Origin of the sequence: Brevibacillus borstelensis (genome assembly GCF_037834415.1) — a bacterium.
GTDB classification, from domain to species: Bacteria; Bacillota; Bacilli; order Brevibacillales; family Brevibacillaceae; genus Brevibacillus; species Brevibacillus borstelensis_A.
Genome location: NZ_JAUMSJ010000020.1, coordinates 1 through 84,968, shown reverse-complemented (window position 1 = coordinate 84,968; position 84,968 = coordinate 1). Strand labels below are relative to the sequence as shown.

The following is an 84,968-nucleotide window of genomic DNA, read 5'->3' as shown; positions in this document are numbered from 1 at the left end:
AAATGAAAAGAGGGACGTCCCTCAGTCATCTATGATGACTTTTGGGACACCCTCTTTTCTACAATATCAGACTTATATTGAAATTAAGAGGATTGGTTGCAGGCTATGATTATTATGGCAATTCAACAGCCCGCGAGCGTTTTTTACCAAGCGACAAGCCTTACCCCTAGCCTATCTCTTTCCGCCAGCACCAGCGTATGCCAAAAACCGCGATCACCAGCACAGCCTGCGAAACGGCAACCATAGCAAACAGGCCGAACGCCTGAAAGACCAATGGCGACAACAAAAACCCCAGAAAAAATCCTCCACGCGTCAGCAATGTCTGCATCCCTAGGGCGCGCCCGCGAACCGTACTGGCCGCCTGCTGAACGATCGACCTCTGAAACACCTCTCGCAGCCCTTCCAGCACACCCGTTGCGGCAAGCAGCAGCAGAATGACCACCTGATGGACTCCGGCAAAAGCGAGCGAGACGATGACCGCCATCGCGAGCAAAGAGAAGTTCAGCGCCGCGAACTCCCTCCAGTGGACACGCGGCGCCAGCCACGCTCCGACAAGTGTGCCGACACTCAAAAGCGTCCACATCAGCCCGTGGAAAGAAGCGTGGGAACGAGCCGACCATTCAGCCAGCAGCGGCAGTCCGTAATTGTACCCCGCCACGCTGACGGTCCAGAAGAAAGACAGAAGCATCACTGCAAGCAGGACGTCATGCTGCCGCAGATAGCGCCAGCCCTCCCGCAAGTCCTCTAGCCAAGAGACCCGCCGCTGCTGACTGTCTGCAGCCGGATCGCTCTCCCACTGCAGCCGCAGCAAAATGAGTGCAGAAGCAAAAAACGTGGCCGCGTCAAATCCGATGACCCATCCGTAGCCGAAAAAGTCGCAGGCCAATCCGCCGAGGACAAATCCGACAATCCCCGCCACCGCCTCCATCCGGACAATCAATCCGTTCACCGCAGCCAGCCCTTCTTCCGGAAACAGCTGCGGCAACGATGCCCGAAAGCTGATCTGGAACACGCTGAACAGGATGCCTTTTACGAATGCGGCAGCCACCACCGTATACGGATGCGGAAAGAGCACGACAGCGGCGATCATCAGTCCCGAGCCGAGATCGCTTGCGATCATTGCCTTGCGCCGGTCAAAGCGGTCGGCGACTACGCCCGCTGCCAGACTGAACAAAAGCCCCCCCACTTGTCTGGCCAGGAAAAAAGCGGTCAGCCACATGGCACTATTTTCAAAGGTAAAGATCAACGCTGAAAACGCGATTAAATCCATGCGCGATCCAAGATCGGACACGGCGTTCACATATACGTACAATTGTTTGCTTTTCATTGGCCAAACCCCCTGATCGGTCAGACGGTTCAGCTCCTGCGCCCCTGTTAGGGCGTTTGTACACTGATTATGGCAGTTGACATGCGCAAGCCTCCTTTACGCTAATCCACGGTCATGCTAATGAGCTCCTTCGACGACAAAAGAAATTTCCTGCGGACAGGGGCGTCCTCCCCAAACCTCTGGATGGACACTGTTGTGTCTCTCTTTCATCATATACCGCTTTTCTGTCCGCTCCAACGAAAAAACGTCAAGACAGTCAAAACAATCCGGCCCCTGCTGCACCCCTGCCCGGGTTTACGCATACAGATAAGCGAGAAATCCTATGTTTTGGAGGCTGCACATGATTCTAGAGGAAATTCGCAAAGCATTTGCGATACTGACTGCTCCAACCCCAAGCGAGATAAAGGAAGCCTTGTCCCGCCTCGCGCCCAGCGCCGATGCACTCGCTTCCTGCATGCCAGTCCCCGACGGGCTTCCCTACGGCAGAGAAGTCCTCTTTCGCACGGACGATGTTGAAATCGTTCTCATTTACCTCCCGCCCGGCCACGAGTCCGCTCCTCATGACCACGGCTCTTCGTTTGGCTGGGAATGCGTGCTTCAGGGGGAATTGATCAACATCAACCACTCTGTCATGCCTGACTATCCACACGGTTCCGCTTTCGTCAACGCCCAGGAAGCAACGTCAGTGACATCAGGACAAGTGTACTTTATTGAAAAAGGACAAATACACGCAATCCGCAATGGAGGACAGACGCCGGTCATCTCTTTGAACGTCTACTCGCCGCCGCTGTCTGGCTGCAAACAGTACTGTCTGCCCCCTGACCGCCCGCCGTCTCATGCGGACGTCTCCACAAACGGCGCTGCTCCCTGACTGTCGGGGCAGCTCTTTCTTTTGGCCATGCAAATATTTTACTTGTGCTGCTGTGAGATGGTATGGTTGGGAAAGGGAGTGATTTACGTGAAACTGAACAAAGGCGACATTCTTTTTCGGCAGGGGGAAACCGGACCGCTGTTTCACGTCCGGACAGGCGTCTTGAAAGTGGTTCGCCTGCAGGAAGACGGGTCGCCATTCCTGTTTAACCTGATCTTGCCCGGCGAAACGATCCCTCACCATTCCTTGCTGACGGCAAAAGAATATCACGGGACGGCCATCGCCCTGATGAGCTGTGAGGTCGAGAAGATTTCTCCGGCTGAATGGTACCGGGCCCTTGAGGAAGACCCCTACAAATACCGGGAGATTGCCCTCCAGCTCCAGTCGAAACTGCGGTTTACCCAGCAGCGCATGGACCAGCTCACCGCCTCGTCTCCAAAGGAGAAGCTGGCACTGATGACAGAGTGGTTTGCCAAACATATCGGCAGCTACCCGTTAACCGATCTGCTGACGCAGGAGGAGATCGGCCAATTCCTCGGCCTGCGCCGGGAGACCGTCAACCGCTTGCTGCGAAAACAAACATAAGCACACCCGCAAAAGGTGTGCTTATCCCTACAGATTTTCCGTGATTTCCGATAATTGATCGGCAGAAATGGCTACCTGCGACACAGCGTGATTCATCTCTTCCATCACGTGGAAGAAGTTCTCAAGCTCTCGCTGAATTCGGCTGCTCTGCTCCTTGCTGTCCGTGACGGCACTGCGAATTTCATCGAAAAACCGGTTGGTCTCGCTGGTCATTGTCGTGCTCGACAATACCAGTTTTCGTACTTCTGCTACAACAGAAGACAGGCTGGCCGTCTGCGCGTTCGTTTTCTCGATCAGATCGGCCACGCCCGACACCGACTGCTTGGTCTGTTCAGCCAGCTTTCTCACTTCCCCGGCGACGACGGCAAACCCGCGGCCCTGCTCTCCCGCACGTGCTGCTTCAATCGCCGCATTCAACGCCAGCAGGTTGGTTTGTTCGGCAATCGCCGTGACCACATCGACAATCCCGCGAATCTTCTCCGAGGTCTCCTCCAGCGTCCGCATCTCCGCCGCGATCTGATCGGCGCTTTGCTGAATCAGCCCCATTTGCTGCTGCTGATTTTCCAGCTTCTGCTTGCCCTCCTCTGACAGGTGCTGGGCATTGCTTGAGTAGCTGGTTCCGTTTTCGGCGTAACGCAATACTTCCCGGGACTGCTCCGTCAACTGATGGACAGACGCGCTTGTCTCCTGGGAGACCGCCGCTAATTCATGCGCGGAGTTGGAGAGGACGACCCGCAGCTCGTCCTTCTTGCGTTGGGCTTCCTGGCGCAACTGCTCATGCTTGTTCTCGTATTCCTCCAGCACGATTTGCTGCTCGATGTTTAAAATCTTCGTGACAATGGTAATCGCCCGGATGCATTCCTGCTTGTCCGAGATTTCCCGCTGCAAAAGGTCAATTAACGAGACCAGCAGATTTTGAAAGGCGCACATGTACCATTTCGGCTCCAGGCCGATCTTCAAGTGCATGACCGCAATCCGGCTCCGCTGCTCGATGTAGTGGCGGTCGATCTTTCCGCTGAACATCTCCGTGATATGCCGGGTCAACGTTCCCTTCAATCTTTCAATCGTGCTGTTCTTCTCGATGATAGTCATCAGGGACGACTCTTTTTCCAGATTTGCATAAAAATGATTTACAATATCGCCAATATTTCGAACAACGAGCGGTTGCAGCATTTTTACCGCAGCCAGATCATCCTCGGTCAGATCTATCAAGGATAATTGCTTTAACAGCTCAGACTTTGAGTCAATGATTACTTCCCCTGTTTCCATCTTGCCGTGGAAAAAGGATTCCGTCTGCTTGCTTTTAAGGCCAAACCAGCTGGAAAACGGGCACTTGCTCATTGAATGGTCTCCTTTGATCTCTTTCGTTTTCACTGTATTTACAGTAACTATACTATAAATATTTCCAGTTTGGTATGCCTCACCTAGATAAATATACCCAGCATGCAGCAAAAAGTATTTGCTTGATATGCGAAGGAGGGACTTCCTTCCCCCTCTTCCCGCACTGCTGGACTCCTATATTATATCGGAATTATATCCGCCTGGTGTTAGCGCTTTCAAACGCCGAGAAAACAGGGCTGTATTCTTCGCCAAGACTTGCCCGCCTAAAGCCGCAGGATGACATTTTGACTAAAAGAGCCGGGCAACAATCATGCAACAATTGCCGGAAACTGAGGCACACTATTCCAAGACACAACGTGGACGGATGTCAGCCTTGCCGTTTCACCAAAATGACCGCCGGGACCGCTTCTTGTTAAAAATCAGGGCTAACGGACAAACGCAGCCTCATACTTTGGTGTAAACAACCACGGATGAGGAGGCGTAATCATGAAGCGATCCAACCCGGAAGACCCCATCCGCCGTCCCCCCAGTGAGTCGGCCCTGCGATCGGCCTGCGATTTTCTGATCCACAGCGTATTTCCCCGGGTGAACAGACAAGCACAGAAGGAAGCACAGTCCGACGAGAGCAGCGATACATCACCCTCTGGCAGGAGTATGGACTATGAAAATTCGTCTCGTCCAAAACGGAATGATCACGCTGATTGACGATATTGAGCAAACGCAGTTCCCGCCGGGCAACGGCTTTTATTGGATCGACGCCTCTCTGTTCGATCTCGATGTGCTGCAGCATCTATTTGGTCTGCACGATTTGGCGATCGAAGACTGCATCGACGAGGAAGAGCAGCGTCCAAAGCTGGAAGTATACGACGATCACTATTTCATCGTGATCAACAGTGTGGAATTTGGCAACCACGATATTTTTTTGCGCGAAGTCAATCTGTTTCTGGGCGCTCACTACATCATTACCGTGACGAAGCACGACATCGGGCTGTACCCGCAAGTGCTGCAAATTGTCAGGGAAGAAGAGGTCAACCGGCCGGATGCCTTCCTCTATCATCTGGTAGATCAGATCGTCGAAAGTTATTTTGTCGTTGTGGAGAAAATCGAAGACTTGATCGAAAAGCTTGAGGAAGAAATACTGGTGAATGCGAAAAAGGGACAGCTCCAGCAGATCATCGGACTGCGGAGCGAAGTACTGTACGCGCGGAAAATGCTTTTGCCGCAGCGCGATCTGATCGATGCCCTGCACAAAAAAGAGCTTCCGCTGATCGACCGCAGACTGCGGAAGTACTTCGGAGATATCCTGGAAAACGCGGTAAAAATCGTGGAGAGCTTCGAAACGTTCCGGGAGTTGATCGGAAACCTTCGCGAAGCCTATCATTCTTCGGTCGCTGGCCGCGCCAATGATATCATGCGGATTTTTACAGCATTGACCACGATTTTCATGCCGCTTACGATCGTGACCGGAATCTACGGCATGAATTTCGAGTATATGCCTGAGCTGAAATCTCCGCATGGCTACTATATCGTCTTGGCCTTTATGGCTTCTTTGGGAATCATTATGTACCTGATTTTCAAAAGAAAGGAATGGCTCTAGCCGCCTCTAAAACAACCCGTCGAAGGAGACGATCATCAGGTGGAGCCGTTTGGATAAATCGTATTCGTACGGATGCTCTACCGGGCCTCCGCTCTCATCGTACAGCACGCGTACCACCGGCCTGCTCGGTGTCCCCTTGTTGTAATCCACAACTACGCCCGATTCCCCGGTATTGAGCACGACCGATAATCCCAACGGGTAAAGGGCAATCGTATCGCGGAGCCTTTCGACGTATTCTTTGGCGTACAGCGTCTCGACACCTGTGTACAAAAGCTCCATCGCCTCGTGGGGCAGCATAGGCGTCCGGTAGACACGATGAGTCGTCAACGCGTCAAATACGTCGCAAACAGCCATTAGCTGCGCGTAGGGATGGATCTCGTCTCCCTTGAGACCGCGCGGATAGCCTGTCCCGTTCAATCTTTCGTGATGCTGAAAAGCGCAATGCGCCGCCAAGAGCGGGATATCGTCCTGCCGCCGCAGCATTTCGAAGCCTACTTCGGTATGCTTTTTCATTGTTTGAAACTCTTCGTCGGTGAGGCGTCCCGGTTTTTTCAGAATTTCATCGGGAATGGACATTTTTCCGATATCGTGGAGGATTCCTCCCACACCGATCTCCAAAACCTCTTTCTCCCCAAAGTCCGACCTCAGGGCCAACGCTGTAGAATAGAGCATGACATTAAACGAATGGGCAAAGATATAGTGATCGAACGCACAGGCATCGGCCAGCAGATTCATCGCGGAGTCCTTGCTCTTCAGTTCATCCGCCACAGTCGCCAGCACTTGCCTGATTTGCCTGCCAAACTGTCTGTCCGAAAACATTTGATGCCATTTCTGCGGACTCTGGTGGGAAGCGCGGAACGTTTCGTTGATCAGCCCCATTGCCTCTCGACGCGTCTCTTCCGAAACAGGCGCCTCCACCACGATATCCTCCGTCCGTTTATCCTGGATGTACACGTTCGTTATGTTCATGTTGATCAGCCGATTGATCATGCGTTGTGTCAGCTGTACGCCAGCGCCTACCAAAATGGTTCCGTTCTCCGCGTAGACTGAGCGAGCCAGAGTGACACCCGGCTGACATTTACGAATAGAGAGTAATCTCATTTTCCGTTCTTCGCCTTTCCTTCAAAGTACCCCTATTATACCGCGATTCAAGATTCTTCTACATTTCTTTTTCCGGTTTTGTTGGATTTTGTCGAAAAACGCCTCGTCACAAGGACAAAGGCGTTTTGGACTCGCTAAAACATTTTTCGTACCGCATCCCGCCCAATCGTTCCGGCCGTGATGCCAAGCTTTTCGGCTGTATGGGTGACCGACTCCAGGGGAGCGTCCAGCAATTGTTCGATCGTTTTGACACCCACAGCCCGGCCGGCAACAATTTCCCGGCTGGCCAGCTTTTCATTCAACAGACCCACATCCAGGGCTCCGCACATGATATATCCTTTATCCGTCGTAACCGCCAGCAGTGTGGTCTTCGGCAGGCGAACCGTTACAGCGATGGCAGTTCCTTCAGCAAAATGGACAGGCTGTACCTCTATCATCGTGAGTTCCTCCTTCTTTTCAGCTACACGCAGGCGCGCTACCATCCTATGATGTTGCCGGCCGGGAGGTGTCTGCCGTCAGTGAATCAACGAGACTGACGGGCGCTCGTCATCCATGGCTACCTTGCGCTTCATGACTTCGATCATGTAAGTGGCCAGCATGTGGAACAGCTCTTCTTCCTCCATCTCCATCACCAGCTTGATGAGGTCCTGATGGGATTGTTCGTCCAGAATGCCGACGATGATGGCAACGATGTCTTCCTCGTCTCCGTTGAAGTGGCCTTTGTACAATTCATACACTTCATCGATAAATCGCATGGGCTGCCCCCTCCTTTTCCCTGTTAGCATGCCCTTTTCGACGGCTTGCTCTTCGTCACGAGGGTGCAATCGGGAGCCAGCGAGGCTGAAGGGCCTTTGCAATCAGCTCCGTATCAGCCAATGTCTCAGCGAGAATTTCACGCAGCATTTCCGGCAGGTAAAAGCGAACGTCGGTCCCTTCCGCCAGTTCGGGAAACATTCGATTAAACATGAACATATCGATGGTCCCCACCCGGTAGACGCGGCCTGCGTCCAGCTCTTCGCCGTTGACCTCGACTCTTGAAATCCGCGGGCTTTCCCCCGTCTCATACCACACGTGCAGACCGTCTATCCCCATCCATCCGGTCACCTTGCCGCGGAAGCCGAATCCGCGCAGCTCCCGATTCACGATCTGCGGCTGGATCGACTGCTGCAGCACCTTGAACAGCTGCTCGCCGGTTACAGAAACCGCGCATGGGTTGATCGGGTGGGGAACACTGCGAAGCAAATCCCGGTAGCTTACTCTGCCATTTGCCAAAGGAGCAAGCAGCAGCCCGTTGTTGGCAAGACCCACCTCAGCCTGTGTCCATTTGCGTAGAGAAGCAGCCAGGACCGAGCCGAAGGCCGCTTCTTCCGTCCAGGAAATATTCAGGCTGACCGACAGCTCAACGGCGGTCTGGTCCAGAAGTTCTTCCGCCGCTACCTGGCTTTTGGCTATCAGCGAGTCCAGCACCGGCTCGGACGGATACTCGTCGGCTGCAAACAGCTCTGCCGATGCCTCCCGCACTCGCTTCGCCCTTCTGTCCCACACCAGCCGCACGTGTCCGACGTGGCGGCCAAACACGCCTGTCTGGGCCACCAGCGTTCCGTTGATGTGCTCTCCCCGCTCCAGCTGATGATGGGTGTGCGCCCCCAAAATGACGTCGACTCCTTCAAGCTCGCGGGCCAGTCTGCAATCGTCGGGATAGCCGAGATGAGACAGCAGGACGATGACGTCCACGTCAGGGCGCAAAGCGGCCACCTGCTCCCGAAGGTGCTCCAGAGGCTCTTTGGTTTCCCAGCCGAGCAGCTTGTAAAACGGGGAAAAGGATGCGGTAACGCCAAGAATGCCGACACGCAGATCGTCCCACTCATGAACGGCGTGCGAGGCCGCCCAGCTCGGTATGCTGCCCGTAGCCGGATCGATCAGGTTTCCCAGTACGACGGTAAAAGACGCCTGATCATAGAGGGAATCCAGTCTTTCTTTCGGAAAGGTAATCCCCTCGTTGTTTCCGATCGTCACATACTCGTAGCCGCTGCGGTTCAACACTTCTACATTGGCCCTGCCCCATGTGGCTTCCGTCTTCACATCCATCCGGTCAGCGTGATCGCCGATGTCGACTGTCAGTACATGCTCGCCCAGCGCTTCCCATCGCTGCCTGTTCTGCCGCAGGCAAGAGGCGATACGGGGCATGCTGGAAAAATGGCTGTGGACGTCATTGGTGTGCAAAATATGCAAGGTACAGGTGTCCGCCACGACTTTCCCTCCCTTTTCTCTCTGGTATCTCTTCGGCTTTGAGGCCCAAGGCTTGGTCTCAAGCTGCTGCCGCATCCAAGCCCGTTTACTTCGTGACAGCTTCGCCGATCATCTGAATCGCCATGCCCAATATCAAGATGCGCAGCACGAGTACGATCGTTTGCCCCTTCATCCGGTTGGCAGCCAGCGCCCCGAGCTTGCCTCCGGCCCATGCTCCCGGAGCCAGCATCGCCGCGTACAACCAGTTTACATGGCCATGCAGGATATTCGTCGCCGATCCGACCATAGCCGAGAACAAGATCACCAGCATGGAGGTAGCGGCGGCAATATGCGGAGGAAAGCGAAACAGGATCATCATCGCCGGCACCATCAAAATTCCTCCGCCCACGCCAAAGAGCGAGGAGACAACCCCGACCAGAAACGCGACAAAGATGGCCATCCAGCGATTGTACCCGTACTCGTACTCCACGCCTTCCGCATCGACGAAATGCCGCCGGACATCCCAGCTGATGCTGCGCGGCTTCAGTTTGTCCTTTACCATCATCAAAATGAACATACTGAGCTGAAACAAGCCAAACAAAAGTGAAAATGCCTTTATTGGTAGTAATGTATTAAGATACACACCGACAATAGCACCGGGAGCACTGCCTAAAAAAAAGAGCAGGGCGGTTTGGACATCCGCTTTTTTCTGCTTGATGTAGGAAATGGAGGAGGAAATGGCCGTCACTCCGATTACGATCAGCGATGTGCCGGCCGCTATTTGCGGACTGATGGAACCAGGGGCGTACACGTTGCCGAGGTAAAGCAGCGCCGGCACGAAAAACATGCCTCCGCCCAACCCGGCGATACTTCCGATGACTCCAGCGAACAGACCTATGACAAGAAACATGCCTGCCAATGCGTAAATCATGTGCTCCCCTTCTTTCTGCTCAAGCTCCCCCGGCCCGTCCTTCGGAAAACGGGTCAGAAGAGCTCCAATTGGCGGGGATTGAGCCCGACAGGGTCGACGCCCAGCATGTTCATAAACTGTTTCGCGTTGCCCACCGCGTCCCCGCCTGAGTTGTTGTTGAACAAGATGCATACTTCCTGCGCTTCCTCAGCGATCCGCTGAATACGCGGGACCCACTCTGCCAGCTCCTCCGCCGAGTACTTGTAGAGGTAGCGGACATCTCTCCATTTTTGTCCCTCGCCCGGATCGCGCCATCCCGATACATTGCGTCCATGAAAACGCACCAACGCCAACGATGGGTTGGTGACGGCCTCCACGATCGGGACAGAGCCTTTTCCCGCCTGCGGCTCATCGCACAAGACATGTGTCGCTCCCAGGCCTGTCAACAGTTCCAACGTCTTTTCCCGATAACGGGGTTCAAACCAGCTTTGGTGGCGAAACTCGACGGCAAAAGGGTAGGCGGCCATCGTCTGACGGCAAGCGCGAATGTACTGCACATGCTCGCGCGTACAGTCAAACCAGGGCGGAAACTGAAACAGAAGCGCCTTTAGTTTGCCCGCTTCCACCAACGGCTGTATGCTTTCCTCAAACTGGCGGAACAGCTCCCGCCGGTCAGCCGGCGCTTCGCCTCGCTGATGCCCTGTCATCGCTTGATAGGGCTTGACGATAAAGCCAAACGACTTGGGAGTTTCGCGCGCCCATGTTTGATAGTGAGTCTGTGGTAAAATGGCGTAAAAGGAGCTGTCCACTTCCACGATGGGAAAATGGCCTGCGTAGACGGAGAGCTTGTCCTGATTGCGCACTCCCTGGGTGTACAGATCGTAATGATCGCCCCAGCCGCACACTCCCACATGAATCGTGTTCATGAATCGACAACCTCCAGGAGGTAAATTCTATGATTCCCGGCCTGCTTGGCGAACCCTTTGGGTTTAAGCATACCAAAACATGTCTGGACCGAAAAGTAGCGAAACGCCTCCTGGCCCAAGCCAAGGAGACGTTTCCTCTGGAGTACTCTGCTCTGCTGGCGGGCCAAGACGCGCGGATCACCAGCCATATCCCGATGGCCTCCGCCCGCCCCAGCACCGATGCCTTCAGTTGGGACAGCGCCGCTTTTTTCCAGGCGCTGCAGCTCATCAAGCAGCGCGAACTGCAATGGCTTGGAGTTCTGCACAGCCACCCGGCCACTCCGCCCGTCCCCTCTGCCACCGATCAGCGCGGCTGGCATTACCCTCAGCTGGGCTACTGGATTTTGGGGCTGGCAGGCGATGAGCCCGAGCTCAGGCTCTATCAATGGGAGAACGGTGGCTTTGGGGAACGGTCTTTCCTGTATGTTGACTCATCTCTACCCTAAGCGTCCGGTCTGCTCTGCTCAAAACCATGGTTCAACACGCTTATGTAGAATTTTGTGGATTACTTCTCTTGCCCTGTGCCTTGGTCCGGGCTGGCAGCCTGCGGCGGAGCGATCACGGCAACCGAACCCGCAGTCTCGCTTTCCGGCTTGTTTTTGCCTGCCTGTGCTGGCGGAGCGTATCCGCCGGCCTGGTCTGCCTTCATAAAGCCGGAAATAATCTTGTTCATATCCACGCCGGAGACGTCTTTCAGCATTTCCGGCAGTTGGGCCATCAGCTTGGTGACGTTCCCGCTCAGTCGGTTGACGCCGTCTCCCTGGCCTCCGCCGGTGTCGACGATCGTCACCTTGTCGATCGCTTTCATCGGCTCCGCGATCTTGCCCGCAAGCTCTGGCAGCATCTTCGCAATAATATCGAGGACAGCGGCATGGCCGAACTTCTCGAACGCTTCCGCCAGCTTCTGTTTCCCCTCTGCCTCTGCTTCCAGCTTCAGGCGGGTGACTTCCGCTTCCGCGCTTCCTCGAGCCTTCTCTGCCTCCGCAATCGCAAGCCCTTCCAGACGCTTCTGCTCCGCCTGCGCCTTCGCCTCCGCTTCGATGCGGTATTTGAGCGCGTCCGCCTCGCGGATTTTCTTCGCTTTTTCCGCTTCCGCCGCCTGTTCTACGGCATAGCGGTCAGCATCCGCCTTTTTCTTGACCTCGGCATCGTACTGACGCTCGCGGCGCAGGATTTCCTTCTCTTCCAGCTCGATTTCTTTTTGCTTCCGGACGATTTCGATTTTCATTTCCTCTTCCGTCACTTGCTGCTTGGCGACTGCCTCCTGGAGCTTGTAGGCCTGGTCGGCGGAAGCTTTCGCTTTGTCCTGTTCCTGCTTAAATGCCGCAATCTTCAGTTCCTTTTCTTTTTCCGACTCGGCGATGTGCGTCTCCTTCAACAGCTCTGCCTTGCGGGCCTCTTGCTCGGCCTGGGCCTGGCGAATCCGCGCTTCCTTGTCCGCCTCCGCCTGCGAGATCGTCGCGTCCCGCTTCACTGCCGCGATCTGCGGAATCCCCAGCGCTGCCAGGTAGCCGTTTTTATCGCGCACGTCCTTGATCGTAAAGCTGACCACGGAGAGCCCCATTTTTTTCAGGTCTTTGGCGGCGACGGCTTGCACTTCCTGGGCAAAGCGCTCCCTGTTCTTGTAGATTTCTTCCACCGTCATGCTGCCCAGAATCGCCCGCAGATAGCCTTCCAGGACTTCCTGCGCTTCAGACTTGAGAGCATCATCCGTTTTGCCCATAAATTGCTCAGCCGCCGTGGCGATGTCCTCAATAGAGCCGCCTACCTTGATGATTGCCACACCGTCCGCCATGACCGGAACGCCTTGCTCCGTGTACACCTCCGGCGTGGATACATCCAGCTTGTGCGACAGCAGGCTGAGGAAATTGGCTTGCTGGAATATCGGCAAAATAAAGGTACCGCCGCCGCGGACAATTTTCATTTTGCGTCCCGTTTCATCGGTCATGACGTTTTTGCTTCCCAAAAAGCTTCCCGTCACGATCATCGCCTCATCTGCGCCAACTGTCTTGTAGCGGGCCCAGAACGCGATTCCCAAGACGACAAAGACGGCGACAACTGCGACTACTGGTACGAAAATGGTCGATTCCATCATACTCATACGCTCTCCTTTTCCGTTGAATTGTGAAAGGGGGTGACGTACAGAACGTGATCGCGAACATCAATGACGACGACTCGCGTTCCCTCGGGAATGGCTTCACGGTCGATGCTGGCCGCCATGTGATTGGTTGTTCCGCCGACCATGGTAATCAACACTTCTCCCAAGCCCTCGGCCGGTACGCTCGTCAGAACCTCTCCCACCTTGCCTTCCAGTTGTTTCATGGAGTAGCCGATCGAGCTTTCCGCGTGTTCCATTGGCTTGATCCAGATAAAGTAGGCAGCAGCAGCCAGCGCCACCCCAATCGCTGCGGCCAAGGCGAATACGTACCATGGCGACAGCGCGGTAAACCTTGTCAACAAAAATCCGCCCGCCCCGAAGGCAGTGACCGCGCTGACCAGCAGAAGCGGCTGCAGCACCGGTAGGTCGATTTGACCCAGCCAGTCTGAAACGGCATCACCTAAAAGGAGAGTTATCAACGTATACAGAAGTCCTATGGCCATGCAGACAAGATAAATGGTGTTCCACGCGTCCATCCTGTCACCCCTTTCCATATATGTCTCTATTTTTCATACGAAACGGAACGGAAAATGTTTCAAAATAGTGAAGGTTTTTGTCGGGATGTGCCGATTCTGCACGAAAAAGAACGGCCCCCGAGCACTTGCGACGATCGCCTTTAATATGGCGGATTGCTTGCTTGCTCTCCTTTCCCTCTACTAGGTTAGACGAGTAAAGCGGTATACGGTTTCGCACAATGAAACAGCGGCCCTGCAAGAAAAACAGGACCGCTTGTTTCGGCGAATTTCTATGAAAGCATATTGCCTAGATAACGCGGCATGTAGCCGGTTTCCGTCAAAGCCTGTATCACCTGTTCTCGGCGGCCGGGGTTAAACATCGGCAGGGAACGGAATTCCTCCAGCGGAACCCAGCCCGCCCACTCGATCTCCTCGTCCTCCAGACCTCCGGGGATGGGCGTCTGGTCTTCCCCGATCAGCTTGGCCAGCACCCCGATCCCGATTGTATGCTTTCCATTGCCAGCGCCATCGATTCGCTCATCGACCCAGAGCATCCGGTCAAACTCGACCAACAGGCCCGTTTCCTCCCACACTTCCCGCCGGGCGGCATCCGGAATCGTTTCGAGATAATCGACGACTCCTCCGGGCAAATTGTAGCAGGGATGACCCGAGCATTTTTCCTTGATCACCAAAATCTCGCCCTGATGCTCCACCACGACGGTAACACGCATGCGAATATCGTTCATTTTGCTCGCTCCCTTTACATGACAGGGGGACGCATGACATCCAGAGAGTTGACCTCAGCATCCGCAAACTGTCTTTCCAAAGCTGCCAAGCCTTCGCGCTTTAAATAGGCTGCTTCTGATCCGGAGATCGCATGCAGCATCTTGAACCAGACGACATCGCTGCCGTTGGTAAAGAGATCAAAGCCCTCTACTTCAAAATCAGCAGGGGTGGCGAGGACAAACTGCAGACTCGAGCCTTTCAGGATCGGCTTTCCGAGTGCGAACACATCGCCGTTTGCCAGTCTTCTGCCTGCTTCGTTCCAGCGGCGTGCGACCTGAGCGGCGACCTGGCCCAAATGCGAAATGAAAGCGCAATCAAAATGGTACGAGTAGAGCATGCACTCGACTCCTCCACTCCGGTGCAGCTCCAGCGTAGTGTATGTCCACCAGCCGCGCTCGCGCGTAGGCGGAAACACGGCAAGCAAGCCATCCGCCGCTTCCGTATGATAGAGCTCTCCTTCAGTGCCGAACAAGCGAAAGCAGTGGTTGTACAGCTGCCCTGCCACCATCATATGTGCGTCCCCGTTCTTTTCCGTCGTAAAATGATGACCTTATCGATGCAAGACAAGCCCACAGTTTTCCTTCCAATGGAAAGAGCCCCACCAGCCAGCAAATGCTGCGCTAGGCGGGACCTTTTGGCAAGACATGACTGTTTGGTACAGTAGCATGTCTGTTTGCTTGTAATCGATCTACCTTCCATCTTGAACGCAGATTGCCAATTGCTTTTACAAAGGTTCAGTGATGGCAAAAAATCTTGATATAATAAGATTTTTCTTAGAAGGCCCTCTCACATTATAACATAGCTTTGAGCATCGTTTTGGTCAAATTTGGCACAGATGACGGGCTGTGTGCAAGCCATCGTCAGAAGCCCCTGGATTTTATTCTACACGCTCTACTTTATTATTCCATCCCGTTCAAAACGCCATACACGATGCATTTCTCGGTATCATTCGCAGTGACTCTACCACGCAAGAAAGGTCGACACCCTCTACCGTGGAAACAGCTTTTTATACATGTTTCTTTGAACATTCAAAAACTTGTGATTCTCTGATAATCGTATGCATTGGACTTCTCCTCAGTGACAACCGTGTCCAAGCAGGCCGCAAATCAGACCGGATCTGACAAAAATATCTGGTCTTGCCCTGTCAAGCTGACAGTTGAAAGCAAGCCGTCAGATCGGCGAAGAAACTGACGTAATCTCTAGAATTCAGCAGCGGATTTGAAAAATATAGTATTCGTCATGAAATGAAACTGCTAGACTGTGAACAGATCATCAGGTAACGAAGATCGGGAACAGGAGTGTTCTATGGACGAAAGGAAAGCCTCATTGGACTTCAGAAATAGCAATTGTGTTGATGAGAGCAAGGAAAATATCAAGCATGACGCATTCAAAAATGTGACTGATGCCACTCGCGATGCAGAGACTGGATCATATACGGACGGTGGCGATTTCCTTAAAAATTCCACTTATGAAATTGTCGTCAGCAGGCTTCGGGCCGCCGGCTGTGTATTCGCTGAAGATGAGGCCCGGTTGCTCATCTTTGCCGCACGGACGCCAGCCGACCTCGCTGCTATGGTGAACCGGCGAGCAGAAGGTTTCCCCCTCGAACACGTCATCGGCTGGGCAGAGTTCTGCGGTCTGCGGATCACGGTGGCCCCGGGAGTCTTCGTGCCCCGCCGCCGCACCGAGTTTCTCGTTCGCCAGGCCGCAGCGCTCACCCGGCCAGAAGCCGTCGTAGTTGACTTGTGCTGCGGCTCCGGCGCGGTGGGCGCCGCGCTGGCTGCAGCACAGGATCGGATCGAGTTGCACGCCGCAGACATCGATCCCGTTGCGGTGCAGTGTGCCCGCCGCAACGTCACTGCCGGCGGTCACGTCTACGAAGGAGACCTCTACGAGCCGCTGCCTCACAGACTTCGGGGTCGTATCGATGTACTGATCGCCAACGCACCTTACGTGCCCACCGAGGCGATCAGGCTGCTGCCGCCGGAGGCCCGCATCCATGAGGCACAGGTGGCGCTTGACGGGGGTCCTGACGGGCTTGACATCCAGCGGCGTGTGGCAGACGCAGCGCCCATCTGGCTGGCACCGGGCGGACACCTGCTGATCGAAACCAGTGAGCGGCAGGCGCCGTTGACCGTCGAGATCTTCGCTCGCAGCGGGCTAATACCGCAGGTGGCTAGCTCCGAGGAGTTGGATGCCACCGTGGTCATCGGAACCATGCCCGTCAGTCTGAGTGGGTCGGACGGCTAGCCTTGTCTGCAAAGAGAGTGTTAGGCTGGCAGTATCGCAAGGACATCCCCCGAAGACAGTTAAGGAAGCCGATGACAAAAACAAAAAAACGTGTCCGAGCGACCAAGACACGCAAGGTGAAGTCGCAACGGACACGTTTTTAAAAAAGTTGTGGATGACTATTCGCTATCCATTTTTTCGCCCTTAGCCATTTTAGCTACACGACCGAATTGTACATAATAAAATGCGGCCATCACAACGACCAGAATGGCAAGTACCAGGAAAATGTTGCTATATACGAAAGTAGCTCTATCTTGAGGTATCGGATTTAAGCGAACGGTCGATGTGCCGAAATCCAGCACCTTGCCGATAGCAGCTGTTGATGCAGCCGAAGAAATAAAAGTGATCATGGAGAACAATCCCATTCCTACTCCTATATGCTCTTTTGATAGCGTTCGTGAAACGGTGTTCGACATCGCAATTTGCATGTATGATTGACCAAGGACGCCGAAAATAAGAAAGATCGCAATAAAGACTGGCGACATGCCAACGACTGAAGACAAACAGATGAAACCGATAATAAGAAGTGCTGCTGCTGTATACACAAGAAACGGATTTCCCTTTTCATCAGCTACCTTGCCGCCCCGTCGACCCAAAAACGCGGCCACTAGGGCTGACGGCAACATAACCATTCCGATGAAAACTGGTGACAAATGGTTTACAGAAGAAAGCAACTGAGGTGTAATGAATGGAATAGCAAAGCTAATCCCGATCATTACGAAAGTAATAATAAGACCGAATGAAAACGGTTTGTTTCGAAATATAGCCGGGTTTATGAACGGCGCTGAAGCATAGCGTATACGTAATAAGAAAAAAATGAAAGAAATAGTACCCGCCACGCCAATCCAAATATTTCCGTTTGTTAAAGCCAGTAACAGAATGGCTACTGTGCCCGCCAAAAGTGATCCGCCAATAAAATCCATTTTGCTGGCGACTCCCTTTTCATCATCTAAATATTTCCGATACATTGGCAACGTAAGCAGCGATAAAAGCGAAATCACAAATAAAACCCGCCAGTTCCACGTACTGCTCACCACCCCAGCAATGATCGGACCGAGTGCCGAACCGAGTGCAAACCCGATTGCGACGGTACCCAACGCACGACCGCGCCTTTCGGGTGAAAAGTAACGAACCGGCACGATCATTGCAATCGCCGGAATCACCGATGCACCAGCTGCCTGTACAATTCGTCCCACAATTACCATCCAATATTGAATAGCCACTAAGCCTACAACAGACCCAATTGCAAAAACCAGCAGACCAAACGTCAACAAATTCTTCAAGCTGTATCTGTCTGTCAATTTTCCGTAAGTTACCGAGCCAATTGCATATACAATCATATAGCCCGTGATGATCCAGCTAACTTGCGATGGCGAAAGTTGAAACTGTTTGCTGATAGCCGGAAGTACAACATTAAACATGGTTGCATTCATGACGGAGATAATGAGCGTAAAGACAAGAACGCCAAGTAATAACTCTCCGGTATTCTTTTGAATGCTATGATTGGTTTGCATTGGAATGCCTCATTTCTATAGGACAAAACAGCATTGCTGAAGCAACGCTCCTGTATTCCTTTGATGACAAATTTATCACTCAAGTACATCGTGATGGGACAGACATCGCCGTAATTAAATTCGGCGATGTCTGTCTTGCGATTCAGCTGCACAAAATTCAAAATCTCCCGTTCGAATTCACTCGTTTTTCTGCCGGCAGTATGGCTTCGATTACGTCCCAATGCTCGGCGATCTTTCCATTCTCCACGCGGAACAAATCGTAGAAAGCGGTTGGCTCACCATTAATGAGACCTTCACTCACCGTAAGTACAAAATCGCCTTGACCGATAACCTGATGAATATGCGTATATTGCATTTCAATATGCTGCTCCTCCATTGACTGTACTGCTGCAACGAGACCGGAGAGGCCGTCCGCAATATGTGGATCATGCTGAATGTAGTTATCCCCATCAAAGTAAGAGGTAATCAAGCCCCGGTTCTTCCCAACCATGATATCCTCGACAAAGCTTTTGACATACGCTTTGTTCGCATCCGTCTTGTCGATATCCTTAATCGTGACCGGACCGTCAATCATCGTATGATTGCTTGGCGTCTTTTCCACCATCTCTTGCAAATTGTCCCAATGCTCGACGATCAGCCCATTCTCAAAACGGAAAATATCAAAGCCGATTTTGGGGCCGTGAAAATCATATACGGAATGAAGGGCAACATAATCTCCGTCGACTAACGTGCGCTTTATGCTTACCTTTGTCCCAATCTCCTTTAAATGATCAAGTGCACCAAGCATCGTCTCACGGCCATCGGGCAAGGCCTGATTGTGCTGAATATATTTATCTGGATGAATGTAAGCCTTAATCGCTTCGGGGTTGCCGCTCTCTAAACTTTCCAGCACAGCGATTGCCTTATGGACAAGCTCATTTTGATTATTTACGGTCATTGGAATATCCTCCTCACTTTATAAAAAATTTACATTTCTATTTGCGATGGATCGGCCTAATTTAACTTTATTCACCTCTTTCTATTTGAGTTTATAGTCATTAGATAAATAATGAACGCAGTGTTGTTTATTTATCTGCTGCTCATTATAATGAAGGTTAATTCAACGATCAATATTCAATATTTTTAGTTTTGAAGGATAACAGACCATTCATAAAGCTTTGTCGCTTAACGATTCAAATTTCATTTAGGGGGAACGAAAACAATGAGCAGGAAAACCGATCTAAGGATACTGCGTACGAAACAATCGATTCGAACAGCGTTCTATGAACTTATTCAGGAAAAAGGATATGAAGCGATAACGATCCAGGATATTGCCGATCGGGCTATAATCAATCGAAACACTTTTTATCTTCACTATCAAAATAAACCCGATTTATTAAACACATGTATGGATGAGTTGTTGAGCGAACTAAAGAATGCAGTCATTCTATGTCCAATCCACATGAATCCCTTCAGTATTTCTATACTCGAGATCGTCATGCAAGCAATATTGGAGCACATTTCGAGCAACATCACTTTTTACTATGCCATGTTAATTGAAGAGAATAGAATCTATCAGTTTCGAACGAAAGTGGAAAGTATCATTAAAGATAAACTAAATGAGGGGTGGAATCCTGTTCAGGGAAATTCTCCTTTAGCGATATCTAAGGAATTGCTGCTCGAATTCCTCGTATCGTCTTTCATGGGGATTGTCATTTGGTGGATTAAAAACGATCGGCCTCTTCCTGCGGGTGAAGTTTCATTTCAGTTTAGCAGAATCGTTGCCTATGGGCATTTTAAAGCAGCCGGCATCGCCGTTGAGGAATAAAATTAGCGCCCTCAGGCATACCCACGCAGTACATCTCCTCGAAGCTGGCGCCAATATAAAATACGTGTCCGAGCGACTAGGGCACGCAAGCGTGAAAGTCACTGCGGACACGTATCTACATGTTACCAAGAAATTGAGGATGAAGCTCTATCCCTTTACGAAAGGTACGTTCAAATTTAGGGGGCAAAGTGGGGGAAAAGCCCATTTCGGGAGCCGGAAACCCTTGTGGCCCAAGGGTTAACCGATACTGCCCTCCATTTCGAATTTGATCAGACGGTTCATCTCGACAGCATACTCCATCGGCAGTTCTTTCGTGAACGGCTCGATGAAGCCCATGACGATCATCTCAGTCGCTTCGGCTTCCGAGAGGCCGCGGCTCATCAGGTAGAAAAGCTGGTCTTCCGACACCTTGGAGACAGTCGCCTCGTGCTCCAGCGTGATGTTGTCGTTCATGATTTCGTTGTACGGAATTGTGTCCGAGGTGGACAGTTTATCCAGGATCAGCGTATCGCACTTGATGTTCGACTTGGAGCCTTCCGACTTGCGGCCGAACTGAGCCAGTCCGCGATACGTTACTTTTCCGCCATCGCGAGAGATGGATTTGGAAATAATGGTGGACGTGCAGTCCGGAGCCAGGTGGATCATTTTCGCACCTGCGTCCTGATGCTGTCCTTTGCCTGCTACGGCGATAGAAAGAACGGTACCTTTGGCACGCGGTCCTTTCATGATCACCGCAGGGTATTTCATCGTCAGCTTGGAACCGATGTTGCCGTCGATCCACTCCATGTTGGCGTCGGCGTATGCGACCGCGCGTTTGGTGACGAGGTTGTATACGTTGTTGGACCAGTTTTGGATGGTCGTATAACGGCAGCGAGCGCGTTCCTTGACGATGATTTCAACGACTGCGGAGTGCAGGGAGTCTGTGCTGTAGATCGGTGCGGTGCAGCCCTCTACGTAGTGCACGAACGCATCCTCATCGACGATGATCAGCGTGCGCTCGAACTGCCCCATGTTCTCCGAGTTGATGCGGAAGTACGCTTGCAGCGGCGTTTCTACCTTGACGCCTTTTGGCACGTAGATAAAGGAACCGCCGGACCATACCGCGGAGTTCAGCGCCGCGAACTTGTTGTCCGCCGGCGGGATGACTGTCGCGAAGTACTCCTTCACGATGTCAGGGTACAGCTTCACGGCAGAGTCCATGTCACAGAAGAGAACACCCAGTTTTTCCAGGTCTTCCTGCATGTTGTGGTACACGACTTCGGATTCGTACTGGGCGGATACGCCGGCCAGGAACTTCTGCTCGGCTTCCGGAATTCCCAGCTTGTCGAAGGTCGCCTTGATTTCTTCAGGCACTTCGTCCCAGCTGCGGCCCGCTTTTTCAGACGGCTTCACGTAGTAGGTGATTTCGTCAAAGTTGAGGTCGTCCAGATCGCCGCCCCATTTCGGCATGGGCAGCTTTTCAAAGATTTCCAGTGATTTCAGGCGGAATTCCAGCATCCATTCCGGTTCTTCCTTGATGCGGGAGATTTCCTCCACGATCTCGCGAGTCAGACCCTTTTTGGTACGGAAAATGGAGACGTCCTTGTCGTGAAAGCCGTACTGGTATTCCTGTATTTCCGGGGCTTTTTTCGCCATGTGATTTCACTCCTTACGATTTATTCATGCCCTGCCTGCTTGATTCCCTGCTCCAGCGCCTTCCAAGCGAGCGTCGCGCATTTGATGCGTGCCGGGAATTTCGTTACGCCGGAGAGCGCCTCGATGTCTCCCAGATCAACAGAGTCGTCGATTTCCTTTCCTTGCATCAGGTCGGAAAAGATCTGAGCCAGCTTGAGCGCTTCCTCAACAGGCTTTCCCTTGACTGCGTCCGTCATCATCGAAGCGGATGACATGCTGATGGAGCAGCCTTCTCCTAGGAACTTGGCATCCGAGACAATTCCGTCCTCCACTTTCAAAGAGAGCGAAATGCTGTCGCCACAAGTCGGATTGTTCAAATTGACGATGAGTCCTTCCGATTCCTCCAGCTTGCCGCGGTTGCGCGGTTTCTGGTAGTGGTCCATAATCACGCGGCGGTACAGATCATCAAGAGAAGACATTGCCGAAAAACTCCTTCGCCTTTTTCAAGCCCGACAGGAAGACATCCACTTCTTCTTCGGTGTTGTACAGATAGAAGCTGGCGCGCGCACTTGCCGTGACATTCAGCCAGCGCATCAGCGGCTGGGCGCAGTGGTGACCCGCCCGGATGGCAATCCCGTGGCTGTCGAGCACTGTGGCCAGATCATGCGGATGAACCTGCGACAGGTTGAAAGTGATTAAACTGCTGCGGTCTTGCTTGGGGCCGTAAACGGAAACCCCGTCCATTTCGAGCATTTGCTCCATCGCGTACGCCACCAGCTTTTTCTCGTGGCGCTCGATTTCTTCCATGCCGATCTCCTGCAAAAAGTCGATCGCCGCGCCGAGGCCGATCGCGCCGGCGATGATCGGCGTGCCGCCTTCAAACTTCCACGGCAGCTCCTTCCAGGTAGAGTCATACAGCTCTACATAGTCGATCATCTCGCCGCCAAATTCCATCGGCTCGGTTTTCTCCAGAAGCTCGCGTTTGCCGTACAGCACGCCAATCCCGGTCGGTCCGCACATCTTGTGAGCGGAAAACGAGTAGAAATCGCAATCCAGGTCTTGCACGTCGACCTTCGTGTGCGGCGCTCCTTGCGCTCCGTCGACAAACAGGACAGCGCCGTGCTGGTGGGCGATTTGCGCGATTTCCTTGATCGGCGTCGTATCGCCCAGCACGTTGGAAATATGGTGAATGGCTACGATTTTCGTGTTGTCGGTTATGGTTTCCCTGACAGCATCCAGTGTGACTGTACCGTCCTCTGCCAGCGGAATGAATTTGAAGGTAGCTCCGGTCGCCTTTGCCGCCTGCTGCCAAGGGATGAAGTTGCTGTGATGCTCGACCAGAGTGGTCACAATTTCATCGCCTGGCTTGAGAGTGGCGCGAGCGTACCCGTGCGCCACCGTATTTACCGCAGTTGTTGTCCCCCGCGTAAATACAATCTCTGCCGTTTCACGGGCATTCACGAAGGCGCGCACCTTTTCGCGTGCCTCTTCAAATCTGTCCGTGGCCCTGCTTCCAAGCGTATGAACGCCGCGATGCACATTGGAGTTGACCTCCTTGTAATACGCATCAATTGCTTCGATGACTTGAATCGGCTTTTGCGAGGTGGCCCCATTGTCCAAATACACCAGCGGGTGGCCATTTACCTCTTGGTGAAGAATGGGAAAGTATTTCCGAAGCTCCTTGGCATTCATTTAACCCAACTTCCTTTCGAGCGCCTGACGAAGCCGGTTGCGAACCTCTTCAACCGGAATCTCGGCTACGACAGGGTCCAGGAAGCCCAGGATAATCAGGCGTTCTGCCTCCTGACGGTTGATTCCCCGAGACATCAGGTAGTAGATGCTCTCTTCGCTGACGCGGCCTACGGACGCTGCGTGGCCCGCCTTTACATCATCCTCGTCGATCAGCAGGATGGGGTTGGCGTCCCCGCGCGCTTTTTCGCTCAGCATGAGAATGTTCTCAGCCTGTACGCCATTTGCCTTTTCGGCGCCTTTTTCGATTTTGGTGATTCCGTTCAAAATGCTGGTCGCTTCATCCGTCATGACGGCTTTGCTGACCATGTCAGACTCGGAATGGGTTCCGATGTGCTGTACTTGGGATGTCAGGTTTTGACGCTGGGAACCGGTTCCTACAGAGATGCTCTTGGTCTCGGCGATCGAACCGACCCCTTGGAGGATGGTCGTGTTGTTTGCCACGGTGTTTCCGTCGTTCATCTCGCCCAAGATCCACTCCATCTTGCCGTCGCGGTCCACGCTGGCGCGGCGGAAAGAGTAGTCGTGCACTTCGGTGGAAAGGGAACGAACGGATGCGACTTGCACGGTTGCTCCTGCGCCTACATATACTTCAACGACGCTGTTTGCCACCATGTTCTTGCCTTCGCCGGATACATACGTGTCCACGTAGGTAACCTTGCTGTGGGCTTCCGCCACGATCAACACATGCGGGCAGACCAGCGCATCATCGCCTGCCACTTCAAATACGGCTTGCACAGGCACGCTGACTTCCACGTTTTTGGGAACGTAGAGGAAGACGCCGCCGTTGACCACTGCCGTGTGCAGCGCGGTCAGCTTGTGCTCATCATATTGTACGACAGTGCCCAGGTATTTTTGCACGAGTTCGCCGTGCTCTTTCAGCGCGGTGGCCAAATCGGTAAAAATAACGCCTTTGTTCTTTAAGTCTTCGTCAGCAGACTGAAAAACGACGGAAGCGTTTTTCTGCACGACCAGACTTTTTACGCTATCTGCATCGATTTGTCCCTTGACCAGATCGTCCAGCTCTTGGGCGGTCGCCACTTTGCCGGAGGTTTGAAACGGCACAAACTGATCGATATTCCATTTGTCTATTTTCGTTTTCTCCAAAACGGGCAGTTGCAACTCGCCCGCTGCCTTCAGGCCGGCCAAGCGCTTTTCCAAAAACCATGCAGGTTCAGAATTAGCCTTGGAGAACTCGGTGATCGCTTCGGAATCGAAGCGGAGCTGTATATCTACACTCATCTCACTGCTGCCTCCTTCTCTTACACGTTTGCGTTGACGGTTTCATCGACGATGCCGAGTTCTTCCTTGATCCAGTCGTAGCCTTCCGCCTCCAGGCGTTCAGCCAGCTCAGGACCACCGGACTTCACGATTCGTCCTTGCATCATTACGTGTACGAAGTCAGGCTTGACGTAGTTCAAGAGGCGCTGGTAGTGGGTAATGATCAGGAAGCCGCGATCAGCGGAACGCATTGCATTTACGCCGTTCGCTACCACTTTCAGCGCGTCGATGTCGAGACCGGAGTCGATTTCGTCGAGAATGCAAATGGCAGGCTCGATCATCATCATTTGCAGGATCTCGTTGCGCTTCTTCTCACCGCCGGAGAAGCCTTCGTTCAGATAACGGTGGGCAAAAGCTTCGTCCATTTCGAGGGCGCCCATTTTCTTGTCCAACTCGCGGATGAACTTCATCAGCGAAATTTCATTGCCTTCGCCGCGGCGCGCGTTGATCGCAGAGCGCAGAAAGTCCGTGTTGGTCACACCGCTGATCTCGGACGGATACTGCATAGCCAGGAACAGGCCTGCGCGTGCGCGCTCGTCCACTGCCATTTCCAGAACGTCTTCGCCGTTGAGGACTACTTCTCCATCGGTTACTTCGTATTTCGGGTGGCCCATCAAAGTGGAAGCCAAGGTGGATTTCCCTGTCCCGTTCGGTCCCATGATCGCGTGCACTTCGCCGCCTTTGATCTCGAGGTTGAGACCTTTGATGATTTCCTTGTCTTCAATCTTGGCGCGTAGGTTTTTTATCTGTAAATGCGGTACTGCTGTCATTTTCTTTTCCCTCCATGACACTCAAAAATGAGTTGACTTATTCTCAATCCATTCTCAATACCCATCTTATAATAAGAATAATTATAAATCAAGGAATGAAACATATCTGTAATTTTTAAATCATTATATTTAGAAAGTACCTCCTCGTTGACCGGGCATTTGCTTATTTTGGCTGATTTTGGAGAAATCATGCTGATTGCTTCCAAAGTGGCTGTAGAGCTGGTTTTTTTGGTGTCGCCCGGGCTTGGGTGGTGGAGATGAAAAAGGAGAAAAACGCTCAAGGTACGGTGGGACACTTTCTTGGGTTATACTGTCCGGCTGTATTCGAAAAGCGGAACCGCGTCCAAAAGCAGCGCATTCAGGATGCTTCTCAGAGTTGGACGCTAAAAGCGTGTTCCGCTTTTCGAATGCAGCCTGGGTAGGTGTCCCAAAGACTTTCGCGTTTTTCTCCTTTTTCATCTCTACAGCTTGATTGGTCGACCGTAACTTTATTTTGCAAGCTAATTCAAGAAGGGCTGTTCCTCTTGCAACAGTTTGAACCGTTGCAGAGGGACAGCCCCAGGCATTTCTGATATTTCTTCATTTCTTGCATTGCCGGATTACAGGTTGCCTTTACCTGCACATTACCGACTTAACGTTGCCATACATATTCCCTATTCATTATTCCCTGTTCCTTATTCCTTGTCTTACTGAACCTTCGGACCTGCGGCAGCGATTTCGGCGGCATTCGGGAACTTCTTCTGGAAGTTTTCGATGAAGCGGCTTGCCAGATCGCGGGCCTGCTTGTCGTAGGCGTCTTTGTCCTCCCACGTGTTGCGCGGGAGCAGGACTTCCGCCGGGACGTTCGGGCAGGAGGTTGGCACTTGCACGCCGAATGTCGGGTCTGCCGCATAGTCGACGTTGGCCAGTTCGCCGTTCAGGGCAGCGGTGACCATTGCGCGGGTGTAGGAAAGCTTCATGCGTTTTCCTACGCCGACCGGTCCGCCGGTCCATCCGGTATTGACCAGGTACACCTGCACATCGCGCTCATCGATCTTTTTCCCCAGCATTTCTGCATACACTACCGGGTGCAGCGGCAGGAACGGGGAACCGAAGCAGGTGGAGAATTCGGTCTGCGGAGTAGTCACGCCGCGCTCTGTTCCAGCCATTTTGCTCGTGTATCCGGACAGGAAATGGTACATCGCCTGTTCTCTTGTCAGTTTGGAGATTGGCGGGAGCACTCCAAACGAGTCCGCTGTCAGGAAAATGATCACTTTCGGCTGGCCGCCGACACCCGGGATCACAGCACCCGGAATGACATCGACCGGATAGGCTGCCCGCGTATTTTCCGTGTACTTGTCGCTGTCGTAATCAGCCACGCGCGTCTCGGAATCGACATCCACGTTCTCCAGCACCGTACCGAACTGGATCGCCTTCCAGATTTGCGGTTCGCCTTCTTCGGACAGTCCGATGCACTTGGCGTAGCAGCCTCCCTCGATGTTGAACACGCCGTTGTCAGACCAGCCGTGCTCGTCGTCGCCGATCAGGAATCGGTCCGGGTCGGCGGAAAGCGTGGTTTTTCCTGTTCCCGACAGACCGAAGAAAAGAGCCACATCTCCGTCTTTGCCTACGTTTGCCGAGCAGTGCATGGAGAGAACGTTTTGCTCAGGCAAAAGCAGGTTCATCACGCTGAAAATAGACTTCTTCATCTCGCCGGCGTATTCGGTTCCGCCGATCAGAACGGTTTTTTGCTCGAAGCTGATGATGATGAACGTCTCCGAGTTGGTGCCGTGCACTTCCGGATTTGCCTCGAAGGTAGGCGCGTATACGACGGTAAACTCCGCTTTATGAGCAGCCAGCTCTTCCAGCCTCGGACGGATAAACAGCTGGCGGGCAAACAGATTGTGCCAGGCGTATTCATTGACCACCCGGATCGGCAGGCGGTAGGTTTCGTCCGCTCCGGCAAAGCCGTCGAAGACAAACAGTTCCTTTGTTTGCAGATGCTCCATGACATCCTGGTACAGCGCCTGGAATTTCTCCGGAGTGATCGGCTGGTTCACAGGCCCCCAGTTTACCTTATCGTGTACGGATGCTTCGTCCACTACGAATTTGTCCTTCGGGGAACGGCCAGTAAACTTACCTGTCAACGCGTTGAACGCCCCTCTGTCCGTCATGATGCCTTCGCCGCGCTGTACCGCCATCTCAACGAGCCTTGCGACTGGCAAGTTTGCGTGCACCTTTGTATTTGCCAGTACGTCAGTAAGCTTGCGAACCGTCTTGGTTTCCATGTGTGAACGATCTCCTTCCCGTATCTATCCGTTAACATGTTTTTTCATCATCGGTTGATTTGCAATTAGTATATCACATTTGATGAAATAAGCCACAAGATTTTAATTTTTAGGTGTGAAGAAAATGTGAAGGCTCGTCCCGCAAACCCAAGGTCCCCTTTATTATATGACACTTGCCGAAAAACAACATTCTCGTAAAACAGGGGAATTGTGGAGAATTTGAGAAAAGGATAGAACAGTAAACCGCCTCTGACGACTCTATCCCACATCCCCAGCCTTTACTGCTCTTTCTCCAGGTTCACAAATGTCTTGGTCCGGACCACGTGAACCTCGTACCCATCCGGCTTAATCTCCAGACAGTTTAGTTGAGATCCGAACACACAGGCACCATCGATCCCGATCTTCCCTGCGCCAAACCAGACATCCGGCTTTTCATGCAGCGTGCTGCAAGTCGTATGGCCGAACACAACCGTTCGCGCCTCCTTTACCGGCTGATGATAAAAGGCATCCCTGATCCAGATCATCTCGTAGGGAGGGGTCTCCCTCCAGTCCTCGTACGCCGGATTGATGCCCGCGTGCACAAAAATATGCTTCTCTGTCTCGTAAAAATAGGGCAATTGCTGCAAAAACGCGATCTCCTCCGCATAGTGCTCCAAAATGTATTCTCTGGCGCTTTGGAGCAGCTCGTCCGTCACTCCGTTTGAAAACCAGTCGGAGCCGCAAAAGCTCTCCAGCGTAGCCTTGCCCCCGTTCCGCAAATACCTTTCCGTCTTTTGCGGCTCGCTGTTGTAGAGAAATTCAAGGAACATCTCATCGTGATTTCCTTTGATGGCAATGGCTCCATGCTTCTCTGCCAGTTCTTTTACCCGTCGCACGACTTCCTTGCTTTTATAGCCCCGGTCAATGTAATCCCCGAGCAAAATCAGCCTGTCGGAATCGGGGTCAAACGAAATTTGTTCCAGCATGTCACAAAATTCATCATACATTCCGTGAATATCACTTATGGCAAATGTCCTCACTTGTCTAAATCTCCTCTTATGCTTTTCTCGTTTCTCGCCATTTCTAATCCATGGCCCTGCGAATTTCCGCCTGGATCGGCAGATGATACGGACACGCTTGCTGGCAGAGCGGCTGGACCCTGCACGGCTCGTACGTCAGACACTGGGCAAACTTGTCGGCTGACTGCCGCCACATCAGTTCCCCCGCTTCCAAAAGGCCGTATCTCTGACGATACCTCGACGGGATCAACGTATCGGGAATCCGTATCCCCAGAGGACACGAGCAATAGTTGCAGCGCCTGCAGCCGTGCTCATCCAAGCCTTCGGCCATTTCCTCCAAAACGGCCCGTTCCTCTGCTTCCACACTTCTCTTTAGTGCGGCAATGTTGGCGTCTACCTCCGCGATGCTCTGCATCCCCGAGAGCACGACATGAGCTGATGACGAGGCTGAATAGCGCAGCGACTCCGTTACCTTTGACAGAAAGGGACCGGAAATCGGCTTCATTGCGATCATCCCGGCGTTCAGCGATTCAGCCATCGGCATCAGCTCCCGTTTGGCAAAGGGCTGTACCATGCTCAAATGAAAAAGCACGGTTGCAAACGGATAATCCTGAAGCCAGCGAGCAAGCAGCTCCGGACGATGGCCGGTGATCCCGATGTGCCCGATGTATCCCTTGGCCTGCAGTTCCTCCGCTGCTCGTATGGCCCCGTCTGCCCCCCTGACCTCCCTGTACTCCTTGGGGTAGTTTACGTAGTGGATTTGCAAAATGTCCACATAATCGGTACGCAACCGGCGGAGGCTTTGTTCGATCTCCTGCTTTGCCTCCTCATAGCTGCGCTTCATCGTCTTCGTCGCCAGCACGTACTCGGAGCGGCGATGGCTGACCGCGCTCCCCAGCTTCTCCTCGCTGTCTCCGTACCCAGCGGCGGTATCGATATACGTAATGCCCCGGTCAAGCGCATGGTTGATTACGCGATCCGCTTCCTCATGGCTGATGGCCCTGAGGCGCATAGCGCCAAAGCCCAGCTCCGATACAGGCAGCCCTGTTTTCCCCAGTATGTTTGTCCTCACGCCCATGTACCTCCCTGGGATATTATAGCATGCCGCCAAAAAAGAAGCGCCGCTTCGCTCACGAGCACGCAAGGCGAAGCAGCGCATCGAGTTTCAATTGGTCCCGCAGCGGTCCTTTGATGGAAACGGACTGCCTGGCACTGACGTAGAGCAGTTCATCCCCGGCAAACAGCCTTTGCAAGTCGCGTTCCTGCCCGCTCACGATCAAATGAACCGGCTCCTGCCACTCGGCGCTGGCGATTCCGCTCCGGGTAAAGCGCAGGCAATGACGAGATTGCGCATCCTCGGCCACAATGCCTACGCATCTCTCCCAGCCGCCTGTAATGCTCTTCAGGTAAGCCTTTCCTGCTATCTGACCGGCTACCCGCTCCAGCAAGCGATCCAAACTTCCTCCAGCCATTCGCTCCGCCCCCTTTTCCTTCTTCCCTCAAGGTTCAAGGCAGGCTGAGTCGAATCCTTTGGCGAGAAGTAAGAGGCGTTGTCGGTCCCTGTCAAACAGCACCTCTTTTTCTCGACATGTCCTAGCTTGCCCGAAAATGCTTGGCGAGCTTTGGCCTTGCAGCATACAAAAAAGACACCTGTTGCCAGACGCCGCAGCATCTCCCAAAGGTGTCTGTCCGTATCTCTATTCATCCAGCTCGTCTTTATCCAGCCGGACCTCCAAATGATGTCCATCCGGCGTTTCAAAGTAAAGGTTGAAGCTGGTCGGACGCGCAATCGGTCCGCGATAGCAAATATTTTCCGCTTCCAGCTTGTCAACAAGGTAGTCCAACTCAGCACGGCTGGTCAGAGAAAAAGCGATATGGTCCACTTGCCCGACTCCGTTTTTCCCTTCCTCGCCCTCATAGGCATGGAGGCCAATCCGTGTGTAAGTGCCAATTTGAAAGTAGATAGGCGCTCCTTCTGCGATGTCTTCTTCCGGGATGGGAACTTCCAAAATATCCTTAAAAAAACGAGCTACCTTCACCACATCCTGACAATTTAGCGCGATGTGATGCACGCCTTTCAAATGAAACATTTACACTGCCTCCCACGTCAACTCAGGTCACGCGCTGCGCTTTGACATTTCCTTACGTCTGTTGTATTGCTTCAAACGATCGCTAAGTCGTTTGAGCCTGAGCATCAGCGCTTCACGCCAGTCGTCGTCATTTAGTTCTTTTGCGACACCCAGCAAATCAAGCGAGATATCAATCTGATGCTTCAGCACCTCGGCGAAGCTGCCCGCTTCATCCGTCATGCTACAATTCTCAAACAACTCGGATGTATTGTCAACACTCACGAAATCAGCAAAGTCAACTTCCGGTGCCCGATCCCCTTGCGCGTATTCGACCAAGATTTCGTATTCTCCCTCAATCGAAGGGTGAACCTCTATTCTATCACAAACCGGACAAAACATGATCGGCACGTTGTGAACCAGCGTCTTGTAATGACGAACCGAGCCTATTGAGCCTATCATTCCGGCACCACAGCAAAAACTCATGCCTCTCCCTCCTTTTTGCCAAACAAAACATATGACCATTTCCCTCGCTTAAAAGAGGGACAAAAGTCCCGACCACAATCTGATTTCTATTTTTTTGCAAAAAATCGCCCATGCAATTTTATCAAAAAAAAGTTTTTGCGGCCTTTTGTCTGTATCACATTGTAGCGCACAAGAAGCTATCGTCTCTAGTCGAAAATCATACCAGTTTGCAAAGGATGGAACGTATTTCTATTGTAGCGAAAAATATCTGGATTGACCATCGTTTTCTGACTAATTTGAACATTTTACCAGTAATAGTCCAAAACTACCATTTTTATATAGTCCGATAGATTCAAGGGTTTCAACCTTCCACAGATTGGGAATAGAATATCGACCCTTGTAGAAGGAGAGATACCATGTTTCGTTTCAAAAGCATACGTACTCGAACCCTCACGATCATGCTTCCAGTGATCATTGGAACGTTGGCTCTCGTAATGGGAGTTTCCGCATTTACCGCGCATTCCCTTTTAACCGAAGAAATCGGAGAGAAGATGCGGCAAGAGCTGGGCATGGTCAGTGCGCGAATTGAAAGCCAGCTGGAATCGCACGGGAAAGTGACCGAAGCTTTGGCAAAGACCGTTGAAATTTCTCCGTCCTCCTACAAGCTGCAAGACCTGCACGCTCTGCTTAAAAAGACTGTTCCTTTGCATGAAACGTCATTTGGGATGGGCATCTTTATGGAACCGTACAGATACGATCCTGCCATTCAATATTTCTCTACATATGGACAACGCTCCCAAAACTCCGTCTCTATGACCGAGGAATACAACGATCCGGGCTACGGCTATACCAATCAGGAATGGTATAAGAACGGTGCAGCTGCAGATAAGTCCTTCGTCTTTTCGCGACCGTATTACGATGAAAAGATGAAAGCCGCGCTGATTACCGTTACAGCCCCTTTCCACGATGAGAACGGCAAGCTGATGGGCGTCGCGACCGATGACCTTGAACTGGGAAGCATCCAGAAAATGATCTCTGGGATAAAAGTGGGAGAGACAGGCTGGGCATTTTTAATCGACAGCGGGGGCACCTATCTTTCGTTCCCCGATTCTTCCAAGCTGCTGAAAGCGAATATTGCTGCTGACGAGAACGCTTCTTTGGCGGCAATCGGCCGAACTTTACTGGACGACCCCCAAGGGAAAACCGCCTTTTCAGACCAAAACGGCAAAAATACGGTCTACTTTCAAGAGATCCCTCAGACGGACTGGACATTGGCGCTCGTGATGCCGGATTCGGAGCTGTTGTCACCTGTACGCTCGCTTCTCTGGAAGCTTTCTTTAACCAGCGTCGCCGGAATTCTCGTCCTGGTGTTGGTCATTCATTTCTTCAGCCGCTATCTGGCCCGGCAGCTGGACAAAACGAACAGACTTTCGCAGTCTTTGGCTTCAGGAGATTTCACAGCGACGATTCAATTGGACACGGCTGACGAGTTGGGACAAATGGCAAACCGGTTTAATGAGATGACCGCCACCTTGCGCGAGACCCTTCAGCGTGTCAGTTTTCACTCCGAGCAAGTAGCAGCCACCTCTGAGCAGCTGACTGCCAGCGCCCAGCAGACCAGTCAGGCTACCGAACAGATCGCCGAAGCCGTCCAGGATATCGCCTACGGAGCGGATAAACAAGCAGAAGCCACCTCTCGGGGCACGGAGATCGTCACGCAGATCGCTTCCCATATCTCGCAAATCGGGGAAGCCGTAAAAACAGTCACCGGATCTACCTCCACGGTGCGGGACCAGGCAGCCGAAGGAAATCAGATGGCGAGCAAAGCGGTGGAGCAGATGCATCTGATCGAAGGGCAGATGGCCCGCACTTCCGATGTGGTCAACGTTCTCGGTCAACGCTCCCAGGAAATCGGGCAAATGATCGCCTTGATCACGGATATCGCCGCCCAGACCAACCTGCTTGCGCTCAACGCCGCGATCGAAGCCGCCCGGGCAGGAGAACAGGGCCGCGGATTTGCCGTTGTTGCCGACGAGGTCCGCAAGCTGGCGGAACAGACGGCGGCTTCTGCCGATCAGGTCCACCGCATCGTGACAGACATTCAAAGCGACACGACCGCCGTCATCGCCGCCATGGAAAACGGCTCTCACGTCTTGCAGGAAGGAATGACCTATGTGCGGACCACGGGACAAGCCTTCGAACAGATTTCACAGTCTACCCGCGTTCTGTTTGGCCAGACCGATGAAGTCTCGTCTTATATGGCGGAAATCGGCAAGCAGATGGAGACGATGATTGAGGCCATCCAGGAAATCTCAAGGATCTCGGAGCAGTCCTCCGGCAACACCCAGACAGTAGCCGCCGCTGCCGAAGAGCAGAACGCTTCGATGCAGGAGATCTCCGCCGCTTCCGCGATGCTGGCCCGGATGGCAACGGAGCTGTATGACTCGATTCGTTCGTTTAAGTTGTAGGGCTGGTGACTAGGATAGGTTGGCAGATGTCCGTTTGCAAAGAAGGTCATGAGAGGCGCAGATGCTCTCATGACCTTTTGGTTTTGTATGCTAGTAATGGTTGTCGAAGTCTACACAAAAATCTTGACAGACCCTGCTAACCGTTTTGATGATCTTTTTTTGCCAAATAAATGGCAACAGCTAATTTAATTTGAAATATTTTACTTAGACCTTTTTGGAACTCCTTAAAATTATAAGTTTCAATTATAGGGGCTTCACAATGATTGATTCTACTAATTTCAACTTTAGCAATTTTATCAAGATCAATTAAGATAGTGAATATATCCTCACATTGTTCTGGTGTCCAATTTAAAATATATGCAGTTTTCATATCGCCAAAAGTATTCCTTAACTCCTTCAATATTGCTTTTTCTTTATCGCCTTGAGCCATAATAATATTGGACGCAGCTAATTCTTTTCTGAACTCCTGTTCCTGTTTACTTCCTATTAGTTTCATTTAATCACCCCTGGAGTAGCAGTAACTAGATTGCCATGCTTATCAGTTAAAACATTCATTATGTTAGTAGGAGAACCACTAAACTTATCAATACCTATCTCAGAGTTTAAAGTAACTTCCCTGACATATCTGGCCTGTAATTGAGTTGTCCCATCCGGCAATTTTATTTCCGCTTTTAATACTCGTGAAACTGGTGTGTTAACAACTTCTTTACTTTGAAGAATGGTCTTTAATTCATCTGGCGTAACTGTAAATCGGGAAGATTATCCTCTTTTTCCATATGGTAGCATTTGGGTGAAAAGGCTACATCCAGCAAAAGCATGAAAATCTAGTGGGTACAACGGATTAGGAGAAGGGCTCTTATGTATACAAACAGGAAAAGGCCGGGGATATGTCCCTGGCCTTTTGGCTTGATACACACTTTAAGTTGTTGTTTACTCTTGCACCATCGCTTCGTATTTGTCCGCATCCATCAGCTTTTTGAGCTCGCTTTCGTCAGACAGCTCCACGACGATCATCCATGCTTGCTCATACGGAGAAGAGTTTACCAGCTCCGGCGCGTTTTCCAACTCGCCGTTTACTTCTACTACCTTCCCGCTGACAGGAGCATACAGTTCAGAAACGGTTTTTACCGATTCCACACTGCCAAAAGGTTCATCCTGTGTAATCGTGCTGCCCACCTCTGGCAGTTCGACAAAGACGATGTCGCCCAGCTCGGATTGAGCAAAAGAAGTAATGCCGATATACGCCTTGTTTCCTTCTACACGAACCCACTCGTGCTCTTCGCTGTAAAGAAGATGTTTAGGAAATTCCATCGTTCACGTATCCTCCTATCAGGTTCAATCACGTACTCCATATTAATTGGACATGGGGCTTAGGAATCCTCTTCAATCCCCAAAATTCGGTGGAGACGTTTTTTCACCAGGTTCAAGCCTTTTTCGCCAGCCTGAAAGTGGCGCAGCTGCAGGTTTTCGTCGAACAGGTAGAAAGCCGGGACGTATTCGTTTTGGAAAGCGTCCACGGTCTTCATTTCGTTGTCGATGGCGATCGGATGAGTCAGCTTGTGTTCAGCGATCGTTTCTTTGATTTTCTGAATATCCGTGTCCGCTTCCGAGCGAGGCATGTGGATGCCGATGACCTTCAAGCCGTTGGCCGCGTATTTGTCGCGCCACTCCAGGATTTGCGGCATGGATTCCTTGCACATGTAGCAGCTTACGGACCAAAAATGGATCAGCACCGGACTTCCCGCCAGATCAGCCTTGCTCACTTGGCCGTTCACCCATTCCGTAATCCCTGGAAAATCAGGCAATTCTTCGCGTAAACGCATCAAAAGCAACTCCTTTCAAGTGATCATGATCGTGAAAGATAGCAATCTTCTCGTCTCTTTTGGGCTTTCTGTTGAAAAAAAGGGCCTAACAGCTGATTGTGTTAGACCCTTTTTCGCAAAAGGAGCATGCTCGATATGGCTGCCCCCGTTCAATCGCAATTTGGTGCGGGTGCTTACTTCGCAGTCAGGTGGCTTTGACCTGGACGCCAGTTGGCCGGGCAGAGACCGCCGGATTGCAGAGCTTGCAGAACGCGCAGCGTTTCTTCTACGGAACGGCCGATGTTCAGGTCGGTTACGACTTGGTAACGCAGAACGCCTTCCGGATCGATGATGAACAGACCGCGGAATGCTACGCCGCCTTCTTCATCCAGTACACCGTAGTCGCGAGCAGTTGTTTTCAGGAAGTCGGAAGCGAGCGGGTAGTTCAGGCCGCCCAGACCGTTTTGGTCGCGAGGAGTGTTGATCCATGCGCGGTGGGAGTGCTTGGAGTCTACCGATACGCCGAGAACTTCCGCATCCAGGTCTTTGAAATCCTCGATGGAATCGCTCATAGCGATGATTTCAGTCGGGCAAACGAATGTGAAATCGAGCGGATAGAAGAACAGTACCAGCCATTTGCCGCGGTAGTCGGAGAGAGATACCTTTCCGAAATCTTGACCGTTGCCCAGAGCTGTTTCCATTGTAAAATCAGGAGCTGGAAGACCTACAAGACGTTGTGCCATATGTAAAACCTCCTTGGAATTAAGTTTTTTCACCTACAAGTTCCATCATAGCAACCTTGTTGTTTATAGTCAATACAATGTAGGAATGATTTTCAATTGATTGTCGCTTTTGCGGTGCCAGATGTATCCTCTCCGCTTTTGCTGCACGATATACATCTCCTTTGCTACCTTCTGCCGTTCAGCAGGCCGCTTTCGGCGACCCGCTTCGCCGCTTCCCGCAACAGGTCCGGCGGCTGCACCAGCGCGATCCGTACGTATCCCTCTCCCTGCTCGCCAAAAGCGCTGCCGGGGACGACCACGACCGCAGCCTCCTCCAAAAGCGCAAAAGCAAATTCGCGGGAGGTCCAGCCAGGCGGAATTTTTGCCCAGACGAACATCGTCGCCTTGGGCGGCTCGATGGACCAGCCCGCTTCTCGCAAGGCTGCGATCAGGACATCGCGCCGCTCCTGGTAAATAGAAGCTGCCGTGTTGTCCTCCCCCGTTTCCCGATCGTTCCGGATCGCAGCCGCAGCCATTTTCTGAACCGGCAGGAAGACGCCGTAGTCCACATTCGACTTGACGACCGCCAGCGGCCTGATGATCTCCGCATTCCCGACGACATAGGCGATGCGGCAGCCAGCCATGTTGAAGCTTTTGGAAAAGGAATTAAATTCGATCCCGACGTCCTTGGCCCCCTCCGCCTGCAAAAAGCTGGGCGGCCGATAGCCGTCAAAGGCCATCTCGGAATAAGCCAGATCGTGCACGACAATCACATCGTGCCGTTTGGCAAACGCGACCGCCTCTTCAAAGAAGGCGAGCGTCGCGACAGCCGAAACCGGATTATTGGGATAGTTCAGAATCATGAAGCGAGCGCGTTTGGCTACCTCTTCCGGTATTGCTTTCAGATCGGGTAAAAAACCGTTTTCCGCCTTCAGAGGCACGGGGTATGGCTCTGCACCCGCCAGATGAACGCCGCCGGCATAGATCGGGTAACCGGGGTCGGGCACCAGAACGATGTCGCCAGGATCGGACCAGGCCAGGGCGAAATGGGCAAGGCCGTCCTGAGAGCCCATCAGCGAGTGAACCTCCGAACGAGGGTCCAGCTCTACGCCAAAGCGATACTGGTACCAGCGGGCGACCTCAAGGCGAAACTCCTCTGTTCCGTCGCTCATCGGGTAGCCGAACGCGCCCGGCTCCCTGATCCCCTCAGCCAGTACCTCCACCAGCTCCGGTGCGGGCGGCTGATCAGGGCTGCCGATACTCAGATCAATTACCGGACGCCGCTCGGCAACTCCCTTTTTGCGCTCGGCCAATTCGGAAAAAATCGCCGAAGAAAGCTGTTCAAGCCGCTTGGAAGGGGTACGCATCCTCAGCGTCCCCCCCATGCCTTTTCGTACTCCTCTTCCTTGAACCCGACCGTCACCGTTTTTCCGTCAGAAACCAGCGGCCTTTTTATCAGCTTTCCGTTGGAGGCAAGCAGCTTCAGCATCTCGTCCTCGGTCATCGTCGGCAGCTTGTCCTTTAAGCTGAGCTCGCGGTAAAACTGGCCGCTCGTATTGAAAAACTTGTTCAATGGAAGTCCGCTCGCCTGCCACATGCTGCGCAGCTCGTCTTCCGAAGGAGGCGCTTCCACGATCGGGATTTCCTCGAAGGCGACATTATGTTGGTTCAGCCATTGCTTTGCTTTCCGGCAGGTGCCGCATTTGTCGTACAGATACGCTTTGATTGTCATGCAGAATATCCTCGCTTTCCTTAACGGTCTCTTCCCGTAAAACTTCCTAACCATTGCCGCTCTGACAGTTAGTGCGGTTCATTGAAACAAATTTGACCGTACAGCACTCCCCGAACACGTTGCGACGCTGCTTGGGAGTGCAGACCGAATGCCTGTCTGTCCCTTGCGTTTTCCTTTATTTTAGCGCAGTTCCCGCATTTATCCAACTTCTTACGCTCCGGTAAACACAGGCTCGCTGCCGAATAGAGGCGGGAAGACAAAGCACACCTGTCTCCTATACGGAAAATGGGACAAAGATGCCTATCGGGAAATGGACAACGATTTTGTAAAGCGAACCCCTTCTGCCGCATTGTACGGGATTTCCAGCAGCACGTAATCGTTGACCAGCGAGCGGTCTTCGCTGTTTGCATAGTCGTATGTCTGGTACGTCACCGTAACCTCCCCGACCCACAAGGCGACATTCTCTACTTCCACCGAATCAGTGGCCGACGAAGACGTTTTGATGAGCACAAACGTTTTCTCCCCATCCCGCAAGTATTCCGTCTTCCAGTCCGGGGCGGCAAGAAGCGGCCCCAGCCAGTCCTGCACGTTTTTCGGCACTTCCTCCTGCTTCACCACCCGATAGAGCAGACTGCCTGAGCCGACATCCCTTGGGGACATGCTGTTAAAGCGCTCGACGGTCCAGATTTGGTCGTAAGCCGGCCATTTTTTCATTTCGATTTCGTACGCGGTGTCGTCCGTCGTCGTTACGAGCAGGATACGCGGGTTTACCGTCTGGCTGGCCGTCTGGAAGGTTTTCAGCTTCTTTCCGAGCTTTTCCTCGACAAATGTACGCAGTACCCATTTATAGTCCCTGCTGCGCGGGTCGGCCATCAGCTCCTGCTTCTCACTTTCCGTGATTTCAAAGCTTCCGCCCTTGTCGTCTGTCCGCCGAAAAGCATCGAGGACCGCGTCGTGGTCAATGAAAGCAGGTTCCTTTGTTTTTTGGCCGACCGTCTCCGCTGCTGGTTGAGCGCTGCTTGCCGGAGGGGAGGCTGAGGCTGATTCTTCCTGATCGTGAAGCTTTATGCGCAAAGACTCGTTTTCCGCAGTCAGCTTGTCTAGCTGTCCCTTGCTCATTTTGCCTTCCACATCGATTCCGACAGTGTACCCGGCCCAAGCGCTTCCACAGATCAGCAGAGCTGTCGCCACGGATAATGCCCAAGTTCGCATGAAGTGACCATCCCTTCGCTTTTATAGCAGGTTTCGTTGCAACATGTTATATGGATGAGAAAAAGCAGCCGATCACGTCTGGCTGCCTTTTCTTTGTAGACGTTTTTTATTCCGTTTTTGTTTCCGCCGTATCGCCGGTTTCCCGCTCTTCGGCAACCGCTTCCGCCTGCGGGTTTACCTGCCACATCCGGGCAAGCGGCGAGTAAGGTATGCCCAGCGGGTTGGCCTCGGCCGCTTCTGCCAAGGTGCCTGTCAACGGCTCCGTGTATTCAATGCGCTCAGGCGTCATGCCATTCGCCTCCTCCAGCCTTTTGTTTCAGTCTGGAGGAAAAGCGGCGGCTTTATGCAGACGCGCTGACCTGCACTTGATAGCCGGCATGCTTTCTCGTCTGGAATACGCCGTTCTCGAAAATGAGGTACTGCGCCTTGACGCCGATCAGTTTGCCGCCGACGCTCTCCTGCTTGTCCAATGTAAGCGAATTGATTTTGTCCAAAGATTCCAGGATCGGGTACGTAATGTCCACCCACTCGTCCTCGCGGTATTGAAAGGCTTTGAACGGTTCAGGGAAATGAGCGTACACCTCATCCCTCAGGCTGAGCAGGTCAACCTCGCGGACATCGCCCTTGAGCATCTTTCTCCAGTTTGTCTTATCCGGCAAAAACTGGCTGAGATGCACCTCCAGCTCTCCCGCCATGCGGCGTGTCGGCACCTCCGCGATCGGAATCGCGCGGATGGCCCCCTGATCGACCCAGCGCTTCAGCTGATTGTTTTTTCTCGTCAGTCCCACCTTCACGTCGCTGGAGACAGCCAGATAGACGTAGTGCGGGATCATGCAATGCGCTTCTCCAAAGCTGGCATCCCGGCAGGTTCCCTGGTCAAAGTGGCACTCGTGCGGCTTTACGATGCACAGATCGTTTTCCGGAAGCTTGGTAAAACAAGGATAGCAATATCCGCTGTTAAAGGTTTTGTTCGTCTTGCGTCCACAGGCGATGCAGTTTTTCTCGCCCAGAAACGAGATCGTGATTTCGCTGCCCAGCAGCTCGTTTAGCGGCAGTCTCTCTTCCCCTAGCTGCAAATAGTAGTCAACAGGCTGATCCTTCCCGTGATACTGGTGCGTCAACCCGTGCAAAATACCGCGGAGCTCCACCGTATTCTCTCCTCTCTATGTACAGTTCTTTCATTTTACCATATCCTGCGGGCGGGCTGATCGCTGTTTTCTTTTGGCAGGATGATTTGCTGGTTGTGGGTGAAGCTAAGAAATAGTTACGTGGAAGGAGGGGTTTTTCTGCGCTATCGAGCGTTATTCCTGTCATTCATCGCCTGGCTGCTTTGCGGGGTGGTGCCGACAGACGCGGCAAGCCGGCCTCTTCCTGCCTATGAGCCGATTCACCGGATCGACACAACCAACAAAGTGATCGCTCTTACCTTCGACGACGGCCCTGATCCCAAGTACACGCCTATCATTTTGGAGGTTCTGCACCGCAACAAGGTTCCCGCCACCTTTTTTGTGCTCGGCTCTCAAGTCGACAAGTATCCGGGCATTGTGAAGTGGATCAAGAAAGCAGGGCACGAAATCGGCAATCACGGCTATCATCACGGCGACTTGAACAAATTGACGGAGCAGGAAATCTACGATGAAATCAAGCTGGGAGAAAAATCGATCCTCCGCTCCACTGGCGTGCTTGCCCAGTATTACCGGCCGCCGGGGGGAGTCCTGACGCACGATGTGATGAATGCGGTCCAGTCCTGCGGCTACGACATCATTCACTGGTCGATCGACCCGCGCGACTGGTCTTTGGCCCGAACTGCTTCCCACATCACCCGGAGCGTCAAAAACGGTGTCGCTCCCGGAGACATTATCCTGTTCCACGACGGCGGGCTGAACCAACGGGAAACGATCGCGGCACTGCAGCAGCTGATCACGGATCTTCGGGCCCAGGGGTATCGGTTCGTCACGGTCAGCCAATTGCTCGATGTGAAAGGGAGCAAGCGAAATACGAAAAAGGCCCCCTCGTGACGGGGGCTGTCATCGTATCGCTGCGGCTGGGCGGACTACGCCGATGTCTTGCGCAAAAATGCGCGCAGCCGCTCGTTTTTCGGATCGGTCAACAGAGCCTGGGGAGACCCTTCCTCCATGATGACGCCTTGATCCATGAAAATAATCCGATCGCTCACTTCCCGTGCAAAGCCCATCTCGTGGGTGACAACGATCATGGTCATGCCTTCTTTGGCAAGATTCTTCATCACGGCCAGGACCTCCCCGACCAACTCCGGGTCAAGCGCCGACGTCGGCTCGTCAAACAGCATGACCTTCGGGTTCATCGCCAACGCTCTGGCAATCGCCACCCGCTGCATCTGGCCTCCGGAAAGGCGGTCCGGATATACGTCGGCCTTTTCCTCAAGCCCCACTTTTTTCAATAGCGCCAGCCCCTGCACTCTCACTTCCTCGGGAGACAGCTTTTTTACCTTGATCGGCGCGAGCGTGACGTTTTCGAGAACCGTTTTGTGCGGAAACAGATTGAAGCGTTGGAACACCATCCCGACCTCTTCACGCACCTTGTTGATGTCCACTTTCGGATCGGACAGGTCATGGCCGTCGATCACGATTCGCCCGCCCGTCATCTCTTCCAATTGATTCAGACATCGCAGAAACGTGCTTTTTCCCGAACCGGACGGGCCGATTACGCATACCACTTCGCGTTCCGCTACTTGTGTCGTTATCCCTTTTAGCACCTGCAGGCTGCCGTAATTTTTCCTCAAATCCGTCACTTGGATGATCACGTTTCGTACCCCCCGCGTATTCTCTCGTGTTATGCATGATGCACCAATTGTACCGCAATATTTAGAAAATTGCATGAGTTTGTAAATTTGCTTGCATGCGTAACCGGAGAGGGAAGAGCAAATGCTACATCTGAGGTGGTTTTCCATGAACCGTAAAAGATGGACGGCACTCTTCCTGGTACTGGCCGTATTTGTCCTTGGCTTGGGCGTCGAAAGCATCTACGGAGGCGTGCGCAATCTGACCGACCATCCCGAATTTTCCTGGGACGAACACGTCGTCTCCGGTTCCGGCCCCGCCAAAATCGTGCAGCTTTACGTCAATGGCATGATCACCAGCGAGCGTTCAGCCGCATCTGTCACCACGATGGCTGACTTGTTGGCCGAACAAATCAGACGCATCGAGGAAGACGATCAAATAAAGGCCGTCGTGCTGCGCATCGAGAGCCCTGGCGGAGAGGTAGTCGCTACGGATGAATTGCACCGCCGCCTGCTGCGGCTCAAAGAGCTTCGCCAAATCCCGCTGGTCGTCAGCATGGGCTCGACGGCGGCATCGGGCGGCTACTATCTGGCGACAGCGGGAGACGCCATTTTCGCCAATCCCAATACGCTGACCGGCAGTCTGGGAGTTATCTTTTCCTTGACCAACTACAGCAATGCCATTCACAAGCTGGGAATTCAGGAGTACGCGATCAAAAGCGGACGCTTCAAGGATATCGGCAGTCCCGCCCGTCCGCTCACAGAGCCCGAGCGGCAAATTTTCCAAACGCTGGTCAACCAAAGCTACGACCGCTTTGTAGACGTGATCGTAAAGGGCAGAAGTCTTCCCCGTGAGCGCGTCTTGCAAATAGCCGACGGACGGATATACTCGGGCGAACAGGCGAAACGCCTGGGACTTGTAGACCGCTTTGGCGATCTGGAGGATGCGACCCGCTATGCTTTGACCCTGACCGGCCTGCCGGAAGCGCAAATCGTTCGCTTTACCGAAAACGTTTCGCTCGGCAACCTGTTATTCCGCATGCAGCGCCACTGGTCCAATCCTGATCCGCTTGGCCTTGAGCGCATTCTGCAGCAAGGCTCGACCCCCAGGCTCCTGTACCAGTTCATGCCATAGCCATATTTTTGGAGGTGTTCCACTATGCAAGACCAATCGTCTGAACCTGATTTTCCCGAATCCCTGCTTTCCGCTGACACTGCCGCGCGGACCGCTCTTGTCCAAGGCTTCGCAGGAGCAGAGCCATCCGGCGGCGAGGATGCCTCCCAGGAGGTCTCCTATGCGTTTGCCGGCTTTTGGATTCGCGTCGGCGCGACGCTGCTGGACGTGCTCTTTCTCACCGGGATCAGCTTTTTGTTGTTCAACCCGCTGCGCCGTGCCTTCGCGGTCGGGCTGGACGTCTTTTCTTTCGTCGATTTCCTGGAAATCGCCTTCGACTTCGCCTATGCCATCCTGCTTACCTGGTGGACGGGACAGACACTTGGAAAGCTCATCGCCGGCATCCGGGTGGTCAACGCCCGTCAGCATCGCAGCCAGTTGACGCTGGGGCAGGTATTGCTGCGAGAGGTCATCGGCAAATTTCTCTCTGCCCTTCCTCTGGGGCTGGGGTATATGTGGGCGGGGTGGAACCAGAAAAAGCAAGCCTGGCACGATCTTATCGCCAAGACGTACGTGATCCGCGACAACAGACGGACGTAATGGCAGGCAAAACGAAAAGACTCGCCTTTGTTTGTTCAAAGACGAGTCTTTTTACTGGATATTACCTGGTTGCATTGTTCACCGATGGAGCGGGCCTCGTTGGCGTTTCATCGGAAAAGAACGGGATCACGATCAGACTGATGACAAAAAACAGAATCCAGATCATTCCCCGTTTGAAAACACAGGGCGTCATCATCAGGCAAACCCCTTTCTGAGAAAGATGACTGTATCCCTACGCTTCCCCTCTCTTCTCATTTTTATGCTTAGGACGCCACCGCCGTCTCCTGCGCGGAACGGGTCGTGCGGAAAAACAGGCATGCAGCCGCAAACCCGAACAGCAGAAGCCCCATCAGCCAGAAAATGCTTCGCGGGTCCCAGACCTGGATCAAGAGTCCGTTTACATTGGGAGCCAGAATGCTGGCGACGCCGAAATTCATGCTGGCGATGATGCCTGCCGTAGGGACCATCGCACCTGGCAAAATATCGGTCGCAAACGCCAGGCCGAGCGAGTAGAAGGAACCCACCGCCGCACCCGCAATCGCCAGCAGGAACATCATCATCCAGACGTTGTCGCCGCTGAGCGGGAACAGGATGAAAGCCACGGCTCCGACGAGCGCACAGGCAAACATGACCCGTTTCCGGCCGATCCGGTCACTTAAAGCGCCCAACGGAATTTGCAATATGATGCTGCCCACTACAAAGGATGGCAGGATAACCGATACCCACTCGATGGAAATGCCGGTACGCAAAGCGTAAACCGGAAAACTTCCGTTTAAAGACGTTTCCATAAATCCGTACAAAAACGACGGGATCAGCGCCAGCCAGCTTAACCGAAATACAGTCGTGTATCTGTTCTGTTTTTTCACACCGGTTTCAGCTGCCTTGATTTCTTCGGGGAAATCATTGCGAATGCGCGCCAGAAGAATAAACGCTGCCGCATACAACACGGTCAGTGCGGCAAACGGCGCCCAAAATCCTATCGGAAGCAGGTTGATCCCCAGCGGCCCCATGCTGAATCCGATGCCGTAGGCCAGACCGTAGAGCGACAGATCCCGTCCCCGCCTCTCCGGAGCGGCGATCTTGGTCACCCACATTTGACTGGCGTAATGGAGCCCGGAATCGCCAATTCCCATCAGCATGCGGAGCATGAACCATACCGCCAGATGGGAAAACACCGGAATCAAAACAGTCGCTGCGGTCACCATCAAAAGTCCGCAAAAAATCGTCGACCGGTATCCGATCCGGCGCAGCGGGATTTCCAGCCAGGGAGAAACAAGCAGTATGCCGATGTACAAGGCGGCCGCATTCAATCCGTTGGCGACAGATGAAACTCCCTGCTGCTCCAGCATCACGGCCAAAAGCGGAATCGTCAGCCCCTGGCTGGCTCCCGCAATGACCACGACCAATATCAGCACCCAAAAGGTAAAACGTGTTGAAGACATGATGTATGTGTACTCCTCTCTTGCACTCACTCTCTCTATTCAAAATCTCCCCTCACCCGGCGGCAAGGTCAAGATCAATCGCTATTGTTCTACTGTAGCAGAGATTTGCCCCTGCTGTAGCTGGTACATTTTTTGATATAGGCCATGCTGCGCCATCAGCTCGTCATGCGTGCCCCGCTCGACAACTTCGCCGCGTGACAAAACGAGAATCTGGTCGGCATGCTGAATCGTAGACAGGCGGTGTGCGATGATAAAAGTCGTGCGCCCCGCAGAAAGCACGTGCAGCGCCTCCTGGATTGCCGACTCTGTCTCGCTGTCGATGCTCGCTGTCGCTTCGTCCAGGATCAAAATAGCCGGATCAGCTGCGAGAGCCCGGGAAAATGAAATCAACTGCCGCTGTCCGGCAGACAAGGTCATCCCCCGCTCCACGACCGGTTCTTCATAACCTTCGGGGAAATGGCGAATAAACTCATCTGCCCTGACTGCCTGCGCCGCCTGTTTTACGTCGTCATTTGTAAGCTTGTCATTATACAAGCGAATATTGAATCCGACACTGCCCGTAAACAAAAACGGGTCCTGCAGCACCAGCCCCACATGGCGGCGAAGCGTCCGCGTATCCATCTTGCTCATGTCCATGCCGTCGATCAGGATGCGCCCTTTCGTAACCGGATAAAAGCCGAGCAACAAATTCATCAGCGAGCTTTTTCCCGACCCGGTGTGGCCGACCAGCGCTACCGTCTGGCCCGGCTTGGCCGTGTAGGATACATTCTTCAAGACGTACTGATCGGCCTGATAGGCAAAAGAAACGCGGTCAAAGACAACCTCTCCGCGAGGACGCTCGATGGCCTTGCCTCCCTTCTCCTCCTCAGCCGGCGTGTCGAGAATGTCAAACACGCGCTGCGAGGAGATGGCAGCCTGCTGCAATTGCGAAAGACGGTTCATAATCATGCTGATCGGCTCGAAAAAGCGTCCCATGTAATCGACGAAGGCAAACAGCGCACCGAACGAAATGGCGCTGTGAAACGAAGTCGAGCCGAAGTACCAGACGATCACCGTGAGAGATATTTTCCAGATCAGATCAACGGCCGGTCTGAGCAAAAGCCACTCCAGGTTGTTCTCCTTTAAGCGAACCCGAAAGTACTCTTCGTTTACCTTGGCAAACTCCTCTTGAACCCCCGACTCTCGGCGAAACGCCTGGACGATCGTCATGTTTTGAATCATCTCGTTGATCGTGGCGTTCATATCGCTCAGCCTGCTGCGGATGACGGCATAATAGCGGGAGCTGAAGCGATGATAAACAATGACGAGCGCGATGATCAACGGCACACTTAAAAAGCAAAACAGGGCAAGCTGCGGCTGAAGGACAAAAAGCGCAATTAAAATACCTATGAGGTATACCCCGTTCTGTACAAAAGTAGCCAGAACGCTGACATACAGTTCGCGAATTGCCTCTGTATCGTTGCTAACACGGGAGACGATCTGCCCGACCGGTGTCTTGTCAAAAAACGACACCGGCAGCTTCTGCAGGTGGGTGAACAAAATCATCCGCATGCGCTGGATGATGCGCTGCGCCGTTATTTGCAGCGTCAGGATTTGCGTGTAGTTGCATGCCGCGCTGACCAGGATCAGCAAGGCGTAGCCGCCGGCCAGCAGCAGAATCGGCGGAATCTCCCTGCTGTACAGCGCCTTCACCTCGTCCGCGGTCAGACGGATTCCCTCCGCCTGGTCAACCGTCTGCCCCGAGCGAACGAGCGTCGCCTCGACCCGCTCCCTTCCCTCGACAGCCGGCAGCGGCTGAAGCTTCGGCTCCCCGTCTTCGGACAGTTCACGGTCCAGCATATAGTAGGTCGTTCCCTCGGTTACGACCTGTGCTGTGCTTGCCTTTTGTGCATCGTCCGGCGGCAAGGACGGCAGCCAATCCTCCCGGACAAAATACTCGTCCCCCAGCCGGATGGCGATCTGATTTCCTTCGACGGTAAGCGGTTCCTTGTCAAAGCGATACCACGTCTTCTGAACCGCCAGAATGTGATTGTCGATCATCACTTTTGCCAAAAAGGGGCCGGCCAGTTCCGCGGCGGTGCCGAGCAGGAGGAGCAGCAGGGCCCCTGCGATCTGTTTGCGAAACGGCATGGCGAACTCCACCAGCCGCTTCCATACTTGTTTGCCGTTCATTACACGATCCCCTCTCTAGCCTTAACCCGCCACATCTTGTTCCATCTGCTGCCTGCGATACTGCTCCGCGTACCAGCCGTTTTGCGCCATCAATTCATCATGCGTTCCCCGCTCCACGATCCTGCCCTCATCCAGCACCAGAATCAACCGGGCGTGCTGGACAGCGGAGAGCCGGTGGGCGGTGATGATCGTCGTCTTTCCTTTGCGTTCATCGCGCAGATGGTGAAGAATGCTTTCCTCCGTCCTCGCATCCACAGCGGACAGACAGTCGTCCAGAATAAGGATGTCGGCGTTCCTCAGCAGGGCGCGGGCAATGGAAATACGCTGCTTCTGGCCGCCTGAGAGGGTGACCCCCTTTTCCCCGACCATCGTTCCAAGCCCCTCCGCAAATTGCGCCACATCGCCTTTCATTTCGGCCAGGGAGAGTGCATGCCACACTTCCTCGGTGGTCGCCTCAGGCGAACCGAAAGCGACGTTCGCCTCGATCGTACGGGAAAACAGCAGATGCTCCTGGGGAACGTAGGCGATTTTCCCCCGCAGGGCAGACAACGAAATCCGTTCTACCGGCTTTCCTCCGACAAACAGGGCGTTCGCTTCTACCGGGTACTGGTGCAAAAGAGTCCGGCAAAGCGTTGACTTCCCGCTTCCCGTCCTGCCCACAATCCCCAGAGTCTCCCCTTCGTGCAGCATGAAGCTTATATCCGACAAGGCGTCCTTTTCCGCCTGCGGATAGCGGAAAGTAAAACCTCTCGCCTCCACAGTATTGTGCGGAACGTCCTCTATCACAGTTTCGTTGTCCACCACGTCCGGCCGCTCGGCGAACAATTCCGACAAACGCTTTTGGGAAGCGCTCCCCCGCTGGAGAATGTTCATCAGCCAGCCAAAGGCAAACATCGGCCAGATGAGCAGCCCGAGGTAGAGGTTGAACGCGACCAGATCGCCCAGGGAAATCGCGCTGGAAAAGACGAGGTAGGTGCCGTAGCCAAGCCCGATCAGAAAGCTGAAGCCGATGATAATGCCGATCGTCGGTTCGAACAGGGCGTCGATCCGGGAGACGCTGATATTTCGCTCCATCGTTTTCTCGCTGACCCGGCGAAACGCCTCCACATCCTCCTTTTCCTGTACAAACGCCCGCAGCACGCGGACACCCGAGACAGATTGCTGCACATGGTCGTTCATCTCGCCAAACGCTTCCTGGGCAAGGTAAAACCGGTCGTGCAGAAGCTTGCCGTAATAGGCGGTGGCCCAGGCCAAAAACGGCATCGGGATGAGAGCAGCCAGCGTCAGCTTCCAGTCGATCGCCACCATCATGACAGCCAAAGTCAACAGTGTGGCAAAGAGAGAATCGACTAGCGTCAGTACCCCCATCCCTGCTGTCTGTTCGATCGCGGGAATGTCGTTGGTGGCCAGCGCCATCAAATCGCCGGAACGACGGCGCGAGTAAAAGGATGGCGACATTCGGGTCAAATGGCCGAACAGCCGCTCTCGAAGCGTCCGCTCCAGCATCAGCGACCCGCCGAACAGCAAATACCGCCAGAAGAAACGAAGCCCGTACAGCGTCAGGCCGATCAAAAGCAGCGTGACAATTGTCGTCACCAATGCGGATGTCGTCAGCGATCCATTGCGGATTTGATCCACCGTTTGCCCAATCAGCCGGGGAGGCCAGAGCATGAGCAGATCGATCAAAAAAAGAAAGGCAATCCCTACTGTATACCGTTTCCAATATTTTCTGAAAAACCAGGACAATTGCCGTAAAATATCCACGCCGTCTGTCCCTCCTTCCTTATCCTATTAGAAAACTTGGCTCCGCCATGGCTGTGGCGGAGCCTCCTTCATCCGGTCATCTTCTGGGACGACTTTGACCCTGTCGACCAAAAGAAAGGGATGCGCTGTACGCCATCCCTTTTCCAATATCTTCATGGTAGTTTACGCAAAATTTCTTGTCAATCCAGCTTTTTCTACCGACTGCAAAAAACTTGAAGGATTCAGCGCCACTCCGAGGCAAGCATGCCGTATACGGCGTGATCCACGTAATGATCGTAAAGAAATTCATTGCTTCGCAGAATTCCCTCCAGCCTGAACCCGAGGCGTTCCGGAATCGCTCTGCTCTTTTTGTTCTCTGTGGCGGCTTGAATGGCGACCCTTTGCAAGTCCCACTCGCCAAAAATCAAGTGATCCAGATAAGCCGAGACGGCCGCCGTCATCAGACCATGCCCGGTGTACTGGACCCCCAGCCAATATCCGATAGACGTTTTTCTGTTTGACCAGTCGATATTGTGGACGCCTACTGTTCCCGCAAGCCGTCCGTTGTACCAGATCCCGAAATGGGTGCCTTGCCTGCGGCAGTCCTGATCCAACGTGGCGGAGATGAACCGTCTCGTATCCGCCACGTTTGTGACGATATCCAGCCACGGGAGCCATTCTCGCAGATGGAGGCGATTCGTGTCGGTCAGCCAAAACATTTCATCGGCGTCTTCGAGTTCCAGACGCTTTAACGCCGCATGTTGTGTCATCGGGATTACTTTCATGCCATCTCTCCCCCTCTTCCAAAGTGAAAAGAGCGCCCGAGGGCGCTTTATTTGGATAATGAATACACTTATTGCTTGGAATCACGGATGTCTTCCGGCTTGAAAATCCCGGTTTCGGTGACGATGGCGGTGATATACCGGGCTGGCGTTACGTCAAACGCCGGGTTGTACACCTTGATGCCGTCCGGCGCCACCTGCTTGCCCAAGCCGTGCGTGATTTCTTCAGCCGGGCGCTCTTCGATCGGAATGTCCGCTCCCGTCGGCGTCTCCAGATCGATGGATGACAGCGGCGCGGCCACGTAAAACGGGATTCCATGGGCTTTCGCCAGCACGGCAACGCCGTACGTTCCGATTTTATTGGCGACGTCGCCGTTTGCCGCCACCCGGTCGGTCCCGACGATGACAGCCTGCACTTTTCCCTGCGCCATCACCATGGCCGCCATATTGTCGCAGATCAGCGTGACGTCGATTCCCGCCTGCTGCAGCTCGTATGCCGTCAGTCTCGCTCCCTGCAGCACCGGTCTCGTTTCGTCCGCGTACACCTTCAGGTTCCATCCGCGTTCCTTTGCCAGGTAGAGCGGAGCTGTCGCCGTTCCGTAGGCGGCTGTCGCCAGCGCTCCCGGATTGCAGTGGGTCAGGATGCCCATCCCGTCCTGCAGCAAGCTGAGGAGGTGTTCGCCGATTGTCCGGCATACTTCCGCATCTTCGCGCTGAATCGCGAGAGCTTCGTCCAATACTGCCGCCTTCAACGCGTCTACCGGTTTTTCTCCCTCCTGCCGGACGCGGGCTTTGATGCGATCAAGCGCCCAGAACAGGTTCACCGCAGTCGGGCGAGCTGTCGCCAGGTAGTCGGCCTGCTCGATGAGCTGATTCCTGAAAGCTGCCGAATCCGCTGCTTCACTGTTCCGCACGCCGAGGTAAAGGCCGTACGCAGCAGCCATCCCGATCGCAGGGGCTCCCCGTACCTGCAGGTGGCGGATCGCCGCCCATACTTCCTCGGACGTGTTCAGGGATAGAAATACGGTTTCTACGGGCAAACGCGTCTGGTCGAGCAAAAGGAGTGAGTCCTTCTCCCACTTGACCGGTGCGAATGCTTCATGAGTTGTGGTCATACCGCTGCTGCCTCCTGATCAAATCTTGTCGTCGCATTGCGTACGATGTCTGTGATGTCGGTCGATTCTTCGATGCCGCCCCGCTTCAGGATCAGCTCCTGACCGATCAGCAGTGCCAGCCGCTCCGCTTCCGCACGGGTTTTTTCGTCGCTGATGCTGTTCAGATCGGCGACACCGGCAAGCCCGATCACGCGGCGCAGAATTTTACAGCCTGCAAACCCGGCCGTATCTTGAATCAACCGCTTCACATAGCTCTGCCAGAGTCCTTCCACATGTGCGCTGCGCTCTTTCGCCTGCTTGTGCCACAGCTGGACGAACTGGGAGACAAACTCGTTCCAGACGTCTTCTACAGTTGTCAGCAAGTATTCGCGATAGGACTCCCGCTTTCCTTCATCCTGCTCCAGACCGTGCTGGCCGGCGTAATTGAGGAGCAGATTGGCGATCACCGCGCCAATGTCAAAGCCGATCGGGCCGTAGTAGGCGAATTCCGGATCGATGACCTTCGTCGAGGTCTCGGTGACGAAAATGCTCCCCGTGTGAAGATCGCCATGCAGCAGCGCCTCGGCACGGGTGAGGAAATCGTACTTCAGCTTGGCGATTTCCAGCTTGAGCGGCTTGTTTTTCCAGATTTCCTCCACTTCCCGCCGAATCAGCGGGTTGAAGTTGTTGGTCGGAGCATTTTCATACGGATCGGTAAACACCAAGTCTTCCGTAATTTTGCATAATTCAGGATTCACGAATGTTCCGACAAGCGTTTTTTTCTCATAGGGATGCGCTCCCAGATCAGAGGTGTAGAAGAGCGTATGGGCCATAAAACGTCCGATTTGCTTCGCGAAGCTTGGATAGCGCCGCCCTTCGATCAGGCCTTTGCGCATCAGGATATGATCGCTGAGATCCTCCATTACCGTCAAGGCCAGCTCTTGATCGTAGCGGTACACCTGCGGGACGAGATCCGGAACGTATTTGTACTGGATGCGCAGGGCTTCGCTCTCGATGCGGGCGCGGTCCAGTGTCAACGGCCACGACTCGCCCACGACACGGGCATAAGGCAGAGCCTGCTTCACGATCACGCTTTTCCCTCTCGCTTCATCGCGGATGTGAAAGACAAGATTCAGGTTGCCGTCGCCAATCTCGCGGGAGGACAGGACAGCCCCTTCCGCAAACAGGCCGGGCAGCTCTTTTACATACTGTACTGCTTCTTGTTCAGTCAACGCACGATAAGCCATAACTCGTTTCTCCCCTCACGTCGTCAATTCGATATTTCCAGCGGCTTTTCTTGGCCGTTTTCAGCAGGGCAGGGACCGTGCGGCGCCTTGCCGACTGCGCCGCCGATCAAGCCGTTTTTGATAGCCAGACATGCAAAAAGACCTCTTTTCCCGAAGAAAAGAGGTCGTATACGTACGCGTTAGGCGTGTCGTCTCCCCCTTATCTTCCAGAATACTTTTGCTTCTGCAGGAATTAGCACCGTGCACATCGCTTTTGCCGAACTGTCAGTCAAGCTGACAGGCAAGCGCTGTGTCGGTTGCCGGGTATCATCGGGCCAGTCCCTCCACCTTCTCTGGATAAGGTATCCAACGTATGCTGTTTTGATTAGTTTGAATCATACACGCGCCTATGTCGCGCTGTCAACACTCTTTTGTTTTTTGCAAGAAAGCGGGCGCTTCCAGTCCTATCTGCTGCTTTGTTCACCCGATGCACTTGGACGATCCCAGTTCCACCAGTCGATTTGCCCGACGAATGCGGCCGTGATGACAGCTTCCTGCTTTAGCTTGAGCAGTTCTTTGGTCGGTCCGGTCACGACGATCCCGTACGTCCTGATGCCGTTTTTTTCCAGGTACTGATAGCGCTCTTCGATCTTCACCCCGGATCTGCTGTAGATCAGGCTTTTTCCGATGGCCTTGCTCAGCCGCTCCTGTCCTGCAAGATATTTCATTTCCTCCACGTACGCCCGGGTGCGGCGATCCACTTCGCCGTTTACTTGAATCGGTCCCGGTCCGTAATCCAGCGCATATTCGGAGAATCCCCAGACGTCCCCGGCCGAAAGCAGCACCACGCCGTCTCTGGCGTCTTCATCCCGTGCCTCCTGTCCGGTATCGACAGCCTGCCAGGTAAGGTCCAAATCGTACGGAGACAGGAACGCGTAAAGCTCCTCCAGGCTCATAAACCGATTGAAGGAAATCGCCAGCTGCGACACCGTCCCCTCCGGCAGCATTTCAAGCGTCTTCCACGCCGGGTCGCTTCTGAACGAGGTATCCTCCTGCAGCTTTGCCTGAAGCGGGAACAGAAAAAACAGGTTTTTCTGCCGAACGCCGTCATTCCATGAGGGTCTGGAAGAGATCAGGGAAAAGATATTGGACGTCTCAAAATACCCTGTATGCTGAGAGGCGGCTCCCACCTTTTCACGCATCTCCATCCGGATGTTGCCATAGAACAGGCCTACGCTTGAACTGCTGCCTCCCACCTCGATTCCCGGCTGGGTAAAATTCACCAAATCCTTGGACACCCGAAATGTTTCCTCGTACAAAGACTGACCGATCCAATAGTTTACGTACAACAGGACAAAACCGATCAGCAGTGAAATCCCTACCGTATAAGCAGCGTTGGACAGCCTACTCTTCCACTTTCCCCAGCGGATGATGGCGCGCTGCTTCTCCTCCGGCAAAAAATCCGCGGCCTTTTCTTCTGAATCTGCCTGGGTCAGCTCTTCCCCGAGCAAAAGCTCCTCCAGTCGCTCCGCGTATTCCGGGTCGTCTGCGAGACGCTGGCGCAATCCCGCTGTCTCCTCGTCGCCCAGTTCCCCCCGCAGATAAGCGAGGAGAAGCTGATCGCGCTCCTTGCTTGCCTGTTTCGCATCATTCACCTTGTCCGTATCCGCCATGTTGGCAATCCCCCCACCATTTTCGCATCTTGAGACGCCCCCGGTAGAGCGACCGCTTCACATCGGCCACCCCGATTCCGAGAATGTCGGCTATTTCCGCATAGCTGAGCTTGCCTGCATAAAGCAGCAGCACCTGTCGCTGTTTTTCCGGCAGTTCCCGAAGAGCAGCCTGTACAAGGGCTGCCGTCTCTTTGGCCATCGCCGCGGCTTCCGGACTGACTGCCCCCTGGTCCGCCTGTTCGGGAAGAGTCTCGATCAGGTGAACAGGTCTGCGCTTCTGTTTGCGGTGCCAGTCGATAAACGCGTGGTACGCTACCTTGAACAGCCAGGGGCGCACTTTTTCTCCCCGATAGGTATCCAGGTGCTGGAAGGCACGGAAAAAGGTCTCCTGCGTCAGGTCCTCCGCCCAGCCTGTGTCGCCGGTGAGCTTGCGGAGGTAGCGGTATATGTCATTGACGTGCAGGCGGTACACATCCTCCACTCCTGCCTTTCCCATTCCTTCACGCCCTTTCACCTTATACCACGCTGTTTTTTCAAAAAAGTTTCACCTGTGAGGATATTTTTAACGCTCAAATGTAACACTCAAAACGAGGGTTGACTCCCGAAGGGGAACATCATATCATGGGGATATCGCAAACGAAAATCATACTGTAACATGAAACTCTTATCGCGAGCTGGCTGAGGGACTGGCCCTATGATGCCCGGCAACCGGCGCTTCCCCTGAACGGGAGCGAAACGGTGCTAATTCCAACGGTGAGAGTCGACTACGCCGACGAAAGTCCGCTGGATCGACCCTGAACCGAGAGATGAGAGGAGACGAAAACGTTATCGGACGAAAGCGCCTCCCCTCACGAAGGGGAGGCTTTTTTGTATACGTGGCCAAGCCAAGTTTTCCGATGAAAAAAGGGGGATTCCTGATTGAGTGAACAACGTATCCTCGTAACCTATCTGACTCAAGCGAAGGACCTGCAAAAAAAGGCGGAAGCGATCGCTGTCGGCATGACAGTCGGCAGCTGGACCGATCTGCCCGCCGCCAAGCAGGAAGATCTGAAGCCATATCTGGGTGAAGCTGTCAGCACTCAGACGCTCGAAACGCTGGAAAATGGCGAAAGCAGCGGATTGATTGCGATTAACTACCCGATTCGCAATTTTACTGCAGACATCCCGTCCTTGTTGACTGGCGTCTTCGGCAAACTGTCCATGGACGGCAAGATCAAGCTGATCGATATCCAGTTTCCGGAAGCGTTCTTGTCCGCTTTTCCGGGGCCGAAGTACGGCATCGCGGGTCTCAGGGAGCGCCTTGGCGCGCATGACCGTCCTCTTTTGATGAGCATTTTCAAATCGTGTCTCGGACTGCCGTTTGACGATTTGAAAACCCAGTTCCGCGCACAGGCTCTGGGCGGCGTCGACCTGGTGAAGGACGACGAGATTTTCTTTGCCGATGACCGTGCGCCTTTCCTGGAGCGAATCCGGGCGTTTAAACAAATTGCCCGGGAAACCGAGGCGGAAACCGGCAAGCCGGTCTTGTATGCAGCGAATTTGACCGGACCTGTCACCGACTTGGCCGAACGCGCCAAGCGGGCCGTAGAGGCGGGCGCGGACTGCCTGCTGTTCAACGTGCTTGCCTTTGGCTACGATGCCTTGCACCGCCTGGCCGCAGATTCGGACATTCGGGTGCCGATCATGGCCCATCCGGCTCTCGCGGGAGCCTGCTATCCGTCGCCCGACTACGGAATTGCGACGCCTCTGCTCCTCGGCAAGCTGATGCGGCTTGCCGGAGCGGACCTGGTGCTCTTCCCGTCGCCATACGGAAACGTGGCGCTGGACAAGGAAGCAGCGCTGCAGCTCGCAAAGCATTTGACCGAGCCGAAAAGCTCCTTGCGCGAATCCTTCCCCGTACCGTCTGCGGGCATTCATCCCGGACTCGTTCCGCAATTGTACGCGGATTTCGGCCTGGATCAGGTGGTCAACGCCGGGGGCGGCATTCACGGTCACCCGGGCGGCGCGACAGCGGGAGCCCGCGCGTTTGTAGCGGCAATCCAGGCAGTCGTGGCAGGGCAGACGCTGGAGGAAGCGTCCCTTGCCTCTCCTGAACTGTCGCAAGCCTTGCAGAAATGGGGGGCAAAGCGATGAGCAAGCCACTCGTACTGTTTTGCGATTTCGACGGAACGATTACAGAGAAGGACAACATCGTCGCGATCATGCGCCGCTTTGCGCCTCCTGAGCGGGAAGAGCTGATCGAGCGGATACTCACCCAAAAGGTTTCCATCCGAGAAGGCGTGGGAGCGCTGTTCCAGCTGATTCCGTCCGAGAAAAAGCAGGAAATTATTGACTTCATCGTCAAAGAAGCGACGATTCGCCCCGGTTTCGCCGAATTCGTCCGCTTTTGCCGGGAGGAAGGCATCGAGCTGTTGATCACCAGCGGCGGGATTGACTTTTTTGTCGAGCCGATCCTCGCCCCGTTCGAGCTCGATGTGCCGATCTACTGCAACGGCAGCGACTTTGGCGGGCCTCGCATCACGATTACCTGGCCGCACGCGTGCGACGAGCATTGCGACAACAACTGCGGCATGTGCAAAACGGCCATTATCCGCCGCTACGATCCAGAGCGCTACTACCGCGTCGTCATCGGCGATTCGATCACCGATCTGGCCGGAGCCAAAATCGCCGACTTTGTCATCGCACGCTCGCTCCTGGCACAAAAAAGCGAGGAACTGGGGCTTCCCTTCAAGCCATTCGCGACGTTCCACGACGTCATCGCCATTTTGCAGGAGCTGAAACGCAGGCAGGAGGTGCGATCTACATGACGATTACGCTTGAACAGCGCTTGGACGCTTTCCGCCGCCTGGACGAAGCCAAGCTGGCCTTTGCCCGCCGGGACTGGTTTCCCGGCACCAGCGGCAACCTTTCGATCAAATTGAGCGCAGAACCGCTGCAATTCGCCGTGACGGCCAGCGGCAAGGACAAGACAAAGCTCTCACCCGAGGATTATCTGGTGGTGGACGGCGATTGTCAGCCGGTAGAGCCTACGGCGCTCAAGCCATCGGCGGAGACGCTGATCCACGCCGTCGTCTATCGCAAAGTCCCGCAGGCACATGCCTGCTTTCACGTCCACACCGTCTGGAACAACCTCATCTCTGAGCTGTACTTCGGCCAGCGAGCCTTTTCCATTCAAGGTCAGGAGCTGATCAAGGGGCTGGGCATCTGGGAAGAAAACGCCCGCATCACGGTCCCGATTGTCGAGAATTTTGCCGATATTCCGACGCTGGCTGCCGCGATTGAAAAAGTTATTACACCAGAGGTTCCCGGCGTGTTGATCCGCAACCACGGCATTTACGCCTGGGGCGACAGCGACTTTACGGCGAAACGGCATCTGGAAGCATTCGAATTCCTGTTTGAATACCACGCGCGCTGGCTGCAGCTTCGCCAAGCCGCCGTGGCTGCTCCATAACCAACCATCCCAAGGAGGCCTCTATCATGGCAAAAGTGCGCTTTCACGACAACAACGAGTATTTGACCGGCGAGAGTGTCGTCTCGTTTTTGGACACGCAGGGAATCATTTACGAGCACTGGGGCGTCGACCGCCTGGACGAACAGCTCAAGAGCAACTACAGCCCGACCGATGAAGAAAAGCAGCAGATCCTCGACGCTTTCAAACCGGAGATCGATGCGATCAGCGAACACCGCGGCTATCTGACAGCCGATATCATTGTCTTGTCTGACAAGACGCCGAATCTGGATGAATTGCTGGTCAAATTCAAGGGCGAGCATCACCACACCGATGACGAGTGCCGTTTTTGCGTGGACGGCCACGGCATTTTTGCTATCAAGGGACAAGACGGCCGTTACTTCGACGTGGAGATGGAGCCGGGCGACCTGATCTCCGTTCCTCCCAACTACCGCCACTACTTTACCTTGATGGACGACCGCAAGATAAAAGCGATCCGCCTGTTCGTCACCCCTGCGGGCTGGGAAGCGATTTATTAATTCACGGATAAGAAAGAGCCCTCTCCCGAGCTTTGCGGATTGCCGTATCCGTCGATTTCCGCTCTGAGAGAGGGTTTTTTATTCCGTAATGCCAATCCCTTTGATGGAGATAACAGGCTTGACCCGTACCTCTGCTTTGGCAAATGCCGCGGGCCAATCATCCTGGACCTTCTTCCATTCCTTGTACTGGTACGCCCGGGCGTACACCCCGAAGCCAACTGGATCTACCTTGTGTTTTTGAAATTTGCTGATCAGGTCGGCGTACTTTTGGGTCAGCTGCTTCTCAATCATCTGTTCCAGCTTCTTATGCTGTTTGGCCGGTTCAATCGGGAACATCCGTTCCGCCAGAGAGACATCCATTTGCAATTCGACCTCGAATCGAAATCGGTTGTCGCGGTATCCGGTTTTTACTGTTTTGGTAACATCTTTGACAAAGAAAGAGACTCGCGGTTTGACCACTTTCTGCTTATCTGATTGCCCTGGCAATGGCACTGTCGGCGTCAGCTCTCCCTGCAATTTGTGTATGAGAATCTGAAGCAGAATCGTATCTTTGGGAAGGAGCAGCGTAACGTATTGCCCATGGTGGTCCAACAGAGACGTGCCCATGACTTCCACAACGTTGTTTTGCCTTTTGAATTCGGTAATCGACGGCGTCATCCCCTTTTCAGCCATCATGCGGTGAAATTCCTGCGTTGTCGTTTTGACTGTCAAATTTCGGCGGTTCGCCGTATCGAGCAATTGAGTGAGATGAAGCGGCAGACGAGGTTTATCCGCCGGATTCAAATGAAAGACGGAATGAACGGGGCCATCTACCACCACGACCCGAGAGTTTACCGTCATCCGTCCGTCCCTGTAGAGAGTGTCGAGCAGCGAAAACCAGTCAGGATGCTGCAATAGCCGCTTGCCGAGCACAACAAGCTGGATTTTCCCGCCTACGGTCAGCGCTGTCACGAGAGCATCAAACCTTTTAGTCGATTGACGGATACTATCGGCTCTTACTCCGAACTCCTCTACCTTCTTTTTCGCGTCCTTGCTGAATACAGGGCTTGATACGTAGAACAAGAGCTCATTTTTTTCGCTCAGGTCTATCCCCGCCATAAGCGCCAAGGTTACATCCTCCAGATTTCGCAAATCGGCGCATCCCGGCAGTATTGCCAATAGAATCGTCAGGAACAGGATGTGCAATCGCCGGATCATGGCATCCTCCTTTGCCTGTATTTGTGAAACAAGCGTCCGTACCCCCACAAGAGCAAGGGAACTGCGTATCCGAAAATCATCCCCGCTGTACTCCATGTGTCACCCAGCTTTTGAATACCGAAAAAGGAAGGCGTATAAAGCATAGTCCCCCCTACAATCAACCCGATAAATCCCATCAGATATAGCTTTTCATTAGACTTTTTCATCAGCCGACCCGTTCCAAAAACCGCAAAGTACATGTACGGCATCCAGGTTGTCGAAATGATAAACAGATAGAACGCAAGAAATAGAATGTCGATCCGCTCTAAAAACCGGTATTCAACCCCTTTCCACATGCTTAAAACAGGCCAGATAAACTTTGTAATTTGATCCGGGCTGAAGATGACATAAGCAATAAGGGTGACGAACAGGAACAAAAGCATCGATAGCGTATTGGCAATGACAATTCCTACAGAGGCAAACTGCTTTTTTTCCAGATGCGGGTACAGAAAAAAGGCCAACTCAAAGCCTAAATAAGAGAGAATTGTGGTTGGCACAGCCTCCAGAACAGGTCCCCATCCCTCCTTTAATACGGGCAAAAGATACAGAAATTGAGGTTCCTTCAAGGAAAGGATCAATGCAACCGGCACCCATAAACTCAGGTAAAAAATCAATTCCGCATATCGCGCCAGCGTCTTAACGCCTTTGCCGACCAAAAACAAGACAGGAATCAAAAGCAAAATCATGATTTGGTAAAAAGGAGTGAACGGCAAAAGCCAAACCTTCAAGATACCACCCGTATTGGCTAGCACAGTAACGGCAGCGTATGCGCAATAAAGCACAATCACCGCGATGAAACACTTCCCCAGCCATTTGCCGAAAAACATGGGAATCAGATCAATGATGGTGCATTCGGGATACCTTTTCATCGTGCTTATAATGATCAAACTGGCCACAATCGCTGCAAGCCATCCGAGAATAATCCCGATCCAGCCATCCGTCCCTGCAATTTCCGCCACATCGCGGGGGATGGTCAAGATACCGATTCCGACCTGGGCTCCGTGGATAAAAAAAATGTACTGCAGGACAGTAATTTGTCTGGTCGCGTATGGATTCACTGTCCCTCCTCCCCCGAACTGTATTTATCCTGCCTTTTGGTCTGAACCGCTCTGGCGCTAACCGGCCGCTTGTCCATCTTCCACAAGGGGATCCGGAGAATCAGGTCCTTCCAGTCGGAAAATCTGGCAGGCGCCAGCGGAGCCCCATAAGGGACGCCGAGGGTTTCCAGCGCGATCATATGACCGACCAATCCCATCAAGCCGATAACAATCCCCACGATGCCGAACATGGCCGCCAGCCCCATCATCAAAAAGCGGACCAAGCGGACGGCGGAAGCCATGTCGTAGTTGGGGATGATAAACGAAGCAATCGCCGTAAACGCGACGACGATCACCATGATGTTGCTGACAATCCCCGCTGATACGGCGGCTTGGCCGATCACGATACCCCCGACGATACCGACAGTTTGCCCGATCGGGGCAGGCAAGCGTATCCCCGCCTCCCTGAGCATTTCCAGCGTAATCTCCATCAGCATCGCCTCCAAAAGCGGCGGAAAAGGCACGCGTTCCCTCGATTCCCCGACAGAGAGCAGCAAATCCAACGGGATGATTTCATAATTGAAGGAAATAACCGCAATGTATAAGGCTGGCAAAAAGGTGGCAACCAAAAAGGCCAAAAACCGCAGCGCCCGAATAAAGGTAGCGACAGGCCAGCGCAAATTATAGTCGTCCACGTTTTGGAAATAGGTAACGAAACCAGCGGGTCCGATCAGTACTTTGGGCGTCCGATCCACGACGACCGCAACTCTTCCCTGCAGGATGTGGGAGGCGGCAGTGTCCGGCCGCTCCGTCGTGATCAGTTGAGGAAACGGAGAGTACCTGCTGTCCTCGATGATTTCTCGCAATTCCCCCGTGTTTAATATTGTGTCGACATTGACCTGTTGCAGCCTGTCTACCATCTCTTTCACCACTTCCGGCTTTGCCACGTCAGCCAGATAGAGGACGGAGGCTTTGCAAGTCCCTCTTCTCCCTATGGTGAACTCCTGGATTTTCAACTCGCGGTTGGGAATATACCGACGAATCATCGCTATATTTTGTATGCTCGTTTCCACAAAGCCCTGATGCGCCCCCAAAAGCGAGGCCTCTGACTGGGGGTCCTCGATAGCTCTCTGCGGCCAACCTCGCGCTTCTATCACATAGACCTTGCTTTGTCCTTCGAGGAACAACAGGCTGTTCCCCAGAAGAATCGCGGGCTCAACATCATTCCAGTCCGTGATGTAATCCATGCTTCCCACTGTAATGACATTGAAAATACTGCTCTCTCTCGCTCGCCGCTTTTCCAAAAAAGGGCGGATTATATCGTTGTTAATCGCGTTTCTATCCACTAATCCGCTTAGATAAACCAGTATGGCCCTCTCTCTCGTCACGGGATTGTCCAAATGGCGAATGATCAGATCAGGCGTAAGCGGAAACAGTGAACGGAGCTCCCGCATGTTATCAGACAAGCTCGAACTTACGGGGCGTGCCTGGTGCTGGGCAGGTTGAGTTGCCCGTGCATCTCCTGTTTGCTTTACAGACGATTTCTTGCCGCGTAGCCAGTCTCTAAGATTTCTCATGAGATCCTACCCTTGAGCATAGTTGTATTCTTTTTGTTAGAGTGAGGAACCCTCATTAAAAATATGCATAGCCTGACTGCATCAAGCCTCGCTTGTACAGGTAGAGGCGCCGGACAGGTCCTGTATACTATCTCATCAATTGCTCATACTTAGGAGAGATCAGGAAAAGTCTGGCGGGAACTCTATGAAAAATGGCATTTCGTTTGTTCAATTAGTCTTTATACTCATGCTCTCCAACGGACTCATGAACCACGTGATCGTCATCCCCCTGCTCCTGGATGCAGCGAGGAGAGATGCTTGGCTCTCCGTGCTTGGTGTGGTCCCGCTGTACCTCCTTTTCATTTGGATGATCGCCTGCATTTATCGGAATACCGGGAATGGACCGCTGCTGGAATGGTTGAAAAAGCAGTATGGAACAGGCACCGCCAAAGTTCTTTCTTTTCTCTTTGCGATCTACGTGTTTGCGCTGGCTGTCATCACGATCAAAGACACAGTCACCTGGGTCAATCTCACGTTTGCTCCTCGAACTCCCATGTATATCCATGGGTTGGTTTTTGCTCTTGTCTGTCTCATCAACTCTCTCTTTGGCATACGTTCCATCGCGATGGTATCTGTCTTGCTGCTGCCAATCGTCGTTGTCCTCGGCTTCTTTGTGATGAGCACCAACTTGCAGTACAAGGATTATTCTTATCTCTTCCCCATCCTTGAGTACGGATGGGAACCGATGAAGCGGGGAATGGTGTATGCCGGTGCCGGCTTCTCTGAATTAATCCTGCTCCTTTTGCTCAAGCAGCACATCGGGGTAAAGGTCACCTTCTGGAGGCTGGCTGTTTTGGGGGCCATCATGGTATGGCTGACACTAGGTCCGCTTACCGGTGCCATTACCGAATTTGGACCGGAGGAAGCAGCTAAACTGCGCTATCCCGCCTTTGAGGAATGGCGGCTGGTCAAAATCGGCCTGTATATCGAGCACGTGGATTTTTTCAGTATTTATCAATGGTTCAGCGGAGCCTTCATCCGCGTGTCCCTCGCTTTTTACCTGCTCGTTGAGATATTTGATTTTCCCGACGGCCGCAAGCGGGTTCGCGTTCTCGTCCTCGCCTGTATTGTCGCTGTCTGCATGGCATTGTGGCCCTATGACGACATCTCGTTCTATCTGTCGCTGACCAGATTTTTGCTCCCCGGCCTGCTGATTGCCGCCTTGCTCCTGTCTTTGACGCTTGCGCTACTGGCGTTACTCTCCCGCAAGAAGGAGGACCTTCATGAAAAATGAAACGCGAGAGCACCCTTCCGACCAGGTGAATGTCCCGGGTGAGATTCCCCGTCTGGACAGCCTCAGTTCGGAAGCGATCCGCCGGCTCTTTTCGGGCTGCCACGATGTCTCTGTAGAAGAATACGGCATGCTCCCTCATCTGCAAAACGTCACTGTATTTCTGATCTATGCGGAAGGACTTTGTGACAAGCATATCCTCATGGAGTACATCCTTCCGGAGATGAGTGAATTATTTCGTTCGGGAGAGATCGCCGAAGAGCAAGATTTGGAGCGAAAACGTCCCTTTCTCCTGAAAAAATTGACTCCTACGGATGCAGGGGAGCTCGCAGACCATGTGTTCGATGGACATTTGCTGATCCTGTTTAACGAGTGGGGAACGCTGTACAGCTTGGATGCAGACAATCGCCCGCAGCGCTCCCCCGAAGAACCGAATACGGAAGTCTCCATCCGCGGGCCGCGCGACGGGTTTACCGAGGATATCACTACGAATGTCGCGCTGATACGCAAGCGGCTGAAAACCCCTCTCTTGCACTACGAATCGTACATTTTGGGAAGCCAAACACGGACGAAGGTCGGGTTGCTGTACCTTCACCAAACAATTGAACAAAAGCTTGTCGAGGAAATCCGCACCAAGCTCTCGTCAATCAAGAGCAACGGGATCGTAACAACCACGCAGCTGGAAGAGCTTTTGCTGGATACCCCGTTTACGATTCTGCCGTTGTATGAGTATACGGGTAGACCCGATTTCGTCGTCAACAGCCTGTTGACCGGGCGCTTTGCCATCTTGGTCGACGGTTCCCCGACAGCGCTTATCGCACCGACCAACTTTACGTATCTGATCAACACGTCGGAGGATGCCAACACCTCGATTTACATGGTCGTCTTCGTCCGCATCATCCGCCTGTGCAGTGTGTTCGCCGCCTTGTTTTTGCCCGGATTCTGGGTGGCATTGGTCACGTACCATCAGGACCAGCTGCCTTACACGCTGATCGCCACCATGGTGATCTCCCGCCAAGGCGTGCCGCTTCCCGCCGCTTTGGAAGCTCTGTTCATGCTTCTGCTGTTTGAGTTGTTTCGCGAAGCGGGATTGCGCATGCCGATGGCCATCGGGCAAACGCTCTCTGTCGTCGGCGGACTGATTGTCGGACAGGCAGCGATCTCTGCCGGATTGACCGCTCCCGGCAGCCTGGTGATCATCGCTATTTCCATCATGGCCACATTCACCATGGTGAATCAGAGTGTGGTCGGGACACTTAGTCTCCTCCGCATCTCCGTGCTGATCATTTGTTCGTTTCTCGGGATATTCGGGTTCATGATGGCGCTGATCGGCGTTCTCCTCTTCTTTGCCAACTCTCGTTCCTTTGGCGTCTATTATCTGACACCGCTCTCTCCCCCTGTTCTGCGAGACTTGGCCAAGGTTCTGATTCGCACGCCATGGCGGTTATGGGAAGGAAAAGCAAGCATTTTGAAACGCGCTTCGCGCAAGGAGACAGATTCTTAGCATGGTACGAATGAAGCGTATGCTAGGCGTTGTATTGGCTGCTTCCATCCTGCTTGGCGGCTGCTGGAACGCCCGGGATATCGAACAGCTTATTTACATCGATGCCATCGGAGTCGATTACGTCGATCGCAAGGTAGTCATCTATCTGCAAATTCTCGGCTTCTCCAACATCGCCAAAAAGGAGACCGGCACTCAATTGACGCGAGAACCGATCTCCGTTGCAAAAGGCGAAGGCGACACTTTCGTTTCGGCCATCTATCAAATTTATACGACCACTCAGCAACGGCTCATATGGAGCCACGTTCACGCCATCGTCTTCACCGAACGGGCTTTGAAGCATGAAAAGTTTGATGAGGTCATGGATGCGCTTGACAGGTACCAAGAATTTCGTTACTCCGTGTGGTCCTTTGCCACGAAGGAATCGCTTGAGGACGTCCTTACCGCCAGACCGATACTGGGGATATCCATCCTCTATTCCCAGCTGGCGGACCCCAAAGACATTTACGGCCAATATTCGTACATTCGCCCCTTATTGTTGTTTCGCACCATTTCCGAAAGAAACGAGCCCAATGGAGTAGTCCGCCTTCCCTACCTGTCAGTGGAAAGAAAACCATGGGCGGAAAACAAAAAACACCTTCCGCAGCTGAAGATGGACGGAATCTGCTTCCTGCAAAACGAAAAGCTGAAAGCGTGCTTGCCTCACGAGCAGGTCGCAGGGACTCGCTGGCTGGAGAAAGAGACGAGGCGGACGCTTCTTAAGACCAAGGGAAAAAAATCGGCTCTCCTGGTTATGGAAACCCCACGCCCCAGGATCATCCCGGACTTAGAAGGAGGGCGTCCCGTCTTTCGCGTATCCATAAAGACAACGGGTTACGTGACTCAGTTGTTTCAGCCAACTCCCATAGCGCTCTTGGAGAGGGATGCAGCGGGACAAATCGAAGCGGAGGTGCGCTCACTCTATGACCGGGGAATGAAGCTGGGCATCGATACGCTTGGTCTGGGGCATTCCTTTTATCGAAAATTTCCCCGCGAGTGGCATCGCTTGAAAAAGGAGGGCGTGCTTCCCCTGTCGCCGGACTCTTTGAAAGCGATTGAGGTCGAGGTCAAAATAACGGACGGAGGCATATCGAAAGTGCGTCAGCGGAAAACGAAGCAATGAAAGACAACGCCGATAAGCAAAGCAGATCACCAGGGGGATGCCCCCACGGTGATCTGCTTCTGTTTGCGGAAGAACTGTACCGCGATATCAAATGGGAAGGGCCTTTCCCCGACTCCTACAGCACATATCCGCCGGCTTCGATGACCCGGTCGGCAATCGTACGCTTCAGCTGGACCGTGTTGATCGGAGTGCGGCGCGTGAGCTTTTTCAAAATCGAGAGACGAATTCTGAGGTCGTCGCCTTCCTCCATGGCAGCCAGCGCTTCCTTCGCCCATGCTTCGACCTTGTCAAAGGCATCGCTCACGTAAACGATCGTCAGGTCCAGCTTCTGCCGCTCCTTCTCCACACCGTTTTTGGCAATGGCCTTCTCTGTCCGCTTGACGACGCTGTCCATCGCGTACAGCTCGATCAGCATGTCAGCCGCGAGAGCGAGCAGCTCCTGCTCTTTTGCAATCGCCTGCTGGTACTTCATCAGCGCAGAACCGGCCACCATCAAAATGATTTTGCGGGTCATGTCGATGAAGTGCTTTTCCTGAGCCAGCGGCGCGTCTTCGACCTCCTCCGGATAGTAGCTCATCAGCTCTTCCTGCAGATTGGCAGCCGCCTGAAGCAGAGGCAGCTCTCCCTTCATCGCTTTCTTGACGAGCATGTCAGGAATCAGCAGGCGGTTGATTTCGTTGGTCCCTTCGAATATCCGGTTGATCCGGGAGTCTCGGTACATGTTCTCGATCTCGTACTCCGACATAAAGCCGTAGCCCCCGTGGATTTGCACCCCTTCGTCCACACAGTAGTCGAGTACTTCCGTGGCGAAAACCTTGTTGATCGAGCATTCGATGGCATATTCGGCGATAGCCTTGGCCACCTCGCGCCCGTCGTCCGCCTTGTCTCCGAGGCTGGAAAGAGCGTTGTCAAACAGGCCGACTGTCCGGTACACGGAGCTTTCCGACGCATATGTTTTCAGCGCCATGTTGGCCAGCTTGTTTTTGATCAGCGTAAAGCTGGCAATCGGCGTCTTGAACTGCTTTCGCTCTTTTGCGTAGCCAGTCGCCAGCTCCAGCGCCCGTTTCGCGGAGCCGACCGCTCCCACGGCGAGCTTGTAGCGCCCTACGTTGAGGATGTTAAAAGCAATCACATGGCCTCTGCCCGGCTCGCCCAGCAGGTTTTCCACCGGTACCGGAACGTCTTCCAGAATGACGGTGCGGGTAGAGGAACCTTTGATGCCCATCTTCTTTTCCTCGGGCCCAAACGATACGCCCGGGAATTCGCGCTCCACGATAAAGGCGGTAAAGTGCTCGCCATCGATTTTGGCGTAGACGATAAAGACGTCGGCAAAGCCTGCGTTGGTGATCCATTGCTTCTCGCCGTTCAGGATGTAGTGCTTGCCGTCCTCGGACAGTTTGGCCGTCGTTTTGGCGCCGAGCGCGTCTGAACCGGAGCCCGGCTCGGTCAGGCAGTAGGCAGCCAGCCGCTTCCCCGAAGCGAGGTCGGGCAGGTAGCGGCGCTTTTGATCGTCATTGCCGAAGTAAACGATCGGCAGAGAACCGATGCCTACGTGAGCTCCGTAGCTGAGCGCAAAGCCGCGGGCCAGAGAAAACTTCTCTGTCACCAAAGCCGTGCTCACTTTGTCCAGACCCAGTCCATCGTATTTTTCCGGCACATCGCCGCCCAGAAGGCCCAGTTCGCCGGCTTCCTTCAGCAGGCGGACCGAGATGTCGAACTGATGGTTCTCGATCTCCTCCAGATGCGGGCGAACCTCGCCGACGACGAACTCTTCCGTCGTTTTGGCGATCATTTTTTGCTCTTCCGTGAAATCCTCGGGAACAAACATCGAGTCGGCGCTGCCTGCATCAATCAGAAAGCTGCCGCCGCGAATCAATTCTTTGGTATCAGCCATTGCCATTCCTCTCCTTTAGCTTTTCGATTGAAAAACCCCAAAGCGATTGCCTACACCATTTCAAATACGCCTGCGGCTCCCATCCCGCCGCCGATGCACATCGTGACGACGCCGTACTTGCCGCCGCGCCGTTTCAATTCGCTCAGAAGGGATACGGTCAGCTTGGCACCTGTACAGCCAAGCGGATGGCCCAGCGCGATCGCTCCGCCGTTGACGTTCACCTTCTCTTCGTCGAGACCAAGCTCCCTGATGACCGCCAGCGACTGGGAGGCGAACGCTTCGTTCAGCTCAAACAGGTCCACATCGGCAATGCTCAGGCCAGCCATTTTCAGCGCCTTCGGAATGGCCACCACCGGTCCGATCCCCATCACGTCCGGATCTACCCCGCCGACCGTAAACGATCTGAACTTGGCGATCGGCTGGACTCCCAGCTCCGCTGCCTTTTCCGCCGACATGACCAGAACGGCAGCGGCGCCATCGCTCGTCTGCGAAGAGTTCCCCGCCGTGACACTGCCTTTGACGTGGAAGACCGGCTTCAATTTTGCCAGCGCTTCCAGCGATGTGTCTGCCCGGACTCCTTCGTCCGTGTCAAAAACGCGCTCTTGCACGTGCAGCTTGTGATTTTCATCGAGATAGTGCGACTTGACGGTGATCGGGACGATTTCTCCGCTGAATTTGTCTGCCTTAAGCGCCGCTGCCGCACGCTGGTGACTCCTCAGCGCGAAAGCGTCCTGATCCTCGCGGCTGATCTGATAGCGCCTCGCCACCTCCTCGGCCGTGTGTCCCATGCCCATGTACGCTTCCGGCATGGTCTCGACCAGCGTCGGGTTCAACGCTACCTTGTGACCGGCCATTGGCAGCAGGCTCATGCTCTCTACGCCGCCGGCGACGATCACGTCAGCCCCGCCCACCATGATCTGATGGGCCGCATAGGCGATCGTCTGCAAGCCGGATGAACAAAACCGGTTGACCGTAATGCCGGATACGTTTGTCGGAAGCCCTGCCCGCAAACCGATCAGGCGGGCCATGTTCATGCCTTGTTCCGCTTCCGGAACAGCGTTGCCGATAATGATGTCCTCGATGTCAGCCGGGTTCAGCTGCGGCACCCGGCCAAGCAGATTGCTGACGACTGCAGCGCCCATATCAACGGGATGAACATCCTTCAGGCTGCCGCGCTTGGCTCTGCCAACAGCGGTGCGGGCGCCTGCGACGATTACTGCTTCCTTCATGGCTCTTCCCCTCTTTCTCGCGATCTTCCTGGCGATTTTCTGGCAATCTCCCTGTGCTCTGCGCTTCCTGCTCGCGAGCCGCTACCCCTTTCGCCTGACAGGTGCAGGCGCAGGCTCGCAAAAATTCGTTGTGATCAGTTCCGCAGCGGCTTGTTTTTCGTCAGCATGTGCTGCATCCGCTGTTGTGTTTTCTGCGTTTTGATCAGCTCCAGGAACGCCTGCTTCTCCAGCTCCAGGATGTACTCCTCGGACACCTCGGTGCCCGCCGGAACGCTTCCTCCCGACATCACATAGGCGATCTTGCTGGCGATCAGCTCATCGTGGTCGCTGATGTATCCGCTCTTTTTCATCGAGTAAATATTCTGGCGCAAATTGGCGCAGCCGCTCTCTCCGATGACGCGGATTTTGCGCGGCTTGGGCGGCGTATAGCCTTCCCGGTCCATGGCGAGCACCAGCTGCTTGGCATCGTAGAGCAGGTGGTCGGAATTGACGCTGATCCGGTCAGTGGAGCGCAAATATCCGAGGTTGATCGCTTCCTTGCCGCTGGTCGAGACCTTTGCCATGGCGATCGTTTCAAAAGCCCGGGCCACAAACGGGAACGGGTCCACCGGAACAGTACCGCCCTCCGGTACGTGCTCCATGGCGCGGAACAGCATTTCTTTCGTACCGCCGCCCCCCGGCAAAAGGCCAACGCCCACTTCGACAAGTCCGAGATAGGTCTCAGCCGACGCCTGAACGCGGTCAGCGAGGTAGCAGATCTCCACTCCGCCGCCAAGCGTCATGCCGAACGGCGCCGCAACTACCGGCCTGTGCATGCTCTTCATGGCATTGCCTGCCTTGTGGAAACGGCTGACCAGCATATCCAGCTCAAACCAGTTCTCATCCTGCGCCTCCATCAAGGCGAAGCCGAGGTTCATGCCGACGCAGAAGTTTTTCCCCTGGTTGCCGATCACGAGACCGAGGAAATTGCGCTGCACCTCTTCCACGGCGTAGCCTGCCAGCTGCAGGACATCCATGCCCAGAGCGTTGTGCGGCGACGTAAACTCGAGGCACGCTACGCCATCCCCCAGATCCACCAGAGCTGCGCCAGCGTTTTTCTTGATCAGCTTGCCTTGCTCCTTTAGCGCGGCCAGATTGATTTTTTCCTTTTTCTCTTCCAGGCCTTTATAAACGCCGCCAATCGAGAATGCTGCCCGGCGCCCCTCCTGTTTTTGATAGAAAGACGTTTTACCGCTTGCCAAAAGCTCCTCTACCAATGCCGGGATGCTCTCGCCTTCTTCGCGCATCCGGGCTACTGACTTCTCCACGCCGATGGCGTCCCAGGTCTCAAACGGCCCCAGCTCCCAGCCAAAGCCCCACTTCATCGCCTGGTCGACAGAGACGATGTCATCCGCGATTTCATGCGCTTTTTCAGCCGAGTAGAGCAAGACCTTTTTAAAGACGCACCAGACAAATTCGCTTCCCTTGTCTTTTCCGTAAACCAGCGCCTTTAGCTTTTCCGGCAGCGTCTTGGCCGTCTTCGCCGCCTCCAGCGAGGCATATTTGGCCTTCGCCCGCGGGCGGTACTCCATCGTATGGTAGTCCAGCGCGAGAATTTCCTTGCCTTCCACCGTTTTCACCTGCTTGAAAAAGCCTTGTCCGGCTTTTTGCCCCAGCCAGCGTTTTTCCACCATGTCCAGGACAAATGTCGGGACTTCAAACACGGCGACTTCCTGCGGGTCTGTGCTTTTTTGTTTGACGTTGTTCGCGACGTGCACGTAGGTGTCGAGACCGACGACATCAAGCGTGCGGAACGTGGCGCTCTTCGGCCGGCCGATCACCGGACCCGTCAAGGCGTCTACTTCGTCCACGCCCAGCCCGAGGCGAACCATTTCCTGAATCGAGACCTGGAGGCCGTATGTGCCAATCCGGTTGGCGATAAAATTGGGGGTATCCTTGCAGAGAACCGTCCCTTTTCCGAGGACAAATTCTCCGAAATGCATCATGTAGTCGACAATTTCAGGATCGGTATCCTGGCCTGGAATAATCTCCAGAAGCTTCAGATAACGAGGCGGATTAAAAAAGTGGGTGCCGAGGAAGTGGCGGCGGAATTCCTCGGAGCGACCCTCGCTCATTTCGTTGATGGACACGCCGGATGTATTGGAGGAGACGATCGTTCCAGGCTTTCTGTGCGCTTCTACCGTTTCAAACACCTTTCTCTTGACGTCGAGGTTTTCAACGACGACCTCGATGATCCAATCCACTTCTCCCAGATAGGACAGGTGGTCCTCCAGGTTGCCGACGGTGATCAGCTCGATGTTTGCCTTGTCGTAGAGCGGAGCCGGTTTTTCCTTCAGCAGCCGCTCTTTGCCGCTCTGGGCGATCCGATTGCGAACGGCAGGGTCTGCCAGCGTTTTCCCTTTCTTGCTCTCTTCTTCCGTCAGCTCACGCGGCACGATGTCAAGCAGGCAGACGGGAATGCCCACATTGGCCAGATGCGCGGCAATGCCTGCACCCATCACGCCGGAACCGAGAACAGCCGCTTTGCGAATTTTGCGTTCCATCCAATACCCTCCCTCATGTCAATTCAAATCTCGCGGCAAATACGAAATAGTCTGAACAAAAAATCCTACTTCATGTTTTCTACTCGTTCAAAAATATTCCTGTATCCCGCTTTACATGCCTTCTTTGAATGAATGCTCATTCATTTTTGTTTTGTAAAAAAACACCTCACCTTTTTCCGTTCGTTCCGTGAGATGTCTGGCAATTCAGCCTGCACTGAGTCACCGTTCAGTTTTTATTGTAATCGAAAAAAGAAGCGGTTGCAATCTCCATTTGCCGATTTTTGCAGCGGCATGACACACCGTTTTTGTCTTTTTTGGCAAATACCGCTCCAAAACACAGGGAAGGGATGCCGATCCCGGGCGGTCGGCTGCTCCCTTCTTTTACCTTATCTCTCTCTGAATACGATCGATGTGATTTTTTGCCCAAACGGGTTGGAATCGTCCTTTTCAAAAAGGAACTCCAGCTCGTAAGGACCTACCTGCCGTTGCTCGTACTTCCCAGTCACCCATAATTTGTCTGTATTATTCTCGTCTTTTTTGACCTCCAAAACGGCCCCGTAATCATGCAGCGGCAAATCTGCGTTTTGTCTGGTCAGGCTTTCTATGGCAGATTCGCTTACATAAGATGACAAGCGCTCCTGATCTTTGTCCAGAAACGCCCGATTGGCTGCCGTTAAGAGCAGGCTTGCTGCGATCTGCTGCCGCCTTGCGCTTTCATTGAACTGCTGGCTGCCGTCTCCCTCCCAAAATTGATGCAGACGGGTGAGAACAACCGCAAACTGCCCTCTGGTCATGTTGGAATACGGATCAAAATTTCGCTGCCCGCCGAACAGCTTAAACTCGCGAATCGCCTCCGCATAAGGAGACGCCGTATCGACGTAGCTGCTCTTTTGCTTCCATTGGAAATAGCCGTCATAAAACAGCCTTACATCGTTGATTTTGGGATCCGTGATGCGAAGCTTGTACGGTGACAGCACGTAGAACAGGATCATGCTTGCCTCTTCCCGCGACAGCGGATATTGCAGGTAAGGAGTCGGCATCCACCAATCCGGATAGCTTGTTTGCGGCTTTTTCATCAGCAGGCCATTGGACGCGAGGTGCAGATTGAAGACCATCCGATCACCCGGTCTGTAATCGTTGACAAATCCGGTATTTACATCAAGAAGCACCTGCATGTTGGCGACCAGACCCTCGATTTCCGTTTTCAATGGATAGCGATGATCGAGGTACGGCTGAGAGACGGGCTTCGCCAGTCTTCCGTATACATCCTCCAGCACGCGGTTGACGAGCGCCATAGCTTCTCCGCGCGACACCATACGGTCAGGGTTGAAGTTGCGATTTCCTCCATGCTTGAGGATGCCCCGCTGTTCGAGAAAACGGATCTCCTTTTCAGCCCAGTGGCCTTTGATATCATCGTAGTACGTTTCCGCCGCGCTCGGTTTGACAGCGAAAACGGACTGCAGCAGGAACGCGACAATAAGTAGGAAAAGAGAATGCCGTTTACGCATAATGTACTCCTTTCTGAATTTTTTTTGAGCTTATGTACCTAGCCTAGCTATTCCCTCTCCATCCGGCAGGTCCGCCTAGACGGTTGGTTGCATTTTTCCCTTACCAAAACACTACTCGACCCGAGACAAAAATACCAATCATTTCTACAATTGTAAAGATTGACAGAGAAATTGAACAGATAGAAGTGGGTCACAAGAACTAAAAATGGTTCATTTCACCCACTTCCACGAAAAATAAACGGCTTTATGCACAAACCCATTTAGTTCTAACGAATTGTTTTAAAAAGAAAAACCGGAGGCTTTAGAGGCCCCCGGTTCGGCTCGCCGAGCATCAGCCGATTTTTTCAAACCAGCCTGGTCCTTTTTTCATCAAAATACGGTACAGAATCAGGTCCACGATCACAAACAGGCCGCAAACCGTACCCGAGACCGTCGAACCCGCGGCATCTCCCTGGAGCACCAGGAAGAAGATCAATCCGGACACAGCCAGCCCGATGACCAGCGGAATCAGCGTGTTCATGTTCTGCTTCACCGCTTTTTGTTCCGAATCCCAGTCCAGCTTGGGCATGTTCAGATCGATCATGATTCCAAGCAGATTGACGAACAGTATGCCCGGTACAGACGCCAAAAATGCCCAGAGCAGAAAGGAGACTGGAGCCTGCAGCAGGACCCCCGCCAATACCTCCAGCAACAGCAGGCTGAAAATACCCAGGACCGTTCCCGGCACAACCTTGGCTAAAATAATTACTGAAGCGGGAACCGGGAGAAACCTGTTGACGAAAAAACCCTGCCCCTCTCTTGAGATCGCTGTCACCGATATGCTTCCCGTAGTCGTCATAAACATGGCCGCGGCTACTGCGATCGCAACGCCAATCCCTGCCGCTGTCTCCGATTGGAGCATCGCCCCGTATTCCGCAAGACCGGCCAAGCCATCTGATCGTGTAGCCAGCGGAAGGAAGGCAATCAGCGGCAAGAAAAAGCTGGAGAGAACACAGTTGAGCAGGAAGGCAGGGGTGCGAAACAGCATCTTCCACTCTTTGATCGCGTAGGCGACGAAGGCAGAGCGCTTTCCGGTCATGCGATCAAACTCTTCCGCGCTCGCTTTTTTGCGCTTGGCTGCCGTCTCCGATATCCCCATGACTCCCTTAAAGTACAAGCGGTCCCCCAGAAAGATGAGCGCCGCTCCGAAAGCTGCCGAGACGAGCAGAAAAGCCGCGAGATAGCCCATGCCAGCCAGCGTCCCGGCTTCTGCCAAAGCCATGGCCCCCAGTTTGCTGGTCGGAAACATTTGGGTGACGAGCGACAGAAACAGGTTTTTGTCGGACAAAATCATTTCCTGCAGCTGCTCGGCATTCTCGATCGTTTTGGCCCCGCGCTGCACGAATGCCTGAAACCCGATTGCGATAGCGATGGCCGCCAATCCCCCGACCAGCCGGAATCGGTCTTTGCTCTTGCCGATATTGGTAAACCGCATAAACAGCATCGCCACAAGAGAAGCCAGGACTACGGGAATGACCGGCAGCGCCAAAAAGGCGATCAGCATGTACAGGTAGTAGAGGGCGTCCGCGTCGCTTTTCACTCCGTACGTAATCAAAAGCGGCCCCAGCAGGATCACCATCGTCATGTACTCGTACAGAAGCGTGAGGAGAAATTTCGCGCCGATGATATGAGCAGGCTTGAGCGGCAGCGGGAGCAAATGCTCAACGTCCTGTGAGTAGAAAAAGACGGATAATACGTAAAAGATGCCAAGCACAAAGATGCCGAGACATGCCGCCGCCATTCCCAAGCCCAGGAGAACCGTTTCCTGTCCGGCCAGCTTCAAGCCGTCATAAAGAGCTGACGTCAACATGACATAAGCGGACAACATCGGCACAAGGCCAACACAAACCAAGAGCAGCAGCACGGCCCTTTTCCAGCCGTCCTTTGTCCTGCCTCCCCAGATTCCGCTGCCGTTTTTCAGCAGCACTTTTGTCAATTGCCAGGTCTTATTCATGGTCGGTCATCTCCAGGAACAGGCGCTCAAGTGATTCGTCGGATTGGAAGTGCTCCTGCATCTCGCGGAATGTTCCGCAAAATTGCAGGACTCCCTTGTTGATGATGGCTACCCGGTCACACAGCTTTTCCGCCACCTCCAGCACGTGGGTCGAAAAGAGCACCGTCCGCCCGGAGTCGGCGTGCTCCCGCATCATTTCCTTGAGGGTATACGATGATTTCGGGTCCAAACCGGTCAGCGGCTCGTCCATGATCCAGACCTCCGGCTCGTGTACAAGCACACCCATGATAATGATTTTTTGCCTCATCCCGTGCGAGTAGCTCTGGATGGGATCGGTCAAGGCGTTGGTCATGTCAAACCGCTTCGCCAAAACCTCGATCCTTTCCTTGCGCAAGTTGTGCGGAACCTCGTACATATCCGCCATGAAATTGACGTATTCCAGCCCCTTCAGCCGCAGAAACAGATCGGGACTGTCCGGGACAAAACCAAACTGGCGCTTGGCTTCGACTGTATCTTTCAAAATATCCTTGCCATTGATGAGCACCGTACCGCGATCGGGACGGGTGATTCCTGTAACCATTTTGATTGTAGTGGTTTTTCCAGCTCCGTTGGGCCCCAGAAAACCGAATATTTCACCGCTGGGAATCGTCAACTGCAGGTTGTCGACTGCTTTTGTCGTACCGTTGTAGCTTTTGGTAACGCTTTGAATTTCTATCATCCTGTACCTCCTTAGGTGTGGCACTGGGAAGGAAGGTCCCATGTTTAATACGTTTTGCAAGCCTGTTGGTTGCATATTTGTTTTCCAGCTACGGGCGAAAATAAAAAAGGGAGAAGTGAAAACTACGCACTCTCCCTTTTTCCACGCGGATTATCCCGGATGGTTGCGATCAGTTTTGCGGAATGAAGCTTCCGTCTCTAAGCATCGTCAACTCGCCCATGATGAAGGCAATATCCTCATTTTCCCCCAACACGCCGCGCTCTTCCAGCGCTTCCAGACGGCGCAGCAAAATATTGGCGAAGTCCTGGATTTGCACGGGATGCCCCTCCATGTCAGCCTCGTCCATCACAGTTATGCCCATCATGGCTTCCAGGTGGGTAACCAGGCGAAAGCCGCCGATCTCACCGAGGTATTCGGGCTGGTTGAAAGCAGAGCGCTCCAATTTTCGCAACATGCTAACAATATCGTTTGCATACATGCTGGGAAAAGCCACCTGGTAAAAATCCCGGTTGGCTGCTTCTTCTGTTTTAATGATCAGTACATCCGTACCTTCCATCTTTTTTACTTTTTTTCCAAAACCAAACATGATTTATCCACCTCAACTATTCGAACTGCATGGCTCCCTTCATGATAGCCGTAAATACGGGTTGGAAACAACCCCTATCTGTTTCCTGTTTCTTTCACTTCGTCTCGTCTGTCCCATCAGGAAAAAGTTAACGCGATTGGCTGTTCTCTGCCGCAGGCATGCTAGAAGGGAGAATCATGTTAGGAGAAGTGAGGTGCTGGCATGAAACGCTGGTTGATTCTGTTTGTGGCGGCCGCTCTCTTCACAGGCTGCAACGCCGGGTCAAAAGACGAGAAGGGAACGGCCAAAACGGCACAAAAACAAACCGCTGTTCAGAAGCTGGGAGAAAGCAAAGCCGACACGGTCATTTTCCTCAACCGGGCCGAGCACGTCTGGGAGGAGCTTTACTACGCCGCGATGGACAGCAAAAAAAAGCCGATTCGCGAAGACGGGCTGACCTATCGGGCGCTTCCCTCCCGCTTCGACAGCCGGGAGAAGATCGTCTCCTATTTTTCCCGCTACTGGACTCGCCCTATGGCTGAGCGGATGTACGATCATTTGACCACCAAGGTGGTCAAGGGGCAGGTTTATCTGGCAAATCCCTCCGCCCTTTATCCCGTGCTGATTTCAACCGGCAACACGAGCCTGGAAAAGACACCGGACGGCCTGCTTGTCACAGTTAGCGAGGCTGCCCCCTCTTCTTTCGCGTCAGAGAGGTCGATTACGTACCTGCTCGTTCGCGACAAAAAATCAAAGCGGTATGAAATCAAATCGAGAACAGGTGCCTACGGCAGCGAACAATTTGAATAACCCTCTTGACATTTTTATCCCCCCATGCGAATAATTATGAATTAATAAGCGCATACGGATTGCAATGACGGGGACTAGTAAAATCGCATGTCCGGACCAGAGAGCGAAATTCAGCGGCTGAGAGATTTCGCCCGCGATACGGTTTGAACCCACCCCCCGAGCTGCCAGGGACAACCTGGACGGGTTTCTTTCACCTGTTATCAAAGAAAGAGAGCTGGACGATATTCGAGCATTTTGGATGCTCCTATCGTCAAGTAAGGTGGTACCGCGAAGGCACATGAACCCTTTCGTCCTTATGTCAAGGAACGAAAGGGTTTTTTCATTTTTCCGGACAAGGAGGCTCTGAGATGAAAAAGGGGAAATTGCGGCTGGTCGTAAAGGTGGGCAGCAGCTCGCTTGCCGCCGCGGGTGGAGGCTTGGACCCGTACAAAATGTCTCTGCTCGTCTCCGCGGTCAGCAAGCTGCGGGAGGCAGGGCATCAGGTCGTTTTGGTCTCCTCGGGGGCGGTAGCAAGCGGATTCAAGGGACTGGGGTATCAGCAGCGACCGCGAACGCTGGCGGCCAAACAAGCGGCAGCCGCGATCGGCCAGAGCCTGCTGATGCAGACCTACACCCAGCTGTTCGGCTCTTACGGGCTCACAATTGCGCAAATATTACTAACACGCAGCGACTTTTCACACCGGGGACGCTATCAACACGCATTCCAAACCTTATCGCTCCTGCTGGAGAAAGGCGTCCTGCCGATCATCAACGAAAACGACACGGTCTCCGTGGAAGAGCTTACCTTCGGCGACAACGACATGCTCGGGGCGCTTGTTGCCGGACTCGTTCACGCCGATCTCTATCTGATTTTGACTGATACGGACGGACTGTACGACAAAGATCCGCGCAGCCACGATGACGCCGTCCGCATCCCCCACCTGCCGGCGATCACGGAAGAAGTAGAGGGACTTGCCGGCGGCGCCTCGCAGCTTGGTACTGGAGGCATGCGTTCGAAGCTCATCGCTGCCAAGACAGCCCACCACCTCGGCATCTCTACATTCATCGGGCATCTGGGAGAGCCGGACGACCTGATCGCAGTGCTGCGGGGCCAGGGAAAGGGCACGTATGTCGGACACAAGCCAGAAGAAGCGCCGCTCCACGCGCTTCCTACCCGCAAGCAGTGGATTGCCCTGCACTCCCCTGTCAGCGGCCGGATCACGATTGATCAAGGTGCGGCCGAGGCTGTTCTGGAAAAGCGGCGAAGCCTCCTGCTGGCTGGCGTTTTGGAAGCAAGCGGGAGCTTTTTGCGGGGCGAAGTGATCGACGTTTACTGCGACGGCCGCCTGATCGGCAGAGGCGTAAGCCGCTACGACGCGAGCAAGCTGCGGGACCTGTTGTCCGCAAGCCAGCCCCCGAAGCCCAGCGGCACGGTGATCCACCGCGATCAATGGACGGAGGCTGCGTATTTAGCCAGATAGACAAATAGCGGTTTTACCCGCTTCAGTATTCGAAGGGAGATGGGAATATGGAGAGCACTCTGAACGAGCAAGTTTATGGACAAATCAAGCTTGCAAAGGCAGCGTCTCGCAAGCTGGCCCGCTTCAACCAGGAAGCAAAAGACGCTGCCCTGTACGAAGCGGCAAAGCAACTGCTGCAAAACGAGGCTGCGATCCTGGAGGCAAACGGACAGGACCTGATCCGGGCAGAGCAGGACGGACAGCCCGCCGCTTACCTGGATCGGCTGCGGCTCACGCCTGAGCGGCTGCAGGATCTGGCGGACAGCTTGCGGCAATTGGCGAAGCAAGCCGATCCGGTCGGCGAAGTCATGGAACGCTGGACCCGTCCAAACGGCCTGGTTATCGAGCAGATTCGCGTCCCGCTCGGCGTGGTGGGGATGGTCTACGAGGCACGTCCGAACGTCACGGTGGATGCTGCCGCCATCGCGCTCAAGACTGGCAACGCCATCGTCCTGCGAGGCAGCAGGAGCGCGCTTTCCAGCAACCTCGCGCTTGCGGAATGCATTCGCACAGCATTGAAGCGATCCGGGCTGCCTGAAGAGGCCCTGCAGTACCTCCCTTACCCCGATCACGAGGCTGTGGACCTTTTATGCACAGCCACTGGCTTGATCGACGTCATCATTCCCCGCGGGGGCGCTTCGCTAATTCAACGCGTACTGCAAAAGTCGACTGTCCCCGTCCTGGAAACAGGCGTCGGGAACTGTCACGTCTACATCGACAAAACGGCCGACTACGACATGGCGGAGGCGATCATCCTGAATGCGAAGACCAGCCGCCCGGCTGTTTGCAATGCTGCCGAGACCCTGCTGATCCATCAAAGCTGGCCGCTGGAGCTGCAAGACAGCTTGCTTGCCCGGCTGCTTTCCGCCGGCATCGAGCTTCGGGCCTGCGAAAAAACGCGCATGCGGCACCCCGGTCTCACGAACCGATTGGCAGCGGCTGCAGCACAGGATTGGGACACCGAATACTTGAGCCTGACTTTGGCGGTGGCCACTGTCGACAGTCTCGGGGACGCCATCGGACATATCGCCAGCCACGGTACGGGTCATTCTGAAGCGATCGTCGCTCAAGATCGCGGCAGGGCCGAGCTGTTTCTTTCCCAGGTAGATGCCGCTGCCGTCTACCACAACGCGTCGACCCGCTTCACGGATGGCGGAGAATTCGGCTTCGGCGCGGAGATCGGCATCAGTACACAGAAGCTGCATGCCCGCGGCCCGATGGGCTTGACCGCCCTGACGACCAGCAAGTACGTCGTCCGCGGCTGTGGCCAAATCCGCTAGTTGCAAACAAAACAGCTGCGAGCGGGCTCGCCATTTCGCTACCCCCGGGGAAGCGAAAACAGGCAAGCCCTCGTACAGATAAAGGAGGACTCAGCATGAGTAGCATCAACCTTCAAACCATGCGCATCGGTTTTCTGGGCGCAGGCTCCATCGCAGAAGCCATGCTGGCCGGTATTGTCAAAAACCGACTGCTTAGGCCGGAGCAGGTGCTGATCACCAATCGCTGCAACCAGGAGCGCCTTCATTGGCTGTCCGAACAATTCGGCGTCTCCGCGTGTACGGACAAGCAAACACTGATTTCCCAATCGGACATCCTGATTCTGGCGATGAAACCGAAAGACGCTGCAGACGCCTGCCAAAGCCTGAGGGGCCTGGTACGCAACGAGCAGCTGATTATCTCCGTCATCGCCGGCGTCTCCACCGCTTGTCTCGGCGAATGGCTCGATACGGACTGCCCCATCGTGCGAACCATGCCCAACACCTCTTCCGCCATCGGCTTGTCGGCGACCGGCATGGCGGCCAACCGCTTCGTCACAAAGGAGCAGCTCCGGCTTGCCACGCTGCTGTTTGAAGCCATCGGCTCCGTCTACACCGTTGCCGAAGAAGAGCTGGACATCGTCACAGGTCTGTCCGGCAGCGGTCCTGCCTACATTTACTATCTGGTGGAAGCCATGGAAGGCGCGGGCGAAAAAGCTGGCCTTTCCAGGGAAATGGCCCGGCAGCTGACGCTCCAAACGCTGCTGGGGGCAGCCCAGATGCTGCTGCACTCTACGGACGAACCGGCGCTCCTGCGGAAAAAGGTGACCAGTCCGGGAGGCACCACCCAAGCCGGACTGGAAGTGCTGGAATCGTTCCGCTTTCAGCAGGCGATCACTTCCGCCGTTCTCCGCGCAGCCGAACGAGCCCGTGAGCTTGGGGCCCAGTACCGGTAAGCCTTTGCGCTTTTCCGCCCGTCTTCGCTTTCGTGTATACTGGTAAAAACGAATCAAATCGAGGAGAACACGCGCATGGAGATCTACGCCCTTTATGGAACAAGCGGAACCGGAAAAAGCACCAGCGCCCTCCAGCTTGCCCATCGGCTCGGGATCGACGCCATCATCGACGACGGCATTTTGATCCATCAGGGACGCAAGCTGGCGGGGACCTCCGCCAAATATGAAAAAACAAAGATACAGGCCGTAAAACGAGCGATTTTTCACTACCGGGATCACGCCGATGAAGTGCGCGGGACGCTTTCGCTAACCAATCCGCAGCGCTTGCTCATCCTCGGCACCTCCCGCCGGATGATTTCGCGGATCGTCGAGGCGCTCGAACTGCCCGACCCTGTCCGCTACATCCCGATCGAGTCGATCAAGCCCCAGCAAGAGATCGAAGCCGCCCGCTACGTCCGGGAGACGCAGGGCAAGCACGTTATCCCGATACCGCGGGTGGAGGTGGAAAAGGATTTGCTGCAGCGCCTGATCGCCTCCGCCCAGCAAATTTTCTCGCCCAAAAAAGAAGTGATTGGAGAAACGACTGTCGTCCATCCTTCCTTTACCGGCGGACGCATCATCATTCATCCCCAGGTTCTGCGCAAAATCGTCCAGGTCACATGCGAAAGGTTTCCCGCCGTCACGCAGCTGCATAAGACCGTCTATACCTTTGAGGACTTGCCGCGTCTGGAAGTGTCGCTGACGCTGCGGCTGCCCTTTGGCACTCCTCTGCAACCGCTCGTTCGCCAGCTGCAGCAATCGCTTCATGAGGAAGCGACGTATTGTCTGAACATCGCACCTGCGAGCATCGATCTGAAAGTCGTTCATCTCGAATTGGAAACATAGCCGGCTGGGGCAGTTTTCTGCTTCCAGCCTTTTTTTGCTGATTCGCCGCGAGGATATTCCCCTTTTGCTTGCCCATGCTAACAAGTGTGTATCCCATCATGAATGACGAAAGGAGAACACCGATGCCTGCAACGATGTCTGCTCCGCAGCAAACGCAAGCACCGATTCCCCAGCCGCCGCGCGCCATTACCACAAAGGACTGCAGCTATCTGAAGGATGCCCTGTCCTGGCAGCTTGTGGCCTTTAAAAAGTTTCACTTCTTTGCCCAGCAAGCGACCGACCCTCAAGTGAAGCAGGCGCTTGAAAAAGCCGGCCAGATGCATCAGCGGCACTACCAGAAGCTGTTGACCCATTTGCAGGTAAACAACGCCGCGGCGATGGCTTCCATCCCTCAAGCCCAGACGCAGCAACAACAAAACCAGGCTCAGTAAAGGGAGGAGAACCCGATGCCCAATCAAAATCAGATTGCCAATCCACAGAGCGGACAGCTCCCCCAGGCAAAAGGACCGCAAATGAACGATCGGGACTTTATCAACGACGGCCTTGCCACCTGCAAATACCTGACTGACAGCCTCAATGTTGCCGTGCGGGAGGCCAGCCATCAGCAGTTGTACGCCGACCTTCTGCAGATGTTGAACGAGACGCACCAAAGCGCTCGGGATATGTACAACCTGATGTTCCAAAAAGGCTGGTACAAGCTGGAGGCGGAGGAGCAGCAGAAACTTCAGCAGGCTTATCAGCAGTTCAGCGGATACTCCACCCAATTTCCTTATCATTGATGGGAAAACACGCAAGAAGGGACATCCTTTGGCTGGATGTCCCTTTGCTTGGAAACCTCAAAAATTCCTGCGTTTTCTAAAGGGATTTTCCCCGGCCGTTATGATACAATGTCGTTAAACATCATACAATGCTGAATTGATCCGGACGCAGATTTTGCGGGGATGGATTCAGGAGAGGTTCTAGCACACCCTCTATAAAAAACTAAGGAACGGTATCTCCTTAGATATCGTTTTTTTGTTATGTCCAAAAGAGGCTTGGCTGTGAACATTTTTCTTTAGGGAACCCGATAGAAACTTCAAAAAATGCGAAGGGAGCTTGGGAGATGAAAAAGGAGAAAGCCATCGTCGTCTTCAGCGGAGGCCAGGACAGTACGACGTGCCTGTTTTGGGCCATGGAAACGTTCCGGGAGGTGGAGGCTGTCACGTTTCAATACGGACAGCGCCACAGCCTTGAATTGGAGTGCGCCGCAAAAATTGCGAAAGAGCAGAAGATTACGCATCATGTACTCGATCTGTCGCTATTAAGCCAGCTTGCCAGAAGCGCCTTGACGAGACAAGACATTGCCATTGAAGAGAAAGCGGGGCAATTGCCGACGACGTTTGTTGACGGCCGCAATTTGCTGTTTTTATCATTTGCCGCGGTTTTGGCCAAACAAATCGGAGCCAAGCATATCGTCACTGGCGTCTGCGAGACGGACTTTAGCGGGTACCCGGACTGCAGGGACGTGTTTGTCAAGTCGCTGAATGCGACGCTAAACCTCGCGATGGATTATCCGTTTGTCATTGATACCCCTCTGATGTGGCTCACAAAAGCGGAGACGTGGAATTTGGCGGATGAGTTGGGCGTATTTACTTATGTGCGCGAGAAAACACTTACTTGCTATAACGGCATCATCGCGGACGGCTGCGGCCAATGCCCGTCCTGCCGTCTGCGGAACAAAGGATTGCAAGAGTATCTATCCCGGAGAAATGGGGCGTGATTTCATGATTCAACAAATCTATCCTTCTGTCGTTCATCCGTTCCGGTATGAACTCAACAAAGACTTGCAATTTGCAGCAGCCCATTATATTCCAGCCGAAAACGCGGGGAAATGCAGCCGCGTACACGGACACACGTATTTCGCCAATGTCACGATCGCCGGCGATGAGCTCGATGATACCGGCTTTTTAGCCAATTTTTCGGTGATTAAGAAGCTCGTCCACGACCGTTTCGATCATTCCCTGCTGAATGAACATGCGGAGTTCTTTCGCGATAGCGATTCAGACGGTTACCCGACGACAGAGATCGTAGCCAGAACGATCTGGGAAATCATTCAGTCATACCTCGATCAGTCAAAGAACAAGCCGCAATGCGTGCAAATTTTTCTCAGGGAAACGCCTACCAGCTACGTGGTGTACCGCCCGCTTGCAGGTGATTCTCATGGCAAATGACCGGATTCCCGTTATCGAAATATTCGGCCCTACCGTACAGGGAGAAGGCATGGTCATCGGACAGAAAACGATGTTTGTCCGTACGGCCGGCTGTGACTATTCCTGTGCCTGGTGCGACTCCGCGTTTACATGGGACGGTTCAGGCAAGGACGAGATCAGAATGCTGACACCAGAAGAAATCGTGTCGGAGCTGATCCGGTCAGGCGGTCAAACCTTTTCCCATGTGACGGTTTCGGGAGGTAATCCCGGGCTGCTCAGCGGTCTGAACGGGTTGATCGATCTGTTGCACAGCCGAGGGATGGGCGTTGCGCTGGAGACGCAGGGCAGCCGTTGGCAGGATTGGTTCCCGAAGATTGATGAATTGACCTTGTCTCCGAAGCCGCCGAGCTCCAAGATGGCCACCGACTGGGCAATCCTGGACGAAATCACCATAAAGCTTTCGGAAAACCGCCGGAACTTCAGTCTAAAGATCGTCGTGTTCGACGATCCGGATTTGCAGTATGCCGTTGAGGTTCACAGACGATATCCAAAAGTCCCACTGTTTTTGCAGGTGGGGAACGACGACCTGACCGAGGGCGATCCATCTGTTTTGGCAAAACGCCTGGGGAACCGCTACGAATGGCTGGCAGATACCGTTATGGCATCGGAAGAACTGAGGGCGGTAAGGGTCCTTCCGCAATTGCACGCGTGGATATGGGGAAATAAGCGCGGGGTTTAAGAGTTATTGCAGGAGTACGATAACAACGGTGTTGTTTTACAAATATGGTGACCTAAAAAAGGCAGGCTGTCGATTTTCGATAGCCTGCTCTTATATTTGCGACGTTTTTCCTGTTTTCGCACCTGTTGAGGCAGTAAGTTTCAGCAGCTAGGATCGGCGCAGAAAGGGAACGCAAGCTTTTCATGATTGATACGCAATCTATTTCTCTGTATTCAAAAAATAAAATAAAATAAAAAGTGTTTACAAAAATGGAAATATATGAGAATATATGGGAGAAATTAGAAAACAAAAAAAGGAGTGTTTCAAATGAAAAAAGTATTTGTCACTTTGAGCGCGGTTGCAATGCTGGCTTTGGCGGCGGTTCCCGCTTCGGCTCAGTCAACGCTGTCACCTGCCAATAATGCGGCGAACCACCAAGTTACAGCATCTTACACACTGCCTACAGGGTGGATTTCTCACAGCATTTACAAATGGGACAGGTCAGGTGCGGATAGGCTCGATTTCAATGGTGGACACGGCAAACACAGCTTTTACATTAAAGCAGAAGGCGACATTAGCAACGTAGAATATATTGTCCAACACGGTGGAAATCGTCCCATTGAAGGGAAACTCTCCACCAGTCAATATGTCACCATTGAAGGCGATACAGCGACAGTCTACTTTTACAACAAAACAGATGGAACAAAAAATTTTAGAGTAAAATACGAGCACTAAGCAGACGATTAATAA

83 protein-coding genes and 3 riboswitches are annotated in these 84,968 nt (G+C 53.6%); of the genes, 29 read left to right on the top strand and 54 right to left on the bottom strand.

Going from position 1 to position 84,968, the window contains the following annotated elements; all coding sequences use genetic code 11:
- Positions 1 to 166 precede the first annotated feature (166 nt).
- Positions 167 to 1,327 carry an MFS transporter gene (locus Q3F21_RS16695; protein WP_340255275.1) on the bottom strand — a complete coding sequence of 387 codons (1,161 nt, stop codon included), beginning with the start codon at positions 1,325 to 1,327 and terminating at the stop codon, positions 167 to 169.
- Positions 1,328 to 1,667: 340 nt separating this feature from the next.
- Between Q3F21_RS16695 and Q3F21_RS16690 the strand changes: the two genes are divergently transcribed.
- Together Q3F21_RS16690 and Q3F21_RS16685 are read left to right on the top strand one after the other, a co-directional pair.
- Positions 1,668 to 2,198, top strand: a complete 531-nt coding sequence (locus Q3F21_RS16690) for a cysteine dioxygenase family protein (RefSeq protein WP_340255271.1) — start codon at positions 1,668 to 1,670, stop codon at positions 2,196 to 2,198.
- Between the two features lie 87 nt (positions 2,199 to 2,285).
- Positions 2,286 to 2,783: a Crp/Fnr family transcriptional regulator gene (locus Q3F21_RS16685; RefSeq protein ID WP_340255268.1), complete on the top strand. Its 498-nt coding sequence runs from the start codon at positions 2,286 to 2,288 to the stop codon at positions 2,781 to 2,783.
- Between the two features lie 27 nt (positions 2,784 to 2,810).
- Here Q3F21_RS16685 and Q3F21_RS16680 read toward each other — a convergent pair whose 3' ends face one another.
- The gene (locus Q3F21_RS16680) at positions 2,811 to 4,124 is read right to left on the bottom strand and encodes a protoglobin domain-containing protein (RefSeq protein WP_340255265.1); all 1,314 of its coding nucleotides are present in this window, start codon (positions 4,122 to 4,124) and stop codon (positions 2,811 to 2,813) included.
- Positions 4,125 to 4,785: 661 nt separating this feature from the next.
- Here Q3F21_RS16680 and corA point away from each other — a divergent pair.
- Positions 4,786 to 5,721 carry a magnesium/cobalt transporter CorA gene (gene corA / locus Q3F21_RS16675; protein WP_340255262.1) on the top strand — a complete coding sequence of 312 codons (936 nt, stop codon included), beginning with the start codon at positions 4,786 to 4,788 and terminating at the stop codon, positions 5,719 to 5,721.
- A gap of 6 nt (positions 5,722 to 5,727) precedes the next feature.
- Here the strand turns inward: corA and Q3F21_RS16670 are convergent, their stop codons facing one another.
- The 6 genes from Q3F21_RS16670 to Q3F21_RS16645 form a co-directional block, all read right to left on the bottom strand.
- A complete protein-coding gene (locus tag Q3F21_RS16670) occupies positions 5,728 to 6,822 on the bottom strand; it encodes an HD-GYP domain-containing protein (RefSeq protein WP_340255259.1) in 1,095 nt (364 codons plus the stop codon).
- A 134-nt stretch (positions 6,823 to 6,956) separates the two neighbouring features.
- Entirely contained in the window at positions 6,957 to 7,259 is a 303-nt protein-coding gene (locus Q3F21_RS16665) for a YunC family protein (protein ID WP_340255256.1), read from the bottom strand.
- A 78-nt stretch (positions 7,260 to 7,337) separates the two neighbouring features.
- Positions 7,338 to 7,577, bottom strand: coding sequence for a DUF6154 family protein (locus Q3F21_RS16660; protein WP_340255253.1), 240 nt, complete (start codon positions 7,575 to 7,577; stop codon positions 7,338 to 7,340).
- 55 nt (positions 7,578 to 7,632) lie between these two features.
- Entirely contained in the window at positions 7,633 to 9,072 is a 1,440-nt protein-coding gene (locus Q3F21_RS16655; protein WP_340255250.1) for a bifunctional metallophosphatase/5'-nucleotidase, read from the bottom strand.
- An 85-nt stretch (positions 9,073 to 9,157) separates the two neighbouring features.
- Positions 9,158 to 9,982: a sulfite exporter TauE/SafE family protein gene (locus tag Q3F21_RS16650; protein ID WP_340255248.1), complete on the bottom strand. Its 825-nt coding sequence runs from the start codon at positions 9,980 to 9,982 to the stop codon at positions 9,158 to 9,160.
- A gap of 53 nt (positions 9,983 to 10,035) precedes the next feature.
- Entirely contained in the window at positions 10,036 to 10,887 is an 852-nt protein-coding gene (locus Q3F21_RS16645) for a DUF72 domain-containing protein (RefSeq protein ID WP_340255245.1), read from the bottom strand.
- Between the two features lie 29 nt (positions 10,888 to 10,916).
- On the opposite strand from Q3F21_RS16645, the gene Q3F21_RS16640 reads away from it, so the two are divergent.
- Entirely contained in the window at positions 10,917 to 11,372 is a 456-nt protein-coding gene (locus tag Q3F21_RS16640; RefSeq protein WP_340255243.1) for a Mov34/MPN/PAD-1 family protein, read from the top strand.
- A 59-nt stretch (positions 11,373 to 11,431) separates the two neighbouring features.
- Here the strand turns inward: Q3F21_RS16640 and Q3F21_RS16635 are convergent, their stop codons facing one another.
- The 4 genes from Q3F21_RS16635 to Q3F21_RS16620 all read right to left on the bottom strand — a co-directional run bounded on the left by Q3F21_RS16635 (position 11,432) and on the right by Q3F21_RS16620 (position 14,836).
- A complete protein-coding gene (locus Q3F21_RS16635; protein WP_425341270.1) occupies positions 11,432 to 13,027 on the bottom strand; it encodes an SPFH domain-containing protein in 1,596 nt (531 codons plus the stop codon).
- Entirely contained in the window at positions 13,024 to 13,560 is a 537-nt protein-coding gene (locus Q3F21_RS16630) for an NfeD family protein (RefSeq protein ID WP_340255240.1), read from the bottom strand. Before Q3F21_RS16630 ends, Q3F21_RS16635 begins: the two co-directional genes overlap by 4 nt.
- Before the next feature lie 269 nt (positions 13,561 to 13,829).
- Positions 13,830 to 14,285 (bottom strand): NUDIX domain-containing protein, encoded by a 456-nt coding sequence (locus Q3F21_RS16625; RefSeq protein WP_340255238.1) that lies wholly within the window; start codon positions 14,283 to 14,285, stop codon positions 13,830 to 13,832.
- A gap of 14 nt (positions 14,286 to 14,299) precedes the next feature.
- Complete coding sequence (locus tag Q3F21_RS16620; RefSeq protein ID WP_340255235.1) at positions 14,300 to 14,836, bottom strand: suppressor of fused domain protein; 537 nt, start codon at positions 14,834 to 14,836, stop codon at positions 14,300 to 14,302.
- 794 nt (positions 14,837 to 15,630) lie between these two features.
- Between Q3F21_RS16620 and Q3F21_RS16615 the strand changes: the two genes are divergently transcribed.
- Complete coding sequence (locus Q3F21_RS16615; RefSeq protein WP_340255233.1) at positions 15,631 to 16,575, top strand: putative protein N(5)-glutamine methyltransferase; 945 nt, start codon at positions 15,631 to 15,633, stop codon at positions 16,573 to 16,575.
- A gap of 158 nt (positions 16,576 to 16,733) precedes the next feature.
- On the opposite strand, the gene Q3F21_RS16610 is transcribed toward Q3F21_RS16615, so the two are convergent.
- Together Q3F21_RS16610 and Q3F21_RS16605 are read right to left on the bottom strand one after the other, a co-directional pair.
- Positions 16,734 to 18,128: an MFS transporter gene (locus Q3F21_RS16610; RefSeq protein WP_340255230.1), complete on the bottom strand. Its 1,395-nt coding sequence runs from the start codon at positions 18,126 to 18,128 to the stop codon at positions 16,734 to 16,736.
- Positions 18,129 to 18,285: 157 nt separating this feature from the next.
- Positions 18,286 to 19,065, bottom strand: a complete 780-nt coding sequence (locus Q3F21_RS16605; RefSeq protein WP_340255228.1) for a nuclear transport factor 2 family protein — start codon at positions 19,063 to 19,065, stop codon at positions 18,286 to 18,288.
- A gap of 264 nt (positions 19,066 to 19,329) precedes the next feature.
- Here Q3F21_RS16605 and Q3F21_RS16600 point away from each other — a divergent pair, with 264 nt between their 5' ends.
- A complete protein-coding gene (locus Q3F21_RS16600) occupies positions 19,330 to 19,935 on the top strand; it encodes a TetR/AcrR family transcriptional regulator (protein WP_340255225.1) in 606 nt (201 codons plus the stop codon).
- A complete protein-coding gene (locus Q3F21_RS16595) occupies positions 19,895 to 20,176 on the top strand; it encodes a tyrosine-type recombinase/integrase (protein WP_425341269.1) in 282 nt (93 codons plus the stop codon). Before Q3F21_RS16600 ends, Q3F21_RS16595 begins: the two co-directional genes overlap by 41 nt.
- Here Q3F21_RS16595 and sufB read toward each other — a convergent pair.
- The 11 genes from sufB to Q3F21_RS16540 form a co-directional block, all read right to left on the bottom strand.
- Positions 20,173 to 21,570, bottom strand: a complete 1,398-nt coding sequence (gene sufB, locus Q3F21_RS16590; protein ID WP_003392396.1) for a Fe-S cluster assembly protein SufB — start codon at positions 21,568 to 21,570, stop codon at positions 20,173 to 20,175. The genes Q3F21_RS16595 and sufB overlap by 4 nt on opposite strands.
- 20 nt (positions 21,571 to 21,590) lie before the next feature.
- Positions 21,591 to 22,028 carry a Fe-S cluster assembly sulfur transfer protein SufU gene (gene sufU, locus Q3F21_RS16585; RefSeq protein ID WP_340255222.1) on the bottom strand — a complete coding sequence of 146 codons (438 nt, stop codon included), beginning with the start codon at positions 22,026 to 22,028 and terminating at the stop codon, positions 21,591 to 21,593.
- The gene (locus tag Q3F21_RS16580; protein WP_340255219.1) at positions 22,015 to 23,241 is read right to left on the bottom strand and encodes a SufS family cysteine desulfurase; all 1,227 of its coding nucleotides are present in this window, start codon (positions 23,239 to 23,241) and stop codon (positions 22,015 to 22,017) included. Before Q3F21_RS16580 ends, sufU begins: the two co-directional genes overlap by 14 nt.
- Positions 23,242 to 24,540 (bottom strand): Fe-S cluster assembly protein SufD, encoded by a 1,299-nt coding sequence (gene sufD, locus Q3F21_RS16575; RefSeq protein WP_340255217.1) that lies wholly within the window; start codon positions 24,538 to 24,540, stop codon positions 23,242 to 23,244. It lies immediately after the preceding gene.
- 20 nt (positions 24,541 to 24,560) lie between these two features.
- Positions 24,561 to 25,349, bottom strand: a complete 789-nt coding sequence (gene sufC, locus Q3F21_RS16570; RefSeq protein WP_340255214.1) for a Fe-S cluster assembly ATPase SufC — start codon at positions 25,347 to 25,349, stop codon at positions 24,561 to 24,563.
- Between the two features lie 686 nt (positions 25,350 to 26,035).
- Entirely contained in the window at positions 26,036 to 27,616 is a 1,581-nt protein-coding gene (gene pckA, locus Q3F21_RS16565; RefSeq protein ID WP_340255212.1) for a phosphoenolpyruvate carboxykinase (ATP), read from the bottom strand.
- Between the two features lie 278 nt (positions 27,617 to 27,894).
- Positions 27,895 to 28,635 (bottom strand): metallophosphoesterase family protein, encoded by a 741-nt coding sequence (locus Q3F21_RS16560; RefSeq protein ID WP_340255209.1) that lies wholly within the window; start codon positions 28,633 to 28,635, stop codon positions 27,895 to 27,897.
- A gap of 43 nt (positions 28,636 to 28,678) precedes the next feature.
- On the bottom strand, positions 28,679 to 29,686 hold the full coding sequence (locus tag Q3F21_RS16555) for an aldo/keto reductase (RefSeq protein WP_340255207.1): 1,008 nt from the start codon (positions 29,684 to 29,686) through the stop codon (positions 28,679 to 28,681).
- Between the two features lie 58 nt (positions 29,687 to 29,744).
- On the bottom strand, positions 29,745 to 30,086 hold the full coding sequence (locus Q3F21_RS16550) for an SCP-2 sterol transfer family protein (protein WP_340255204.1): 342 nt from the start codon (positions 30,084 to 30,086) through the stop codon (positions 29,745 to 29,747).
- A 225-nt stretch (positions 30,087 to 30,311) separates the two neighbouring features.
- Entirely contained in the window at positions 30,312 to 30,704 is a 393-nt protein-coding gene (locus Q3F21_RS16545) for a VOC family protein (RefSeq protein WP_340255201.1), read from the bottom strand.
- 27 nt (positions 30,705 to 30,731) lie between these two features.
- Positions 30,732 to 31,166 (bottom strand): hypothetical protein, encoded by a 435-nt coding sequence (locus tag Q3F21_RS16540; protein WP_340255198.1) that lies wholly within the window; start codon positions 31,164 to 31,166, stop codon positions 30,732 to 30,734.
- Between the two features lie 395 nt (positions 31,167 to 31,561).
- Between Q3F21_RS16540 and Q3F21_RS16535 the strand changes: the two genes are divergently transcribed.
- A complete protein-coding gene (locus Q3F21_RS16535; RefSeq protein WP_340255196.1) occupies positions 31,562 to 33,613 on the top strand; it encodes a methyl-accepting chemotaxis protein in 2,052 nt (683 codons plus the stop codon).
- Positions 33,614 to 33,749: 136 nt separating this feature from the next.
- Here the strand turns inward: Q3F21_RS16535 and Q3F21_RS16530 are convergent, their stop codons facing one another.
- The 9 genes from Q3F21_RS16530 to Q3F21_RS16490 form a co-directional block, all read right to left on the bottom strand.
- Positions 33,750 to 34,109 carry a hypothetical protein gene (locus Q3F21_RS16530; RefSeq protein ID WP_340255193.1) on the bottom strand — a complete coding sequence of 120 codons (360 nt, stop codon included), beginning with the start codon at positions 34,107 to 34,109 and terminating at the stop codon, positions 33,750 to 33,752.
- 434 nt (positions 34,110 to 34,543) lie between these two features.
- Complete coding sequence (gcvH, locus tag Q3F21_RS16525; RefSeq protein ID WP_003391386.1) at positions 34,544 to 34,924, bottom strand: glycine cleavage system protein GcvH; 381 nt, start codon at positions 34,922 to 34,924, stop codon at positions 34,544 to 34,546.
- 59 nt (positions 34,925 to 34,983) lie between these two features.
- Positions 34,984 to 35,436 carry a redoxin domain-containing protein gene (locus tag Q3F21_RS16520; RefSeq protein ID WP_340255189.1) on the bottom strand — a complete coding sequence of 151 codons (453 nt, stop codon included), beginning with the start codon at positions 35,434 to 35,436 and terminating at the stop codon, positions 34,984 to 34,986.
- A 173-nt stretch (positions 35,437 to 35,609) separates the two neighbouring features.
- On the bottom strand, positions 35,610 to 36,158 hold the full coding sequence (locus Q3F21_RS16515) for a peroxiredoxin (protein ID WP_003391382.1): 549 nt from the start codon (positions 36,156 to 36,158) through the stop codon (positions 35,610 to 35,612).
- A 164-nt stretch (positions 36,159 to 36,322) separates the two neighbouring features.
- Positions 36,323 to 37,522: an aminotransferase class I/II-fold pyridoxal phosphate-dependent enzyme gene (locus tag Q3F21_RS16510; RefSeq protein WP_340255185.1), complete on the bottom strand. Its 1,200-nt coding sequence runs from the start codon at positions 37,520 to 37,522 to the stop codon at positions 36,323 to 36,325.
- Positions 37,507 to 37,869 carry a Spx/MgsR family RNA polymerase-binding regulatory protein gene (locus Q3F21_RS16505; protein ID WP_340255182.1) on the bottom strand — a complete coding sequence of 121 codons (363 nt, stop codon included), beginning with the start codon at positions 37,867 to 37,869 and terminating at the stop codon, positions 37,507 to 37,509. The genes Q3F21_RS16510 and Q3F21_RS16505 overlap by 16 nt, the downstream gene beginning before the upstream one ends.
- 300 nt (positions 37,870 to 38,169) lie before the next feature.
- Positions 38,170 to 39,081: a hypothetical protein gene (locus Q3F21_RS16500; protein ID WP_340255179.1), complete on the bottom strand. Its 912-nt coding sequence runs from the start codon at positions 39,079 to 39,081 to the stop codon at positions 38,170 to 38,172.
- Positions 39,082 to 39,187: 106 nt separating this feature from the next.
- Complete coding sequence (locus tag Q3F21_RS16495) at positions 39,188 to 39,370, bottom strand: hypothetical protein (protein ID WP_340255176.1); 183 nt, start codon at positions 39,368 to 39,370, stop codon at positions 39,188 to 39,190.
- A 52-nt stretch (positions 39,371 to 39,422) separates the two neighbouring features.
- Positions 39,423 to 40,229, bottom strand: a complete 807-nt coding sequence (locus Q3F21_RS16490) for a DUF2797 domain-containing protein (protein WP_340255173.1) — start codon at positions 40,227 to 40,229, stop codon at positions 39,423 to 39,425.
- A 177-nt stretch (positions 40,230 to 40,406) separates the two neighbouring features.
- On the opposite strand from Q3F21_RS16490, the gene Q3F21_RS16485 reads away from it, so the two are divergent.
- A complete protein-coding gene (locus Q3F21_RS16485) occupies positions 40,407 to 41,099 on the top strand; it encodes a polysaccharide deacetylase family protein (protein WP_340255278.1) in 693 nt (230 codons plus the stop codon).
- A 35-nt stretch (positions 41,100 to 41,134) separates the two neighbouring features.
- On the opposite strand, the gene Q3F21_RS16480 is transcribed toward Q3F21_RS16485, so the two are convergent.
- Positions 41,135 to 41,863 (bottom strand): amino acid ABC transporter ATP-binding protein, encoded by a 729-nt coding sequence (locus Q3F21_RS16480; protein WP_340255170.1) that lies wholly within the window; start codon positions 41,861 to 41,863, stop codon positions 41,135 to 41,137.
- A 145-nt stretch (positions 41,864 to 42,008) separates the two neighbouring features.
- Between Q3F21_RS16480 and sppA the strand changes: the two genes are divergently transcribed.
- Entirely contained in the window at positions 42,009 to 42,974 is a 966-nt protein-coding gene (sppA, locus tag Q3F21_RS16475; RefSeq protein WP_340255167.1) for a signal peptide peptidase SppA, read from the top strand.
- A gap of 24 nt (positions 42,975 to 42,998) precedes the next feature.
- Complete coding sequence (locus Q3F21_RS16470; protein ID WP_340255164.1) at positions 42,999 to 43,553, top strand: RDD family protein; 555 nt, start codon at positions 42,999 to 43,001, stop codon at positions 43,551 to 43,553.
- Between the two features lie 61 nt (positions 43,554 to 43,614).
- Here Q3F21_RS16470 and Q3F21_RS16465 read toward each other — a convergent pair whose 3' ends face one another.
- The 9 genes from Q3F21_RS16465 to Q3F21_RS16425 all read right to left on the bottom strand — a co-directional run bounded on the left by Q3F21_RS16465 (position 43,615) and on the right by Q3F21_RS16425 (position 54,181).
- Positions 43,615 to 43,749 (bottom strand): hypothetical protein, encoded by a 135-nt coding sequence (locus tag Q3F21_RS16465; protein ID WP_340255161.1) that lies wholly within the window; start codon positions 43,747 to 43,749, stop codon positions 43,615 to 43,617.
- Positions 43,750 to 43,816: 67 nt separating this feature from the next.
- Positions 43,817 to 44,995, bottom strand: coding sequence for an MFS transporter (locus Q3F21_RS16460; protein WP_340255158.1), 1,179 nt, complete (start codon positions 44,993 to 44,995; stop codon positions 43,817 to 43,819).
- An 81-nt stretch (positions 44,996 to 45,076) separates the two neighbouring features.
- Positions 45,077 to 47,167: an ABC transporter ATP-binding protein gene (locus Q3F21_RS16455; RefSeq protein WP_340255155.1), complete on the bottom strand. Its 2,091-nt coding sequence runs from the start codon at positions 47,165 to 47,167 to the stop codon at positions 45,077 to 45,079.
- A gap of 21 nt (positions 47,168 to 47,188) precedes the next feature.
- Entirely contained in the window at positions 47,189 to 48,931 is a 1,743-nt protein-coding gene (locus tag Q3F21_RS16450) for an ABC transporter ATP-binding protein (RefSeq protein WP_340255152.1), read from the bottom strand.
- A gap of 221 nt (positions 48,932 to 49,152) precedes the next feature.
- Positions 49,153 to 49,695, bottom strand: coding sequence for a GNAT family N-acetyltransferase (locus Q3F21_RS16445; RefSeq protein ID WP_340255149.1), 543 nt, complete (start codon positions 49,693 to 49,695; stop codon positions 49,153 to 49,155).
- Positions 49,696 to 49,763: 68 nt separating this feature from the next.
- A complete protein-coding gene (mtnA, locus tag Q3F21_RS16440; protein ID WP_340255146.1) occupies positions 49,764 to 50,807 on the bottom strand; it encodes an S-methyl-5-thioribose-1-phosphate isomerase in 1,044 nt (347 codons plus the stop codon).
- On the bottom strand, positions 50,804 to 52,033 hold the full coding sequence (mtnK, locus tag Q3F21_RS16435; RefSeq protein WP_340255143.1) for an S-methyl-5-thioribose kinase: 1,230 nt from the start codon (positions 52,031 to 52,033) through the stop codon (positions 50,804 to 50,806). Before mtnK ends, mtnA begins: the two co-directional genes overlap by 4 nt.
- A 196-nt stretch (positions 52,034 to 52,229) precedes the next feature.
- A riboswitch (SAM riboswitch) is annotated at positions 52,230 to 52,376 on the bottom strand.
- Positions 52,377 to 52,476: 100 nt separating this feature from the next.
- Positions 52,477 to 53,685 (bottom strand): anti-sigma factor, encoded by a 1,209-nt coding sequence (locus Q3F21_RS16430; protein WP_340255140.1) that lies wholly within the window; start codon positions 53,683 to 53,685, stop codon positions 52,477 to 52,479.
- A complete protein-coding gene (locus Q3F21_RS16425; protein WP_340255137.1) occupies positions 53,660 to 54,181 on the bottom strand; it encodes an RNA polymerase sigma factor in 522 nt (173 codons plus the stop codon). Before Q3F21_RS16425 ends, Q3F21_RS16430 begins: the two co-directional genes overlap by 26 nt.
- Before the next feature lie 165 nt (positions 54,182 to 54,346).
- A riboswitch (SAM riboswitch) is annotated at positions 54,347 to 54,498 on the top strand.
- 105 nt (positions 54,499 to 54,603) lie between these two features.
- Between Q3F21_RS16425 and Q3F21_RS16420 the strand changes: the two genes are divergently transcribed.
- Genes Q3F21_RS16420 through Q3F21_RS16405 form a run of 4 tightly spaced genes read left to right on the top strand, consistent with a single transcriptional unit; the run spans position 54,604 to position 57,672 of the window.
- On the top strand, positions 54,604 to 55,818 hold the full coding sequence (locus Q3F21_RS16420; protein ID WP_340255134.1) for a 2,3-diketo-5-methylthiopentyl-1-phosphate enolase: 1,215 nt from the start codon (positions 54,604 to 54,606) through the stop codon (positions 55,816 to 55,818).
- Complete coding sequence (locus tag Q3F21_RS16415) at positions 55,815 to 56,492, top strand: 2-hydroxy-3-keto-5-methylthiopentenyl-1-phosphate phosphatase (protein WP_340255131.1); 678 nt, start codon at positions 55,815 to 55,817, stop codon at positions 56,490 to 56,492. Before Q3F21_RS16420 ends, Q3F21_RS16415 begins: the two co-directional genes overlap by 4 nt.
- Positions 56,489 to 57,136 (top strand): methylthioribulose 1-phosphate dehydratase, encoded by a 648-nt coding sequence (locus tag Q3F21_RS16410; RefSeq protein WP_340255127.1) that lies wholly within the window; start codon positions 56,489 to 56,491, stop codon positions 57,134 to 57,136. Before Q3F21_RS16415 ends, Q3F21_RS16410 begins: the two co-directional genes overlap by 4 nt.
- A 26-nt stretch (positions 57,137 to 57,162) precedes the next feature.
- Entirely contained in the window at positions 57,163 to 57,672 is a 510-nt protein-coding gene (locus Q3F21_RS16405; protein ID WP_340255124.1) for a cupin domain-containing protein, read from the top strand.
- Between the two features lie 78 nt (positions 57,673 to 57,750).
- On the opposite strand, the gene Q3F21_RS16400 is transcribed toward Q3F21_RS16405, so the two are convergent.
- From Q3F21_RS16400 to Q3F21_RS16390, 3 genes are read right to left on the bottom strand one after another with little or no spacing between them, the layout of a single operon-like run.
- The gene (locus Q3F21_RS16400) at positions 57,751 to 58,869 is read right to left on the bottom strand and encodes a Ger(x)C family spore germination protein (protein ID WP_340255121.1); all 1,119 of its coding nucleotides are present in this window, start codon (positions 58,867 to 58,869) and stop codon (positions 57,751 to 57,753) included.
- Positions 58,866 to 59,966: an endospore germination permease gene (locus tag Q3F21_RS16395; RefSeq protein ID WP_340255118.1), complete on the bottom strand. Its 1,101-nt coding sequence runs from the start codon at positions 59,964 to 59,966 to the stop codon at positions 58,866 to 58,868. The genes Q3F21_RS16400 and Q3F21_RS16395 overlap by 4 nt, the downstream gene beginning before the upstream one ends.
- Positions 59,963 to 61,522 (bottom strand): spore germination protein, encoded by a 1,560-nt coding sequence (locus Q3F21_RS16390; RefSeq protein ID WP_340255115.1) that lies wholly within the window; start codon positions 61,520 to 61,522, stop codon positions 59,963 to 59,965. Before Q3F21_RS16390 ends, Q3F21_RS16395 begins: the two co-directional genes overlap by 4 nt.
- A 184-nt stretch (positions 61,523 to 61,706) precedes the next feature.
- On the opposite strand from Q3F21_RS16390, the gene Q3F21_RS16385 reads away from it, so the two are divergent.
- Genes Q3F21_RS16385 through Q3F21_RS16375 form a run of 3 tightly spaced genes read left to right on the top strand, consistent with a single transcriptional unit; the run spans position 61,707 to position 65,455 of the window.
- Positions 61,707 to 62,795, top strand: a complete 1,089-nt coding sequence (locus tag Q3F21_RS16385; protein WP_340255112.1) for an endospore germination permease — start codon at positions 61,707 to 61,709, stop codon at positions 62,793 to 62,795.
- Positions 62,785 to 64,296, top strand: a complete 1,512-nt coding sequence (locus Q3F21_RS16380) for a spore germination protein (protein ID WP_340255109.1) — start codon at positions 62,785 to 62,787, stop codon at positions 64,294 to 64,296. The genes Q3F21_RS16385 and Q3F21_RS16380 overlap by 11 nt, the downstream gene beginning before the upstream one ends.
- 1 nt (position 64,297) lies before the next feature.
- Positions 64,298 to 65,455, top strand: a complete 1,158-nt coding sequence (locus tag Q3F21_RS16375) for a Ger(x)C family spore germination protein (RefSeq protein WP_340255106.1) — start codon at positions 64,298 to 64,300, stop codon at positions 65,453 to 65,455.
- Between the two features lie 115 nt (positions 65,456 to 65,570).
- Here the strand turns inward: Q3F21_RS16375 and Q3F21_RS16370 are convergent, their stop codons facing one another.
- The 7 genes from Q3F21_RS16370 to Q3F21_RS16340 form a co-directional block, all read right to left on the bottom strand.
- On the bottom strand, positions 65,571 to 67,349 hold the full coding sequence (locus Q3F21_RS16370; RefSeq protein WP_340255103.1) for an acyl-CoA dehydrogenase family protein: 1,779 nt from the start codon (positions 67,347 to 67,349) through the stop codon (positions 65,571 to 65,573).
- A 50-nt stretch (positions 67,350 to 67,399) separates the two neighbouring features.
- A complete protein-coding gene (locus Q3F21_RS16365; RefSeq protein ID WP_340255100.1) occupies positions 67,400 to 68,578 on the bottom strand; it encodes an acetyl-CoA C-acetyltransferase in 1,179 nt (392 codons plus the stop codon).
- Positions 68,579 to 68,712: 134 nt separating this feature from the next.
- Complete coding sequence (locus Q3F21_RS16360) at positions 68,713 to 71,121, bottom strand: 3-hydroxyacyl-CoA dehydrogenase/enoyl-CoA hydratase family protein (RefSeq protein ID WP_340255097.1); 2,409 nt, start codon at positions 71,119 to 71,121, stop codon at positions 68,713 to 68,715.
- A gap of 386 nt (positions 71,122 to 71,507) precedes the next feature.
- Positions 71,508 to 72,629: an S-layer homology domain-containing protein gene (locus tag Q3F21_RS16355; RefSeq protein ID WP_340255094.1), complete on the bottom strand. Its 1,122-nt coding sequence runs from the start codon at positions 72,627 to 72,629 to the stop codon at positions 71,508 to 71,510.
- Positions 72,630 to 72,960: 331 nt separating this feature from the next.
- A complete protein-coding gene (locus tag Q3F21_RS16350) occupies positions 72,961 to 74,622 on the bottom strand; it encodes a putative ABC transporter permease subunit (RefSeq protein WP_340255089.1) in 1,662 nt (553 codons plus the stop codon).
- Positions 74,615 to 75,340, bottom strand: a complete 726-nt coding sequence (locus Q3F21_RS16345; protein ID WP_340255086.1) for an ABC transporter ATP-binding protein — start codon at positions 75,338 to 75,340, stop codon at positions 74,615 to 74,617. Before Q3F21_RS16345 ends, Q3F21_RS16350 begins: the two co-directional genes overlap by 8 nt.
- Positions 75,341 to 75,509: 169 nt before the next feature.
- Positions 75,510 to 75,926: a hypothetical protein gene (locus Q3F21_RS16340; protein ID WP_340255083.1), complete on the bottom strand. Its 417-nt coding sequence runs from the start codon at positions 75,924 to 75,926 to the stop codon at positions 75,510 to 75,512.
- A 201-nt stretch (positions 75,927 to 76,127) separates the two neighbouring features.
- Between Q3F21_RS16340 and Q3F21_RS16335 the strand changes: the two genes are divergently transcribed.
- From Q3F21_RS16335 to Q3F21_RS16285, 11 genes are all read left to right on the top strand, one after another.
- Positions 76,128 to 76,715 (top strand): DL-endopeptidase inhibitor IseA family protein, encoded by a 588-nt coding sequence (locus tag Q3F21_RS16335; protein ID WP_340255080.1) that lies wholly within the window; start codon positions 76,128 to 76,130, stop codon positions 76,713 to 76,715.
- A gap of 347 nt (positions 76,716 to 77,062) precedes the next feature.
- The gene (proB, locus tag Q3F21_RS16330; RefSeq protein ID WP_340255077.1) at positions 77,063 to 78,175 is read left to right on the top strand and encodes a glutamate 5-kinase; all 1,113 of its coding nucleotides are present in this window, start codon (positions 77,063 to 77,065) and stop codon (positions 78,173 to 78,175) included.
- Between the two features lie 47 nt (positions 78,176 to 78,222).
- The gene (locus tag Q3F21_RS16325; RefSeq protein ID WP_340255074.1) at positions 78,223 to 79,494 is read left to right on the top strand and encodes a glutamate-5-semialdehyde dehydrogenase; all 1,272 of its coding nucleotides are present in this window, start codon (positions 78,223 to 78,225) and stop codon (positions 79,492 to 79,494) included.
- Between the two features lie 95 nt (positions 79,495 to 79,589).
- Positions 79,590 to 80,426 (top strand): pyrroline-5-carboxylate reductase, encoded by an 837-nt coding sequence (proC, locus tag Q3F21_RS16320; protein WP_340255071.1) that lies wholly within the window; start codon positions 79,590 to 79,592, stop codon positions 80,424 to 80,426.
- A gap of 75 nt (positions 80,427 to 80,501) precedes the next feature.
- On the top strand, positions 80,502 to 81,311 hold the full coding sequence (locus tag Q3F21_RS16315; RefSeq protein WP_340255068.1) for a hypothetical protein: 810 nt from the start codon (positions 80,502 to 80,504) through the stop codon (positions 81,309 to 81,311).
- 122 nt (positions 81,312 to 81,433) lie between these two features.
- On the top strand, positions 81,434 to 81,742 hold the full coding sequence (locus tag Q3F21_RS16310) for a ferritin-like domain-containing protein (protein WP_340255065.1): 309 nt from the start codon (positions 81,434 to 81,436) through the stop codon (positions 81,740 to 81,742).
- A gap of 15 nt (positions 81,743 to 81,757) precedes the next feature.
- Entirely contained in the window at positions 81,758 to 82,090 is a 333-nt protein-coding gene (locus tag Q3F21_RS16305; RefSeq protein ID WP_340255062.1) for a spore coat protein, read from the top strand.
- A 168-nt stretch (positions 82,091 to 82,258) separates the two neighbouring features.
- A riboswitch (PreQ1 riboswitch) is annotated at positions 82,259 to 82,302 on the top strand.
- Positions 82,303 to 82,413: 111 nt separating this feature from the next.
- Positions 82,414 to 83,070 carry a 7-cyano-7-deazaguanine synthase QueC gene (queC, locus tag Q3F21_RS16300; protein WP_340255059.1) on the top strand — a complete coding sequence of 219 codons (657 nt, stop codon included), beginning with the start codon at positions 82,414 to 82,416 and terminating at the stop codon, positions 83,068 to 83,070.
- Between the two features lie 4 nt (positions 83,071 to 83,074).
- Positions 83,075 to 83,521, top strand: a complete 447-nt coding sequence (queD, locus tag Q3F21_RS16295) for a 6-carboxytetrahydropterin synthase QueD (RefSeq protein ID WP_340255055.1) — start codon at positions 83,075 to 83,077, stop codon at positions 83,519 to 83,521.
- Positions 83,511 to 84,239, top strand: a complete 729-nt coding sequence (queE, locus tag Q3F21_RS16290; protein WP_340255052.1) for a 7-carboxy-7-deazaguanine synthase QueE — start codon at positions 83,511 to 83,513, stop codon at positions 84,237 to 84,239. Before queD ends, queE begins: the two co-directional genes overlap by 11 nt.
- Positions 84,240 to 84,545: 306 nt before the next feature.
- A complete protein-coding gene (locus Q3F21_RS16285) occupies positions 84,546 to 84,953 on the top strand; it encodes a hypothetical protein (protein ID WP_340255049.1) in 408 nt (135 codons plus the stop codon).
- Positions 84,954 to 84,968 lie beyond the last annotated feature (15 nt).

Excerpts from the sequence above, each read along its gene's own strand:
- Q3F21_RS16650 (WP_340255248.1), bottom strand. The coding sequence starts at position 9,982 with ATGATTTACGCATTGGCAGGCATGTTTCTTGTCATAGGTCTGTTCGCT.
- Q3F21_RS16620 (WP_340255235.1), bottom strand. The coding sequence starts at position 14,836 with ATGATGGTGGCAGGGCAGCTGTACAACCACTGCTTTCGCTTGTTCGGC.
- Q3F21_RS16635 (WP_425341270.1), bottom strand. The coding sequence starts at position 13,027 with ATGAGTATGATGGAATCGACCATTTTCGTACCAGTAGTCGCAGTTGTC.
- Q3F21_RS16615 (WP_340255233.1), top strand. The coding sequence starts at position 15,631 with ATGGACGAAAGGAAAGCCTCATTGGACTTCAGAAATAGCAATTGTGTT.
- Q3F21_RS16350 (WP_340255089.1), bottom strand. The coding sequence starts at position 74,622 with ATGAATAAGACCTGGCAATTGACAAAAGTGCTGCTGAAAAACGGCAGC.
- Q3F21_RS16545 (WP_340255201.1), bottom strand. The coding sequence starts at position 30,704 with ATGTTTCATTTGAAAGGCGTGCATCACATCGCGCTAAATTGTCAGGAT.
- queD (WP_340255055.1), top strand. The coding sequence starts at position 83,075 with ATGATTCAACAAATCTATCCTTCTGTCGTTCATCCGTTCCGGTATGAA.
- Q3F21_RS16505 (WP_340255182.1), bottom strand. The coding sequence starts at position 37,869 with ATGACAATCAAAGCGTATCTGTACGACAAATGCGGCACCTGCCGGAAA.
- Q3F21_RS16495 (WP_340255176.1), bottom strand. The coding sequence starts at position 39,370 with ATGACGCCTGAGCGCATTGAATACACGGAGCCGTTGACAGGCACCTTG.
- Q3F21_RS16530 (WP_340255193.1), bottom strand. The coding sequence starts at position 34,109 with ATGAAACTAATAGGAAGTAAACAGGAACAGGAGTTCAGAAAAGAATTA.
- queE (WP_340255052.1), top strand. The coding sequence starts at position 83,511 with ATGGCAAATGACCGGATTCCCGTTATCGAAATATTCGGCCCTACCGTA.
- Q3F21_RS16455 (WP_340255155.1), bottom strand. The coding sequence starts at position 47,167 with ATGAACGGCAAACAAGTATGGAAGCGGCTGGTGGAGTTCGCCATGCCG.
- Q3F21_RS16695 (WP_340255275.1), bottom strand. The coding sequence starts at position 1,327 with ATGAAAAGCAAACAATTGTACGTATATGTGAACGCCGTGTCCGATCTT.
- proB (WP_340255077.1), top strand. The coding sequence starts at position 77,063 with ATGAAAAAGGGGAAATTGCGGCTGGTCGTAAAGGTGGGCAGCAGCTCG.
- Q3F21_RS16425 (WP_340255137.1), bottom strand. The coding sequence starts at position 54,181 with ATGGGAAAGGCAGGAGTGGAGGATGTGTACCGCCTGCACGTCAATGAC.
- corA (WP_340255262.1), top strand. The coding sequence starts at position 4,786 with ATGAAAATTCGTCTCGTCCAAAACGGAATGATCACGCTGATTGACGAT.
- Q3F21_RS16465 (WP_340255161.1), bottom strand. The coding sequence starts at position 43,749 with ATGATGACGCCCTGTGTTTTCAAACGGGGAATGATCTGGATTCTGTTT.
- mtnK (WP_340255143.1), bottom strand. The coding sequence starts at position 52,033 with ATGGCTTATCGTGCGTTGACTGAACAAGAAGCAGTACAGTATGTAAAA.
- Q3F21_RS16305 (WP_340255062.1), top strand. The coding sequence starts at position 81,758 with ATGCCCAATCAAAATCAGATTGCCAATCCACAGAGCGGACAGCTCCCC.
- Q3F21_RS16365 (WP_340255100.1), bottom strand. The coding sequence starts at position 68,578 with ATGAAGGAAGCAGTAATCGTCGCAGGCGCCCGCACCGCTGTTGGCAGA.
- Q3F21_RS16405 (WP_340255124.1), top strand. The coding sequence starts at position 57,163 with ATGGCAAAAGTGCGCTTTCACGACAACAACGAGTATTTGACCGGCGAG.
- sufD (WP_340255217.1), bottom strand. The coding sequence starts at position 24,540 with ATGAGTGTAGATATACAGCTCCGCTTCGATTCCGAAGCGATCACCGAG.
- mtnA (WP_340255146.1), bottom strand. The coding sequence starts at position 50,807 with ATGACCACAACTCATGAAGCATTCGCACCGGTCAAGTGGGAGAAGGAC.
- Q3F21_RS16340 (WP_340255083.1), bottom strand. The coding sequence starts at position 75,926 with ATGTTTGGTTTTGGAAAAAAAGTAAAAAAGATGGAAGGTACGGATGTA.
- Q3F21_RS16690 (WP_340255271.1), top strand. The coding sequence starts at position 1,668 with ATGATTCTAGAGGAAATTCGCAAAGCATTTGCGATACTGACTGCTCCA.
- sufB (WP_003392396.1), bottom strand. The coding sequence starts at position 21,570 with ATGGCGAAAAAAGCCCCGGAAATACAGGAATACCAGTACGGCTTTCAC.
- pckA (WP_340255212.1), bottom strand. The coding sequence starts at position 27,616 with ATGGAAACCAAGACGGTTCGCAAGCTTACTGACGTACTGGCAAATACA.
- Q3F21_RS16415 (WP_340255131.1), top strand. The coding sequence starts at position 55,815 with ATGAGCAAGCCACTCGTACTGTTTTGCGATTTCGACGGAACGATTACA.
- Q3F21_RS16595 (WP_425341269.1), top strand. The coding sequence starts at position 19,895 with ATGGGCATTTTAAAGCAGCCGGCATCGCCGTTGAGGAATAAAATTAGC.
- Q3F21_RS16540 (WP_340255198.1), bottom strand. The coding sequence starts at position 31,166 with ATGAGTTTTTGCTGTGGTGCCGGAATGATAGGCTCAATAGGCTCGGTT.
- Q3F21_RS16325 (WP_340255074.1), top strand. The coding sequence starts at position 78,223 with ATGGAGAGCACTCTGAACGAGCAAGTTTATGGACAAATCAAGCTTGCA.
- Q3F21_RS16665 (WP_340255256.1), bottom strand. The coding sequence starts at position 7,259 with ATGATAGAGGTACAGCCTGTCCATTTTGCTGAAGGAACTGCCATCGCT.
- sufU (WP_340255222.1), bottom strand. The coding sequence starts at position 22,028 with ATGTCTTCTCTTGATGATCTGTACCGCCGCGTGATTATGGACCACTAC.
- Q3F21_RS16610 (WP_340255230.1), bottom strand. The coding sequence starts at position 18,128 with ATGCAAACCAATCATAGCATTCAAAAGAATACCGGAGAGTTATTACTT.
- queC (WP_340255059.1), top strand. The coding sequence starts at position 82,414 with ATGAAAAAGGAGAAAGCCATCGTCGTCTTCAGCGGAGGCCAGGACAGT.
- Q3F21_RS16500 (WP_340255179.1), bottom strand. The coding sequence starts at position 39,081 with ATGCGAACTTGGGCATTATCCGTGGCGACAGCTCTGCTGATCTGTGGA.
- proC (WP_340255071.1), top strand. The coding sequence starts at position 79,590 with ATGAGTAGCATCAACCTTCAAACCATGCGCATCGGTTTTCTGGGCGCA.
- Q3F21_RS16390 (WP_340255115.1), bottom strand. The coding sequence starts at position 61,522 with ATGAGAAATCTTAGAGACTGGCTACGCGGCAAGAAATCGTCTGTAAAG.
- sppA (WP_340255167.1), top strand. The coding sequence starts at position 42,009 with ATGAACCGTAAAAGATGGACGGCACTCTTCCTGGTACTGGCCGTATTT.
- Q3F21_RS16380 (WP_340255109.1), top strand. The coding sequence starts at position 62,785 with ATGAAAAATGAAACGCGAGAGCACCCTTCCGACCAGGTGAATGTCCCG.
- Q3F21_RS16600 (WP_340255225.1), top strand. The coding sequence starts at position 19,330 with ATGAGCAGGAAAACCGATCTAAGGATACTGCGTACGAAACAATCGATT.
- Q3F21_RS16580 (WP_340255219.1), bottom strand. The coding sequence starts at position 23,241 with ATGAATGCCAAGGAGCTTCGGAAATACTTTCCCATTCTTCACCAAGAG.
- Q3F21_RS16400 (WP_340255121.1), bottom strand. The coding sequence starts at position 58,869 with ATGATCCGGCGATTGCACATCCTGTTCCTGACGATTCTATTGGCAATA.
- sufC (WP_340255214.1), bottom strand. The coding sequence starts at position 25,349 with ATGACAGCAGTACCGCATTTACAGATAAAAAACCTACGCGCCAAGATT.
- Q3F21_RS16670 (WP_340255259.1), bottom strand. The coding sequence starts at position 6,822 with ATGAGATTACTCTCTATTCGTAAATGTCAGCCGGGTGTCACTCTGGCT.
- Q3F21_RS16605 (WP_340255228.1), bottom strand. The coding sequence starts at position 19,065 with ATGACCGTAAATAATCAAAATGAGCTTGTCCATAAGGCAATCGCTGTG.
- Q3F21_RS16310 (WP_340255065.1), top strand. The coding sequence starts at position 81,434 with ATGCCTGCAACGATGTCTGCTCCGCAGCAAACGCAAGCACCGATTCCC.
- Q3F21_RS16385 (WP_340255112.1), top strand. The coding sequence starts at position 61,707 with ATGAAAAATGGCATTTCGTTTGTTCAATTAGTCTTTATACTCATGCTC.
- Q3F21_RS16625 (WP_340255238.1), bottom strand. The coding sequence starts at position 14,285 with ATGAACGATATTCGCATGCGTGTTACCGTCGTGGTGGAGCATCAGGGC.
- Q3F21_RS16660 (WP_340255253.1), bottom strand. The coding sequence starts at position 7,577 with ATGCGATTTATCGATGAAGTGTATGAATTGTACAAAGGCCACTTCAAC.
- Q3F21_RS16410 (WP_340255127.1), top strand. The coding sequence starts at position 56,489 with ATGACGATTACGCTTGAACAGCGCTTGGACGCTTTCCGCCGCCTGGAC.
- Q3F21_RS16360 (WP_340255097.1), bottom strand. The coding sequence starts at position 71,121 with ATGGAACGCAAAATTCGCAAAGCGGCTGTTCTCGGTTCCGGCGTGATG.
- Q3F21_RS16355 (WP_340255094.1), bottom strand. The coding sequence starts at position 72,629 with ATGCGTAAACGGCATTCTCTTTTCCTACTTATTGTCGCGTTCCTGCTG.
- Q3F21_RS16640 (WP_340255243.1), top strand. The coding sequence starts at position 10,917 with ATGATTCCCGGCCTGCTTGGCGAACCCTTTGGGTTTAAGCATACCAAA.
- Q3F21_RS16445 (WP_340255149.1), bottom strand. The coding sequence starts at position 49,695 with ATGAAAGTAATCCCGATGACACAACATGCGGCGTTAAAGCGTCTGGAA.
- Q3F21_RS16550 (WP_340255204.1), bottom strand. The coding sequence starts at position 30,086 with ATGGCTGGAGGAAGTTTGGATCGCTTGCTGGAGCGGGTAGCCGGTCAG.
- Q3F21_RS16535 (WP_340255196.1), top strand. The coding sequence starts at position 31,562 with ATGTTTCGTTTCAAAAGCATACGTACTCGAACCCTCACGATCATGCTT.
- gcvH (WP_003391386.1), bottom strand. The coding sequence starts at position 34,924 with ATGGAATTTCCTAAACATCTTCTTTACAGCGAAGAGCACGAGTGGGTT.
- Q3F21_RS16430 (WP_340255140.1), bottom strand. The coding sequence starts at position 53,685 with ATGGCGGATACGGACAAGGTGAATGATGCGAAACAGGCAAGCAAGGAG.
- Q3F21_RS16630 (WP_340255240.1), bottom strand. The coding sequence starts at position 13,560 with ATGGACGCGTGGAACACCATTTATCTTGTCTGCATGGCCATAGGACTT.
- Q3F21_RS16285 (WP_340255049.1), top strand. The coding sequence starts at position 84,546 with ATGAAAAAAGTATTTGTCACTTTGAGCGCGGTTGCAATGCTGGCTTTG.
- Q3F21_RS16315 (WP_340255068.1), top strand. The coding sequence starts at position 80,502 with ATGGAGATCTACGCCCTTTATGGAACAAGCGGAACCGGAAAAAGCACC.
- Q3F21_RS16515 (WP_003391382.1), bottom strand. The coding sequence starts at position 36,158 with ATGGCACAACGTCTTGTAGGTCTTCCAGCTCCTGATTTTACAATGGAA.
- Q3F21_RS16470 (WP_340255164.1), top strand. The coding sequence starts at position 42,999 with ATGCAAGACCAATCGTCTGAACCTGATTTTCCCGAATCCCTGCTTTCC.
- Q3F21_RS16375 (WP_340255106.1), top strand. The coding sequence starts at position 64,298 with ATGGTACGAATGAAGCGTATGCTAGGCGTTGTATTGGCTGCTTCCATC.
- Q3F21_RS16510 (WP_340255185.1), bottom strand. The coding sequence starts at position 37,522 with ATGGGGGGGACGCTGAGGATGCGTACCCCTTCCAAGCGGCTTGAACAG.
- Q3F21_RS16520 (WP_340255189.1), bottom strand. The coding sequence starts at position 35,436 with ATGCGTTTACGCGAAGAATTGCCTGATTTTCCAGGGATTACGGAATGG.
- Q3F21_RS16345 (WP_340255086.1), bottom strand. The coding sequence starts at position 75,340 with ATGATAGAAATTCAAAGCGTTACCAAAAGCTACAACGGTACGACAAAA.
- Q3F21_RS16370 (WP_340255103.1), bottom strand. The coding sequence starts at position 67,349 with ATGGCTGATACCAAAGAATTGATTCGCGGCGGCAGCTTTCTGATTGAT.
- Q3F21_RS16680 (WP_340255265.1), bottom strand. The coding sequence starts at position 4,124 with ATGAGCAAGTGCCCGTTTTCCAGCTGGTTTGGCCTTAAAAGCAAGCAG.
- Q3F21_RS16335 (WP_340255080.1), top strand. The coding sequence starts at position 76,128 with ATGAAACGCTGGTTGATTCTGTTTGTGGCGGCCGCTCTCTTCACAGGC.
- Q3F21_RS16460 (WP_340255158.1), bottom strand. The coding sequence starts at position 44,995 with ATGTCTTCAACACGTTTTACCTTTTGGGTGCTGATATTGGTCGTGGTC.
- Q3F21_RS16645 (WP_340255245.1), bottom strand. The coding sequence starts at position 10,887 with ATGAACACGATTCATGTGGGAGTGTGCGGCTGGGGCGATCATTACGAT.